This window comes from Rhodoferax sp. SPJ21, from assembly GCF_058216335.1.
In genome coordinates this window covers 1018155-1131363 of record NZ_JBYZMO010000001.1, presented here as the reverse complement: position 1 = coordinate 1131363, position 113209 = coordinate 1018155, and the positions used below count along the sequence as shown (strand labels likewise).

The window sequence follows — 113209 nt, the reverse complement described above, 5'->3', positions numbered from 1 at the left end:
AAGGCACCGGGCAGGCCCAGCGAGGCCGCCGAGCTCAACATCGTCAGAAAGGCAATCGCCAGGATGGCCCAGGCGAAATGGATGCCCCGGCGTTGCATCCAGGGTGAGAGGGTGTGTGCAAACATGGCTTGGGCTCAGGTGGGCGTGGACGGGGAGGGCGGCTTAGCAGGCTGCAGGTGGGCGCGCGCGGCGGCCAGCAGTTCGTCTGAAAGGGCGTCGCCCTGGGTGGCGCGCGACAGCAGCAGCGCCCCCACCAGGGTGGACAGCTGGGCCAGGGCCTGGCTGCGGTCGGTGGCGGCGTCGCCCGTGCCTTGCAGTGGTAGCAGCACTGATAGCAAGTCGTTCATACCGGCCAGGTAGGCGGCGCGCACTGGTTTTGCGGCCGGCTCGCGGGCCACGTCGGCGGCCAGGGCGGGCAAGGGGCAGCCGGTGCCGGCGTTGTCGCGGCTTTCAGGGCGTAGATAGCTTTGGAATAGGTGCTGCAGGGCCGCTTCGGGGCTGGGCTGGCTGGCGACACGCTCGGTCCAGCGTTCGTGGGCCTGGGTGAACGCATGCGTGCAGGCCACGGCGGCGAGTGCGTCCTTGGAGGCGAAGTGGCCGTAGAAGCCGCCATGCGTCAGGCCCACTGCCGCCATCAGGTCGGCCACGCTGACGTTTTTGATGCCCTGCTCGCGGAACAGGCGGGCAGAGGTTTCTTCAATAGCGGCACGGTTGCTGTCGGTCTGGGCGCGGGATACGCGGGGCATGGGGTTCCTGGGTCAGGGTTTGAGAAAATAAATTGTAGTTGTCATGTTTAATAGATGTCAATTATCATTAATTTAGAGGAGATTGACTGAATTGGCCTGCGGCGCAGTATTTATCTACGCCAGCAGCTATTGATTACATAGCGTCCAGACGAAAAAAAGGACCGCGTAGCGGTCCTAAGACGGGTGGGGTTGTGGGTTTTCAGCGCCAGTGGCGGTAGCCGTTGGAGTAGCCGAAATTCATCTCTACGCCGATGGGGGCTGGCCGGTAATAGGGCTGGGTCACGACCACCGGGGCGGTGACGTAGGCTGGTGTGGCCTGGTAGTAATCGCTGGAGATGGTTTGCACTGGCGCTTGCACGGGAGGGGCGCTTTGGCCCACCGGCGACACCTGCAGCGCGATGCTGGCGCCGGGGTCGGTGGCTGTAGTGGTGGTGTACTGCCTTCCCGCGTATTCGTAGACCACGTTGTAGCCTACGGTGCGGTTTTCATAAAAATTCTGGGTGTTGCAGCTCTGCACGTTCTGGATTTGCGTCGGGCCTGGGCTTTCGATGCGGTCACCCAGGATGGCGCCGCCAAAAATACCCAGCATGGTCGCCGCCACCCGGCCGCTGCCGCCGCCGATGGCATTACCCACCGCGCCGCCGGCAATGCCACCCATCAGTGCGCCTGCCCCGGATCGCTGTGGCTCTACCGCCACCTGCTGGTTGCTGCACACCTGGCGCGGCACGCTGAACTGCTGCACGATGGGCGTGGATGAGAGAACCCGCCCGGTTTCCTGGGCGAAGGAAAGGCCGCTGGCCAAAGTCAGGGCACCGAGTAGTAGAGCTTTTTTCATCATGTACCTATGACGCGCGACCCCCCTGCGGGGTTTCAGGCTTTACGCAAGAGTTTCAAATTTTTGCAAACGGTTTTTGCATAAAAAGTGGCTCTGGCGCAGGTTTTACCTGCGCGAGTAGCTATGCTTTTGATAGTTCCTTGAAAACCGCCTGTGCGGCTGCCACGGTGGCCTGGATGTCGTCTGCTGTGTGTGCGCTGCTGACGAAGCCGGCCTCGTACAGCGCCGGTGCGATGTACACGCCGCGGTCCAGCAGGCCGTGGAACAGCTGGTTAAAACGCGGACTGCTGGTTTTCATCACCTGGGTGTAGTTCTGCGGCAGTTGCTCCAGCAGGAAGAAGCCGAACATGCCGCCTTCGGAGTCGCCGCAGAAGGCCACGCCCTCGGCATCGGCCGCTGCCTGCAGGCCGCTGACCAGGCTGCGGGTGGATGCCCCTAAGGCCTCGTAGAAGCCAGGTTTGCGGATTTCGCGCAGCGTCGCCAGCCCGCAGGCCGTGGCCACCGGGTTGCCCGATAGCGTGCCGGCCTGGTACACCGTGCCCAGCGGCGCCAGGTGTTCCATCACCGCGCGCGAGCCGCCAAACGCTGCCAGCGGCATGCCGCCGCCAATCACCTTGCCCAGCACCGTCATGTCGGGCGCAAAGCCGGGGATGTGCTTGGCGTACACGCTTTGCGCGCTGCCCAGGGCCACGCGGAAGCCGGTCATCACTTCGTCCAGCACCAGCAGGGCGCCGTATTGGGTGCACAGCTCGCGGCAGCGCTGCATGAAGGGCACGCTGGCGCGCACAAAGTTCATATTGCCGGCGATCGGCTCAATCATCAGGCAGGCAATGTCCTTACCGTGCAGGGCAAAGGCTTCTTCGATCTGGGCAATGTTGTTGTATTCCAGCACCAGGGTGTGCTGCACCACTTCGGGCGGCACTCCGGCACTGGTGGCGCTGCCAAAGGTGGCCAGGCCCGAGCCAGCCTTGACCAGTAGCGCATCCGCATGGCCGTGGTAGCAGCCTTCGAACTTGATGATCTTGTTGCGGCCCGTGGCACCGCGCGCCAGGCGGATGGTGCTCATGGCCGCCTCGGTGCCCGAGCTGACCAGGCGCAGCATCTCCATGGACGGCACCAGTTGCAGGATTTCCTCGGCCAGCTCGACCTCGCGCTCGGTCGGCGCGCCGAAGGAGAAACCCTCCAGCAAGGCCTTTTGCACCGCCTCGACCACCGCCGGATGGCCGTGGCCTAGGATCATCGGGCCCCAGGAGCCGATGTAGTCGGTGTAGCGTTGGCCGTCTGCATCCCAGAAATAGGCGCCCTGGGCGCGCTGCACAAAGCGCGGCGTGCCGCCCACCGCCTTGAAGGCGCGCACGGGAGAATTTACGCCCCCAGGGATAACCTTTTGGGCGCGGGCAAACAGTTGTTCGTTGTGGTTCATGTTCAATTCCTCTGGCGCACAAGCCAAATGGGGTGCGCCTTCAATGTCAATGGCGTGTGTCGTTGGGTGGCATGTCCAGCGCAGCGATGGCGCGCAGGGTGTCTTCGTCGATTTCGGGGCCTTCAGCGCCTGCTTCCCCATCTTCTTCGGGCTGGGCCCAGAACATGCGGTCGGGCAGGATGTGGCCCATGCCAGGGCGGAAGCCGCCGTCCAGGCAGCGGTCCAGGTAGCTCAGGGCTTCATGGGTGGCTTCGGGTAGTTCGCTGCCGCTGGCCAGCAGGGCTGCCAGTGCGGCTGACAGGGTTTCGCCAGCACCGGTGAACACGGCTTCAAACAGTTCGAACTTCTCGCTGGCCACCACGGACTGCGGGCTGGTCAGCACGTTTTCCACGTGCTGGTCGGGCAGCGGCATGCCGGTGACCAGGGTGTAGGCCACGCCCATGGCGCCGGCTGCCTTGGCTATGTCGCGCGGGCTGGGGTTGCGTTCGCTGTCCCAGTCGGGCAGCAGCCAGCGGCGCAGCGTGCTGTGGTTGCCAATCAGCACAGTGGTCTGGGGCAGCAGCAGTTCGCGGAAGGCGTCCAGGTATTCCTCGATCTTGTCTTCGTCCCACCAGGACAGGTTGGGCATGTAGGCGATGACCGGCACCTCGGCATAGTCGGAGGTGATCTCGGCGATCGCGCTGATATTTTCCGGGCTGCCGACAAAGCCGATCTTGAAGACCTGGACCTCAATGTCTTCCAGCACCGCGCGGGCCTGTTCGGTGACGGCCTCTTCGTCGAAGCAGAAGTGGTCAAAAATTTCGCCGGTATCGCGGGTGTAAGCGCCGGTCACCACGGGCAGGGCATGGGCGCCCACCGAGGCCATGGCCGTGGTGTCAGCCGCCAAGCCGGCTGCACCGGTCGGGTCGCTGGCGTTGAACACCATCACGCAGGCTGGGCCGGCGAGATCGTCTACTGCGTCTTCGGCGTCGTCAGCAGGTTCGGTGTGGGGGGAAGGGGGGGAAGTTGCGTTCATGGAGCCTAATTTGACGTGGGGCGCGAGCAAACTGGCAAGGCCATCATAATGCGTAGATACAATCCGTTTCATTCTATTCGAAGGCCTTTTAAGTTGTGACTGAAGCTACTACCTGGATGTGTTTGATTTGTGGATGGATTTACGATGAGGCCACTGGCTCACCGGAGCATGGTATTGAACCAGGAACCCCCTGGGCACAAGTACCCATGAACTGGACTTGCCCCGAGTGCGGCGCGCGTAAAGAAGATTTCGAAATGGTTCAACTTTGACCCGCAGCGACGATTCGTTTTGCGAGTTCCTCACAGGAGTGTGATGACGTGAGTACGACAGCCTCAAGCTTCAAGGTGCTGGTGGTGGACGACAGCAATACGATACGTCGCAGTGCGGAGATATTCCTTAAACAGGGCGGGCACGAGGTGCTGCTGGCGGAAGATGGCTTTGATGCACTTTCCAAAATAAACGACCATGTGCCGCAACTGATTTTTTGCGACATTTTGATGCCCAAGCTGGACGGTTACCAGACCTGTGCGATTATCAAGCGCAATCCGAAGTTCGCCTCCATTCCTGTGGTCATGCTGTCTTCCAAAGATGGTGTGTTCGACAAGGCGCGGGGCCGCATGGTGGGTTCGCAGGATTACCTGACCAAACCGTTTACCAAAGACCAACTGCTGCAAGCGGTACAGCAGTTTGGCATTGCAGTGCAAGGAGCTGATTGATGGCTATCCACCATGTGTTGATCGTGGACGATTCCAAAACCGAGTTGATGTATTTGACCGATTTGCTGCAGAAGATGGGCATGTCGGTGCGGACCGCTGAAAACGCCGAAGACGCGTTTCGACGTCTCGCGGAACAAAAACCAGATCTGATCCTGATGGATGTGGTGATGCCAGGGCAAAACGGCTTCCAGCTGACCCGTACCATCAGCCGTACTCCTGAATATGCCGATGTGCCCATCATCATGTGCACCAGCAAGAACCAGGAAACCGATCGGGTTTGGGGTCTGCGCCAAGGCGCCCGTGACTACATCACCAAACCGGTCGATGCCAGTGAGCTGAAGGCCAAGATACGCGCCCTGGCATAAGCCCCAGTACCTATGGCGAACCGTGAAGCCCTGAGAGAGCTACAAACCCGACTAGCGTCCCGGTTGCAGGCGGCACGCAGCGAAGGTACTGCGGTGCGCTGGTTGGCGGTAGAGGTTGGTGGCAGCCACTTCCTGTTCCCGCTGGCCCAGTGCGGCGAAATCTTCCCTTGGACTCCGGTTCAGCCCGCGGCCTATACCCAGCAATGGTTTCTGGGTGTAGCTAATTTGCGCGGCGGCTTGTTCGGCGTGGTGGACTTTGCGCGATTTCTCGCAGACGCGGTGCCTTCTGCACGCACCGATACGCCTTTGTCCGAGTGCAGCCTGTTGTCTTTGAATGCGGGCATGGATGTGAACTGTGCCCTGCTGGTCAGTCAGTTGTCCGGCTTGCGTGGGCCGGAGTCGTTTACCGCGTCGCAAGCACCTCCAGCCGATGCACCTGTGTATTTCGGTCGCGTCTACACCGACGCGTCGGGACTGGCCTGGCAGGAGGTGAACCTGCTCGCATTGTCCCAATTTCCTTCTTTTCTGAGCATTGGTGCTTAGGTTTTTCCAGAAAGCTGCGCTATGTCCGTTGTAGATCCTCAAACCCAGCCTCCTACGCAAAACTCGGATTTCTCGGATTTGGATACGGTAGCGCAACCTCACGAAGGTGAGTTGGGTACGGCTGCCAATTCAACCCGCGACACTGCACAAGCGAGTTTCGGCGAGAGCCGGTTTGTCGGCACCATCCTCCAGGAACCGCAGGATACGGGTGTGACCTTGCCATTGCTGGGACGGCGCGCAGTCAGCGTGCACCAGCGCATTCTTGCTTTGGTGCTGGTAGTCTCTTTGGCGGTGTTTGCGTCGGCCGCCGGTTATGCGGTGTGGCGTTCCAATAACGTCGCCCAACAGCTCGGCGACGTGGGTACGGCATTGATGCAGTCTCAGCGCTTGGCAAAAGCTGTTTCGCAGGCATTGGTGGGTAGTGCGTCGGCTTTTCCAGACGTGGCAGAAAGCTCTGCTTCGCTGGGAGAAGAAACACATAGCTTTCAATTCGGGGGTGACGATGTTGCTGCTATGGATGCGGAGCTGCAAACGGACGTGGCGGAAATCAAACCCATCGTAGACCGTGCAACCAAAAATGCTGCCACCGTTATGGCGCAGCAAAAGATCTTGACCCAGGTGGGTAGCGCCTTGCGTACCATTAACCGTCAATCTTCGGATCTGTTGGAGATCGCCGAAACCATTGCGTCTTTCAAATTGCAGCAAGCCGCTTCCCCAGCTGAGATTTCGGCGACTGGCCAGTTGGTGATGCTGACACAACGTATCGGCAAGTCGGCCAATGAATTCCAGACCATGGACGGTGTGAGCCCGGAGGCCGTATTCTTGTTGGGCAAAGATTTGAACTCGTTCAAGGAAATTACCCAGGGCCTGAAGGACGGCAGCCCTGAGCTGCACCTGGCCGCCGCCAAAGATTCGGCCACCCGTGAGCGGTTGGATGCCTTGCTGAAGCTGTATGACGAAACCCGAGCCCAGGCCGGGTCGATTCTGGGGAACTTGCAGGGGCTGGTGTCGGCCCGTGAAGCCGAGGTTTCCATCGGTGCCGACAGCGAGCCCTTGCGCCGCAAGTTGGAAGCCCTGCAGGGTAAGCTTTCGGACCGTACCGGTCTGCCAGCCGTAGTTATCGGCCTGCTGCTGCTGTCGGTTCTGCTGGCGTTCCTCAGCGCTGCGGGTCTGGTGAAGCTGCAGCTGCAGGAAAGCCGCCAGCGTCAAGCGTTTGCCGAGCGCGAGCGTATCGATGCGGAACTGTCCCAACGTGAAGCCAAGCGGTTGAACGACGCCAACCAGGCCGCGATTCTGCGTTTGATGAATGAGCTGCAAACTGTGGCGGAAGGCGATCTGACGCAGCAGGCGACCGTGACGGAAGACATTACCGGAGCTATCGCCGACTCGGTGAATTACACGGTGGAAGAGCTGCGCGCGCTGGTAGGCAGCGTGCAGAACACGGCCACCCAGGTGGCCCATACGACATCCCAGGTAGACAGCACCTCGACCGAGCTGCTGGCGGCGTCGACCGAGCAGCTGCGCGAGATCCGTGAAACCGGTCTGTCGGTTCTGGAAATGGCATCTCGCATCAATGAGGTGTCCACCCAGGCGCAAGAATCCGCCACTGTGGCACGCCAGTCTCTGCAAGCCGCCGATACGGGCCTGCAGGCGGTGCAGAACGCCATCGGCGGTATGAATGCCATCCGTGACCAGATCCAGGAAACTTCCAAGCGCATCAAGCGCCTGGGCGAGTCCTCGCAGGAGATTGGCGAAATCACTGAACTGATTTCCGACATTACCGAACAGACCAACGTGCTGGCCCTGAACGCAGCTATCCAGGCCGCGTCTGCGGGTGAAGCCGGTCGCGGCTTCTCTGTGGTGGCCGAAGAGGTGCAGCGCCTGGCTGAGCGCTCGGCCGATGCGACACGCCAGATTGCGGCGTTGGTGAAGGCGATTCAGACCGATACCCATGATGCTGTGGGCGCTATGGAGCGCTCAACCCAGGGTGTGGTGGCCGGAGCCCAGCTGTCGGACAACGCTGGTACTGCACTGACCGAGATTGACCGCGTGTCGCGCCGACTAGCCGAGCTGATCGAGCAGATTTCCCTGGCCACGTCCCGCGAAGCCGAAAAAGCCAACGTGGTGGCCGACAACATCCAGCATATTTTTGCGGTGACAGAACAGACCGGTGAGGGTACACGCAGCACGGCCACGCAGGTGCGTGAGCTCTCCCACATGGCTGAAGAGTTGCGCCAGTCGGTTGCGCGATTCAAAATCGTTTGATCGGTCCTGCGTTGTCGCGCATTGCTGCTAGGGACATTTCTATGCAAGCCATTGAATCCAAGGCTGTTGACTCGACCGAGCAGGACTTGGGGCCATTGGCCTGGGTGCTCGATGAACTGCGTAAGACACTGGAGGTTGCGGTCAAGAGTTTGCGGCGCTATGTGCGTGAAGCGGAAGCTGCGCAAGGGGCCGCATTTGTGCTGCCTGATAGCAGCCGTTTGACCACTGCGCGCCAGCAATTGCATCTGACTGTGGGTGCGCTGGAGATGGTGGGTATGACGCCGCCGTCCTTGGTGCTGCAGGCCATGGAGGCCGCAGTAGCGCGATTTATCGAGAATCCCAATCTATGCAATGAGGACGCTGTTGGCAAGATAGAGCGTGCCAGCTTTGCGCTTGTCGATTATCTGGAAGGCGTGCTGGCGGGCAAGCCGGTGTCGTCCGTAGGCCTGTTTCCTCAGTACCGCGAGGTGCAGGCCTTGGCGGGTGTGAACCAGGTCCATCCGGCCGATCTGTGGCCGATGGAAGCCCACTGGCGTGATATCCCTGCAGCCGTGCCGGTGGTGCCGATCGCCTATTCGCCCGCATTGCGTGCGCGGCTGGACCAGCATGTTTTGAAGGTGGTGAAGACCGGTGACCCAGCAGCCGCGCAGGCTTTGGTGGCCATTTGCCTGGGTTGTGCTGCTGCGCAGAGCCGCCATCCTGACCGTGCGTTCTGGACAATTGCGGCTGCTTATTTCGAAGCCCTGTCCTTGGGCTTGTTTCCTTCGGACGTGTATTCCAAGCGCATCGCATCCCGGGTGTTGACACAGTATGCCGCCCTGGCGCGCGGTGACACGCAGATTCCACCGCGCCTGGCGCAGGACATGCTGTTTTTTTGCGCGCAGACTGTGCCAGTGCGCAGTTCGGATGCGCCCACCCTGACGGCAGTACGCCAGGCATATGGCTTGCAGCGGCATGCTCCTATTGATTACGAGGCCCGGCAGTTCGGTCGTTTCGATCCGGCTTTGTTGGCTCAAGCGCGCAAGCGCCTCGCAGCTGCAGCCGAAACCTGGTCGGCGCTTGCCGGTGGCGATGTCCATCGTTTCAAGCCCGCGCTGGACCAGTTCACCATGGTGGGCGAATCCTTGTCCAAGCTGCACCCTGGCAGTACGGTGCTGGCGCAAGCTTTGGTTGAGGCCGTGGAGGCCACGGTGCGCTCGAAGGTGCCACCTTCTGCCGCTTTGGGCATGGAAGTGGCGACGGCTGTGCTGTACCTGGAGGCGGCGTTCGAGGAGTTGGACCAGGCCGATGAGCAACTGGTCGAGCGTGCCAGCGTATTGGCACAGCGCCTTGCCGATGTAGAGCGGGGTCAGCAACCACAACCCTTGGCGGGCTGGATGGAGGAGCTCTACCACCGCGTAAGCGATCGCCAAAGCATTGGCAGCGTGGTGGATGAGTTGCGCAGTACCTTGACCGAGGTAGAGCAGTCACTTGACCAGTTCTTCCGCACACCGCGCGAGAAAGTGCCACTGGCCAAAGTTGCCAACCAGTTGTCGCAGATGCGTGGTGTCTTGTCAGTGCTGGGCCTGGACCAGGCTTCCCACGCTGTGATGCGTATGCGCGAAGTGGTGGACGGCTATATGTCCGATGATGAAGAGGGCGCGCAAGAGCGTGCGGCCAGCTTCGACCGCCTGGGCAATAGCCTGGGGGCCTTGGGCTTCATGATTGACATGCTGGGTTACCAGCGGGCCTTGGCCAAGAAATTGTTTGTCTACGACGAAGAGATCGGTGAGTTCAAGCTGCTGGTCGGGCGCAGCCCGGTGCCAGCGCATGAAACTGTACAGGTGCCCTTCATGGACTCCATGTTGGATCAACCGCTGGATCTGGAGCTGGGCGCTGGGGAGTCTTTCGAGAGGACCGAGTTGGCTCCCTTGACTGGGCCCGACGGATTCGATCAAGGGTTGGATTTCTTCGCCATGACCGAGCCCATGCCGCTCGACTTACCGGATTCTCGCCCTGCCGAGCCGCAGCCCGTCTTCAGCGTGGACGAGCCGATGCTGGACTTTTTGCCGCTCGACGAGGTGGTCGCTAGCGCCCCCGAGCCCGCAGTGGCGTCGGTTGCAGCGTCGGCGCCCAATGTTGTAGAGCCCTTGCCCGTGCAAGAGGATGAAGAAGCTGAACTGCGAGACATCTTCCTGGAAGAGGCCCGCGAGGTGGTGCAGGCCGGCCTGGAGTCGCTGGACACACTGGCCGTCGAGCCCGTGGATATGGCGGCCCAAACTTCCCTGCGTCGCGCTTTCCATACCCTGAAGGGCAGCGCGCGCATGGTCGGTCTGGCCGAATTTGGCGAGGCTGCCTGGGCGATGGAGCAGCTCATCAACAGCTGGCTGGCCGAACAAACGCCGGCCACTGCAGCGCTGCAAACTTTGTCGCGGCAGGCTTTGCAGGCATTTGGCCGTTGGGCCGACGACATCGCTGCGGGCACCGCCGACGCCTGGACATCCCAGCCGTTCCGGGCCTCGGCCGATGCTTTGCGTTTGGAGCTACGTAGCCTGGCTTTGGCCGTACCGCAGCCCGCATCGGCTGTGGCTGCGCTGGAAGAGTCGGCTGCTGTGGACGCACCAGAGCCGCAGCCAGAGATTCTGGATGTGCCGCAGGACGAAGTCCTTGCAGCGGATCTGTTGGAAGATGAACCCGTACCGGCGATGTCTGCCGAACTGCCTGATGTCACCGTGGCTGAAGAACAGCCCTCGGAACCTGCTGAGACACTCGCAGAGTCCGAGCTGGAGGTAGACGACAACACCAAGGTCATCGGCAGCTTGCGCATAGGCATTCCGCTGTACAACGTGTACCTTAACGAGGCGGACGAATGGTCGCGGCGCTTGTTGACCGAGCTCAGCGAATGGTCGCTAGAGCTGGAGCAGCCCTTGCCCGATACCACGGTCGCGCTGGCGCATTCTCTGGCGGGTAGTTCGGCAACCGTGGGCTTCCAGGCTTTGTCGCAAATGGCGCGGGCTCTGGAATCTGCGCTGGAGCATGTGCAGTTGGAAGCTCAGGGTACGGCCCAGCATGCGCAGATATTCACCGATGCGGCCGAAGACATACGCCGTCTGCTGCACCAGTTTGCTGCAGGCTTCCTGAAAGAGCCCAACCCCACGGTGTTGCTGGCCCTGCGCGACCTGCTGGAGGCCGAGCCTGTTGCAGCACAGGCAACGCCGCCTGCCGAAGCTGCTCCTGCGCTGGATGATGCAGCCGCGCTGGCCTACTTCTCCGAGCTGGAGCAGGTCGAGGAGCCTGCACATGCCGAGCCCGTGGAGCTGCTGTCTAGCCCTGAGCCAGAAGCTCCGGCGGTGGAGCCTGTGCCGGAAGAACCGCTGGAACTGTCGGCAGAGCCTGTCGCTCTCCCCGTACTGGAAGCTGTGGCAGAGCTGCCAGAAGCCGTTCCGCAGGAGATGCTGCAGGACACCCAGGTGCAGCCTAGGCCAGCAGATTTTCATGCGGGTATGGGTGTTCAGGTGCAGGATGCCTTGGCCGATTTCGATGATGAAATCGATGTCGAAGACGCGATTGATGCGGACCTGTTCCCCATATTTGAAGAAGAAGCCAACGAGTTGCTGCCCCACCTGGGCGGCGCATTGCGCCAGTGGCGTGCACGGCCAGAGAACACTGGCGCGCGCAGCGAGGTCTTGCGCGCTCTGCACACCCTCAAGGGCAGTGCACGATTGGCCGGCGCCTTGCGTCTTGGGGAACTGGCGCACCGGCTGGAAACCGCGATAGAGCGGCTGGATGCCGACTCGCTCCAGTCCGCGCAGATCGACCCCTTGCTGTCTTACTTCGACCGGCTGCAGCTCGACCTGGATGGCTTGCGCACCCAGTATCTTCAGGCACCCAGCGCGGCTGTTGTGGCTTTGCCTGTGGCTGCTCCGACGTCGGCGTCGGCGGCAGTGGCTGTCGAAGCCACCCAGACACCTGCGCCGGTGCTGGCCTTGCACACGCCCTCTTTGCCACGGCAGATGGCGCAGCAGTCCGTGCGCGTACGTTCGCAGCTTCTGGATCGCTTGGTCAACCAGGCCGGCGAAGTCATCATTACCCGGACCCGGCTGGAGGCGCGGCTGAACCAGCTCCGCGGTTCCTTGGGCGACCTGACCGGCAACCTGGAGCGACTGCGCACCCATTTGCGCGACATTGAGGTGCAGGCGGAATCGCAGATGCAATCGCGCCTGGCGTTGGTTAAGGATTCGGCCCAGGGCTTCGACCCGCTGGAGTTCGACCGTTTCACCCGCGTGCAAGAGCTGACCCGCATGATGGCCGAGTCGGTGAACGACGTGGCCACCGTGCAGCGCAGCTTGCAGCGCACGATTGAAGGCACCGAAGACGATTTGGTGGCCCAGGCCCGCCAGGCCCGTGAGCTGCAGCGTGATCTGCTGCGCACCCGCATGGTGGAGTTTGAAGGCATTGCCGAGCGGCTGTATGCCGTGGTGCGCCAGGCCTCCAAAGAAACCGGCAAGCAGGTCAAGCTGGACATCGTAGGCGGCTCCATCGAGATGGACCGCGGTGTGCTGGACCGCATGGCGCCCGCATTTGAGCACTTGCTGCGCAATGCTGTGGCCCATGGCATCGAATCGGTGGAACTGCGCGAAGCGGCGGGCAAGCCCGCAGTGGGCTCCATCACCGTTGCGTTGACCCACGAGGGCAACGACATCTCGGTCAACTTCTCGGACGATGGCGCAGGGCTGGAACCTGAGCGCATACGCCGCAAGGCCATCGCCCAGGGCCTGATGGCTGCGGACGAGGAAGTCGATGGCGCAGCTTTGACTGATTTCATCTTCATGCCGGGCTTTTCCACTGCCTCCCAAGTGACGGAGCTGGCGGGTCGTGGTATTGGTCTGGACGTGGTTCGTGCCGAAGTGCTGGCGCTGGGTGGACGGATTGAAACCAGCTCGGTGCCCGGCGACGGCACGCAATTCAAGCTGGTGCTGCCCTTGACCACGGCGGTGACGCAGGTGGTGATGCTGCGTGCCGGATCGTTATCTATCGGTGTACCCGCCAACGTGGTGGAGCAGGTACGCCGCCTGCCGCAGGCTGATCTGGCTAAAGCCTATGCCGAACATGTCGTACCGTTCGCGGGCGAGTCGGTGCCGTTTTTCTGGGCCGGTGCCTTGTTGCAGGCGTCGCAGCACAGTGTGGAGCCTGCCGGCAAAAACAGCTCGGTGGTGATCTTCCGCAGTGCGGCGCAGCGCCTGGCCTTGCACGTGGACGAAGTGCTGGGCAATCAGGAAGTAGTGGTGAAGAATCTGGGGCCACAGCTCTCGCGTCTGCCGGGGCTGGCTGGCCTGTCGGTGCTGGCATCCGGCGCCGTGGTGCTGATCTACAACCCGGTGGCTTTGTCGTCGGTCTATGGAGCGCAGGCGCGCCAGTGGCAAGACGATGGCGGCAAGAAAGATGTGCCTCTGGCAGTGGTGCAGCAGGTGCCTCTGGTGCTGGTGGTGGACGATTCCATCACCGTGCGCCGCGTTACCCAGCGGTTGCTGCAGCGTGAAGGCTACCGCGTAAGCCTGGCGAACGATGGCGTACAGGCTCTGGAGCGTTTGCACGAAGAACTGCCAGCGATTGTCTTGTCCGACATCGAAATGCCGCGCATGGACGGCTTCGATCTAGCCCGTACCATCCGGGACGATGCGCAATACAAACACCTGCCCATCGTCATGATCACCTCGCGCACGGCAGAAAAGCACCGCGAGCATGCACAGGCTCTGGGTGTGAACCACTATCTGGGTAAGCCGTATTCGGAAGAAGAACTGCTCAGCCTGGTGCGCCGGTATACGGCGGTGGAAATCGCTCAGACCTAGCGCTTTGCTTTTGTCTACCTGGAAAGGTAGATGCCAAATAGGCTGCTAGCGCAAGTATTACATGCGCTAGCAGCTATTAAATATGTAGCATCACCCCGGCAGCGCGTTCGGTTTCTTGACCACCGCGTAGCGCAGCAAGGTGCGTGCTCGCGCCGCATCATGCGCCACGATGGGGTGTGGGTAATTTTGGCCCAGCACCACGTCGGCAGCCTGCAGCTCCATGGGCTTGGCCGTCCACGGTGCGTGTATGGCGGTGTTTGGCAGTTTGGCCAGCTGCGGCAGATAGCGGCGGATGAATTTGCCCTCTGGGTCGAATTTCTCGCTCTGGCTGGTCGGGTTGAAGATGCGGAAATAGGGCTGGGCATCGCAGCCGCTGGAGCTGGCCCACTGCCAGCCGCCGTTGTTGCTGGCCAGGTCGAAATCGTTCAGATGCTCGGCAAAGTAGCGCTCGCCCCAGCGCCAGTCCAGCCCCAGGTCTTTCACCAGAAAGCTCGCCACCACCATGCGCAGGCGGTTGTGCATATAGCCGGTCTGGTTGATCTGGGCCATGGCCGCGTCCACCAGCGGGTAGCCGGTGCGGCCCTGGCACCAGGCTTCGAACAAGGCCTTGGCAGGCTTGCCGTGCTCCCAGCCTATGTTGTCGTATTCGGGTTTGAATGCGCCCTGCGCTACATGCGGGAAGTTGCTGAGTATCTGCACATAGAAGTCGCGCCAGACCAGCTCGCTGAGCCACACGCTGGCGCCATGTATCCCCTGGAGTGACATGGCGTGGGCCACGCTGGCCAGTTGGCGTATCGATACCGTGCCAAAGCGCAGGTGCACCCCCAGGTAGCTGGGGCCTTTGACGCTGGGAAAGTCGCGGGTGCTGCCATATTGATCTATGCGATCCAGGAATTCTTCGAACAGACGCTGGCCGCCACTGGCTCCGGCAGGCAGTTTCAGCTGCCCCAGGTTGGTAGCTTCAAAACCCAAGGCCGCCAGGCCAGGCACAGGCTGCGCGTAGTCTGCGGGGCGGGCGGCCAGGCTGGCAGCGTATTTTTCGACCGGGTAAGGTTTGAGGTAAAAGTCGTCCAGCTTCTTGAGCCAGGCATTCTTGTAGGGCGTGAAAACGCCATAGGGCCGGCCTTGCTGGGTGAGTACCTCTTTGCGCTCAAAGATCACATGGTCTTTGTAGGTGCGTAGCGCTACGCCCACATGGGCCAAAGCGCCCAGCACGGCGGCGTCGCGCGCCAGGGCCTGGGGCTCGTCGTCGTGGTTGGCAAACACCACCTGGGCCTGCAGGGCTTGGGCCAGGGCTGGAATGGCTTCTCGCGCTGCCGCATGGCGAACGATCAGGCCAGCCTGCGGTTGCAGGGCGCGCAGGGCCTGGTCCAGATCGACCAGGCTGGCCTGGATGAATTCCACCCGGCGGTCGGAACGAGGCAGGCTGTCGAGTATCTCGGTATCGAAGATGAAAACGCAGTGCACCCGCTGGCAGTGTTTCAGCGCGTGGTAGAGCGCCGCGTGGTCAAAGCTGCGCAGATCTCGGCGGAACCAGACGATGCCGGTGGAGAACTCTTTGTAAGGGGTTTGTACAGGACCGGGTTTTAGCATTCCACGATATTAACGGCCAGGCCGCCGCGCGCGGTTTCCTTGTACTTGGTCATCATGTCGGCACCGGTCTCGCGCATGGTTTTGATGACCTTGTCCAGGCTGACGAAGTGGCTGCCGTCGCCGTGCAGCGCCATACGGGCGGCGTTGATGGCCTTCACCGACGCGATCGCGTTGCGCTCTATGCAGGGGATTTGCACCAGGCCTCCCACCGGGTCACAGGTCAGGCCCAGGTGGTGTTCCATGCCGATCTCGGCGGCGTTTTCCACCTGTTCGGGGGAGCCGCCCATGACGGCACAGAGCGCTGCAGCGGCCATGGAGCAGGCCACGCCGACCTCGCCCTGGCAACCCACTTCAGCGCCCGAGATGGAGGCATTTTCCTTGTACAGCATGCCGATGGCGGCGGCTGTCAGCAAAAAGTCGATGACCCCGCTGGGCGTGGCGGTGGCCACAAAGCGCACGTAGTAGTGCAGTACAGCCGGCACGATGCCGGCTGCGCCATTGGTGGGCGCGGTGACGACCCGCCCACCGGCGGCGTTTTCTTCATTCACGGCCAGCGCATACAGGTTCACCCAGTCCAGCACCTGCAGTGGATCACGCAAGGAGGCCTCGGGATTGGAGCGCAGCTTGGTGGACAGTTCGGCCGCGCGCCGTTTCACCTTGAAGCCGCCGGGCAGCACGCCCTGGGTGCGGCAGCCGCGCTCCACGCAGGCCTGCATCACGTTCCAGATTTTGTGCAGGCCGGCGTCGATCTCGGCATCGCTGCGCCAGTGCTGTTCGTTGCGGCGCATCAACCCGGCGATAGACAGGCCGGTACCCTTGCATTGCTGCAGCAACTCGTCACCACTGTGGAAGGGGTAGGGCAGCACCGTGGTGTCAGGGGCCAGCACCTTTTGCTTCTGGCCGTCGGCTGCTACTTCGTCGCTGACCACGAAGCCGCCGCCGACGGAGTAGTAGCAGCGGTTCTGCAGCTCGATGCCATCGGAATCGAAGGCGATGCAGCGCATGCCGTTGGAATGGAAGGGCAGTGTCTCGCGCCGGTACATGGCCAGATGGTCTTTTTCCTTGAACGCGATCAGGTGGCGCCCGCCCAGGCGCAGCTGGCCGCTGGTGCGGATTGCATCCAGCATCGCGGGAATGGCCTCCACGTCCACGGTCTCGGGGTCGTGGCCCTCCAGGCCCAGCAGCACGGCTTTGTCCGTGCCGTGGCCTTTGCCTGTCGCCCCCAGGGAGCCGTACAACTTTACTTCGATACGCGTGCAACGATCCAGCATATCTTGGTGTGCCAGCCGCTCCGTGAACAGGCGGGCCGCCCGCATTGGCCCTACGGTATGCGAGCTGCTGGGGCCGATGCCGATCTTGAAGATATCGAAAACACTGACTGCCATGGGGAACCTTCTGTTATGACCCATTCTGCGGCGGGCTTTTGGCCAGGCGCAGCGTGGGTTGTGTCTCTGTTTTAGCGTTGTACGCTTTGGTATTGGGGATGCACGAAGAACGGCGCATCCGAGCGCGGCAGGGCGGTTTTGCCGCGGATTGTATCGGCCATCTTTTCAGCCAACATGATGGTCGGCGCGTTCAGGTTGCCGCTGACCACGTCCGGCATGATGGATGCGTCCACCACCCGTAAACCACGCACGCCATGCACCTGGCCACTGCCGTCGGTCACGGCCATGTCGTCGGTCCCCATGCGGCAGGTGCAGGACGGGTGCAGCGCGCTTTCTGCGTGTTCGCGGATGTGTGCGTCGATCTCGGCATCGGTCTGTACCGCGCTGGTGGGTGAGATGGCTTCGCCACGGAAGCGGTCAAACGCCTTCTGTTCAAAGATCTCGCGTGTCAGGCGGATGCCGGCGCGCATTTCCTTGCGGTCCTGCTCGGTGGACATATAGTTGAACAGGATGCGTGGCGCTTCCTTGGGGTTTGCACTTTTCAGCGTGACCGAACCGCGGCTGGTGGGGCGCATCGGCCCCACATGCGCCTGGAAGCCATGGAAGCTGGCCGGTGCACTACCGTCGTAGCTGATTGCCATGGGCAGAAAGTGGTACTGCAGATCTGGATGCTTGACGCCGGCTTCGCTGCGGATGAAACCGCCGGATTCGAAATGGTTGGTCGCTCCCAGGCCGGTGCCCAGTAGCATCCATTCAGCGCCGATCTTGGCCTTGGCCACCGGGTTCATGGCGTTGTACAGGGTGATGGGTTCCTTACAGGCGTACTGCACATAGGTTTCCAGGTGGTCTTGCAGGTTCTCACCCACGCCACGAAGCGCGGCGACCACGGGAATGCCCAGCTTGCGTAGCGCGTCGGGGTTGCCCACGCCGGACAGCTGTAGCAGTTGTGGTGAGTTGATGGCACCGCCGCACAAAATGACTTCGCGCTGGGCGCGCAGCAAATCGGTTTTGTGGCCGTTGAAAACTTCCACGCCGATGGCGCGCGGTGGGCTAGTTTCGGGTTCAAAGGCTACACGGGCTACCAGGGCACGGGTGCGCACCTGCAGATTCGGGCGTTTCAGCGCCGGGCGCAAATAGGCCATGGCGGTGCTCCAGCGCCGGCCCTTGTGTACGGTCATGTCCATCGGCCCCAGGCCTTCCTGGCGATAGCCGTTCATGTCCTCGGTGCGGGCGTAGCCGGCTTGTTGCCCAGCTTCGATGAAGGCGTTGTACAGCGGGTTCACGCAGGCACCGGTGGATACGTGCAGCGGGCCGCTGTCTCCACGGTAGGCGTCGCCGCCCTTGCCACGGGTTTCGGCCTTGCGGAAGTAGGGCAGGCAGTCGGCGTAGGACCAGTTGTCCAGCCCCGGGTAGCTGGCCCAGCCGTCGTAGTCCAACGCGTGGCCACGGATGTAGACCATGCCGTTGATGCTGGACGAGCCGCCCAGTACCCGGCCGCGCGGGCAGTACATGGCCCGGTTGTTCATGTAGGGGTCGGGTTCGGAGTGGTAGTACCAGTTGTACTTGTCGTTGGCCAGCGGGTAGGCAAAGGCCGAGGGCATGTGGATGAAGATGCTGCGGTCGCCCGGGCCGGCTTCGAGCAGCAGCACGGTCACGTCAGGGTCTTCGGTCAGGCGGTTGGCCAGCACGCAGCCGGCCGAACCAGCGCCCACGATGATGTAGTCAAAGCTTTCCGTGCGCATGGTTCAACGGTATCCGCAGGCGACTTGGCCCAGTTCCACATACACGGTCTTCAGCTGGGTGTAGTGCTCCAGCGCGACCATGCTGTTTTCATGCCCTATGCCGGACTCACCTGCGCCGCCAAAAGGGATCTCGATGGGCGTGATGTTGTAGTTGTTGATCCAGCAAATGCCGGCCTTGAGGCTGGCCGCCACGCGGTGGCCGCGTGCACCGTCGCGGGTGAAGACACCGGCGGCCAGGCCGAAGCGGGTGGCGTTGGCGCGGCATACCACCTCGGCCTCGTCGTCAAATACCAGCACCGCCATCACGGGGCCAAAGATTTCTTCCTGCACGATGGCCATGTTGTCTGTGCAGTCTGCAAAGATGGTGGGGGCCACGAAATTGCCCTGCTCGCAGCCTGGCACCGCTTCTGCTGTACCCCCGCACACCAGGGTGGCGCCACCGGCTACGCCCTGGGCGATATAGCCCAGCACCTTGTCGCGGTGGGCTGCGGAAATCAGCGCGCCCACTTCGGTATCCGGGTCGGTGGGGTCGCCCACGCGCAGCAGCAGCGTACGTTCCTTCAGCCGGGCCAGGAACTTGTCTTTGATGTCGCGCTGCACGAAGACCCGCGTGCCGTTGGTGCAGATTTCGCCCTGGGTGTAGAAGTTGGCCATCATGGCGGCGGTCACGGCCTGTTCGAAGTCGGCGTCGTCAAACACGATCAGTGGCGACTTGCCACCCAGCTCCATGGTCACGCGTTTGAGCGTGCCGGCGGCGCTGGCCATGACGCGCTTGCCCGTGGGCACCGAGCCAGTCACAGAGACCTTGGCCACGTCCGGGTGGGCAGCCAGCAGCGCGCCGGTGGTGCCACGGCCTTGCAGCACGTTGAATACGCCGGGCGGAACACCAGCCTCCAGGTAGATCTCGGCCAGCTTCACGGCCGTCATGGGGGTGAGCTCAGAAGGCTTAAAAATCATAGCGTTACCCGCAGCCAGGGCGGGCGCAGACTTCCAACAGGCTATCTGGATGGGGTAGTTCCAGGCGCCTATGCCCACGCACACGCCCAGGGGTTCGCGGCGGGTGTAGGCGAAGGCGTTTTTCAGTGGGTACTGTGCACCGGCCAGGGTGGCGGCGGCGCCGGCAAAGTATTCGATGCAGTCGGCGCCGCTAGCCACATCGACCACGCAGGCTTCCTGCCAGGGTTTGCCGGTGTCTTGCACTTCCAATGCGGCCAATTCGTCGTTGCGTTCGCGCAGCAACTGGGCCGCACGGTGCAGAATGCGGCCGCGCTCGGTGCCTGTCATGGCCGACCAGACGGCGAAGCCGCGTTGGGCGGCTTCAACCGCAGCGTTGACATCAGCTTCGCTGCAGTCGTGTACGCCGGCAATGACGGCGCCGGTGGCGGGGTTGATGGTGGTGAAGTGGTCGCCGCTGCCTTGTACGGACAGGCCATCAACGAAGCTGGGGATGTGATGTTCGGTCATAGTTTTTCTTTTCTGGGGCTGGGACTCAGCGTAGCACTACGGTCTTCATGCCGTTGATGAACACCCTGCGGTCTAGGACAAAGCGCATGGCGCGTGACAGCACTAGGCTTTCGACTAGGCGACCGGCTTGCGACAGATGCAGTGGTGTATCCGCATGGTCCACGCGCTCGACCGACTGCTCGATGATCGGGCCTTCGTCCAGGTCGGTGGTGGCAAAGTGGGCGGTGGCGCCGATCAGCTTCACACCGCGGTCAAATGCCTGCTGGTAGGGCTTTCCGCCCTTGAAACCAGGCAGGAAGGAATGGTGGATGTTGATGACCCGGCCGTGCAGGCGTTCGCACAGCGACTCGGATAAAACCTGCATATAGCGCGCCAGCACCACGAATTCGGCGCCGGTGTCGGCTATCAGCTTTTCCAGCTTGGCTTCTTGAGCAGGCTTGGTGTCGGCGCTCATGGGAATGTGGTGGAACGGCAGGCCTTCGGCTTCGGCCAGCGGTGCCAGGTCGGGGTGGTTGGACACCACGGCGACGATGTCCATCTTCAGCTCGCCACGGCGCCACTGTGCAATCAGCTCGCGCAGGCAGTGGTCGAACTTGGACACCATGATCAGCACGCGGGTGGGCTGGGCCAGGTCATGCACCGTCCACTGGGCTGTCGGGAAGCCTTTGGCCAGTTCGGCAAATGCGCTGCGCAGCACATCCACCGAGCTGCTGAGGCTGAATACGCTGCGTACGAAAAAACGCTCGGTCGTGTGGTCGTCAAACACCGAAAACTGTTCGATGTAGGCGCCGTGCTGGTTCAGCAGGTCGGACACAGCCGCGACCTGTCCCTGGGCGCTGCCGCAGGCCAGGTTCAGGCAAAAATGGGTGGAAGGAGCCGAGGTCATAGCGGTGCGCGTCGGAAATAGATAAAGGTAGTGCTGCCGGGTTGATACGGCAGCACTGCAGGTGGGGAAATTACTTCAGCGAGGCGGTAACCGCAGGCAGGCCGTCCTGACCTGAGAAGGTCTTCACGCCCTTCAGCCAGCCTTCCAGAACGCCAGGGTTCTTCTTCAGGTAGGCCTTGGCGGCGACGTTGGGCTTGGCCTTGTCCAAGATGCCGATCATCACGTTGTTTTCAATCTCGGTGGTGAACTGCAGGTTCTTCAGCAGCGTGGCGACATTCGGGCAGCGGGCTTCGTAGCTGGGGGGCAGGGCGGTGAACACCTTGGCTTCACCCAGGTTGGGGCCGAACACGTCGTCGCCGCCTTCCAGGTACTTCATTTTCATTTGCACGTTCATGGGGTGGGGTTCCCAGCCCAGGAAGACGATGCCCTTGTTGCCACGGTTGGCGCGCTGCACCTCGGCCAGCATGCCGGCTTCGGACGACTCGACCATCTTGAAGCCCTTGAGGCCGAACTGGTTCTTGTCGATCATGCCCTGGATTAGCGCATTGCCGTCGTTGCCGGGTTCAATGCCGTAGATCTTGCCGTCCAGATCTTTCTGGAACTTGGCGATGTCATTGAACGTCTTCAGGCCCTTGTCGTACAGGTAGGCGGGCACGGCCAGGGTGTACTTGGCGCCGACCAGGTTGGGTTGCTCCAGCACCTTGATCTGGCCGGCCTTGACGAAGGGTTCGATGATGGGCGTCATGCTGGGGTTCCAGTAGCCCAGAAAGGCGTCGATCTGCTTGGATTTGATGCCGGCGAAGGTAATTGGCACCGAGGCAATGGTCACCGTGGGCTTGTAGCCCAGGCCTTCGAGCACTACGGACGCCAGGCCGGTGGTAGCGGCAATATCGCTCCAGCCCACATCGGCAAAACGCACGGTTTTGCAGCTGGCTTCTTCCGCATGCGCAAGCGGTGCGCACAGCGAGAAGGCGGAGGAGGCGAGACCGAGAAGAGCGAGTTTCAATTTCATGACCAATTCCTAGTGGGTGGAGGGGCAGGTGTTGTAGCAAGTGGCGACACCCTGCACTTTCACAGGTTGACGGCTGGAAACTTTGCTGAGAGCGACGCGGAGTTGTCCGCGTACGGCAAGTGTCAGAGGCTTGTCAGAATTTCAGGCATAAAAAAGGCTAGCTGCGCATATTCTGCATGCGCGGGTAGCTATAAATAATGTAGCTATTGATGGCGCCAATACGAAGGCGCCGTTGGGTCGAGAAACGGCCGATGGGGCCGCTTCAGGCCACGCGTATGGCCGATACCGTTGCGGAAGCCTGCTTGGGCCAGGCCGGCGTACGCGCGGGCGTGGTGCCTGCATGGCGGCGGCGTTCTTCACTGGGTGAGTGGCCGAAAAGGCTGCGGTAGGCCTTGCAGAAATGTGAGGACGACTGGAAGCCACAGGCCACCGTGACCTGCATGATGGGCATGCTGCTGTGCGTCAACAGCTCCTGCGCGCGGCGCAGGCGCAGGTTCATGTAGTACTGCGCCGGGTTCATGCTGAAGTAGCGGTGGAATAGCCGCTCCAACTGGCGCAGCGACAGCGCGATGGCGCTGGCCAGCTCGGCCAGCGGCAAGGGATCTTCGATGTTGGCGGCCATGATTTCGGCGGCCTCGGTCAGGTGCTGGTAGCCCGGGCCTATGCATTCGGGCTGGGGAATGCGCTGGCGGTCGTTGCTGGCGCGCAGGCGCTCCACAATGAACTGCTCGGAGATGTCCATCACCAGTTTGGCGCCATGGTTGGCACGGATCAGGTGCAGCATCAGGTGCAGCGGTGCCGTGCCACCTGAGCAGGTGATGCGGTCGCGGTCCAGGATGAAGACCTCGGTGGCGAACTGCACTTTGGGGAATTCTTCGCCGATGGCAGCCAGGTTCTCCCAGTGGATGGCGCAGCGATAGCCATCCAGCAGGCCGGCGCTGGCCAGGGCGAAAGAGCCGGTGCACAGCGCGCCCATGGTTACGCCGTGGATGGCCAGCTGGCGCAGCATATGGCGCACGGCATCGTCGGTGTTGCGGCGGATGTTGATGCCACCGCAGACAAACACCATATCGCATTCCGACAGGCTGGCCAGGTCGCCGGTGGAGCCCATGGTCAGGCCATTGCTGGCCTGGGCGCCGCTTTGTTCGGTGCTCACCACCGTCCAGCTGTACAGCGGGCGGCGGCTGATGTAGTTGGCCATGCGCAGTGTTTCCACTGCGTTGGCAAAGGCGATCATCGAGTAGTCCGGCATCAGAATGAATCCGATGCGCGTGGTATCTGTTGAAACGGAAGCGTCGTTGGCTCCGAATGCCGCAGCCGGAGAGGCCTGGGTTGGGGCAAGGGGACTGCGTGGCAAAGGGGCGCTCCTCAATTTCTGCGTGGGGTCAGCTGTCGCGGCCTTTGCGGGCCACGCCAAAGCTCTCAGTCAGGCGATCCAAGATGATAGCCAGCAAGACGACGGCCAGACCACTCTCAAACCCTAGGCCGATGTCCAGCCGCTGGATGCTGGCCAGCACGTCGTTGCCAAGGCCGCCCGCGCCCACCATGGACGCGATGATGACCATGGACAGTGCCATCATGATGGTCTGGTTCACACCGGCCATGATGGTCGGCATGGCGATCGGCAGCTGTACCTTGAACAGCAGTTGCGTCGAGGTGCAGCCAAAGGCGTTGCCAGCTTCGACCTGCTCCGAGCTGACCTGGCGTATGCCCAGGCTGGTCAGGCGCACCACAGGCGGCATGGCGAAGATCACGGTCGCAATTGTGCCGGGCACGCGGCCCAGGCCAAACAGCATGGCTGCTGGTATCAGGTACACAAAAGCGGGCATGGTCTGCATGAAGTCGAGTACGGGACGCACGCTGGCGTTAATGTGGTTGTTGCGGGCACACCAGATGCCCAGGGGAATGCCAAAAATCAAGCTGATGATGGTGGCCGACAGCGTCAGCGCCAGGGTCACCATGGTTTGTGGCCAGAATCCTGTCACCACAATCAGCATCAAAGCTAAAGCAACAAACAGGCCAAAGCCCCAGCCCAGGCGTCGGATGCCGATGATGGTGGCGACCGCAATCACCAGCCAGAAGGGAATGGCCAGCATGCCCTGCTCGATGGATTGGGCAAAGCCCTCAACCACCACACCGATGGAATCGAACACGGTGGCGCCGTTGTCCAGCAGGGCTTTGACGCCTGCGTTGACCCACTTGCCCAGGGGCAGCATGTCGTGGGTGGCGTCGGTGACTTGGGTGAGCAGATCAGACATGGCGAGCTTCCTGGGACATTTTGGCGAGCAGGCTGCGGGCAGAGATGCAGCCCAGCAACTGGTTGGTGGCATCGAACACGCCGACCGGCTGGTCTATGCCCAGCACGATCTTCATGGCTTCGGGCAGGGTGGTGGACCAGGGCAGGCGCGGGCCGCTGTGGTACGAGTGGCCGTTGAGGCCCGGGTCCAGCAGGTCGGCTGCGGTGAGGTAGCGCGAGGTGTCCACACCCTCGAAGAACTTGCGCACATAGGCGTTGGCCGGCTGGGTGATGATTTGGTGCGCCGTACCCTCTTGCACCAGGTTGCCGCCTTCCATGATGGCGATGCGGGTGCCGATGCGCAGGGCCTCTTCCAGGTCGTGCGAGACGAATAAAACGGTGCGTTGCTGTTCGCGTTGCAGCTCCAGCATCAGGCCCTGCATTTCTACGCGCTTGAGCGGGTCGAGTGCAGAGAAGGCTTCGTCCATCAGCAGGATGTCGGGGTCTACCGCCAGTGCGCGGGCCAGGCCTACGCGCTGCTGCATGCCGCCGGACAGCTGCGAAGGGTATTTAGCTGCGTAGGTTTGCAGGCCCACCTGGGCCAGCACTTCCATGGCGCGCGCTTCCCGCTGCTTGCGCGGTGTGCCGGCCATTTCCAGGCCGAATGCCGCGTTGTCCAGCACATTGCGGTGTGGCATGAGGGCGAAGGACTGGAACACCATGGCCACCCGCTTGCGCCGCCAGCGTACCAGCGCGTCATGGGGCAGCTTGGCGATGTCTTCGCCATCGATATTGATGGAGCCGCTTGAGGGCTCCACCAGGCGGTTGATCAACCGGATAAGGGTGGACTTGCCCGAACCGGACAGGCCCATGAGCACATAAATTTCGCCCGGCATGACGTCAAAGCTGACCTTATTGACGCCCACGACATGCCCGGTTTTGGCGAAAACCTCGTCCTTGCTACGACCTTCATTGAGTAACTTGACGGCTTCTGAGATATTGCTGCCGAATATCTTGTACAGATTTCTGACGCTAATTTTTGGATTTGACATCGTGGGTCTCCAGGAACTTTGGATCAATGCGTTGGTTTATTTTTATAAGCAAATGATGTGCCACCCATAAATGAGTGGACCTGATTATTTTTATAAAATTTTTGGCTGAATTTAGATATTATTTTAATGGTTTGCACCAAAATGGAATTTTGGTGGGGTGACAAATGTCGGGCCTGGTGCATGGCTAGTTTTCAGCGAAGTGCATGCACACATTGGCGTTCATTTTTCGAGTGAAATGTCACTCATTGGCTTGCTGCAGCAGGGCAGAATCCAGCCTTGGTCAATTTCGCGTTGGCGTATGCCGCCAGCATGTTTCATTTCAACTTGGCCTGATATTTTCTTGGTTTTGCAGGTACCGCAGGCACCGCTGCTGCAAGAAGAAGGCAAGCGCAATCCGGCTGCCGCTGCGGCTTTTAAAATGGTTTGCTCGGAGGAGCATTCGAATATCTTCCCCATTTTCTCCAGCTGGATTTTGAAAATGGGGGTGCTGTCTACTTTGATTATCTCGCTGCTGTCTGCGGAGAATGCTGCTTCAGCCGGTTTATCGGCCGCCAAGGATTCGAAAGAGAAACTTTCTTCGCGGTAGCGCTGCATCTCGAAGCCCGCGCCTGCGAGCAGGCCGCGCACCGCGCCCATGAACGGAGCCGGGCCGCAGGTGTAGACGTCGCGCTGCATGAAGTCGGGGGCAATGTGTGCCAGCCGTGCTGCGTCCAAGCGACCCAGGTGGCCGGCGTAAGCGCTGCCCGGTGTGTGCTGTTCGCACACCATGGCCAGTCGCAAATGGGGCATGTTGCGCGCCATCATGGTGAGTTCTTCGGGGAACAGCACATCTGCGGGCGTGCGGGCGCAGTGCACAAACACGATGTTGGCGTCGCTGCCCAGGTCGTGCAGGGCGCGCGTCATCGACATCAGTGGTGTGACACCGCTGCCGCCGGACAGGAACAGGTAGCTTGTACTACCTTGTACGGCCGGCGCTTTGAAGCAGCTGAATTCGCCCGACGGACCCATGGCCCCCAGTGCCATGCCCACGCGCAGGTTGTCATGCAGCCAGTTGGACACCACGCCTCCAGGCACCCGTTTGACGGTGATGCTGACCAGGTCGGGCCGGGTGGGCGTGCTGGACAGGGTGTAGCAGCGGTTGATCTTGCTGCCGGCAATGTCCAGCTCCAGCGTGATGAACTGGCCTGGCAGGTAGCGGAAGCTGCGCGGGCCGTCGGCGGCCAGCACAAAGGTTTTCACGTCGTGCGTTTCCTGGCGGATCTGCACGCAGCGCAGGGTTTCATCCTGGTCAGAAGACCAGGGCTGGGACGCCGGGCCGGCGAAATCGGGGGCAAATGAGGGGGTGGGCATGGCGGTGCTTACAGCGCAAGGGTGGCGGTGGTTTATTTCGTCAGATCGCTGAGGCGGTTTACGTACCAGTTGCAGAACTTCTCTACCAGGCCTTCGGTGAAGGGTGAGTAGGGGCCGGGCTCATAAGCGCCGGTGGCGATGCCGATCTGCGATTCTTCCACCAGGCGGCGGTCCTGGTCGTTGGTGGCGTTCCACACGGCGGTCAGGTTTTCCTTGGTGTAGTCAACGCCTTCGACCGCATCCTTGTGCACGCACCAGGTGGTGCGCACCAGGGTCTTGGTGGCCGAGATCGGCAGCACCGTGAAGCTGACGATGTGGTCGCTCATGAAGTGGTGCCAGGAGTTCGGTTGGGTCCAGAAAGACAGGCCACCGAGCGCGGGGTCTACAAAGTCTGCTAGCAATTTCTTCGATGCCACCTCGGCATTCATGGTCTGCGACTGGCCCGAACGGTCGATCGGCAGGCGCTGGGTGCGAAAGCCGGTAACGCGGTCGTCCAGCGTGTCGATCTCGGCCGAGGGCAGGCCCATGCCTTCCCAGCGCTCGTGGTTGGCGGCCAGGATGTCCTGGAAGCGCTGCAGATCGGCCTTGTTGTGTTCGTCGGGTTGGTAGCCAAAGCCGTATTCGTACAGCGAGATGGTCAGCTCGGGGTGGTTGCTCACGCAGTGGTAGCACTCCCGGTTGTTCTCCATCGTAAGCTTCCAGTTGCAGTCCTCGACGATGTCCACCTGCGCTGCCACCTTGCAGTCTTGCAGCCGGTGCGGTGCGAGGTAGGGCGTCATTTCCGCGGCCATTTGCTCGAAGTCTCCGGGAGGGTTCTCGGCCAGGCAGATGAAGATCAGGCCGGCCAGGCTGCGCACGTTCACCTTCTTCAGGCTCAGGTGGCTGGGGTCGAAGTCTTCGCCCATGTGCTTGGCGTGGATCAGCTTGCCGGTCAAGTCATAGGTCCACTGGTGGTAGGGGCAGACGATGTTGCCTACTACGCCTTGCTGGCTGGCGCACAGGCGCGAGCCGCGGTGGCGGCAGACGTTGTGGAATGCCTGCACCTGGTTGTCGTCATCGCGCACGATCAGGATGGAGTTTTTGCCGAAATCCACCGTGATGTAGTCGCCCGCTTCGGGAATCTGCGGCTCTACCGCGACGAAGATCCAGTGCTTACCGAAGATGTGCTCCAGGTCGGCCTGCAGCACGGTCTCGCTCAGGTAAAACGGTGCCTCCAGGCTGTAGCCGGGGCGGCGGCGCGCTAGCAACTCACGGGTGAGTAGAGACTGCGCAGAAATGGATGTGGTCATGTGGGCGTCTCCTAAAAATGCACAAGAGAGTGGGTACGCAGGTAGTCCAGAACTGCCTGCGCCTTGGTCTGGGGAGTACCGGTTTGCAACACAGTGCCGCCGGTAGAGGGTGATTCAATCGCGCCGAGCATGCGCGCGTGGCCGCTTTGTACGGTGCGGGCTTCCAGTAATTTGCGACGCAGCGTGCGGGGCACCAACTGGCCTTTCGGTGCACTGCTGGCTGCGGCATTCGACACAGGTGTGCGTACCACGGCGCCGGCCATGGCATCGGCCAGCGAGTGGCGCAGCGTGACAGGTGCTGCGGCACTGACGACCAGCACGGCAGGCGGGGTGACGCGCAAGCGGCGGCGTGCGCCTTTGGGCAAGGCCTGGGTGATGATCCAGGCCTTGCCGTCGGCTTGCACTGCCAGCACATCGGTGATTACCGGGCGGCCCAGCGCGGTAGCCAGCGCAAAAGGCAAAACGCCCGTGCCTTGTTCGGACTCCGGGCGTGTGCCCGCCAGTACCCAAGGCACGTTGTGCAAGGCGGGCAACAACACATCGCAGCTATCGGCGTCCGACTCCAGAATTTCCAGCTGGGTCGCGCCCAGCGCCAGATAGTCGCGGGCCACGCTGTCCGGCATGGCGCCTGCGGTGAGCAAGCCCACGGTGCCGGGCAAGCCCAGGGCCAGAGCGGCTGCGGTTGCATCGGCGCGGCTGCGGGTGGATTTGCCGCTGACCGCGTGCTTGCGGGCGGCGACCAAAACTGTGATAGCGGTGATAGCGGTGTTATTGCTCATACACCCTCCTTCTGTTGGCGCACCAGGTCCAGCAGCGCCTGCATCAGGGCGGCACTGTCTTCCACCACCGTCAGGTCCGCACGGCGGGAGATGGGGGCGGATGCATCCAGGTTGACCGCGATGACGTGGCGGCAGTCCTTGATACCTTGCAAATGCTGTACCGCGCCAGAGATGCCCAGCGCCAGATAGCCAGAGGCCGACACGGTCTTACCCGTGGCACCTACCTGCTGCTGGCGTGTGAAACGGCCGTCGTCCACCGCCACGCGCGATGCACCCACGGCGGCACCCACTTCGCGCGCCAGGGTGTGGAACAGCGGCACATCGGTCACGCCATTACCGGCCGCCAGGATGAAATCTGCTTCTTCCAGCGCCAGGGTTTGTGGGTCGCCGGCTTGTACGCCCATGTCTTCTATGCCTAGCTCCACCACGGCAGGCAGAGGCGGCGCGGGTTCCTTGCGACCCAGGCCCACGAAAGGCAGCTTGGTGCTGGCGACATTCTTGGCCAGCAGCATCACCGGGGCATGTGGGCGCAGCCAGTCTTGGTGGCTAGTCGCAGGTATACGCAACTTGTCGGTAGCCAGCTCGGCCACGCCACACACCAGGTCCAGCCCGGCGTTGACGGCGAAGCGGCGGCCCAGCTGCCCATCTGCGCCACTGTCGGCAAACAGCCATTGCGCGGGTTGCAGCAGTGCTTGCAGCTTGTCCAGCCAGGCCACACAGGCGCCGGGTTGGTAGCGGCCGGTGTCCAGGTCCTCCAGGACCAGCATGCGGTCTGCGCCCAGCGCTGCGACATCGTCATGGCAGGCACCTAGCACGGCGACAACCACTTCGACCTGGGCCGAGGCCAATATGGCTGCGGCCGCAATCGCCTGGCGTGCGCCATCGGTCAAGGCGCCGCGCTCGGCATGGGTGACCACCACCGTGGTCTGGTTGAACGGGCCGGCACTGCGCACTGGCTTCGCCGCAGTGTGCTGGGCCGAGCGGCCGTTGGCCAGGCGCTCGCCCTCGCTGCTGCCCAGCACGATGCGGCGCAGGCCGGCGGGCGTGATGATGGCCGGGCGGCGCGGGTCAAGGCGCGGCACGGTGGAATGCATAAGGGTGTTCATGCGACCTCCAGGGCGTGGGCTACCAGCTCGGCAATGTCACGCACTTCAGGGCGCGGGCCGACCACGCCTTCCAGCATGGCGGTGCAGTTGGGGCAGGCCACGGCGACGATGCCTGCGCCGGTGCTTTTGGCATCTGCAATACGGATGTCCGGGATGCGGGTGCTGCCGGGGATGTCGGTAAACGGTGCGCCTCCGCCACCGCCGCAGCAGCGGCCGCGTTCACGGCTACGTTCCATCTCCACCACCTTGATGCCGATACCCTTGAGGACGGAGCGCGGCGCGTCCACCTCGCGGCCATAGCGGCCCAGGTAGCAGGGGTCGTGGTAGGTCACGGCCTCCAGGCTGCCTGCGCGGGTGGGCTTGAGCTGGCCCTTGGCCAGCAGCTCGGCCATCAGTTGGGTGTGGTGCCATACGTCGAAGTCGCCGCCCATGGCTGGAAATTCATTTTTCAGCGAATGGAAGATGTGCGGGTCGGGCGTCACGATGTGGGCGAATTTGCGCGTTTTCAGCGTGGTAATCAGTTGCTTGGACAGGCGTTGGAAACCCGCCTCATCACCCAGGCGGCGTGCCAGGTCTCCGCAATCGGTTTCGGCCGCACCCAGCATGGCGATCTTCAAACCGGCCTTTTGCAGCGTCTTGATGAAGGCGCGCAGCGTGCGCTGGTAGCGCATGTCAAAAGCGCCTTCGCCCACCAGCACCAGCCAGTCGGTGGCGGCACCGGCTTCCAGCACCGGCACATTCAGGTCAGCAGCCCAGTGGTGGCGTGCGGTGAGCGGGAAGCCGCCCACGGTGTCGGTGTCGCGCAGCTGCTCCAGTGCTTCACCGCCCTTGTTGGGCACCACGCCACCCACCAGGGTGATGTGGCGGCGCATGTCCACGATGGCGTCTACATGCTCGATCAGCATCGGGCATTCCTGTACGCAGGCGCGGCAGGTGGTGCACGACCACAGCGTGTCGCTGTTGATCAGACCGTTGACGATGGGCAGGCCGGGGGCGCCTGCATGCTCGCCGATTTTCTGGCCGGGATAGGGGCTGCCGGCGTAATGGGCGTCGCTCTTGCCACTCATGCCGACCACCAGGTCCTGGATCAGCTTCTTGGGGTTCAGAGGCTGGCCGGCGGCAAAGGCCGGGCAGGCGGCTTCGCACTTGCCGCACTGCACGCAGGCATCAAAGGACAGCAGCTTGTTCCACGCGAAGTCGGCGGGCTTGCCGACGCCCATGTCGTCTGCTGTCAGCTTCAAAGGTTGCAGCGCAGTGGCGAAGCGCTTTTCGTTGGCTGTGCCAAAACGCTCGGGCCGGGGATGCAGGCCCAGATGCAACAGGCCGGCGACGGCATGCTTCATGGGACCGCCCAAGCCTATGCCCAGCGCCAGTTCGGCGGCACCTGCGGCGAATGCCAGGCTGACCAGTCCGGCTAGCCAGGGCGCCAGCGCCGTACCGGTGAGTGCCACGGCACCGACCAGTGCTACAGCGATGGCGAACAGCATCAGCGAATAAGGCAAGCGGCTCCACGGGCCTTTGGACAGGCGCGCCGGCGCATTGCGGCGGCGTGAAGCCATGGCGATGGAGCCAGCCAGCATCATCAGGCCGGCCAGCAGCAGGACGCCGTCCAGCACCGCCCAATACAGACCCAGGCCGTAGTTCACCGCCACCAGGGCCAGCGCCAGAATGGCGCCGCCTGCCACGCCGACGTGTGCCCGTGCCACAAAGGGCTCGCGTGCCACCACGTCATGCAGATCTACAAAGTAACGCTTCGGTATTTGTAGCAGCCCGCGCATATCCACACTGCGTGAACGGCCTGTTTTCCATATAAGCGCCCGGCGGGCCATACCCCAGGTCAAGCCCAGGACTGCCAGCCAGAAAATCGTGCTTACCAGGTTTTGTAGCAGCATCTCAGGCTCCCATGGCGTAGATCGCCGACCACGGCAGGTGCAGACGACACCGAGCCATTCCAGGGACACCGTGGAACTGGCTTTGCCAGGCCACTGGTGTCGCCCCCTTGAGGGGGAAGCGCCGCAGGCGCATCGGGGGGGAGCTGGTCATTAGAAGTCCTTGCACAGGCGCAGCGAGTCGTAGATCGCGGCGTGGATGTTGTGCATGGAGACGCAGTCGCCGACGCGGTACAGCAGGAAGTTGCCATTGCCGGTTGTCTGGCTCAAACCAGGCTGCGGCTTGGCGTCATACAGCGCTTCGATATCGGTCTGGCCCTTGTTCAGCGACAGGGGCTTGAGCTGCCAGTACAGGCTGTCGTTCGGCAGAATGCCGTTCTCGACCACCACCTGGTCCACGGCGCGTTCTTCCAGCGCCTCGGTGTATTCGTTCTTCAGCACGGCGATCAGCTTGTCGCCTTCGCGGTAGACCTTTTCCAGCCAGAAGTTCGGCGTCTGGATCACGGCATTGGCATACAGCTGGCGGTAGAAGATCGGGAAAGTGGTGCCGCCCACGTCGTCGGCCACTTTCACGTCGGGGGTGACGATCTCCACCAGCTTGCCGCGCGCGGCGATGAAGTCGGCCACGCCGGTGCCTGCGTGGGTGCTGATGCTGTCGTAGACCAGCACGTTTTCACCCGGTGCGACGGCGCCCGACAGGATGTCCCAGCCGCTGACGCACAAGCCTTCAGCCGCGCCCCAGGCGGGCGTTTGGCCGGTGTGCGGCACGCCACCGGTAGCCAGCACCACGATGTCGGGCTGTTCGGCCAGGATCATTTCCTGGGTGGCGGCCACGCCCAGACGGCGGTCCACACCCAGGCGCACGGTTTCCATGTCGAACCAGCGGATGATGCCGGCCATCTGTTCGCGCTTGGGGGGCTTGGAAGCCAGGTTCACCTGGCCGCCGACCAACGCGTTCTTTTCGAATAGCACCACGTCATGGCCGCGTTCGCGGGCCACGCGGGCTGCCTCCAGCCCCGCAGGGCCGGCGCCGACGACCACCACCTTGCGGCGCTTGCCAGTGGTCTTCTCGATCACATGCGGCATGGTCTCTTCGCGGCTGGTGGCGGCATTCTGGATGCACAGCACGTCCAGGCCGTTGTATTGGCGGTCGATGCAGTAGTTGGCACCCACGCATTGCTTGATCTGGTCTTCGCGTCCGTCGCGGATTTTGATGACCATGTGCGGGTCGGCGATCTGGGCGCGGGTCATGCCCACCATGTCCACCATGCCGGTGGCCAGGATGCGCTCGGCCTGCGATGCATCGCGGATGCTTTGGGCGTGCATGACCGGCACTTTGGAGACGGACTTGATACCGGCGGCCAGGTGCACAAAGGGCTCGGGCGGCAGCGCCATCGGCGGCATGCAGTTCACCAAGGTGTTGTGTGTATCGGCACCGGAGCCGACCACGCTCAAGAAATCGATCAGGCCGCTCTCGCTCATGGCCTGGGCGATCTCTTTGGCCATCTCGTGGCTGATACCGTCCTCATGGAATTCATCACCGCACATGCGCATACCGACGCAGAAGTCGCTGCCGACCTGCTCGCGCACGGCTTCCAGCACTTCCATGCCGAAGCGCAAGCGGTTTTCCAGGCTGCCACCGTATTCGTCGGTGCGGTGGTTGACGCGGGGGCTCCAGAACTGGTCGATCAGCTGCTGGTGTGCGGCAGAGATCTCGATGCCGTCCAGTCCCGCGTCTTTCACGCGCTTTGCCGCGCGGCCATAGTCGGCCACGATGCGGCGGATTTCTTCGATCTCTATGGTCTTGGCGTTGCCACGGTGCACTGGCTCGCGGATGCCGGAGGGACTGACCAGATGTGGCCAGTCAAAACCGTGCCAGGCATTGCGCCGGCCCATGTGCGTGGCCTGGATCATGATCTTGGCGCCATGTTTGTGCATGGTTTCTGCCAACTTGCTCAAAGGTTCGATCACCGAGCCCTTGGCCAGGTTGATCGAGCTCCACCACGACCAGGGGCTGTCGCGCGATACCGGACTGGAGCCGCCGCAAATGGCCAGGCCTACGCCGCCCTTGGCTTTTTCTTCGTAGTAGCGGATGTAGCGCTCGTTCGGATTGCCACCTTCGGCATACACCTCGGCATGTGCGGTGCTGACGATGCGGTTGCGCAGCAGTACCTGGTTCAGGCGGATAGGTTCGAACAAATGCGGGTAGCGCATGGTGTATCTCTAGAGGGGGCTGACGGTGAAAACGCAGTGGCTATGGCCTTCTGCCGCGCATTGGGTTTCGGTGCTGGTGGTGCGGATGGACGATCCGCTGGTTTCCAGCACCCAGTCCATGGCGCCCGAGAACCAACCGGCGAACAAATAGCAGACCTTGCTGTGGTTCACGGGCACGCCAGCAATGCCTTGCGCCAGTACGAACACCGAATGTTCCAACTTCACTTGCGCGTGGCCGGTCGCTGCATCGGCTTCGATGAAGGAGAACAGACCCCAGCCGCGTTGCGACAGGCGTTTGAGGTAGTGCTCGTACACCGCCATGCCAGAGAGGCCATGCGTGGCGGCCTCCTGCTGGCACCAGAAGTAGGCTGAGCGGTAGCCGGCCTTGTACAGCGCCGGTGCATACACCTCGCGCCCCACTACGGCCTCGGTTTCGACATGGTTGTTGACGAAGAAGTGCCGGGGCACATAGATCATCGGCAAGCCGTCGGTGGTCCAGACGCCGGTGTCGGCGTTGACTTCAATGGGGAGCTGGGGTTGCATCGTGCGTTTCCTTAACTATTCAAATCTCAGGCTAGCCATCCAGCCACTCGGGCAGCGTTGTCGTTCATCCATTTCTCTGCGGCGTCGGCAGGCTTGGCGCCACCTTCCACGGCCAGCATCACGGCGCCGATTTCTTCTGGTTTCCAGGACAGCTTTTTCAGGAATGCCACAACCGTGGGCGCCTTGGTGTTCAAGCCGGGGTTGATTACGCTGTCCACATGCTCCTCGGCACCGTAGATGTTCTTCGGGTCGGCCAGGAAGCGCAGCTTGTACTTGGCAAACATCCAGTGTGGAATCCAGCCGGTCACGGCGATCGCTTTGTTGGCGCGGTAGGCGCGGTCCAGTTCGGCGGCCATGGCGGGGCCGGAGCTGGGCTGCAGGCGCATTTCCAGGCCATAGGCCTTGATGGCTTCCTCGGTCTTTTTCATCACGCCTGCGCCGGCGTCGATGCCGACGATGCGGTTGTCAAAGTCGGCGCGGTGGGTATTCAGGTCAGCCAGGCTGGTGGCTTTGACGTACTCGGGCACGATCAGACCGATCTTGGCGCCGGGGTAGTTGGTGCCGATGATCTGTACCTTGTCCTTGAAGTTGGCCAGATAGGCCTCGTGCGTGACAGGCAACCAGGCAGACAGCGTGGCGTCGATGTCGCCGCGCGCCACGCCCTGCCACATGATGCCGGCGGCCAGGGGTACCAGCTCCACGTTCATGCCCAGTTTGCTGCGGATGATGGCGGCGGCCAGATTGGTGGTGGCGACGCTGTCCGACCAGCCATCGACAAAGCCAATCTTGATGGTGGCCTTGGCTTGTGCGAATGCGCTGCCGGACACGGCCAGTGCGGACAGGCCCAAAGTCTGTGTGAGGAACTCACGACGTTTGCGGGGGGAGAACGAAACGGTCATAGCAGCTAACTCCTGGTTGTGGATGGGGAATACGAGAGGCGGGGAAAACAGTGGGTTGTGGACCTTAGGTGCCCCAGACCTGGTCGAAGAATTTCATCCAGTTGGCGCCCAGTACCTTGGTGATGCGGGTATCGGACCAGCCGGACTGCTGCATCGTGGTCGTCAGGTTGGGGAAGTCGCCGATGGTCCGGATGCCTTCGGGATTGATCACCTCACCGAAGTTGGTCAGGCGGCGCCAGCGGCCTTTGTCATGCGTCAGCATGTCGAAGAACTCATGGCCGTGGCCTTGGGTGAAGTCTGAGCCTAGGCCCACGCAGTCTTCGCCAACGATATTGATGACGTAGTCGATAGCCTCGACGTAGTCGTGCACGGTGGACTGATTGCCGCGCTTGAGGAACGGCGAGAACATGGTCACGCCGATGAAGCCGCCGTGGTCGGCGATGAATTTCAGCTCGGCGTCGCTTTTGTTGCGCGGGTGGTCCTTCAGTCCCAGGGGCAGGCAGTGGGTGTAAGCCACGGGCTTGGTAGAAGCCAGGATCGCTTCTTCAGAGGTCTTGCTGCCCACGTGCGACAGGTCCACCATGATGCCTACGCGGTTCATCTCTGCGATGACCTCGCGACCAAAACCGGACAGACCGCCATCGCGCTCATAGCATCCGGTGCCCACGAGGTTTTGCGTGTTGTAGCAAAGCTGGACCACGCGCACACCCATGTCGTGGAAGGCCTCGATGTAGCCGAGGTTGTCCTCAAAGGCATGGGCGTTCTGGAAGCCCAGGACGATGCCGGTCTTGCCATCGGCTTTTGCTTGGACGATGTCAGCCGTGTTGCGGGCCAGGGTGACGAGGTCGCTGTTGTCGCGGATGAGCTGCTTCAGTTGGGCGATGTTGTCCACCGTCTTGGGGAAGTCTTCCCACACAGAGACGGTGCAGTTGGCGGCGGCCAAACCGCCCTTTTTCATGTCTTCAAATACGCTGCGGTTCAGGTTGGCAATGATGAGACCGTCGATGACGACGGAGTCCTGGTGCAGATTGCTCATGGTGATTTCCTTCAGGCGTAAAGTCAGGCGTAGAGGGGGAAGCGGGCGGTCAGGGCTTTAACGCGGGCGTAGACCGAGGCCTCGACGGCCGGGTCGCCGGCAGGGTTGGTCTTCAGGCTGTTGAAGACTTCCAGCATCAGACGGCCGACTTCTTCAAATTCCGCGACACCGAAGCCGCGAGTAGTGCCGGCAGCGGTGCCGACGCGGATGCCCGAGGTGATGGTTGGCTTCTCGTCATCGAACGGGATGCCGTTCTTGTTGCAGGTAATGCCGGCACGCTCCAGCGCCACCTCGGTGGTATTGCCCTTCAGGCCCAGCGGGCGCAGATCGACCAGCAGCAGATGGTTGTCCGTGCCACCGGTCACCAGGTCCAGGCCACCGGCTTTCAGTACGGCGCCCAGTGCCTTGGCGTTGGCCACGACTTGCTGGGTATATGCCGTGAAGCTGGGTTGCAGCGCTTCACCAAAGGCCACGGCCTTGGCCGCAATGACATGCATCAGCGGGCCACCTTGCGAACCGGGGAATACGGCCGAGTTGATCTTCTTGGCGATCTCGGCGTCATTGGTCAGAACCACGCCGCCGCGCGGGCCACGCAAGGTCTTGTGGGTGGTCGATGTCGTCACATGCGCATGCGGAACCGGGCTGGGATAGACGCCTGTGGCGACCAGGCCAGCGACGTGGGCCATGTCCACCATCAGCAGCGCGCCGACCTTGTCAGCAATCGCTCGGAAGCGGGCCCAGTCGATAGTACGTGGGTAGGCCGAGAAGCCCGCAATGATCAGCTTGGGCTTGTGTTCGACAGCCAGAGCTTCGACTTCGTCGTAGTCGATCAGCGAGTCTTCGCGGCGCACGCCGTACTGCACGGCCTTGAACCACTTGCCCGACAGCGCTGGCTTTGCGCCGTGCGTCAGGTGGCCGCCGGCCGACAGCGACATGCCCAGCACCGTGTCACCGGGCTGCACCAGGGCCAGCATGACGGCGGTGTTGGCCTGCGCGCCCGAGTGCGGCTGCACATTGGCGAATTCACAGCCGAACAGCTTGCACAGGCGTTCGATCGCCAGCGCTTCGACCACGTCCACATGCTCGCAGCCACCGTAGTAGCGCTTGCCGGGGTAGCCTTCGGCGTATTTGTTAGTCAGCACGGAGCCCTGGGCTTCAAGTACGGCCTTGGAGACGATGTTTTCCGATGCGATCAGTTCGATCTGTTCGCGCTGGCGTTTCAGTTCGTGGTCCATGGCGACGCTGACTGCAGGGTCGGCCTGGGCTACGCCGGTAGAGAAGAAGGCTTCAGTGGTCATGGTGAAAGCTTTTCAAATGGTTTCGAACAAGGGTGTGAATACCGGGTCTGCGCAGTGCGCCGGGCTCGTGATGCATGGCTGGTAGGACCGTGCCGTGCGCTCCAGCAGACGCCAGGTGTAGTCGGCAAAGCTACGACGGAACACCAGCACCACGCCGGCGGTGTCGGTGCGCACCACGGTCAGTCCGGTCTTGGAAACCACGGTGCTGGCACAGCGGCCTACGGCCAGGCTTTCATAGTCATACGGGCCGAGCTGGCGTAGCAATTGGATGTGGTCGGGGCCGGCCAGGCGCATGGACGTCAGGCCGCCGCTGTTGTCGACGATTTGCGCGAACAGGCCTTGCACGGCGCTGGTCAGTGCGGCCAGCAGGCTGTCGCGGCGCGAGCGCTTGCACACCAGTAGCCATTCGTCGGGCGACACCCAGAGCACCGCACCTGCGTCGGTATTCAATACAGTCATGGGCTGGGTGGGCAGTGCCTGGCCCAGCACGCCGGCTACGGCTTGCATGAAGGCGGCGTCATCGGGTTTGCCGCGCAGCACCAAGTAGCCCATGTGGGGCAGCTCGGCCAGCACGATGCGGTCGCTGCTACTTGGGGTTTGTACACGTGCCGACAGGCCAAAGGCGTGCAGCGGAGATTCCAACAGAACCTTAGACATTTTGACGGTCACCTTTCACATCCACAAACACGCTGCTGCTGACCTTGACCGGCGTAACCTTGCCGTGGGCATGCACGTACAGGGTCTGGTCCTTGCGTTGCAGTCCACCCATCACGACGGCCATGGCGATCGAACGGCCCAGGAAGGCGCTGTGGTAACTGGACGTCACATGGCCCAGCATCTGGTTGCTGGTGCCGACAGTAGCGCTTTCCATGATTTGCGCGCCTTCGATCAGCACGGTTGCTGGGTCTTCTGGCAACAGTCCGACCAGTTGCTTGCGGCCAACGCGCGCCGTGTCGCTGCGGGCCAGTGAGCGTTTGCCCAGGAAGCTGAAGGGTTTCTTCATGCCGACGGCCCAGGCCATGTCCAGATCCAGCGGGCTCATCGAGCCGTCGGTGTCCTGGCCGACGATGATGAAGCCCTTTTCGGCGCGCAGCACGTGCATGGTCTCGGTGCCGTAAGGGGTGATGTCGAACTCGGCTCCGGCGGCCATCACGGCTTCCCACAGGGCATGGCCATAGCCGGACTCGACGTTGATTTCGTAGGACAACTCACCCGAGAAGCTGACGCGGAACACACGTGCCGGCAGGCCGTGCACCGTGCCAGGACGCCAGTCCATGAACTTGAAGTTCTCGGCCGACAGGTCGATGTCCGGGCACAGCTTGGCTAGCACGGCGCGGGCTTTGGGGCCGACCAGGGCAATGGTGGACCAGTGGTCCGTCACCGAGGTCATCCACACCTTCAGGTCCGGCCATTCGGTCTGGTGCCAGCGTTCGAGCCAGTTCAGAACGCGTGCGGCGCCGCCGGTGGTGGTGGTCATGTAGAACTGGTTTTGCTCGATGCAGGCGGTCACGCCGTCGTCCATCACCATGCCGTTTTCGTCCAGCATCAGGCCGTAGCGGCATTTGCCGACGGCCAGTTGGGTCCATGCGTTGGAGTAGATGCGGTTCAGGAATTCACGGGCATCCGGGCCGTCGATCTGGATCTTGCCCAGGGTGGATGCATCCATGACCGCCACGCCGTTGCGGGCTGCCAGGCATTCGCGGTTCACAGCAGCGTGCAGGTCTTCGCCGGGCTTGGCGAAGTACCAGGGGCGCAGCCATTGGCCGACCGGCTCCAGCGCTGCGCCGCGTGCCACATGGGACGCATGGATGGCGGTGTAGCGGCTCGGGTCAAAGCAATCTTCGGTCATGGTGCCAGCTAGCGCACCCAGGCTGACCGGCGTGTAGGCCGGGCGGTATGTGGTGGTGCCGACTTCATTCACCGGGCGCTTCAGGGCGCGGGCGGTAATCACGAAACCGTTTACGTTGGACAGCTTGCCTTGGTCGGTACCAAAGCCTAGTGCGGTGTAGCGCTTGACGTGCTCGATGGAGTGGTAGTTCTCGCGCACCGCCAGCTCGATGTCGGCAGCGCTGACGTCGTTCTGGTAGTCCACAAAGGCCTTGGCACCAGCGCCTTCCTGCTTGCCGTCGGGCAGGCGGAACATGGGGCGGGCCGGCATGCGCTTGGCTTGGTTGCAGGTGGGCACCTGCAGACCTTGGGGCTTGCCGCAGCGGGCCAGCACCTGCTGCATGGCCTGCGTGGTTTGTGCCAGCGCGGCAGGCAGTTCAAATGCACCGGTCACGGAGCCGACGCAGGCCACGCCTTTGCGACCCTGGCTGGGGACGACGAAGGCGGCAACGGACTCGTCCCAGGTGGGGCGGCTGCCGTCATGGCAGAACAGATGCACCGTGGGCGACAGGCCGCCAGAGCTCAGCACCACATCGCAGGCAATGTGGGTGCTGGCACCGGCCACTTCGTCCCGCGTGGCATGCAGAGGCACCAGGCGTACGCCCTTGACCTCGCTGCCGCCAGTAACTTCGGCAATGCCGTGGCCGGCCATCACCGTGTAGTTTTTATTTCGGGCTACCGCGCCGTGGCGCACATCGGCCACCGTGACGCTCGCGCCGGCCTTGGCCAGCAATTCGGCGCAGTCGTGGATCAGGTCGCTGGTGCCGCAGATGACGACACGTTGGCCGACGCGCACGCCATAGCGCTGCAGAAAGGTCTGGCCTGCGGACACGGTCATTACGCCGGGCAGGTCGTTGTTACCGAACACCAGGGGCCGCTCGATGGCACCCGTGGCCAATACGATGTGGTGGGCGCGGATCTTGTGCAGTCGGTGGCGCGGCATGTGGGCCTGGCGCCGTTCCGGGGCGATATGGTCTTGTACCAGCTCCACGGCCTGCACCAGGTTTTGTTCGTACATGCCGAATGCCGTGGTACGGGGCAGTACGGTGACATGGGGCATGTCATGCAGAGCCGCCAATACGGCGCGGATGTAGGCATCGCTGCTGCGGCCGTCAATCTGCGCACTCGGGTCGGACAGCAGCCAGCCACCGATTTCACTTTGCTCGTCCAGCAGCACGGTCTTCAAGCCGGCCTGGCCGGCTTGCAGCGCGGCCAGCAGACCGCAGGCACCGCCGCCCACTACCAGCACGTCCACATGGTGGTGCAGATGGTCGTAGTGTTCGGGATCGGGCTCGGCGGGCGCGTCGCCGAAACCGGCGAACTTGCGGATCACGGTTTCATACAAGGGCCACAGCTTTTGCGGCCACTTGAAGGTCTTGCTGTAGAAGCCGGCGGGCATGAAGCGCGAGCCCTGGCCCAGCACCGACTTCAGGTCAAAGTCCAGCGACGGCCAGCCCGAGGTGGAGCTCGCGCTGAGGCCGTCATACAACTCGGCCTGGGTGGCCTTGACGTTGGGCGTGGTCAACGCGCCCGTGCCCAGTTGCACCAGTGCATTCGGTTCTTCAGCGCCGGCGCCGATGATGCCGCGCGGGCGGCCGTATTTGAAGCTGCGGGCCATGCGGCGCACACCGTGTGCCAGCAGTGCGGAGGCCAGCGTGTCGCCGGGGTGTCCGGTGTATTCACGTCCATCGAAGCTGAACTTGACGGTGCGCGTCGTGTCGATGCGTGTACCAGGTACTTTTACGCGGGTGCCGCTCATGCTGTGTGCTCCTTGGCCATATCCGCCAGGAACAGGGCCTTGCCTTCGGCCAGGGTCCAGCTACCAGCAACTTCATAGGTGGCGGTGTTGCGCTTCACGGCAAACACCTTGCGGCAGCCAGCTGTGTGCTGCCACTGTTCCCAGAACCAGCCCTTGGTGTTCTTGCGGAAGAAAACGTAGTCGCCCCAGACGGCATCGTCCACGGCTTCGGGTTGGGCAGGGCGGGGGATATAGGCTTCGCCGGCGTTGCTGAACTCTTCTTCGTCCCGCGTTTCGCCGCAATGGGGGCAGTGCAAAAGAAACATCTTGTTAACTCCACAGCACGTTGCGTAAAACACAACGCAATAAATGAGACGGACTCTTTCCAGAGATACCGCAGAACTGGCTTTGCCAGGCTGCTGGTGTCGCCCCCTGCAAGGGGGTTGGAGGCCACACGCAGTGGGCAAGCCTGGGGGTTTTCGTCATGCTCAGTGTGCGACGCCAGCGGCGCCGTGTTCGTCGATCAAATGGCCGGTGAGGAAACGGTCTACGGAGAAAGCTCTGGACAGCGGTCCGGGTTCACCCTGGGCCAGCATGTCGGCAAATACATGGCCAGAGCCTGGCGTGGCCTTGAAGCCGCCTGTGCCCCAGCCGCAGTTGAAGAACAGGCCTTGCACGGCGGTCTTGGAGATGATCGGGCAGGCGTCGGGCGTCACGTCCACAATGCCGCCCCACTGCCGGTTCATGCGCACGCGAGAGAACTGAGGGAACAGTTCGATGATGGCGGCGGCCGTGTGTTCGATCACGTGCGGGCTGCCCCGCTGGCCGTAGCCCAGGTAGCTGTCAATACCTGCACCGATCACCAGTTCGCCCTTGTCGGACTGGCTCAGGTAGCCGTGCACGGCGTTGGACATGATCACGGTGTCGATCACGCGCTGCATGGATTCGGACACAAAGGCCTGCAGCGGGTGGCTTTCCAGCGGCATGCGCAGGCCAGCCATCTTGGCCAGCACCGAGGAGTGGCCGGCGGCCACACAACCCACTCGGTCGGTTTTCACTGCGCCCAGGTTGGTTTGCAGGCCGCGGATCTTGCCGCCCTGGATGTCCATGCCGGTGACTTCGCAGCCCTCGATCAGGTGCACGCCCAGACGGCTGGCCGCGCGGGCAAAGCCACGCGCCACGGCGTCGTGGTGGGCAATGCCGGCACGCGGCTGCCAGCTGGCGCCCAGCACCGGGTAGCGGCGGCTGCGGCTGCAGTCCAGCTGGGGGATTTTTTCTTTGACTTCCTGTGCGTTCAGCACGTGGGCGTCGATGCCCTGCAGCGCGTTGGCGTTGACCCGGCGCTCGATGTCGCGCATGTCTTGCAGGGTGTGGCCCAGGTTGAACACGCCGCGCTGGCTGAACATCACATTGAAGTTCAGGTCCTCGGTCAGGCCTTCCCACAGCTTCAGCGAATGCTCGTAGATGGCTGCAGATTCGTCCCACAGGTAGTTGGAACGGACGATGGTGGTGTTACGGGCGGTGTTGCCGCCGCCCAGGTAGCCTTTTTCCAGCACCGCGATCTTGCCGACCTCGGGGTGGTTCTTGGCCAGGTAGTAGGCGGTGGCCAGGCCGTGCCCGCCGCCACCGACGATCACCACGTCATAAGAAGGTTTCAGGGCCACCCGTTCCCAGGCTGGTTCCCAGGTTTGGTGGTTTTTAAAGCCGTGCTTGAGCAGGCTCCAGAGTGAGTAGTTTTGGCCGCGCATGGGTTTCTCGTGGGGGTCCAATGAATCTGCGTCTATTGTTCGATGTCACTTGTGTGTCACCTTGCGCCGTGCGGACGTGCACTTGTTCAAAATCGACATGTGGCGGGAATTGGCTACCTGCCGGGGTAAACCTTGTGGCCGGCAAAGCTGGTTTCATGGGTTCCCTGTAATGGGGCGGCAGGCGGATTGGGGGCGACGTGCTGTCTTAAAATGGCAGCATGACCCCTGATGCATCCCCCATGAATTTGACGCATCACTTCCTGATTGCCATGCCCGGGCTGGAGGATGATGCCTTCGCCAAGAGTGTGGTCTACCTGTGTGAGCACAGCGCGCGCGGCGCGATGGGCCTGGTGATCAACAAACCCAGCGACATCAGCCTTCAAGCCCTGTTTGAAAAGGTCGAGCTGCCTCTGCGCCGCGCTGACCTGAGCGACAGCCCCGTATTCCAGGGTGGCCCGGTGCAGACCGAGCGCGGTTTTGTGCTGCACGAGGCTTTTGTCGCCAACGATGTTGACCCCTCCGAGTCGGTTTACGCCTCCACCATGGCCATTCCTGGCGGGCTGGAGATGACCACCTCCAAAGACGTACTCGAAGCCCTGTCTACCGGCGCCGGCCCACGTCGGGTGCTGGTGTCTTTGGGCTATTCGGCCTGGGGCGAGGGCCAGCTGGAGGCCGAGCTGGGTGAAAACAGCTGGCTGACCGTAGAAGCCGATCTGTCCGTGATCTTCGACACCCCGGTCGAGCAGCGCTACGACAAGGCTTTGATGCTGCTGGGCCTGCAGGCCTGGATGCTGTCCCCCGAAGCAGGGCATGCATGACCGAACCGGTAACCGTTCCCGCCAATTTGCAATCTTTCCTGGCCTTTGACTACGGCCTTAAGCGCACCGGCGTTGCCGTCGGTAACCGTTTCACCCGCACCGCCACGCCGCAGGGCACGATCAACGCCGAAGGCGATGCGCGCTTCGTTCCCATCGCCGCCCGCGTCAAGGAATGGCAGCCCGACGCCATCGTGGTCGGCGTGCCCTTCCACCCGGACGGTGCCGCGCACGACAACACCCGGCGCGCCCAGAAGTTCGCCCGCCAGCTGCGTGGTCGCTTCAACCTGCCTGTTTTCGAAGTAGATGAGCGCTATAGCACCACAGAAGCGCTGGAGATGGGCGCCAAAGACGCTGATGCCGCTGCGGCCTGCATCATCCTGGAACAATTTTTGAGGAGTATTCCGTGAGCACACTCATGCTTGATGCTGAAGCCTTGTACCTTGAGCTTTTAAAAGGTGTCAGGGCATTGTTGAAGCCCGACACCCGCCTGGTCGGCATCACCTCCGGCGGCGCCTGGCTGGCCGAGCGCCTGCAGGCCGATCTGCAACTGCCCGGCAAACCGGGTGTGATTTCCAGCGCCATGCACCGTGACGACTTTTCCAAGCGCGGCATGGTTTCCGGCGGAGGCGGTCAGACCGCGCTGGCCTTCGATGTGAATGGCGCCGACATCATCCTGCTGGACGACGTGCTCTACACCGGCCGCACCATCCGCGCCGTCATCAACGAGCTGTTTGACTTTGGCCGCCCGGCCGCCGTCAAGCTGGCCGTGCTGGTCGATCGTGGTAGCCGCGAGTTGCCGATCCACCCCGACTTTGCTGCTGCCCGTGTGGCCCTGCCCACCACCCAAAAGCTCGAACTGGCGCGCAGCGATGCCGGCGCCTTCAGCTTCAACGTCGAAGGCTAGTAACCTATGCTGTACAAACGCAATAACCCCCAACTCAACAAGCACGGCGAGCTGATCCATCTGCTGTCCACCGAAGGCCTGCCCAAGGACATCCTGACGCAGATTCTGGACACCGCCGCCAACTTCGTCAGCGTGAACGACCGCGAGGTCAAGAAGGTGCCGCTGCTGCGCGGCAAGAGCGTGTTTAACCTGTTCTTCGAAAACAGCACCCGCACCCGCACCACCTTCGAGATCGCCGCCACGCGCCTCAGCGCCGACGTGATCAACCTGGACATCGCCCGCTCCAGCGCCGCCAAGGGCGAGTCGCTGCTGGACACCATTGCCAACCTGAGCGCGATGGCTGCCGACATCTTCGTGGTGCGCCACAGCGAGTCCGGCGCGCCCTACCTGATTGCCCAGCACGTCGCGCCCCACGTCCACGTGGTGAATGCCGGTGACGGCCGCCACGCGCACCCCACGCAGGGCCTGCTGGACATGTACACCATCCGGCACTACAAAAAAGACTTCAGCAACCTCACCGTGGCCATCGTGGGCGACGTGCTGCATTCGCGCGTGGCGCGCTCCGACATCCACGCGCTGACGACGCTGGGCTGCGCCGAAGTTCGCGTGGTCGGCCCCAAGACACTCGTGCCCAGCGACATGGCGCAGATGGGCGTGCGCGTCTGCCATACGTTGGAAGAGGGCATCAAGGACTGCGACGTGGTCATCATGCTGCGCCTGCAGAACGAGCGCATGAGCGGCGCGTTGTTGCCTTCCAGCCAGGAGTTCTTCCGCAGCTTCGGCCTGACGCCCGAAAAGCTGGCTCTGGCCAAGCCGGACGCCATCGTCATGCACCCCGGCCCGATCAACCGTGGCGTGGAGATCGACTCCGCCGTGGTCGATGGCAAACAGGCCGTGATCCTGCCGCAGGTGACCTTCGGCATCGCCGTGCGCATGGCCGTCATGGGCATCGTCGCCGGGAACGAAGCTTAGATTGTGGAACACCCCCAGGCTCCACGCTGCGCGTTTCCGCCAACCCCCTTGCAGGGGGCGATACCTGCGGCCTGGCAAAGCCAGTTCCGCGGTATCTCTGGAATGGAGCCGTTGATGGCCGAAGCGTTTGCTATTTATTTAATAGCTTCTAGCGTAGGTAATACCTGCGCAAGAGCCCTATTTGGTATAAAAATATGAAGACCCTGATACAACACGGCCGCATCATCGACCCGGCCAGCGGGCTGGACACCACCGGCTCCATCGCCATCGCTACGGGCCGCATCATCGCGATTGGCCGCGATGTGCCCGACTTCCAACCCGACCGCGTGCTGGACGCCAGCGGCTGCATCGTGCTGCCCGGCCTGGTGGATCTGTGCGCCCGCCTGCGTGAGCCCGGCTACGAGCACGAAGGCATGATGGAAAGCGAAATGGCTGCGGCAGCCGCCGGCGGCGTGACCAGCCTGGTCTGTCCGCCCGACACCGACCCGGTGCTGGACGAGCCCGGCCTGGTGCAAATGCTCAAGTTCCGCGCCAAAAAGAACCACCAGGCCCGCCTGTTCCCGCTGGGCGCTCTGACCCGTGGCCTGCAGGGCGAGGTGCTGACCGAGATGGTGGAACTCACCGGCGCGGGCTGCATCGGCTTCGGCCAGGCCGAGGTGCCCCTGGGCAACACCCAGGTGCTGCAGCGCGCGCTGCAATATGCCGCCACCTTTGACTACGCCGTCTGGCTGCGCCCGCAAGAGCTGCACCTGGGCAAGGGCGTGGCCGCCAGCGGCCCGCTGGCGACGCGCATGGGTTTGAGTGGCGTGCCCGTGTCCGCCGAAACCATCGCGCTGCACACCATTTTTGAGCTGATGAAGACCACCGGCGCCCGCGTGCACCTCTGCCGCATCAGCAGTGCTGCCGGCATCGCCCTGGTGCGCCAGGCCAAGAAGGACGGCCTGCGTGTGACCTGCGACGTCAGCATCAACTCGCTGCACCTGACGGATACGGACATCGGTTACTTCGACAGCCGGGCCCGCCTGAGCCCGCCACTGCGCCAGCAGCGCGACCGCGAAGCACTGCGCACTGCGCTGGCGGACGGGACTGTCGACGCGCTGGTGTCCGACCACACGCCGGTCGAAGCCGACGCCAAGGCCTTGCCTTTCGCTGAAGCCGAGCCCGGTGCCACCGGTCTGGAGCTGCTGCTGAGCCTGGCGCTGAAGTGGAGCCAGGACGACGGCGTGCCGCTGCAGCGCGCGCTGGCCGCCGTCACCTGCGCGCCTGCCGCCGTGCTGGGCAGCAGCCTGGGCACGCTGCAAGCCAGCCTGGGCCAACTGGTCGAAGGCGGCGTGGCCGACCTCTGCGTGTTCGACCCCGCCGCCAACTGGACGGTGGCTGCCGACAGCCTGCGCAGCCAGGGCAAGCACACGCCGTTTTCGGGCTACGAGCTACCGGGCCGTGTGCGCTGTGCTGTCGTGGCCGGTCACGTGGCATTTGACGCACTATAAAAATAGTAGCTGCTAGTGCAGGTATCTTCTGCGCTAGCGGCACTTTTTTCTTAAATTTCTCAGCGCCTAGGTTGGATCGGGTTGTATGCATATTTTTCGCGTTCTGGCCAAGGTGCTGGGCTTGCTTTTGCATGTGCTCAAGGGCTGGTGGACCATCCGCCGGCATTTCCCGCAGATGGACGCGGCTGCCCAGCAGCGTGAGGTAGAGGCTTGGTCCAAACAGGTGCTGGTGGTGCTGGGCATCACCCTGCGGGTGCGGGGCAGCATGCCGGCCCATGGGCCGTTGCTGCTGGTGTCCAACCATATCTCCTGGCTGGATATTGCGGTAGTGCATGCCGCAGGCTACTGCCGGTTTGTCTCCAAGTCTGAAATTAAGCACTGGCCCCTGGTCGGCACGCTGGCTACGGGCGTGGGCACGCTGTACATCGAACGCGCCAAGCGCCGCGATGCCATGCGCGTAGTGCACCATATGGCCGAGCACCTGCAGGCTGGTGAGGTTGTGGCAGTGTTCCCTGAGGGCACCACCAGTGACGGGCGCGGTGTGCTGCCCTTCCATGCGAATCTGTTCCAGGCGGCGATTTCGTCGCAGGTGCCGGTGCTGCCGATGGCGCTGCGCTTCGTTGACTCACGCACCGGCGTGCCGCACGATGGCCCGCGTTTTGTGGGAGACGATACCCTGTTCGGCTCGCTCTGGCGTACCCTCAGCGCCAACAACATCGCCGCCGAGGTGGCCTACGGCCAGCCCCAGCATGCGGACGGCCGGGACCGCCGCACCTGGGCCCGCGACCTGCAGCGGGCAGTTGAGGAACTGCACCAGTTCCGCTAGCCGGGCTTCAGGTGCCCGCCTCATAGCTCCTGGAGGCCCCTGGGCATGCCCAATCGTGTGGAACAAATGCCATAAATCGTACGATTAGTATGACTTTTGTCGGTTGGCCGCCACCGAAATGCGACTTGCTGCGCAAATAATCGGCGACAAACGGTTACAAATCGATATCTGCGTGGTACGTCCGCGCTTCACCTTGCTTGGACATGGCACTTCCTCTCATTACGGCGATTGTTTCTACCTACAGTGCAGAGCGCTTCATGCGCGGCTGCCTGGAGGATCTGGTCGCGCAGACCTTGTTCAGTGAAATGCAGGTGCTGGTCATCGATAGCGGCTCCCCTGAGGGTGAAAGTGCGATCTGTGCCCAGTTCGCTCGCCAGTACCCGCAGATACAGCTGATCCGTACCGACCGTGAGCCCTTGTACGCAGCCTGGAACCGGGCCATCCCCCTCGCACGCGGCAAGTACCTGACCAACGCCAATACCGACGACCGCCACCGCCAGGACTTCATGCAGGTCATGGTGGCCGCTTTGGACCAGCACCCCGAGGTGGCGCTGGCCTACGCGGACCAATTGATCAGCCACACGGAAAACGAAACCTTTGCCGACTGCGATCGGCGTGGCGCCAAGCTGCGCCATTGGCCGGACTACACCCCTCAAGAGCTGATGCTGCGCTGTATCACCGGGTCACAGCCGGTGTGGCGCACATCGCTGCACGCGGAGCTGGGCGATTTTGATACCCGCTACCGCATCGCTGCGGACTACGACCTGTGGCTGCGCTTTGCGGCCAAATACCCATTGATGAAGGTGCCGGGCCCTTTGGGTGTGCTGTACGACTCACCCAACACCATATCCGGGCGTAATAGCCGCCTGCCCATGAACCAGGAAGTCCTGGACATCCAGCAGCGCTGCATGCGCCAGGCCCCGTGGCAGACCTTGCCGGATATCCGCACGCGTCTGGCGGCCGAACTGTTTGGCCGCGGCTACCAGCACATAGAGCACGACCGCGACATACAGGCCGCCAAGCCTTTCATCCGCGAGGCGATACGGCTGGACCCGACCAATCTGCGTTATCTCAAAACCTATGCCCTGCGTTGTATCGCGGGCCTGGGTTAAGTCTGGTGGTGTAAGCGCCAGTCTTTGTCGTCGGGTACGTGATGAGGGCCAAAATGATAGGCAGCCCTGGCTGTCGCATATTTGTACTAGGAGTTGTTGTCAACCATGCCGGTATGGCCTATCAGCAGTCGAGCGAGCGAGTAGCTGCAGAACCTGGCCCGCGATTGCCATCGTATTTCGCCGTCGCCGTCGCTGTCCTGGCATGGGATATGTATGGTGCCTGATCGCATGCTGGTTCCCTAAAACTTGCTAGCTACTTCAATGGTCTTTTTTGCGGAAGCGGCTTTGAATGGTGAGGTAAGAGATTGACGGATTTTGTCGCAACTGGGGCGACGAACGGATTCTTAGTAATGGGTATGTTATCTCTGATAGATTTTTAAATAATTAATTGTTCTAGTTTTTATTAATTAATTTTATAGAAAATATATTATTGGAAGGTGTTTTATTTATTTTTGAGTAATTTTTAATTAAGTTTAAATACATGCGCAAAAAATCAAATCGACCTTTTGTTGTTATTAGTATTCTTAATTGGAATACTGCGGCGGAAACTATACGATGCGTTACATCGGCGTTGTTGTCTGTAGTGGGCGGTATAGATTTTTGCGTAGTGGTGTTGGACAACGGGTCTAGTCTTGAAGATTGGAATGCGCTAAACGTAGGCTTGCAGGAAAGTGGCGTGCAACTGCTGCGCATGGCTAAGAATCTGGGCTTTGCCGGGGGGCACAATGTGGTCATTCAATCTGCCTTGGAAAAGGGCGCGGATTATGTCTGGCTTTTGAATAGTGATGCGGTGGTGGAGCCCGGTGCTCTCCAGACAATGGTTGTCGATATTCAGAATGCCCCTGAATGCGGTGCAATATCCCCCGTGATCCTTGCATTACATGACCACGAGATCATGGATTTTTGCGGTGCTTTGTACGATTGGACCGCTTTAGAGTCTAGGCGACCCAATAACATTGCCGATGCCCAGGTTTTGCAAGCCCAGCATCCGAAAGATATGTGGCTGCATGGAACTGCTCCACTCTACCGACTGGATGCTTTAAAGGAGGTCGGTTTGCTGGATAAAGATCTATTTGCCTATTATGAAGATAATGATTTGGGTGTTCGATTATCTCGTGCCGGCTGGTTGAATAAAATGTCTTTTGATTCGCGTGTTTTCCATCCTCGCCGTACCGCTATTCATTTTGAGCGGCCTGAATATTACTTTTACTTAATGGCGCGGAATGGATTCTTGTTTTGGAATAAATATACGCCTGCGCCGTACCGTCGTTTTTTGAAACTGCGCTTGTTGAGCCGCAGTTTGTTGGAGTCAAGCAAGCTGCATGAAAAGGGTTTTTTGAAGAAAAGCAATGCATGTTTGTGCGGTTTGCTGGATGGTATTAATGGGGTTGGTGGTCCACCCGGAAAAATGGATAACTTCGTATGGATTTTGCATTGGATTTCAAAAATAATACCTTATAGAGTCTACATTTGGCTTAAATAGCAGATTTTGAAAAACAATCTAATCTCGGTTGCAAGTTGGCAGTCACAGCGTTGAATGGTCTCCGTCAGCCAAAGAATGGGCCCCAACTGACTAGATGTACTTCGATTTAGCCACAGTGGTTTGGTAGTGATTGCACCTGCATGGGCTTACCAGTCTTAACGCAGCTGTTTTCACACCAGATTGCTCCTCACCATACAGCAGACCCAGGGTGCCGTATTCCCCGTTTTCTCTAAAGTGCCGTTGCTACATTAAAAATAGCTGCCTGCGCAATGAAAATAAGCGCCACAGCCGTTTTTCATAAAAATCAGTGGGGGCTCACGCGCGCAGGTTTAAATGCTGGCCTATGGTTTGCCCAAGGCCGTTGGAAACAGGCTGTATTGGCATTTGCACGTTGAAGTGCTCGTCCTGAGCGCCGGACGAAACTGTGCGGTCTTTTTTGATTTCGGGTATAGCTGCAGACGGGCTGCTGGCATCGGTCTTTGCCGGCGCGCTGGTTTGGGTGCTGCTGCTTGCGGTGGGCGGCGGCGTGGAACCTGCGGACGACGTGGCGCTGATGGACATGCGAACCTTTCAGGATAGGTTGAAGGTCGGAGTGTAGAAGGCATGCCGCGCAGCCATGCAGGCGAAATATGTCGGGTGGTAAACACTTTCAGCGGTTTTTGTATCTGCTGGCAGACCGTCAGTACGGCTTCATGGCATGCTGGAACCGTTGCCGATGGGTGGCAGAATGCACCGCTCGCCATACGCGAAGCTGGAGGGCTTTTGTGAAACGGGGAATGCGATCACTTCTCTTCGCGGCTCTGATAGCTCCAGTTGTTGTGGCCATGGCCCGAGAACCGGTGCAAGTCGACTTCCGCTGCCTTACAACCGGGGGCGACAGGCCGATCCGACTGGAGTGGCGCCTGTTTTCCGAGGTCGAAAGTGATTGGTCTGCAGCCTATGTTCGGTACAAGGGCGCGAAGCACGTCATTCCGCTGGTTTTGCTGTCCACCGATGCCACCCCCACCGCGCCAGGCCGCCCGTCCGAGGTCAGGTCCGTCTGGCTGGAGGTAGTTGGCGGCAAGATCTCGGGTGAATACGCAGTCACCAGCCAGGGCGCCAACATCTACGAATTTGTGTACAAAAACTATAAGAGCGGGAGGGCGGTTTCATTCTCTCAGGACAATGATGTTGCTCAAGAGTCCAAGTGCCAGTGGAACTGAGGCCAAACCCGTCGAATAGGTGTATTCCAGGGTCATGTGAAAGGGCCAAAGGCGATGCGCATAAGGTCGAACTACCACTATTTCTACCACGCCTTATTCTGTTTTTGGAAATTCGTTAATAAAATCAATTACTTACGATATTCCAATGGTCCCCTCGACAGGAATCGAACCTGTATTTAGCACTTAGGAGGCACTCGTTCTATCCATTGAACTACAAGGGGAGCCGGGATTGTAGGGCCTGGCAAGGCCGGTTTTGGTGTGGTCGCAGGACCGCGTGAAAATCACGTTCTAGCGCCACCTGGTGTGTTGTGCAGACGAATATTTGCTATTGAAAGCGTAGCTGTTGATGCAATCTCTATATGCGCTAGCGGCCTATTTGTTATATGTTTATCCAGCAGTGCCGCTCGGTAGCGCTTTGTCCAGCGGCAGCTGCAGGCCGGACTTCAGCCAGCCCAGGGTGACCGAGGTGCGGAAGCGGCGGATGTTGTCGTCGCCTTCGAAGAGGCGCCGCGTCAGCGCTTCGTAGTTGGCCATCGAGGCGACGGTGACGATCAGCAGGTAGTCGGCCTCGCCGGTCACGCTGTAGCACTGCTGTACCGCAGGCTCGGCAGCTATGCGGGCGCGCATGGCGGCGGTGCGGTCGGGGCGTTCGTTCTCCAGGTGCAGCTCAATGATGATGGTCAGCGGCAGGCCGACCTTGGCCGCGTCTATCACGGCCACATTGGCGCGTATCACGCCGCTGTCTTGCAGCCGCCGGATGCGCCGCTGCACAGCCGGCGCCGACAGGTGCACGGCCTCGGCAATCGCGCGCTGGGGCACGCTGTTGTCCTTTTGCAGGATGTCGAGGATGGCGATGTCGAATGCGTCTAGGGGCAGGGCTGCGGGCATGTGGTGACGGGGTGGTGAGCGAATCTTGCGTTTGTGGCCTGAAATTGCAGCGAAAACCAGCTGTGCTGCGATTTATATTTTCGCCCATGACTTTGACACGGTACCCACGGGTAATTCCTTTTTTGGCGGTTCTGGGCGCGGTGACGGCCCTGGGCCTTGGCACGTCCTGGGCCAAGCAGCTTTTCCCATTGGTGGGCGCGCAGGGCACGTCGGCCGTGCGGGTGGGGTTTTCAGCCCTGCTTTTGCTGGTCCTGTGGCGGCCCTGGCGCTGGCATCTGTCGCGGGTCGACGCGATCTCCGTGGCCTGCTATGGCGCGGCGCTGGGCGCGATGAACCTGATGTTCTACATGTCGCTGCGCACCTTGCCGTTTGGGCTGGCCGTGGCCATCGAGTTTGCCGGGCCGCTGGCCTTGGCGATTGCCGCGTCGCGCCGGACGGTAGACTTTGTCTGGTTGGCGCTGGCGGTTTTGGGCCTGGGCATGTTGTTGCCGCTGGGCCTGAGCAGCAACGATCTGGACCCCACGGGCGTGCTGTACGCGCTGGGGACGGCGGTGCTATGGGCTCTATACATCGTGTTTGGCAAGCGGGTCGGCCATTTGCATGCGGGACATTCGGTGTCGCTGGGCCTGCTGGTGGCAGCCATCGTGGTGGTGCCGGTGGGCATCGTGCATGCCGGCGTGGCGCTGCTGTCGCCCACGGTGTTGCTGGTTGGCGTGTGTGTGGCGGCGATCTCCAGCGCGCTGCCCATTTCTCTAGAAATGGTGGCGATGAAGCGCCTGCCCAAGGAGTCTTTCGGCATCATGATCAGCATGGAGCCGGCAGTGGCCGCGGTGTTGGCTATGGGTCTGCTGGACGAGCACCTGAACCACCAGCAGTGGTTGGCCATAGGCTGCATCATGGCCGCGTCCATGGGCAGTGCCGCCACGGCGCGGCGGCCACAGACGCATGCGTCGCAGGTGGTAACAGCCTAGCAGGCGTCAGTCGTAGGTCAGCGTGAAAATCAGGTCGATTGCGCTTTGCTCGCCGGTCTGGCCGCGCAGGGTGAAGCGCTTGCTCAGGTCGTAGAAGATGTACAGCGTGCCCAGCGTGCCGGCCAGGCTGTGCTCGTAGGCCACGTAGAAGTCGCGTGACAGGCGCTTGCCGAAGGTGACGGCGGCGGCCGTGGTGGTGCCGTCGGTTTTGGTGCCGCTGCCGCTGAATGAGAGTTCGTCCAGGCCCAGTGCGGACGCCAGGCCGCCTGAAATACCCTTGCCATTGCCGCCCAGCAGAGCCAGCGCGGCTTGCTGTAGTACCGCAGCTTCGGCTCCACCGTTGGCCGCACTGCGGCCCAGCACCAGCCAGGCCAGCTTTTCAGCGTCGGACAGGTCGGAGTCGGAATACAGCCGCACCCGCGGCGCCAGGGCGGTGCCGGTGATCTGCACGCCTACGCGCACGCTGAGGTTGGGGCGGATCGCCAGCACGTCCAGCGAGGGGTTGTCGTAGGGGCCGTTGAACCGCAGGATGCCTTCCTCAATATCCAGGTTCTGGCTGTAGGCGCGGTAGCTGCCGCGCACGGTGCGCAGCTCGCCGGTGACGCGCGGGCCAGCCAGCGTGGGGCCGGCGCGCAGCTTGAGCTGCCCGGTCAGCCGGGTGTCTAGGCCGCGCCCGACCAGGCGAAAGTCGTTGCCCAGGTCCAGGTCCAGCGTGATGTCGGGCGTGTTCTTGGAGGCGGTGGGCGTGGCCGCTGTGGTGGCCATGGCCCCGGTGCTGCGGGTACGCACCACGACATCGTCGCCGAGGCTGGGGGCGGTTTCATCGGGCAGGATGAACAGGGCCTGGTCGGCCTTCAGTGCGCCCTGCAGGCTGAGCTTGCCTTGGTCCAGATGGGCTTGCAGTTTGCCGGAGACCGACAGGCGCCGGTCGGCCCGGGCAGAGACGCGCAGGGCCTGCGCCTGGGCTTGCAGATCCAGCTGGATGCCAACCGGAGCTACGCTGGACCAACGTGCGAAGCCGGTGGCGGTCAACGTACCGCCGTCGTTCGTTGCGGGAGCACCGGTGCCGCCGGTGGGGGCGCCGCGTAGGCTGAATTCATTGATGTTCAGGCGCTGGCCTTCCAGCGTGGCGCGGAAGCGGCCGTCACGTAGCTCTATGCCTTCCACCACCGAGCGCAGCGCCAGGTCGTCGGCCTGCAGCGTGCCCGTCCATTGCGGTGCCTGGCGGGTGCCGCTGAGGCTGGCGTTGGCGGCCAGCGTGCCGCGCATGCGCCAGCCGGGCGGGGCTAGTACCGACCAGATGCCGACCCGGGGCAGCTCTGCACGCACGCTGCCGCTCAGCGGCGCGTCGGCAGGCCAGGTCCAGCCGCTATCGCTGTTGTTGATTTGCGTGCCGAGGTTGGCCTCGATCTGGCCGGCGCGCTCGCTGTCCCAGCGCAGGCTGGCGCGCATCTGGTGGCCATTGCTGCGCAGGCCCACGCTGGCGGTGCGGATGCCAGCGCTGATGGTGCTGGCCGTGCTGGCGGACCCCGCGCGCGCGGGGCTGGTGTCGTCACCGGTTTGCAGCAAGATGTCGCCACTGCGTCGGCTGAGGTTGGCGCTGACCTGCAGAGTCTGGGCGGCCTGGATGTCCCAGTCTCCGTCCAGCACCAGGTCGCCCTTCAGCCCCAGTTGCGCGAGTTGGCCGCTGCTGGCGGCCAGGGTTTCCAGCCAGCCCATGGTGATGCCTTGCACGCTGCCCTGGGTGCGCAGCCGGGTGTGCGCGCCATCCTGGAACCAGGCCACGGGCTGCCAGCTAATGCGTGCGCTGCCTGGTGCCGGGCCGGTCAGGCTGGCGGTGCCGGCGGCGGCGTCCAGTGCCGTAGTGCCGGCACTGCGGGCCAGTTTCAGGGCCAGTGGTTGGTCCAGCTGCAGCCGCCACGGTCCGGGCCGCGTGCTGTCCTGCAGTTGCAGCACCAGGCTGGCGATGCGGGCCTGCCACTGGCTGGAGGCGGAAAGATCGGCGCTGGCGCGGCTGTCCAGCTTCAGCTGCTGGGTGCCGGTAGTCAGCTCGGCCAGCAGTTGCAGGTCCATTGCGTGCAGCCTGCCGGACAGGTCCAGCTTGCCATTGCGCAGCACGATGGGTTCGCCGCTGGCGGGGCGCAGCTCCAGCGTGGGCACGCTCAGTTGGGCTTGCAGGCCCAGCCCGTTGGCGTCTGATTTTTGTGCAGAGCCTACCGGGTTGGCCCAGCCGCCGGTCCAGTGGCCTTTCAGGTCGGCCTGGCCTTTGACGGCCAGGTTTTGCAGGCGGGTGGCAAGGCCGGGCAGGCGGGCTAGCCACCGGGTGGTGGACAACGCGTCGGTCACGTGCAGGCTGACATCGCCTGCCCCTTGTTGGGCGCTGATGTTGCCTTGCAGGTCGGCCTTGGCGCCGGGCAGGCTCAGCTGCAGTTGTCCTTTGGTCGCGCGGCTGGCCAGAGCTACATCGAGTTGGCCTTGCAGTTGCGCGTCGTCGGTCTGTAACTGTAAGGTGGACAAGCTGAGCGTGCCCTGGGCCCAGCGGCCCACGGCCCGGGCCTGCTGTATGCGCAGGCCGTTCAGGGCCGAGCGTGCGGGCGCTGCGCCGGCGGGCTGCACGGCGGCGGTGAAGCTGATGGCGGCGTTGCGGCTTTGGGCGCTGAGCTGGCCGTTCAGCGGGGCTGGGTCCAGCTGGGTATGTATGGCTGAGGGGTTGATACGTTGCAGCTCGGCCTGGGCGGTCCAGTCGTTGCTGGCCGTGCCGTCCAAATGGTTTTGCAAATGGCCTTGCAGATGCAGGCTGCCCTGGCCGAGCTGGGCGGTCAGCGACTGCACCACCCAGGCGCCCTGTTGAAACTGCAGTTGGGCGCGCGCGCTGTCTACCGGAATTCGGTTTTTGTCCCAGGGGCCGCTGAGGCGGTTGTCCACGGCTGCGCTGGCGTTCCAGCGGCTGCCTGTTGGTGTGCTGGACGCATCGGGCATGACCTGGGCGGTGCCACTCAAACGGGTTTGCGGCGCGTCGGGCCAGAGTGCGGCGAGGTTGAGGTCCTGAAACTTTGCTTCGGCCTGGTGCAGTGGTTGCTCTGCCCAGGGGCGTACTTGCGCTGTCACGGTGGCTTGCAAGGGCTGTTGGGCTGCCTTGTCTGGGGTCAGCTGGGCCCGTACTTCCAACTGGGCATCCTGGCCGGCCAAGGGGCCTTGGGCAGAGGCGCTTGCAGCGATGTGCAAAGGAGTTTTGCTACCCGGAATACTGGTTTCAACCTGGCCTTCTACCTTTGCGTCCAAGGCCATGGGGCTGTGTGCTTGTAGTTGGGCTTGCCCGCTGTATTGGCCGGATGCGATGTGCAGGCTGTCCAGCCTCAGTTGGTGCTGGCTGCCGTCATAACGGTAGCGGCCTGCCAGGTTGCTGGCCAGCAGAGCGGGCGGGCCAGTCCATTGCAGGTCATTTACCGCAAACACCACATCCAGCTGCAGCGGCAGGACCACCTCGGTCAGCGGTTTGCTGGGGCTGGTAGAAGGGGCTTGCGTAATGCGCAGCTGGGCCACGCGCAGCTGGCTGAGGTTTAGCTTGCGCTGCAGCAGGTGCTGGATCTGCCATTCCACCGCGATGTCTTGCGCGTCTATGGTGATGTCTGGGCTTTGGTAATGCAGGCTGCCGATGTGGCCGCCCTGGCGCACCGAGCCGCTGACGTCGCGCGCTTGCAGCGAATGGCCTGCGGGCAGATAAGGTGCCACGCGGTCCAGGACCGTAGCCAGCGAGGTGCCGCTACCCAGCCAGAGCCAGAGCCCACCCGCCAGGGCTGCCACCAGGGCCAGCAGAACCAAGGGTGCGCCCAGCATCCACAGCAGGCTCTTGCGTGAAAGTCGCCAGATCGCCATCAGAAGCTGAACCCCACGCTCAGGTGCAGCCGCATCTTGTGGGTGGCCAGGCCGTAGGCCAGGTCGATCTGCACCGGGCCGACCGGGCTGCGCCAGCGCACGCCGGCGCCAACGCCGACCTTGGTTTCCAGCGAGCCGATGGTGTTAGCTACCGCACCGGCGTCGGCGAACACCGCGCTTTCCCACTCGGTAGTGCGGCCGTTGTAGACGATGGGCCGCTGCCATTCCAGGCTGCCGGAGGCCATGTAGCGCCCGGCACTGACCGTGCCGTCTGCGGCCACGATGCCGATGCTGTGGTAGCTGTAGCCGCGCACGGTGGTGTCGCCACCGGTTAGGAACTCTTGTGTGCTGGGCACGTTGGCGCTGGCCTTGGCCACCACGGCACCGCCTTCGGCCCGCATGGCCAGTCGGCCCAGGCGCATGGACGGGCCATCTACCGGCAACAGGCGGCTCAGCGGGAAGTAGGCCAGCCAGCGGTTCAGCACCCGGGTGAAGGGCTGGCGGTCATTGCCCAAGGTCAGGCCCTGGCCTAGTTCCACGGCCACGCCGTAGCCCGATGTGGGGGTGCGGATGTCGTCAAAGTTGCGTTGCGTCCAGGCGTAGTTGGCACTGATGGCGCTGGCTGTGCTTTGCGGCTCGGAGTCGGTAGTCGTGCTCGCGTGGTCGTACTGCAGGTAGATGTTGCGGTCGATGTGGTCGTTGATCTGTGTGCGGCCGGCGCGCAGGCGTTGGCTGTTGGTCACGGTGCCGCTGAGGTCTTCGCGCTCCAGCTGGGCGGAGGTGACCCAGCGCCAGCTGCGCTCGTCAGGGTGCGAGGTGAACTCTGTGCCCAGCGTTTGGGTCTTGTGGTCAAGCGATAGCTTGGAGACGCCGCGCCAGCCAATCCAAGGGAGTTGGTGGTGCGTGTGCTCGGCGGATATGCGGGGCCCGCTGTCGGTGCTGAAGCCCACGCCTAGCACGAGCTTTTGCAGCTTGGCCTCGCGCAGCTGCGCAACCACCGGCGCAGCGGCAGGGTCGCCGGTGGTGTCCAGTGTGAGAAAGACCGAATCGAAATAGCCGCTGTCGGCCAGGCGTTGCTGGGCCTGCAGCAGCTGTGCCTGGGTGTAGTCGGAGCCGGTGGGCAGTTGGGCCAGGTTGCGCACCAGGTTGGCGTCGTAGCGCTCCAGGCCACGCACCTCCATGGCGCCAAACCGGTATGCCGGGCCTGAGGCCAGGGTGACCTCCAGGCGTGCCTGGTGGGTGTCGGGGTCGATGTCGGCCAGGCTGTTCTGGATTTCACCGGTGGGAAAGCGCTGCGCGGTCAGGCTGCGCAGGGCCTGGGTTTTGGCGTCGTCCCAGCCGTCCTGGGTGAAGGTGTCGCCGGGGTGCAGTTGCCAGTCGGCGCGTATGCTTTCGCGCAGCGGCGCGCTGTCCGGGTCGTCGGCCAGCGGGCCGCTGAAGGCTATGTGGACCTCGCTGATGCGGGTCGGCTCGCCCGGGTCCACGGTCAGCACCACTTCGACCGGGGCCGTCTGGCTTTGTGGTGTGTCTACCGTGGTCAGCGTGACCGTGGGCGCAAAGTAGCCGCGCGTGGCCAGCAGGTCGCGGGTATTGCGCTCCGCGGCTTGCAGCAGGCGCGTGAGTTCGGTGGTGTCCAGGTCAGTCAGGCTGCGGTAGCGCTGCAGCTCCAGGTGGCGCGTGAGCATGTCGGTCAGATTGGCTGGCGCGTTGATGCGCAGGTCAAACGCCGATTTGGCAGGGGTTTGGGCCCATGCAGCAGTCCCTGCAAAAGCCCACGCCCAAAGGCTGATCCATATAACTTTGCGCAGCATCCGATTACTTGGAAAGCAAGCGCATGGCTTCTTCTAGGCCTTTGAGCGTCAGGGGGAACATGCGTTGGCCCATCAGTTGCTGGACGATGGCGATGCTTTGGCGGTATTGCCACAGGCCTTGCGGTTCTGGGTTGATCCAGGCGAACTGTGGGAAGGCGCGCGTCAGGCGTTGCAGCCATTCGGCTCCTGCTTCTTCGTTGTTGTATTCCACGCTGCCGCCGGGCTGCAGGATTTCATACGGGCTCATGGTCGCATCGCCGATGAAGATCAGTTTGTAGTCTTTGTTGTATTTGTGCAGGACGTCCCAGGTGGCAAATTTCTCGCTGTAGCGGCGGCGGTTGTGCTTCCACATGAAGTCGTACACACAGTTGTGGAAGTAGTAAAACTCCAGGTGTTTGAACTCGCTTTTGCTGGCGCTGAAGAGTTCCTCCACCCGTTGCACATGCTCGTCCATGCTGCCGCCCACATCCATCAGCAGCAGCACTTTCACGTTGTTGTGGCGCTCCGGCACCATCTTGATGTCCAGGAAGCCGGCGTTGGCCGCGGTGCTGCGTATGGTGTCGGGCAGGTCCAGCTCGTCGGCATGGCCTTCGCGGGCGAACTTGCGCAGGCGGCGCAGCGCCACCTTGATGTTGCGCGTGCCCAGCTCCTGCTGGTCGTCGTAGTCTTTGAAGGCGCGCTGGTCCCATACTTTCACCGCGCTTTTGTGGCGGCTCTTTTCCTGGCCTATGCGTATGCCTTCGGGGTTGTAACCATTGGCGCCAAAGGGGCTGGTGCCGCCGGTGCCTATCCATTTGCTGCCGCCTTCGTGGCGTTCCTTCTGCTCTTCGAAACGCTTTTTGAGCGTTTCCATCAGCGCGTCCCAGCCCATTTTTTCGATCTGGGCTTTTTCTTCGGGGCTGAGGTCCAGCTCCAGATTTTTGCGCAGCCAATCCAGCGGGATGTCTTGCGTGAAGTCGGCCACCATCTCCACCCCCTTGAAGTAGGCGGCAAAAGCCTGGTCGAACTTGTCGTAGTGCTTTTCGTCCTTGATGAGGGTGGTGCGGCTGAGGTAGTAGAAGTCGTCAATGGAGGTGCCGTCTTCTCTGGCCGGACCGACAACACCCGCCTTTAGCGCTTCCAGCAGGCTCAGGTATTCCTTGACGGAGACCGGCAGCTTGGCGGAACGCAGGGTGTAGAAGAAGTCGATCAGCATGGTGGCGGCAAGCAGGCTCAGGGGCGCGGCTTGTCCAGCAGGTATAGCAGCTGGGCCTTGACCTCGGGCCATTCGCCGCTGCGCAGGCTGTACATCACGGTGTCGCGGATGGTGCCGTCGCGCCGCACCGCATGGCCACGGATAACTCCGTCTTTTTTGGCGCCCAGGCGTTCAATGGCGGCTTGCGAGGCAAAGTTGAAGTTGTCGGTGCGCCAGCCTACGACATGGCAGCCCAGGGTTTCAAATGCGTGTGTCATCAACAGCAATTTGGCCGTGGTATTGACGTGGCTGCGCTGGCTACTTTTGCCATACCAGGTGTAGCCAATTTCTACGCGCTTCACGGCCGGCAGGATGTCGTGGTAGCTGCTGGACCCTAGCACGCGGCCGGTGGTCTCGTCCTTGACTACGAATGCGAAGCGGTTGCCATCGGCACGCATCTTCAGGGCAGCCTCAATATAGGTGCGGGTGTTCTCGGGTTCGGGCACCGAGGTGACGCGGATGTTCCAAAGCTCGCCGTCGGCTGCGGCGGCTTGCAGGCCGCTTTCGTGATGCAGTTCCATGGGTTCCAGCAAGACACCGCGGGCACGCAGGTTCACGGCTTGTACAAAACTCATTCCAAAACTCCTACTGTGGATGGCAAGGTTAGCGGTTGCGCTGGTTCATGAAAACCAGCTTTTCAAATAGGCTTACATCCTGCTCGTTTTTCAGCAGGGCACCTACCAGTGGCGGCACGGAAACTTTTTGGTCCTGGCTGTGCAGTGCCTCTGCTGAAATGTCTTCGGCGACCAGCAGCTTGAGCCAGTCCAGCAGCTCGGATGTGGATGGTTTCTTTTTCAGACCCGGTAGGTTGCGCACGTCGTAAAAGGTCTTCATGGCCGCAGCCAGCAGCTCTTTCTTGAGGCCGGGGAAGTGCACATCCACGATCTTCTGCATGGTGCTGGCGTCCGGGAACTGGATGTAGTGGAAGAAGCAGCGCCGCAGGAAGGCGTCGGGCAGTTCCTTTTCGTTGTTGGACGTGATGAACACCAGAGGGCGGTTCTTGGCACGGATGAGCTCCCTCGTTTCATAGCAGTAGAACTCCATGCGGTCGATTTCGCGCAGCAAGTCATTCGGGAACTCGATGTCCGCTTTGTCTATTTCGTCGATCAGCAGGGCCACCGGCTCGTCTGCGGTAAAGGCCTGCCACAGCACCCCCTTGACGATGTAGTTGTGGATGTCCTTGACCCGCGCGTCGCCCAGTTGCGAATCACGCAACCGGCTGACGGCATCGTATTCATACAAACCCTGTTGCGCTTTGGTGGTGGATTTGATGTGCCATTGCAGCAAGGGCATACCCAAAGCGGAGGCGACTTCCTCGGCCAGCATGGTCTTGCCTGTGCCGGGTTCGCCCTTGACCAAGAGCGGCCGTTTGAGCGTAGCCGCCGCGTTGACTGCCAACATCAAATCCTGGGTAGCAACGTAATTGTTGGAGCCTTGAAACTTCATGGTGGTAGGGGTAAAGGAGGGTAGGGTGATTGAATTGCCGACGCATATAATCCGCGCACGTCGGCGAGCTTGATGTACAAGCTTGTTTCTCCCCCAGATTGTGCGCGCAAAAAATGAATAAATTATTGACCACGGTGTTGACGTTTGCAGTAGCTTCGGTGGGCACTCTGGCGAGTGCGCAAGACATTGTGGGAGATGCCAAAGCGGGGCACGCCAAGGTGGATATGTGCATTGGCTGCCACGGTATCAAGGGCTACCAGGCCAGCTTCCCTGAAGTGCACAAGGTGCCCATGATTTCCGGGCAGGGCGCGAAGTACATCATCTCAGCGTTGAGCGCCTACAAGAAGGGCGACCGCAAACACCCCACCATGCGCGGCATTGCCGATTCGCTCAGCGACCAGGACATGGCGGACGTGGCGGCCTACTACAGCACCCTGGGTGTGGTGGAAGGCGCAACGTTGCCAGCCAAACCCACTGTGCAGCCCTCTGCCCAGGTAGCAGCATTGCTGACCAAGGGTGCTTGCGTATCCTGCCACGGTGATAACTTCTCCAAGCCTATCGACCCCAGCTACCCCAAGATTGCGGGCCAGCATGCGGACTACCTCTATGTGGCTTTGAAGTCGTACAAGACCGAGGGAAATCCCTTGGTGGGTCGCGGCAACGCGATCATGGGTGGTGTGGCCAAGCAGTTTTCTAACGCCGAATTGAAGGCCTTGGCCTCGTATGTGCACTCGCTGGACAGCGAGTTGAAGGTCGTACCGCAGTCGCGCTTCCGTTAAGCCTGTCTACAGCACAAAAAAGCCCGCTATTGCGGGCTTTTTTAATGGTTGCGGAATGTGGTGTCTTGGTGTGCCCAGGGCTTCAATCCCGGGTGGCTTGGCGTTGCACACAGGCGATATAGGCTTCGCCATCAGGTGGGCGGCCGGCGCGCTGGCTTTCCCACAGCATCTGGCCCAGGCAGTCCATGGTTTCGTGGTGGGCTGCGTGCAGCGAGTCGCGCCGCCGCGTCAGCAGCTCCACCGCCTGGCGTATGCCGCGCGGCTGGTCGATGGAGCATTGCTCGCTGATCGACAAGTGCATGGACAGGTGCAGAAAGGGGTTGGTGGCTCCGGCCTCCAGGTCGTAATTGCGTACCAGGGCGGCATCCAGATCCTGCAGGTCTGCATGGTATTCAGGATGCTCGTCCATCCATTGGCTTGCTATTGTTTCGATAGCTTCCAGCGCTTGACCTGTCTTCGCCTTGGCGTAAACAGTACAGAAAAATCGGCGGACATCGGCTTGCGAGGGATTGAACATGGCGCCAAGCCTACCACGGCCAAACCGAGGTCTTTTTCCCTTTCCTAAAAGCCACCACTTTGTCCAGGAGCTCTGCTGACCACTGTCGGCTGTGTCTGCACAAGGGCTCCTTTGGACTGACGGGGTGTGTTGGATACGCGCAACTTCGCGGTGTCGTCGCTGTTGTTGTCCGTAGCGTTTGTAAAGGCCAGGAGGGAGTTGCGCTTTGCCACAATTTTCCTGATGTTGGGTATGCTATTTACCGGTAAGCAGCTGCTGCAAGGCACTGTAAAGTAGGTGCTGCAGTTGTATGAATATGCCGCAAGGATGAGGCTTGTATACGGTTGAGCCAAGGGAAATTCGCTAGTTCCCCGTGTAAAAGTGCCTTGCTCTCTGCATGGCTATGGAATTAAATGGTTACATCTGTTACTTAAATACCTGATTCCATCTCCGGAGATACCATGGACCAGACGGGGCGCCTCTACAAAATCGACCAGCTTCTGCGCCAACACAAGGTCATCAGCTTCGCCGCACTGCAGGCTGAATTGAAAGTATCCCGTGCAACGCTCAAGCGTGATCTGGATGACCTGCGCAAACGGCTGAAATTGCCCATCGAATGGAGCCGCGCTGCGGGCGGCTACCGGCTTGCGGCGCTGCAGGAGCCCAGAACCAGTGCCCACGAGCTACCGGGCCTGTGGTTTTCGCCAGCCGAGATCCAGGCCTTGCTGACCTTGCAACATCTGTTGGCCTGCCTGGATACCGGTGGGCTGATACTCAACCCCGTGTCCGAGGCCGAACGTTTGACGGCGCTCTTGCAAAGCGACAACGTGGAGCTGCAGGAGCTGCGCCATCGCGTGCGCATCGTGGGACTGGAGCGCGAGCCCATCACGCCGCGCTACTTTGAGCGGGTAGGCCAGGCCCTGGTGCGGCGCAAGCGCTTGCTGCTGACCTATACCAAGGGCGATCTCACGCTGGGGGGGTGCGAGGTTTCGCCTCTGCGGATGGTGTCCTACCAGGGTGTCTGGTACCTGGAGGTGTGGTGCCATGGCCATAGCGAGCTGCATAGCGTAGAAGTGGCGGCCATCACCGATGTACAGGTCTTGGGCACCGGCGCGGTGGACATGGGCGCGGACAAGCTGGATGCGGCTTTTGGCCCGCTGTACGGCATTTACCCCAGCGGCAGGGTGCGTTGGGCGCGGCTGCAGTTTGGCGCGGAGCATGCGGCGGAAGCGGCGCATCTGCAGTGGCATTCGCAGCAGCAGGGTCGCGTGCAGCAGGACGGCAGCTACCTGCTGCGCGTGCCTTACATGGACCACCGGGAGCTGATGGGCGACATCCTGCGCCACGGCGCACGCTGCGTGGTGCTGGGACCGGCCAGCCTGCGCCAGGCATTGGCCGACGAGGTGGCCAAGATGTCCGCCGCCTACCAAACGGTTGCGCCGCTGGATGAGCCCGAGGTGGTGGAGTAAAGCCTTCTCAATGGCCCCGGGTTCTGGTGCGGCGTTGCGCCTGCTCCTCCCGCTCTTGGGCCATTTGCTCCTCTAGCTGCTGGCGGCCTTCGGTGGCCACGGCGATCAGCTTGTTGCGGTCTTTGCGGTGCGGGTACATCTGCTCGAACAGCGCGATGTTGTGCCGCCGAAAGCGCATGGCCTGCTGCCGTGCCTCGTGCGGCGGGTAACCCACCAGTTCCAGCACCGAACGCGCACTGCGCAGGCTGGACTCGAACAATTCACGCTCCACCCGCTGCACCCCCCGGTCGCGTAGTGCATACCAGTGGGGCACGTCGCGGGCCCGGGCGACGATCTCCAGGTTGGGGAAATGCTCCCGTGCGATGTCCACAATCTTCAGGCTCTGCGCTTTGTCGTCCACTGCCACGACCAGGATCTTGGCGGTGGCTGCGCCCGACAGGCGCAGCAGGTCTAGCCGGGTGGCGTCGCCGTAGAACACGCGAAAGCCGAACTGGCGGATGGTCTCCACCATTTCCGCGTCGTGGTCCAGCACGGTGGCGCCTATGCCCTCGGCCAGCAGCATGCGGCCCACGATCTGGCCATAGCGGCCAAAGCCGGCAATGATGATGGGCGCTTCTTGCTGCTCGGCCAGCTCTTCCAGCTGCGGCCCGCCGCGCTGCGCCAGGCGCGGCAGCAGCAGCTTGTCGATGGCCAGCAGCAACAGCGGGCTGACCAGCATGGACACCGCTACCGAGCCAATCAGCAGGGACGAGGTCTGCGCTGAAAACACCTGGGCCGCCGTGGCGGTCTGGAACACCACGAAGGCGAACTCACCGCCCTGCGCCAGCAGCACGGTAAACACCGGCCGCTCCTGGAAGGGCACGCCCATGGCCTTGGCAATGGCGTAGATCACCAGCAGCTTGGCCAGCAGAAAACCGGCCACGATGGCCGCCATCAGCCCCGGCGAACGCAGCAGCACGCCAAAGTCCACGCTCATGCCCACGGCAATGAAGAACAGGCCCAGAAGCAGGCCCTTGAAGGGCTCGATGTCGGTCTCCAGCTCGCGCCTGTACTCGCTCTCGGCCAGCAGCACACCGGCCAGAAAGGCCCCCAGCGCCATCGACAGGCCCACCGACAGCATCAGCGAGGCAATACCCACCACCAGCAGCAAGGCCGCAGCGGTGAAGATCTCCGGCGTCTTGCTGCGCGCGATCCAGCGGAACAGCGGGCGCAGCAACAGCCGGCCCCCCAGCACAATGCCCGCGATGACTGCTATTGTTTTGAGAGCTGCCAGCGCAGGTGATGTCTGCGCTAGCGCGTCATTTTCTTCAGAAATAGTGCCCAGCAGCGGTAGCAGCGCCAGAATGGGAATGGCGGCCACGTCCTGGAACAGCAGGATGGAAAACCCCGCCTGCCCGCTGCGTGTGGGCAGCAGATTGCGCTCGCCAAACACCTGCAGCGCAATCGCCGTGCTGGACAGGGCCAGCCCCAGCGCCGCCACCAGGGCGATGCGCCAGGGTGCGCCGGCGGCCATGCCGCCCAGCAGGATCACCACCGCGCAGCCCAGCACCTGGGCCGAGCCCCAGCCGAAGATGGGGCGGCGCAGGCTCCATAGGCGCTTGGGTTCCAGCTCCAGGCCGATCAGGAACAGCATCAGCACCACGCCGAATTCGGCGAAATGCAGGATGTCCTGCACCTCGGTCACCAGGCCCAGACCCCAGGGCCCGATGACGATGCCGGCGGCCAGGTAGCCAATGATGGAGCCCAGGCCCAGGGCCTTGCTTAGCGGCACGGCGATGACCGCCGCGCTCAGGTAGACAAAGCTGTTGACCAGCCAGGAGGGAGCGTGTTCCATGGGGTATCAGATGTCCGTTGCGGCTTCGGGCCAATGGGGGTAGTGCTGCAGGCGCTGGCGGAACTGCGCGATATGCGCCAGCACCTCTTGCTTGCCCGCACTGTGCGCGCTGTGCAGCACCAGCGGCGGCAGAAAGCGCATGCCGCACAGCGCGGCGGTGTGCTGGTAGGGCGGCAGGAAGGCATCGAAATCCGTCGCCTGCTTGCCGTTGGCCTGGTGGGGTTGGTAAGTGCCCTCCTGCCCGCCGGTGGTCAGCACCAGCCACAAGGCTTTGCCACGCAGCGCCGTGCCGGGGGTGCCTTGGGGCGCTGTCTCGTCGGTTTCGGCGGACACCACACCATAGGCCCAGCCGTAGGTCAGCACCTCGTCAAACCACAGTTTTTGCAGCGCGGGCATGGAATACCACTGTATGGGGTGCAGCAACACCAGCAGGTCGGCCGCCTCCACGCGGGCCTGCTCAGCCGCCACGTCGATGCTGTAGTCGGGGTAGTTGGCGTACAGGTCCTGCACCTCCAGATGCTGGCCGTCTGCGGTGTCGGCCAGGGCCCGGGCCGTGTCCAACAGGCGCTGGTTGACGTGCGAGGCGCGCCAGTTCGGGTGGGCAGCCAGCAGGTAGATGCGCGGTGGGGCGTCGTCGGGGCGCGCTGTGTCGGCTGGATGGGGGTGGGAGCTGGCTTCGTGCATGCCGCTAACATAGCAAATTCTCAACCAGGAGTTCTCCATGCCCATCGTCGTTGTCGCCAGCCCCAAGGGCGGCGTCGGTAAATCTACCTTGGCCACCCAGATTGCGGGCTACTACGCGTCTCGGGGGCATGCAGTGCTGCTGGGCGACGCCGACCCGCAGCAGTCGTCCCACCTGTGGCTGAGTCTGCGCCCAGCCAGCGCGGCCCCCATTACTGCGTGGCACGTGGCGGCTGACGAAATCGACAAACCGCCCAAAGCCAGCAAAAACGATGGCTATGTGGTGCTGGACACGCCCGGCGGCCTGGACGGCAAGCGATTCAAGGACGTGATGAAGCTGGCCGACAAGATCGTCATTCCCCTGCAGCCCAGCGTGTTCGACATTTTTGCCACGCGCAAGTTTCTGGACCGCCTGGCCGAACACCGCCGCATCGACAAGATGCAGGTCGGCCTGGTGGGCATGCGGGTGGACGAGCGCACCTTGTCCGCCGACCGCCTGCGCGAATACCTGGACGGCCTGGAAGTCCCGGTGCTGACCCATCTGCGCGACACTCAAAACTATGTGCATTTGGCTGCAGGCGGCCTGAGCCTGTTCGACGTGGCGCCCAGCCGGGTCGAAAAAGACCTGGAGCAGTGGCATCCCCTGGCAGCCTGGCTGGACGCCTGAGCCGCTTGAAAACCTTCGCCACTTTCGCCGAGTTGGCCACCGCCGTGGGCCAGGAGATTGCCGTCAGCGACTGGACGCAGATCACCCAGGCCCAGGTGCAGCAGTTTGCCGACGCCACGGGCGACCAGCAGTGGATACATGTGGACGTGGAGCGCGCCAAGGCGGGGCCGTTCGGCGGGCCGATTGCGCACGGCTTTCTGACGTTGTCGCTGCTGCCGCGCCTGTTTGAGGACTCGTTTGCCATCGCGGAGTCGCGCATAGCGCTGAACTACGGCCTGAACAAGGTGCGCTTCATCCATCCGGTGCCCGTGGGCAGCCGCCTGCGCGCGCGCCTGAAGCTGCTGGCCTGCACGCCGCTGGCCGAGCCGGGCGTGCAGATCAGCCTGGAGGCGACGCTGGAGCTGGAAGGCCAGGCCAAACCGGCCTGCGTGGCCGAGTCATTGCTGCGCTACTACGCCTGAACAGATTTATAAGAAATAGGCCTCTGGCGCAGGATTTACCTGCGCAAGTAGCTATCTATTTAATAGCTTGAGTTATTGAAAGCCGCACTGGCGCCAAGCTTCAAACACCGTTACGGCTACGGCGTTCGACAGGTTCAGGCTGCGCTGGCCGGGTCGCATGGGCAGCTTCAGGCAGTTCTGCGGGCTGAAGGCGGCACGCACGCTCTCGGCCAGGCCCTTGGTTTCGGAGCCGAACACCAGCCAGTCACCGGGTGCGAAGGCGGTGGCGTAGACATTGCCCGTGCCCTTGGTGGTCAGCGCGAACAGGCGTTGCGGGTCGGGCTGGGCGGTGGCCAGAAAGCTGGGCCAGTCGGCGTGGCGCGTCAGCGTGGCGTACTCGTGGTAGTCCAGCCCGGCGCGGCGCATGTGCTTGTCGTCCATGGAGAAGCCCAGCGGCTCCACCAGGTGCAGATTGCAGCCTGTGTTGGCCGCCAGGCGGATGACGTTGCCGGTATTCGGCGGGATTTCGGGTTCGACCAGGACGATGTTCAACATGCCTGGATTATCCTGTCGCATCCCCCTCTTTTTGACGCCCCATGAAAACCATCGACCTGCGCAGCGACACCGTGACCCGTCCCACCCCCGCCATGCAAGCCGCCATGCTGGCCGCACCCCTGGGTGATGACGTGTTTGGCGATGACCCCACGGTGAACCTGTTGCAGGACAGCCTGGCCGAGCGCCTGGGCTTTGAGGCTGGCTTGTTCTGCCCCACCGGGACGCAAAGCAATCTGATCGCCTTGATGACGCATTGCCAGCGTGGCGACGAATACATCGTCGGCCAGGAGGCGCATTGCTACAAATGGGAGGCTGGCGGCGCTGCCGTGCTGGGCAGCATCCAGCCCCAGCCGCTGGACAACGCGCGCGACGGCAGCATTCCGCTGGAGCGCATCGCTGCGGCCATCAAACCCGACGACGTGCACTACGCCCGCACCCGCCTGCTGGCGCTGGAGAACACCATTGGCGGCAAGCTGCTGCCGCAGGACTACGTGGACGCGGCGGTGGCCCTGGCCCATGGGCGCGGCCTGCAGTGCCATCTGGACGGGGCACGTTTTTTCAATGCCGTGGTGGCCTCGCAGCAGCCTGGCGAGGCGCTGATCCAGACCGAACGCCGACTCATCGCTGGATTTGACTCGGTCAGCATCTGCCTGAGCAAGGGCTTGGGTGCACCCGTGGGCTCGGTGCTGTTGGGCCGCAAGGACTTCATCGCCCAGGCACGGCGCTGGCGCAAGATGGTCGGCGGCGGCATGCGCCAGGCCGGCGTGTTGGCAGCCGCCGGCCTGTACGCGCTGGAGCACCATGTGGCGCGCCTGGCCGATGACCACGCCAACGCCCGCCTGTTGGCCGAGTTGCTGGCGGGTGTGCCAGGCTTGCAGGTGGATGCCGGGCCGACGAATATGGTGTTTTTGCATGTGGCCGCCGAGCAGGCCCAGGCCTTGGTGGAGCACCTGAAAGCCCAGCAGGTGCTGGCCACCGGCCTGTACACCCTGCGCCTGGTGACGCATCTGGACGTGTCGCAAGACGATGTGCGCCGGGTGGCCCAGGTGGTGCGGGCGTTCTTCGAACGCTAATCTACGGGTGTACGCGCCACCACCAGGCCGGTGATGTGCGCGGCGCCGGCCTGGCGCAGCACGGCCGCCGCGCCAAACAGCGAGGCGCCGCTGGTCATCACATCGTCCACAAGCACCACCCGTTTGTCCCGCACACTGTGGGCCCGCAAGGGCTCCAGCGCGAAAGCGCCTTTGACGTTGCGCAGACGGTCGGTGCGGCTCAGGGCGGGCTGCGGCGCGGTGTGGCGGGTGCGCAGCAGCAGCCGGGCGTCGGTTTTGTGCGGCGCCAGGTGGCGCGCCAGTTCCAGCGACTGGTTGAAGCCACGTTCGCGCAGGCGCTGGGCGGACAAAGGCATGGGCAGCAGCACATCACACCGCTCCAGCGCAGGTTCCACCCAGGGGCTGTGGCGCAGCAGGTCGGCCAGCGTGGCGGCCCAGCCTACGTGCTGCTGGAATTTGTAGCGCGCAATGCACTGCGACCAGGGGTAGGCGTAGTCCACCGCCGCCAGGCACGCGTCCAGTGGCGGCGCTTGCCGCAGGCAGCTACCGCATTGGCCCACGCCCTCGGGCACCACCAGGGCGCAGGTGCTGCAGCGCAGGCGCGGTTGGGCAAAGCGGGCCACACAAGCGCCGCACACCGGCTGGCTGGGCCAAGCCCGGCAGACGGCGCACTGGCTGGGCAAAAGGGTTGCTGCCCGGTGGATAAGCGCGCGGAACATGGCCTCAATATACTAGCCGGCTAGCTTATGACGACCCAACTTCCGCCCACGATTGACCCCGCTGCTGCTGCCCGCTGGGCCCGGCTGCCCGCCACAACCTCCCCTTGGTTGCACGAGGAGGTGGCCCGGCGCATGGAAGACCGCCTGCAGTGGATCAAGCTGCAGCCCCAGGCCTGGGCCCACTGGGAGCCTGTGCGCGGTGGTCTGGAAGCCCATGCCAAGCTCACGGCGCGTTACCCGGATTCCGCATGTTATGTGGTGGAGGCGCACGAAAATCAAGCGCAAGCAGCTATTCAATCTGTAGCAAAACCGTGGTGGAACCCGGTCCGCTGGACGGCGCCACCCCAGCATGCCCAGTTGCCGCCCGATGGCAGCGTGCAGATGCTGTGGGCGAATATGCTGCTGCATTCCGCGTCCGACCCGCAAGCCCTGATCGCGCAGTGGCACCGGGCTTTGGCGGTGGATGGCTTTCTGATGTTCTCCTGCCTGGGGCCAGACACCGTGCAGGAGCTGCGCAGCGTCTATGCCGCCCAGGGTTGGCCGCTGCCGGGCCACCAGTTCACCGATATGCACGACTGGGGTGACATGCTGGTACATGCGGGCTTTGCCGAGCCGGTGATGGACATGGAGCGCATTCGCCTCACCTACGAGAACCCGCAGCGTCTGCTACAGGACTTGCGCGAGATCGGCCGCAATCTGCATCCCCAGCGTTTTCCGGGTTTGCGTGGCAAGGCCTGGCGCGCGCAGCTGGAGGCCGCACTGGCCCGCCAATTGGCCAGCGCCGCAGAGCAGGGGCGGCTACCGCTGACGTTTGAGCTGATCTATGGCCATGCCCTGAAACCCGCGCCCAAGCTGCGGGTTAGTGCCCAAAGTGCGGTTTCGCTACGCGATATGCGCGATATGTTGCAGAGGTCAAAACCGGGTGCGGCATGATGGTTTCTAGGTAGGCCGCCAGCGGGAAAGGCGGGCTACAATGAATTTGAAAAAACATATGGGTATCTTCCCACGCAGCTAAGCCCATCGGCAAGTGACATCAAGTCGTCCGACGGGCTTAATTTTGTGAGTGCCATCCGTGTCGAATCTGGTATTTCGCTTCGCCACCGTTTCCGGCCAGAACATCCACTGGTTTCTGAAACGCAATTGTTCGGTCACTCCGACCCAGCTGGCTTGGCTGTACGCGTCGATCTGCTTGGTGTCTTTGGGGATTGCATCCTTTTTCTGGATGCAGGGTGCCAAGCTGGTATTTCCTTTTGCGTGGCTGGAGCTGGCGGCCGTGGGCATTGCGTTTCTGGTGTACGCCCGCCATGCTACCGATGGCGAGAAGATTTCTTTGCAAGGTCCCCGTCTGGTGGTTGAGTTGGAAAACGCGGGGCGGCTAGAGCGAGCTGAGTTTCACCGTGAATGGGTCAGAATCGAACCCAAAACAGGTGACCGGTCCTTGATAGAGGTGTCCGGCCAGGGATGTTCGGTAGAGGTGGGGCGGTATGTGCGTCCAGAGTTGCGGTCCGCATTGGCCCGCGAACTTCGCATGGCATTGCGCAGCGCTTGAGGGGGTGGTCCAGGGTTGCTTGGGCAGCGTAGACAAACTGGTTCTATTAAGAAGAAGTTAAAACGATGAAGATGATTCCTAACAAGTTGGCTTCACTCCTGCCTGCTGTCGGCGTATGGGCGGGCGCATGGTTCAGCACTGCTGCGCATGCGGTCAATGATCTACCCGGCGGCCCCGCTGTGCGGCAGCTGAATCTGGCCCCAGCAGTCACCAAGATCGCTGAAGAGCAACAATGGCTGCACTGGTTCATGCTCATCGTGTGCTGCGTCATCTTCATCGCGGTGTTTGGGGTGATGTTCTATTCCATCTGGAAGCACCGCAAATCCAAGGGTTACAAGGCCGCCAACTTCCACGAGTCTGTGGTGGTCGAGGTGATCTGGACCATCGTGCCCTTCGTCATCGTTATTCTGATGGCGCTGCCCGCCACCAAGGTGGTGGTCGCCTTGAAGGACACAACCAATGCCGACCTGACCGTCAAGGTCACCGGTATGCAGTGGAAGTGGGGTTACGACTACATCAAGGGCGAGGGCGAAGGCATAGGCTTTGTGTCCACGCTGGACAGCACCCAGCGCGCCATGTCCAACAACGGCGGCCCCAAGGCCAATGAAGCTGTGGACGACTATCTGCTGAAAGTGGATAACCCGCTGGTTGTGCCAGTGGATAAAAAGGTGCGCATCATCACCACCGCCGACGATGTGATCCATTCTTTCGGCGTGCCTGCTTTCGGCATCAAGCAAGATGCCATTCCCGGCTTTGTGCGCGACACATGGTTCCGGGCGGAAAAGGTCGGCACCTACTATGGCCAATGCGTAGAGCTTTGCGGTAAGGAGCATGCTTACATGCCCATCCAGGTGAAGGTCGTGTCGGCCGAAGATTATTCCAAGTGGGTGGACGGCGAGAAGAAGAAATTGGCTGCCAAGGCAGACGATCCTTCCAAGGTCTGGACACTGGACGACATCTTTAAACGAGGTGAAAAGGTGTACGCCTCCAACTGTGCAGCCTGCCACCAGGCCAATGGCAAGGGCGCCGGCCCTATCAAGCCGCTGGATGGCTCGCCCAAGGTGCTGGATGCCGACAAGAGCTTGCAGATCATGACCTTGCTGAACGGTCAGAACAACGGTGCTATGCCTTCCTGGAAGCAACTCAGCGACACCGACATTGCAGCAGTCATTAGCTACACCAAAAATAACTGGTCCAACAAGACGGGCCAACTGGTGCAGCCGGCTGACGTCTTGGCTCTGCGCGGCAAATAAGCTGCTCTCGCAACGTACAGATTTCCAAGGAAAGCAAGATGAGCGCAGTTCTCCACCCCCACGACGACCATGCCCACCACGACGGGCATGACCACCACGCACCTACGGGCTGGCGTCGGTGGGTTTTCGCGACCAACCACAAGGACATCGGTACCCTGTACCTGCTGTTCAGTTTCACCATGTTGATGGTGGGTGGCATCTTGGCGCTGATGATCCGCGCCGAACTGTTCCAGCCCGGTCTGCAGTTCGTGAACCCCGAGTTGTTCAACCAACTGACCACCATGCACGGCCTGATCATGGTGTTCGGCGCCATCATGCCGGCCTTTGTGGGTTTTGCGAACTGGATGATTCCGCTGCAAATCGGCGCCAGCGACATGGCGTTTGCGCGCATGAACAACTTCAGCTTCTGGCTGATGATTCCTGCAGCTTTGACGCTGGTCAGCTCGTTCTTCATGCCCGGCGGTGCACCTGCAGCCGGCTGGACGCTGTATGCGCCGCTCACGCTGCAAATGGGTCCCAGCATGGATGCCGGTATTTTTGCGATGCACATCCTTGGCGCTTCGTCGATCATGGGTTCGATCAACATCATCGTCACCATTCTGAACATGCGCGCACCCGGCATGACGCTGATGAAGATGCCGATGTTTTGCTGGACCTGGTTGATCACCGCCTATCTTCTGATCGCTGTGATGCCCGTGCTGGCAGGCGCCATCACCATGACGCTGACGGACCGCCACTTTGGCACCAGCTTCTTCAACCCCGCAGGTGGCGGCGACCCGGTGATGTACCAGCACATCTTCTGGTTCTTTGGGCACCCAGAGGTGTACATCATGATCTTGCCGGCCTTCGGCATCATCAGCCACATCGTGCCGGCCTTTGCGCGCAAAAAGCTGTTTGGCTACGCATCCATGGTCTATGCCACATCGTCGATTGCGATCCTATCGTTCATCGTCTGGGCGCACCATATGTTCACCACCGGTATGCCGGTGACAGGCCAGTTGTTCTTCATGTACGCCACCATGTTGATTGCGGTACCTACTGCCGTGAAGATATTCAACTGGATCGCCACCATGTGGCAGGGCTCCATGACCTTTGAAACCCCCATGCTGTTCGCAGTGGGCTTCATCTTCGTGTTCACCATGGGCGGCTTCACCGGCCTGATTCTGGCGGTGGCGCCCATCGACATCCAGCTGCAAGACACCTACTACGTGGTGGCCCATTTCCACTATGTGTTGGTGGCGGGTTCGCTGTACGCCATGTTTGCCGGCTTCTACTACTGGTGCCCCAAGTGGACCGGTGTCATGTACAACGAACGCCGCGGCAAGATCCATTTCTGGTGGTCGTTGATCGCGTTCAACGTCACCTTCTTCCCCATGCACTTCTTGGGCTTGGCCGGCATGCCACGCCGCTATGCCGACTACCCCATGCAGTTCGCTGATTTCAACGCTATTGCGTCGGTGGGTGCGTTTGCTTTTGGTTTTGCCCAGGTGTATTTCTTCTTCTTCATCGTATTGCCTGCCATGATGGGCAAGGGTGAAAAAGCGTCGCAAAAGCCCTGGGAGGCCGCCGAAGGCCTGGAGTGGGAAGTGCCATCTCCCGCGCCCTTCCATACCTTTGAAACACCACCCAAGCTGGATGCCACGGCAACCCGCGTGATTGGTTAAAGCCTGACCATGCTGACGCCAGAGCAAAAGAAGCACAACCTGCGTACCGGACTGATACTGGCGTCTGTAGCGCTGGTGTTCTTCGTGGGATTTGTTGTCAAGATGGTTCTGCTGAGCCACCACTGAGTCGCTAAAGGCCTGCATGTACGTGCGTCGCGAAAACTGGAAGATGCTGGGCAAGCTGGGCGTTGTCGCGCTGGGCATGTTTGCTTTCGGTTATGCGCTGGTGCCGTTGTACAAGGCGATTTGTGAAATGACCGGCATCAATGTGCTGGCGTTGGCAGAGCGCCAGCTGCCGGGTGATGGTGGTGCGGGTAAGCCTATCAAGCTGCCCGCTAATACCCAGGTCGATATGAGCCGGACCATCACGGTAGAGTTTGATGCGAACGCGCGTGGCCCTTGGGAATTCAAACCCGCCACGCGATCGGTACAGGTGCACCCTGGCGAATTGGCTACCGTGATGTACGAATTTCAAAACGTTCAGAACCGGCGCATGGCCGCACAGGCCATACCCAGCTATGCGCCCAGGCAGGCCGCAGCGCACTTCAACAAGCTGGAATGTTTTTGCTTCAACCAGTACACCCTGGATCCGGGCGAGAAGAAGCAATGGCCGGTGGCTTTTGTGATCGACCCGAAGCTGTCCAAGGATGTGAGCACGATTACTTTGTCCTACACCTTCTTTGAGGTGGGTGGTAAGACGCCGCCAGCACCCGTATCCACGGTAGATGCCGGGCGGCATGTGGAAGCGGGGCGTGGGTCATGAGCGCACCGGCAAAGGCATTGGTGCTTCATACGATCAAGACGGTGGCATGGTCGTTTGTGGGTATACGCAAGCGCAGCGGCTTTGAAGACGATCTGGCCAAGCTGAGCCCGCTGCAGGTAATTGCAGTGGGCTTGCTGGCCGTGCTGCTATTCGTAGTGGGCTTGATGTTTTTTGTCAGTTGGGTGGTGGCGAAGTGATCTGCTTTGCTAAACGGTTAAGAAAATAAGTGAGACCAAGGAGCTGAAATGAGTTCAAGCGCGCATGCCGCAACACCGTACTACTTTGTGCCTGGTCCATCGCGCCACCCAGCGATGGCTGCGCTGGGCTTGTTTTTTGTGATCCTGGGCGCTGGCCAATGGGTGAATGACGCCGAGTGGGGCAAGTATTCGCTGGCCGTTGGCATGCTGTTTTGGTGGGGCGTGCTGTACCAGTGGTTCCGCGACGCCATTCGGGAAAGCGAAGGCGGACTCTATGGCCACAAGATCGACCTGTCCTACCGCTGGGCGATGAGCTGGTTTATCTTCTCGGAGGTGATGTTCTTCGGCGCCTTTTTCACAGCCTTGTGGTGGGCGCGTGCCCATTCCGTGCCGGTATTGGGTAGCCTGGATAACGCTCTGTTATGGCCGGACTTCAAGGCCGTATGGCCCAGCTTGGCCGCGGGTGTCACGGCTTCGCCAGCGAACATCATTGAGCCCTTTGAAACCATGACGCCTTTTTGGCTGCCGACTATTAACACCGGCCTGTTGCTGACATCTGGCGTGACGCTGACAATCGCCCACCACGCTCTGGTCAAGGGCCAGCGCGGCAAGACGATTGGTTTCATGTGGGCCACGGTGATTTTGGGTACGGTGTTCCTGTTCGTGCAGGGTTATGAATACGCTCATGCTTACAGCGAGATGAACCTCAAGCTCAGCTCCGGCGTTTACGGCTCCACCTTCTTCATGCTGACCGGTTTCCACGGCTTCCACGTGCTGGTGGGCATGTTGATGCTGCTGTTCATTACCCTGCGTTTAATGAAAGGCCACTTCACGCCGCAAAAGCATTTTGGCTTTGAGGGTGCAGCCTGGTACTGGCACTTTGTGGACGTCGTCTGGTTGGGCTTGTACGTGATCGTCTACTGGATGTAATGGCGCTGCTCTCTGCCTCCATTCAAAAAAGCGCCGATGGGCGCTTTTTTGTTGCTGCGCCTTATTTGCCGGCCGGGATGCCGGTGGGGTGCAAATACCCTAGCTTCCAACCCACCAGAATGCAAACGAACAGCAACACCGAGAACCCGATGCGGAAGGCTAGCGCTCGGGCCATGCGGTCGGCCTTTTGCGGGCTGTTCGGGTCGTCCTTTCCGCCTTTGAGCATGAAGTACAGGGCAGCGCCCAGGCTAGCGAAGATGGCCGCAAAAGCGATGAGCGCGAGGTAGGTCATGCGGAGCATTATCCCGTGAGTCCCAAGTTGCGTTTCTGCCTGCTCACCGCAGGGGCTTTGCTGAGCCTGACCGCTACGCTGTCGCTCGGGCGCTGGCAGTTGTCGCGTGCGTCCCAGAAGGAGGCCTTGTTTGCCGCCATCGAGTCGCAGAACCGGCTGCCGCGGGTCGCGCAGGCCGAGTTGCTGGCCACTCCGCAGCTTGATTCGCTGCTACACCGCAATGTTCAGCTGCGGGGCCATTGGGTGGCGCAGCGCACGGTGTTTCTGGACAACCGGCAGATGCACGACCAGGCCGGTTTTTACGTGGTGACACCCCTGCAGCTGCTGGATAGCCAAGCCGTGATCCTGGTGCAGCGGGGCTGGGTGCCGCGTAATTTTCTAGACCGCACAGCCTTGCCCCGCATCGATACACCCGGGGGTTTAGTGGATGTGCAGGGGCGTATGGCCCCGCCGCCGTCTAAGCTTTACGCCTTCCAGGCGGTAGAGTCGGGGCCCATCCGGCAAAATCTCGACTTGGCAGCTTTCAGTGCCGAGACAGGCTTGCCCCTGATGGCGGCGTCTGTCTTCCAGACCGGGCCGCCCGCAACGCCGCTGCAACGTGACTGGCCCAAGGCCAATACCGGTGTTGAAAAACACTACGGCTACGCATTTCAATGGTTTGGGCTGGCTGCCTTGATCACAATCCTTTATGTCTGGTTCCAAATTGTCCGACGCTTCATCCCTCAGCACCCCCGCCGCCGTGAGCCCGTCTGAAGACCACTTGCTAGGCATGACGGTGCATTCCATGCCCACCCCCCAGGAGGCGGTGGGCGGTGCCGCTCGCCGTACGGTGCTAGGTCGCTGGAAGATGCTGGCCGTGCTGTTGACTTGTGCTGCACCGGTGATTGCCTCGTATTTCACCTATTACGTGATTCGCCCTGAAGGCCGGCGCAATTTTGGCGAGCTCATCGATCCGCAGCGCCCGCTGCCGGACCAAGCGGTGCAGGCGCTGGACGGTACGCCCGGCAATCTGCGTGCGCTCAAGGGCCAGTGGCTGCTGCTCAGCGTTGCCGGTGGCGCGTGTGATGCCCTATGCGAGAAACACCTTTACCTACAGCGCCAACTGCGCGAGACCCAGGGCAAGGAAAAGGACCGCGTGGACTGGATCTGGCTGGTAACAGATGATGCCCCTGTGCCCGAACGCCTGCTGCCCGCCTTGAAAGGTGCCACCGTGCTGCGCTTGTCCGAGGCACAGCTATCGCAGTGGTTGTCACCCGCCCAAGGCCATCAGTTGGCCGAGCACCTGTATCTGGTAGACCCCCTGGGCAATTGGATGATGCGCTTCCCGGCCAGCCTGGACCTGGCCGGTGCGGCGAACGCCAAGCGGGACCTCGAGCGCCTGTTGCGCGCCTCGGCCTCCTGGGACCAACCGGGCCGTTAAATGGACACGCCTGCCTTGTACGACCTGTCGCCCGCTATCCGCGTCATGCTGGTGGGTTTGCTGATTGCCGTTGTGCCCCTGGTGTGGGTGCGGCTGCGCAACCCCCAGGCATCGACCATGGGGCGCTTGCAGGCCCTGACGGTTTTGACCCTGTTTTTGACCTTTGACCTGGTGCTGTTCGGTGCCTTCACCCGCCTGAGCGACTCTGGCCTGGGCTGCCCCGACTGGCCAGGCTGTTACGGCAATGCAAGTCCCTTGGGTGCCGTGGCCCAGATCACCCATGCCCAGACCGCCATGCCCAGCGGGCCGGTCACGCACGGCAAGGCCTGGGTGGAGATGGTGCACCGCTATCTGGCGACCTCGGTAGGTGTGTTGATCCTGGTGTTGACCATTGCCAGCTGGTGGCAGCGCCGGCGTGGTCTGGCCCTGCCCATTAACCCGTGGTGGCCCACATTGACCCTGGTGTGGGTGTGCGTGCAGGGTGCGTTCGGCGCCCTGACCGTGACCATGAAGCTGTTCCCGGCCATCGTCACCTTGCATTTGATCGGCGGCCTGGTGCTGCTGGTGCTGCTGTGCGTGCAGGCCGTGGCCTACGCCCAGCGCGAGCGGGCACCAGCGCCGGCTTGGCCGGTAGCGCGTTGGATTCTTTGGCTGGTTTTTGCGCTGCTCGCCTGCCAGGTGGCTCTGGGCGGCTGGGTCAGCACCAACTATGCGGTGCTGGCCTGCGATACTTTCCCCTTGTGCCAAAACAGCTGGTGGCCGGAGATGGACTTCCAACAGGCCTTCCAGATCTGGCGGCCTCTGGGGCGCTTGCAGGATGGCACTTATCTGGGATTTGCGGCACTGACGGCCATCCACTACGCCCACCGGCTGATGGCCTACCTGGTGCTGTTGGCGCTCGCCTGGCTGGCCTGGCGCATGCACGGTAACCCGGCAACCCTGCGCCAGGCGCGTTGGCTGGGCGGGCTGACCCTGTTGCAGTTTGCGACGGGCTTGAGCAATGTGGTGTTGGGCTGGCCTATGCTGGCCGCCGTGGGCCATACCGGTGGCGCGGCCGCGCTGGTGGTCGTACTGACCTGGATTGTGTGTAGCCGCCGCAGTGCATTGGCCGCAGAGCCCCGCGCTTCCTTTGCCTTCAGCGAGCCGGCGGCGCAGCGCCCCGTTCGTTGATGGTGTGTATTTTTTGTCTGGACCGAGATTTTTTGCATGCGTGTTGCTGAACCTACCGCCCCTCCCATGACTGCCGCGCCGCCCTCGCGCCTGCGCCAGTTCTATTCGCTGACCAAGCCGCGCGTGGTCCAACTGATCGTGTTCTGCGCTCTCATCGGCATGGTGCTGGCCGTGCCCGGCGTCCCTACCTGGGCCGAAGTCCGCCTGGGTCTGTTGGCATGCCTGGGCATTTGGTTGGTGGCCGGTGCCGCTGCGGCCTTCAACTGCCTGGTCGAGAAGGGCATAGATGCCAAGATGAAGCGCACCTCGTGGCGGCCCACGGCGCGCCAGGAGCTGCAGGACTGGCAAACCCTGCTGTTTTCAGCCCTGCTATGCGTGGCGGGCTCGGCGCTGTTGTATGTGTGGGTAAATGCCCTGACCATGTGGCTGACCTTTGCCACCTTTGTGGGCTACGCCGTGGTCTACACCGTCATCCTGAAGCCGCTGACACCGCAGAACATCGTCATTGGCGGTGCCTCAGGTGCCATGCCGCCGGTGCTGGGCTGGGCTGCCATGACTGGCAATGTTGGGCCCGAGGCCTTGATCCTGTTTTTGATCATCTTTCTGTGGACGCCGCCGCACTTCTGGGCGCTGGCCTTGTACCGGGTGGAAGACTACCGCAAGTCCGGCCTGCCCATGCTGCCCGTCACCCACGGCAACGAGTTCACCCGCCTGCAGGTGTTGTTGTACACCTTGGTGTTGTTCGCGGCCTGCCTGATGCCCTTCATTTACGGCATGAGCTCCTGGCTGTACCTGGCGGCTGCCGTGGTGCTGAGTATTGGGTTCTGCGCCTACGGCTTTGCACTTTGGCGCAATTACTCGGACGCCCTGGCGCGCAAGACCTTCCGCTTTTCCCTGATCCACTTGAGCGCGCTGTTTGCCGCGCTGCTGCTGGACCACTACCTGATTTAAGTCCTATGCATAAACGTGATGCTATTAAAAAAATAGCTATTGGCGCACTATTTATAAGCGCTACCGGCCTTTTTGTTGCTTGCTCCGAAACCAAGCCCAATTTTGCCTCGGTGGATGTCACCGGCGCCGAATACGCCAAGGATTTCCAGCTGCAGGACCACAACGGCCAGCTCCGCAGCCTGAAGGACTTCAAAGGCAAGCTGGTGGTGGTGTTCTTTGGCTACACCCAGTGCCCGGACGTGTGCCCCACCTCCATGGCTGAGCTGGCCGAGATCAAGAAATCCTTGGGCGCCGACGGCGACCGTCTGCAAGGTATCTTCATCACCGTGGACCCGCAGCGCGATACGCCAGCCCTGCTCAAGGCCTATATGGCCAACTTTGACCCCAGCTTCCTGGCGCTGGTGCCCACGCCCGAGCAGTTGGCCACTGTGGCCAAGGACTTCAAGGTGTATTACAAAAAGGTGGATGGCAGTACGCCCACCAGCTACACCATGGACCATTCCGCTGGCAGCTACGTGTACGACACCCAGGGCCGGCTGCGCCTGTATGCTCGCTACGGCGGCGGTGCGGCGCCGTTGCTGGGCGACCTGAAATTGCTGCTCAAGCAGGCATGAAAAAGGGACCACGAAGGTCCCTTTTTTAATGGATGGCCGAGTGCGTTTACGCGAATTCGGTCAATGCCTTTTTCATCTTCTTCATGGCCGCAGATTCGATCTGGCGAATCCGCTCAGCGCTGACGCCGTAGTCGGCAGCCAGCTCGTGCAGCGTCATGCCGCCAGAGCCGTCATCCTGCACCTTGAGCCAGCGCTCTTCCACGATGCGGCGGCTGCGTTCGTCCAGGCCGTCCAGGGCGCTGCGCACGCCGTCGCTGGCGAGGGTGTCGCGCTGGTGGGCTTCGATCTGGGCGGTGGGTTCGTGCACCGTGTCAGCCAGGTAAGCGATAGGGCCATAGCTGTCTTCGCCGTCGTCCGATGGGCCCGGGTCCAGCATCACGTCGCCACCCGACAAGCGGGTTTCCATCTCAATCACGTCCTCGCGCTTCACATTCAGCTGGCTGGCCATGGACTCGATTTCCGACTCGCTCAGGGTGTCACGGTGGGTGTCACCGTCGATCGCGTCGGACTTGAAGCCTTGCTTCATCGAGCGCAGGTTGAAGAACAGCTTGCGCTGCGCCTTGGTGGTCGCCATTTTGACCATGCGGCAGTTCTTCAGGATGTACTCGTGCATTTCGGCCTTGATCCAGTGCAGCGCGTAGCTCACCAGGCGCACACCCTGGTCGGGGTCGAAGCGCTTCACGGCTTTCATCAGGCCGACGTTGCCTTCCTGGATCAGGTCGCCATGTGGCAGCCCATAGCCGAGGTATTGGCGCGCGACGGACACAACCAGGCGCAGGTGCGACAGCACCAGCTTACCGGCGGCGTCCACGTCGTTGTCATTCTTGAGTTGGCGGGCGTATTGCTGCTCCTGCTCCAGTGTGAGCATGGGCATGCGGTTCACTGCCGAGATATATGCGTCCAGGTTACCCAGCGGGGGCACCAGGGCCCACGGGTTCGGGGCCGCCAATGCGGTGGACATGGTTCCAGTTTGAAGGTTCATACCAGATTCCCTTTCTCTAGGCTTGAATATTAGCACTCTATTAAAGAGAGTGCTAAAGCCGGGGAATTCCTCTCTGGCGCAAGGGTATTCCCTTGGTCGAAGCGAGTGGCTTTGCCCCAGTACAGCCTCCAGCGATTGTCGATTCTTAGCTAGCGTAGAACTCTGGGTCTATTGAAAACCTATGTAACTTATTGAAAGTTATGGACAACTTCTAAACATCTGCTGATGCAACGATTCTGACTGTCAGATGGAAGCATTTCACCTGGTTTTCAAGCGTTGAGGGGGCAAAACGACTTTTGGCCGGGCGTTAACATCCTCGGCTATGAAATTTCTGAACACATTCATGGTTTCGGTGGGTTGGCTTTTTGTCGTTTTTGCAGTTCTTTGTGCTCTTGGGCTAGGCTCCATCCATATGCACCTGGGTCCACTGGACTTCAAGCTGCCGTTTCACTGGCGCTGATCCGGCTGGGCCATGGGCTAAAGTGCCAGCTTCAAGCCACCCAGGAAACCCATGCCCATCCAATCCCGCCTGCACCGCCCGTTTGGGGCGCTCACCACCCTGACCAATGGCCGCCACAGCTGGAACTCTGATGTGGACGCAACCCTGGGCTCCGATGACCTGGCGCCCGATCCACACGACCTGCTGGATTCGGCCCTGGCCGCCTGCACCAGCCTGACGCTGGAGCTGTACATCCGCCGCCGCAAGCTGGCCGTGACCGACCTGCGCGTGGACGTCAGCCACACCGAGAGCAAGACCGAAGACGGCAAGGTCCGCTACGTGCTGCAGCGTAGCCTGCACATCGAGGGCGACATCACGCCCGAAGACAGGGCCAAGCTGCTGGAGATCGCCAACAAGTGCCCCATCCACCGGGTGCTGGAGGGCGAGATCAGCGTGGCTACCACGCTGGCTGACTGATGCTATGGTTTAAATAGCTGCTCGCGCAGGTATTACCTGCGCTGGAGGCTTATTTCATTCGTAAGCCAGGGCGGCATCCAGAACCTCCACCCAGTGCTTCACCGGCGTGCTGGTGCCGCTTTGCAGGTGCTGGATGCAGCCGATATTGGCCGAGACGATGGTTTGCGCACCCAGCGGCTCCAGATGGCCCAGCTTGCGGTCGCGCAGCTGGGTGGCCAGGGTGGGCTGCAGCACCGAATAGGTGCCGGCCGAGCCGCAGCACAGATGGCTTTCGCTCTGCGCCAACTGCACCTTGAAACCCAGCGCGCCCAGATGTGTTTCCACCCCACCGCGCAGCTGCTGGCCGTGCTGCAGCGTGCAGGGGGGGTGGAAGGCCAGCTGCTGTTGGGCGCCGGGCCGCAGCTTGCCGCGCAGGGCGGTCACCAAATCAGGCAGCAGCTCGCTCAGGTCGCGTGTCAGTGCGCTGATGCGTGCAGCCTTTGCCGCGTAAGCCGGGTCGGCGGCCAGGGCGTGGCCATAGTCTTTCACCATGACGCCGCAGCCGGACGCATTCATCACGATGGCCTCCACCGTGTGGGCCTCCACCAGCGGCCACCAGGCGTCGATGTTGCGGCGCATATCGGCCAGGCCGCCATCGTGGTCGCCCAGGTGGCTGCGTATGGCGCCGCAGCAGCCGGCGCTGGGGGCCACCAGGGTCTGGATGCCGGCGGCGTCCAGCACGCGGGCGGTGGCGCCGTTGATGTTGGGCATCATGGCGGGCTGCACACAGCCTGCCAGCACCAGCACCTTGCGGGCGTGCTCGCGTGTGGGCCAGGGCTGGGCCGGTGTGGCCTGGGGCACCTTATTTTTTAGCGTCTGCGGCAGCAGGGGGCGCAGCGCTTGGCCGACCTTCATTGCCGGGGCGAACAGCGGGGATGTGAGTCCTTCCCGCAACATCCAGCGGGCCGCTTTCTCGGTGGCGGGGCGCTCCACGCGTTCATCCACGATGCGCCGGCCTATGTCCACCAGCTGGCCGTATTCCACGCCGCTGGGGCAGGTGGATTCGCAGTTGCGGCAGGTCAGGCAGCGGTCCAGGTGTTGCTGGGTGCTGCGGGTGACTTCCGCGCCCTCCAGCACCTGCTTCATCAGGTAAATGCGGCCACGCGGTCCGTCCAGCTCGTCGCCCAGCAGCTGGTAGGTGGGGCAGGTGGCGGTGCAAAAACCGCAGTGCACGCATTTGCGCAGAATCGCCTCGGCGGCCTGGCCGTCGGCGGTGTTCTTGAATTCGGGGCTGAGGTGGGTTTGCATTACAGGCTGGGGTACAAGCGACCAGGGTTGAAGATGCCAGCCGGGTCCATAGCGGCTTTCAGCGCACGCTGTATGCGCTGCAGCGGGGCCGATAGCGGGGTGAATACGCCGTCGTGCCGGTGGTCGGCGTGGAACAAGGTGGCATGGCCGCCCGCCTGGGCTGCAGCGGCGCGTATCTGCTTGGGCGTGGCAAAGCCGCGCAGCCAGCGCAGGGCGCCGCCCCATTCGATGAAGCTCTGCCCCGGCAGGTCCAGCGGCGGTGTGGTGGCCGGTACCGAGATGCGCCACAGCTCCTCGCCGCGCGCCAGGTGCGCCGCGTCCAGCTGGAAGAAATGGTGGCCGTGGTCGCGCACCAGCTGCCACCAGCCTGCGGCCATTTCGGGCTCCTGCAGCGTGCCACCCAGGCGTTGGCAGGCAGCGTGTACGGCTGCCTGGGCACCGGCCAGGCGCAGATGCAGGTGGCCCGCATGCCAGCTGCTGGCGTTCAGCGGCAGGGGTTGTCCAGCCCAGGTGTGCAGCTGCTGCAGGGCCGTGGCTTCATCCATCTCGAACACCAGGGTGGCGATGGCGGGTGGGGTGGGCAGTACCTTCAGCGATACCTCGCAAATGATGCCCAGCACGCCCATGGAGCCAGCCAGTGCGCGTGACAGGTCGTAGCCCGCCACGTTCTTGATCACCTGGCCGCCAAAGCTCAGCAGCTCGCCCTGGCCATTGAGCACCGTGGCGCCCAGCACGTAGTCGCGCACCATGCCCACATGCGGGCGGGCGGGGCCGGACAGGCCGGCGGCCACCATGCCGCCCACCGTGCCGTGGGCGTTGAAGCGTGGCGGCTCGAAGGGCAGGCACTGGCCTTTGGCGGCCAAAGCGGCCTCCAGCTCGGCCAGTGGAGTACCGGCGCGCGCGGTGACGACCAGCTCGCTGGGCTCGTAGCTGCTGATGCCCGTCAGGTCGCGCATGCTCAGCGGCTCGCCGTGCGGCTTTTCGCCATAAAAGGCTTTGCTGTTGCCGCCTTGGATGTTGAGGGCGGTCTTGTGTGCGTGGGCCGCCTGCACCCGCTCGACCAGGTGCTGCAGCGCGGAATCGTTATGGGCCATCAAAACCTCGGCAAATGGGGAAAGGGCAGCATGCCGCGCAGCACGGTCATCTTGCCGTACTCAGCGCAGCGCTGCAGGCTGGGGATGACCTTGCCGGGGTTCAGTAGCTCCAGCGGGTCGAAGGCGCGCTTCACGGCCAGCATCTGCTCGCGCTCGGGCGCGCTGAACTGCACGCACATGGAGTTCAGCTTTTCCACGCCCACGCCGTGTTCGCCGGTGACTGTGCCGCCCAGGCGCACGCTGGTTTCCAGGATGTCCGCGCCAAACAGCTCACAGCGGTGCATCTGGTCGGGGTCGTTCGCGTCGAACAGGATCAGCGGGTGCAGGTTGCCGTCACCGGCGTGGAACACGTTGGCGCAGGCCAGGCCGTATTGCTGTTCCATGGCCTCGATGGCGCGCAGAATTTCGGCCAGCTTTTTGCGCGGAATGGTGGAGTCCATGCACATGTAGTCGGGGCTGATGCGGCCCGAGGCGGGGAAGGCGTTTTTGCGCCCGCTCCAGAACTTCAAACGCTGGGCCTCGTCGCGGCTGACGGTGCAGCGGGTGGCACCGTTGGCCTGCAGCACGGCCTCCATGCGGGCGATTTCTTCTTCCACCTCTTCGGGCGTGCCGTCGCTCTCGCACAGCAAGATGGCGGCGGCGTCCAGGTCGTAGCCGGCGTGGACGAAGTCCTCTACGGCGGCGGTCATGCGCTTGTCCATCAGCTCCAGCCCGGCGGGGATGATGCCGGCGGCAATCACCGCCGCCACCGCATTGCCGGCCGACTCCACATCGGCAAAACTGGCCATGACGCAGCGTGCCAGCTGTGGCTTGGGTACCAGTTTGACGGTGACTTCCAGCGTCACAGCCAGCATGCCTTCGCTGCCTATGACCAGGGGCAGCAGGTCCAGGCCGGGTGTGTCCAGCGCTTCGGAGCCGAATACGACTTCTTCGCCCTCCACGGTGTAGCCGCGCACGCGCAGCACGTTGTGCAGGGTCAGTCCGTATTTCAGGCAGTGCACGCCGCCCGAGTTTTCGGCCACGTTGCCGCCTATGGTGCAGGCGATTTGGCTGCTGGGGTCGGGTGCGTAGTACAGGCCGTGGGGCGCTGCGGCCTCGCTGATGGCCAGGTTGCGCACGCCGCATTGCACGGTGGCGGTACAGGCCAGTGGGTCCACGGCCAGGATGCGGTTGAACTTGGCCAACGACAGCGTCACGCCCAGCCGGTGCGGCATGGCCCCGCCGGACAGGCCGGTGCCCGCGCCGCGCGCCACCACCGGCACCTGCAGGCGGTGGCAGATTTGCAGCACGGCCACTACCTGGGCCTCGGTCTCGGGCAGCACCACCAGCAGCGGCGGCGTGCGGTAGGCGGTCAGGCCGTCGCATTCATAGGGTGTGGTGTCTTCCCGGCGCGACAGGATGGCGTGGCGGGGGAGGGCAGCGGCCAGGGCTTGGGCCACTTCGGCGCGGCGGGCTTGTAGCTGGGCGGTGTCTTCGATCGTGGGGGGTGTCATGGCGTGTGGGCTAGCGGTCTGTGACTATAAGCAGATGCGCCGCCCGCCGGGTTGAAATTTCCGGTGCCTTTGCGTGCAGAAATTGATGGCTGAACGGGTCCATGCCTATGCTATTTAATTAATAGCTGCTTGCGCAGGTATTCTCTGCACCAGAGGCAGATTTGGCTTGAATTTTCTTTAAGGCATCACGGGCACACGCGGCTCGAACTTGCTGCGCTTCAGGCTGAAGAATGCCTTCACATTGCGCACATTGGCGTCGCTGGTGAACAGGCGCTGCGCCAGGGCCAGGTAGTCGGGCATGTCGCGGGCAAATACGATGAGGCAGAAGTCCGGCCCGGGCGACACGCGGTAGCACTGCTGCACGGCCTCGTCTGCCGCCACGCGGGCCTCAAAGGCAGCCAGGTATTCGTCCCCCTGCCGGTCCAGGGTGATTTCCACAATCGCCGTCAGGCCGTGGCCCAGCTGCGTAGCCAGTTTGTCGTTGTCCAGGATGGCCACCTGCCGCGCGATCAGGCCCGAGTCCACCAGGCGCTTGACGCGCCGCAGGCAGGTGGGGGCTGACACGTGCACTAGCTCCGCCAGCGCCAGATTGCTCAGCGAAGCATCTTGCTGCAGCTGCTGCAGAAGGCGCAGATCAATCGCGTCTAGTTCTATTTGTTCCATAAATTCAATAAATTTTTACTTTAATTTCTTAATAAATTTAGTAAGAAATATTATTCCATTTATCGTGAAATATTGAAACCAATCTTTAGGCGCTCAGGCTTAACATGCCGGCACAAACAAACTGTTGGAGTCTTTTATGTGTGGCATCGTCGGCGCTGTATCTACCCGCAATATCGTCCCCATCCTGGTCCAGGGCCTGCAGCGGCTGGAATACCGGGGTTATGACTCCTGCGGCGTGGCCGTGCAAGGCATGGGCCCGGATGCACAGCACACCGGCACCCTGCGGCGCGCCCGCAGCACCTCGCGCGTGGCCGAGCTGATGACGCAGGTGAGTGAAGACAAGCTGGAAAGCGGCACTGGCATCGCCCACACCCGCTGGGCCACCCACGGCGCCCCGGCCGTGCACAACGCGCACCCGCATTTCAGCCACGGTCCCGGCGCCGATTCCGCCAGCCGCGCCGGCCGCATTGCCCTGGTGCACAACGGCATTATTGAAAACCACGAAGAGTTGCGCGCCCAGCTGCAGGCCAAGGGCTATGTCTTTACCAGCCAGACCGATACCGAAGTCATCGCCCACCTGGTGGACAGCCTGTACAACGGCGACCTGTTTGAGGCCGTGAAGGCGGCGGTGTTGCATCTGCACGGCGGCTACGCGATTGCCGTGTTCTGCAAGGACGAGCCGCACCGCGTCATCGGCGCGCGCGCCGGTTCGCCCTTGATCCTGGGCGTGGGCCAGGGCGAAACCTTCCTGGCCAGTGATGCCATGGCCCTGGCCGGCGTGACCGACCAGATCGTCTACCTGGAAGAGGGCGATGTGGTGGACGTGCAAATGGGCAAGTACTGGATCGTGGACAAGGCCCACAAGCCCGTCACACGCGTGGTCAAGACCGTGCACGCCCACAGCGGCGCAGCCGAGCTGGGCCCCTATCGCCACTACATGCAGAAGGAAATCTTCGAGCAGCCCCGCGCCATCGGTGACACGCTGGAAGGCGTGACGGCCATCGTGCCCGGCCTGTTTGAAGGCCCGAACGCAGGAGATGCCGCAGCCGTTTTCAAAGAGATCGACTCGGTGCTGATCCTGGCCTGCGGCACCAGCTACTACAGCGGCTGCACCGCCAAGTACTGGCTGGAAAGCATTGCCAAGATTCCAACCCAGGTGGAGATTGCCAGTGAATACCGTTACCGCGATTCGGTGCCCAACCCCAAGACCCTGGTGGTCACCATCACCCAGTCCGGCGAAACCGCCGACACCCTGGCTGCGCTGCGCCACGCCCAAAGCCTGGGCATGCAGCACACGCTGACGGTGTGCAATGTGTCCACCTCGGCCATGGTGCGTGAATGCAAGCTGGCCTACATCACCCGCGCCGGTGTGGAGATCGGCGTGGCCTCCACCAAGGCCTTCACCACCCAGCTCGCAGGCCTGTTTCTGTTGACCCTGGCCTTGGCCAAGTCCAAGGGCCGCCTGACCGAAGAGGAAGAAGCCGGCCACCTGAAAGCCATGCGCCACCTACCCGCCGCGCTGCAAGCCGTGCTGGCGCTAGAGCCGCAAATCATCGCCTGGGCCGAAGACTTCGCGGTGAAGGAAAACGCGCTGTTTCTGGGCCGTGGCCTGCACTTCCCCATCGCCCTGGAAGGCGCGCTCAAGCTTAAGGAAATCACCTACATCCACGCCGAAGCCTACGCCGCCGGCGAGCTGAAGCACGGCCCCTTGGCCCTGGTCACCAGCGAAATGCCAGTCGTGGCCGTGGCCCCCAACGACGCACTGCTGGAGAAGCTGAAAAGCAATCTGCAGGAAGTGCGTGCCCGTGGCGGCGTGCTCTACGTGCTGGCTGACGCCGACTCCCACATCGCCAGCGGCGAAGGCCTGCACGTGATCCGCATGCCCGAGCACTACGGCGCGCTGTCTGCGTTGCTGCATGTCGTGCCGCTGCAACTGCTTGCGTACCACACGGCTTGCGCGCGGGGGACTGATGTCGATAAGCCAAGGAACCTGGCTAAGAGCGTGACGGTGGAGTGAGGGGCAGTGTCTGCTTCGATCGGGGGAAATAAGGTTTGTCTAGCAGAAATAGGGTCCGTCGCGATTTCCTTTGTCAATCATGATGTGTAACCGTTGCTAGGTCGAAAAAATAGTCGTGATGATCACCGGTCGGCGCCCTTGCCCGCATGGCAGTTAGTGCCCATCAGGAATAAAAAATACCGCCTGAACCGACTCTGTTCCAAACAGTATTCGCTCTAACAGGCTTGACGCTGGCGCAGATGGATTTGACTAAGCGCAATGAAGTCTTCGCTGCCCAACGCCTGACGGCGGTATTGCGGTTACTCGGTTTGTACGACTACGCCCCCGCGTGAACCGTTGGGGAGGTGCGATTGCTTTGGGGCACCTGCTCGGCGCGTCAGGTACCCGTTCAGTAATAAGTGCCGTCAACCAGTGGCATAAGTGTGACGGACACTCCGCAACGGCAACCATGTGCATTGCTGTGGGGCAGGGGATTGCAGTAATTCTTGAGCGACTTTGCAGTCGATGCGAATCATGCCCACATTCCTAAAAATTAATACGCTGATTTTTCCGAAATAGATTGACCAGCGCACTACTGAGCCATCAGCTTTTCCGTTATCTCCTGCGACGCCTCTTTGACCGAAGCAAGATGGCTTTTCACAATCTGCTCAACGGTTGCAGCTTTGTGCATCCAAGTGAGGTTGATTGCTGCTACCACCTCAGTTCCTGCCCATATCGGAACAGCAATAGAGTCGCGACCGTCGTCGGACTCCCGACGAGTCTTGTCAAAGTGACCGCCAAAGTCTGTAGCACGCACCCCGTACCCCAGCTTCTGTGTTTCAGCAATTAACTTCTTGATCATGGACGGTCTGTGTGCCAGGTAATTACCTGGATCTTCACTGGCCACCAAGCGTTGAAGCACTGCAGCCCTTTCGCTCTCGCTACAAAAAGCCAGGTAGGTTCTACCGCTTGCCGAACGCAGCATATTGATCCGGAAACCAATAGGCCCGATCGGGATGTGCGAAAAGTACGATTTGGGACGGTTCGTTTCGATTACTTCCATGTAATCCAGCCTGGGGACCGCCAGTATCGAAGGCCAATTCACCTTCTTGCAAAGGCGCTCCATGACAGGTGATGCAGTTTCAACAAGAAAATTCTCATCGTTCATCTGCGAAGGGCGCGGCTGAAACGTATGACTCGCCATGTAAGCACCGTCTTCGACCCGCTGCCATAACAAGTTGCGCTTCTCAAGCGTAACCACCATCCGGGTGAGCGTTGCTTTTGGCAGGCCAGTTGCAAGATGCAGATCGTGAAGACTTGCGCTACGTGCCTTGTGTAAAAAATCGAGAACTTCAAGCCCACGATCAAGTGCCCTAATGGTTTTTACCTTGTATTCACGCATGCAATGTACTTTTCACCTGTTGAAAACTTGCTGCGTGATGGTAGCAGGATCAAACCACAGCGGCAACACTTGCCGCCATAAGTAAAGAGTAGAGGAGACAAGCACTATGTACGGGTCATACACGGCCGTGCATAGAGCGCGAATTCGTTCGCAGGTCTCCTCCATTTCATTGATTTCTTGTTTTGAACGGGCACAGGACTCCCTGAGCACGTTCTTTACAAATCTATTGTCCTTTGGGATTTGACTTGGAGTACCTATGAGCCTTTCACATGACGACGTTGTTCGCATCATTCAACTGTTGGATGCATCACATTTTGACGAACTGAGCCTAGAGGCTGAGGGTGTAAAGCTCAATATACGGAGAAATGGTGCGGGTGACAGTTCGGCGTCCAATCGCCCAAGCCCACGTCCAGTTTCCATCACGAAGGCCGCCCCTCCAGCTCAAGTGTCAACGCCGCCCGCACCGTTGCGAGACGCAGCGCAGAACGTTGGACTGATTGAAGTGAAGGCGCCAATGCTTGGAACCTTTTATGGCGCTCCTAAACCAGGATCGGATCCGTTTGTCTCGCCTGGTAGCACAGTCACGAAAGACACCGTGATCGGCATTGTTGAAGTCATGAAACTCATGAATTCTGTATCTGCGGGTGTTGAGGGGACAGTTGTCGAGACATTGGTCAGTGATGGTGAGCTGGTTGAGTTTGATCAAGTGTTGATGCGCGTGCGCCCTGTGTAAATACTGCCATGACAAGCAATTTAAATTTATACCAATCGACAAAGATTGCGCGCGTCTTGGTAGCCAACCGTGGGGAGATCGCTGTACGGGTCATCCGAACACTGAAGAAGCTTGGCATTGAGTCGGTCTTGGCGGTTTCTACTGCCGACAAAAACAGCATGGGTGCAAAACTTGCTGATCGCGTCGTGTGCATTGGCCCCGCACGCGCAAGCGACAGCTACCTGCGCATTGGCACACTGATTGAAGCAGCGCGAGGCACAGGTGCACAGGCCATACATCCTGGTTATGGGTTCCTGTCCGAGCGTTCTGAATTTGCGCGAGCATGTGAAGAGAATGGGTTGATTTTCATTGGCCCGACTTCTGAACAAATCGAGCGAGTTGGAAACAAACTGGAGGCCAGGCGCATTGCTGAAGAAGCACAGGTTCCCATCGTTCCCGGTGGCCCCGTCGAAACGCTTGAAGCTGCGCTGCAGATGGCAGAAAAAATTGGATACCCTGTCCTCATCAAAGCAGTTGGCGGCGGTGGCGGGCGCGGACTTAAGCGGGCAAATTCTTCCAGCGAGGTGACGGCATTGTTCGACCTTGCAAGCTCCGAAGCATTGGCCGCATTTGGTGATGGCCGGGTCTACGTGGAGTGTTTTGTCACACAGGGACGGCACATCGAAGTACAGGTTCTTGGTGATGGGGAAGATGTCATTCATCTGGGTGACCGTGATTGCTCAGTCCAAAGACGCTACCAGAAGGTTATTGAAGAAGCGCCTGCGCCCCATTTGCCAGATTCCATGCGCAGGGATCTTCATGAGGCTGCGATTAGATTCTCAAAACATATTGGCTATCGCAGTCTAGGGACCATCGAATTTTTGGTGGATGTACAGCGTCAAAGCTTCTACTTTTTGGAAATGAATGCCCGCATACAGGTGGAGCATCCGGTTACCGAAATGATCACCGGTCTTGACCTCGTAGCCCAACAGATCGCTATTGCTAACGGCAATAAGTTGAGTATGAAGCAGTCAGAGGTGAAGTTGCACGGTCATTCCATAGAGTGCAGGCTCAATGCCGAAGATACAGAAAATGACTTCAGCCCTTCTCCAGGCCGAATTACACGAGCACACTTTCCCGCTTGGGCCGGCTTGCGCATTGATACCCACATCGAGACAGGTGCACTGATACCGCCCTATTACGACTCGATGATCGGAAAGCTCATTGCAACAGCGAACACCAGAGAGGAAGCAAGGGCGATGCTGGAGTCTGCCCTCTCCGAAATTCAACTTGATGGCATCAAGACAAACATCACGCTGCATCGAGAAATTCTTGCTACAGCGGAATTCACGCATGGTGGAGTGGATACGGGGTTTCTCGGTCGCTATCTAGTAGACCGTGCAACTGCACGAGCCTCCAAATAAGGAATAGTGAAATGACTCAATCCAAACTGCAGTTCATCGACACCACACTTCGCGATGGAAACCAGAGTCTTTGGGGGGCAACTGGACTGCGCACGCCCATGATGCTGGAAATCGCACCAGAGCTAGATCGGGTTGGCTACCATGCGCTGGATTTCAGCACCAGTACGCACATGGCCGTTAACGTCCGGTTCCACAAGGAAAACCCGTGGGAGCGCATGCGCAAGATGAAGGCCCTGATGCCCAACACAAAGTTGAGCTTCTTGTCGACTGGTATGCGCTTCATCTCATGGGAAACAGCCCATCCTGAGCTTATGGCCTTGTCCTATCAATTGCTCGTACGCAACGGCATTGAGCGATTCATGGTGATGGATCCCATGAACAACATGCAAGCCGTTATATCCAGCGCGCGTGCAATGCATACGGCTGGTGCGGGAGAAATTGTAGGCGCCGTTGTCTACACCGTTAGCCCCATTCATGACGACAAGCTATTCGCAACTCTGGCCAAGACCTTGGCAGACGAGCCCTGCATTCAGCGGATTTACCTGAAAGATCCGGGTGGACTTTTAACCCCTGAGCGAGCCCGTACGCTGCTACCTGCGCTGAAGAAGGCAATTGGCAACAAGCCGTTGGAACTCCATTCGCACTGCACCATTGGTTTAGCAGCATTCACCTATGCAGAAGCCCATGGGCTCGGTGTCGAAGCGCTGCACACCGCAGCGCGTCCGCTGGGTAATGGCACTAGTCAGCCAGCATTGGAAAACGTGGTTTCCAATCTGCAAAGCCAAGGTGTTCCGGTTGACCTGGACATGGAAGCAGCGGCGCGGGTCAGTAGCTACTTTTCAAAGCTGGCAAAAGCCGAAGGACTTCCTGAGGGGGTCCCGCAAGAGTTTGATATGCGGTACTTCCAGCACCAGCTGCCTGGGGGAATGATTGGAACCATGAAGCGTCAGCTTCGTGAAATGCGTCAGGAGCATCGCCTGAATGATGTCTACGAAGAGGTGGCCCGTGTAAGGGCTGAGCTCGGATTTCCCATCATGGTTACACCGTTCTCGCAGGTCGTTGGAACCATGGCTGTTATGAACGTTCTTGCGCCGGAGCGCTATGCAAACGTACCCGATGAGGTGATTCGCTACGCACTGGGACTGTTTGGAACCCCTCCTGCACCGATGGATCCCAATGTATTGGACCGTATCCAGCAGTTGCCGAGGGCTCGTGAGTTATCTGCGACACAAGGCATGCCTGAACTGAGTGAACTGCGCAAACGCTTTTCTTCCACCATATCCGACGAAGAGTTTATCTTGCGCGCGACCATGCCGCAGGAGCAAGTGGATGCGATGCTTGCTACAGGACCTTGCCAGCAAGGCTACAACCCCTTGTGGAGTCCCGTTGAGAAACTGGTGAAGGAACTTTCCTCACGCCCTGACGTCACCCACGCAACCATCGAACGCACGGGATTCAAGTTGGAACTGAGCACCAGCCAGTCCTCAGACGGGAGCGGCGAATGACCACGAACAACGCTATGCATAGACTGTTGAATGCAAAGGGTTTCATTTTTGATGTCGATGGCACCTTGGCCTTGGCCGACAAGAAACTCAGTGGATACAAGGCCTTGCCGGGTGCTGTGGAACTGATCGCTTTGCTTCGTAAGCGCGGTGTTCCTGTTGCTGCCTTTACCAATGGATCAACGAAGCATCCGCGTGTACTTAACACAGAGCTTGCCAATATTGGGCTCCAATTTGAAGAGCAACTCACCCTCACGCCGGTAAGCATTGCCGTGACGCTATTTAAGCAAAAGCGCTACAAGAAGATATTGGTTCTGGGTGGTAAGGGCGTCTACTCCCCATTGGAAGAAGCCGGCTTTGATGTGGTTCGCGCCCCCGAAAGGGCGGATGACGCCGATGCCGTGTTCATTGGCTGGTACCCCGAATTTACCTTGCCGGATCTCGAAGCTGCAACACGCGCCATCTGGAACGGTGCCGCATTCTTCACAGTCTCCAAAGCCCCTTACGTTGCGAGTCGCGAAGGAAGGACGATAGGCATTTCAGGCGCTATCGCTGCAGCAGTTAGGAGCATCACGGGAAAGAATGCAGTGATCGTTGGAAAGCCATCGACCCATGCACTCAACGTAGCGAGTGTTCGTTTGAATCTGCATCCCAAGGATCTCGTCATAGTGGGGGACGACCCGGGACTTGAAAACGCGATGGCGGTGCGTGGCGGTTCTATTTCTGTGGGTGTGCAAACAGGCCTTGCAACGGCAGCAGATTTTGCCGCGCTTGGAGCAGACATCCAGCCCCACTTTTCCCTTTCTGGAATCGACAAGTTGCTGGAGATGCTCACATGATGGATACAGGTATTGACAGCTCTGAAAATGTGCTTTGGATCCCCAGCAATGCGCAGGTCCAGAGTGCCAGACTATTTGCATTTCAGCAGTGGCTTGAACAACACAAAGGCGTCGCTTTTTCCGACTATGCAGCCTTGTGGCAATGGTCCGTAGATGACATTGACACGTTCTGGCTTTGCATATGGGAATACTTCAACGTTTTGGCCAGTGGTTCCAACCAACCTGTACTCGGTTCACGCACCATGCCTGGGGCGCAGTGGTTCCCCAACACCAGCCTGAACTACGCTGAGAACGTATTTCTTCAGGCTAACGACGCCCGACCTGCAATCATCGCGAGGAGCGAAGACCTCGGCACGCATGAAGTGTCTTGGCAGACCCTGAAAAGGGATGTGGGTGCACTTGCTGCCACGTTAAGGCGGCTAGGCATATCGCGTGGGGACTGCGTTGCCTCCTATATGCCCAATCGCCCTGAAACCGTTATCGCTTTTCTGGCCTGTGCAAGCATAGGAGCCATTTGGTCCAGCTGTGCTCCGGACATGGGTGTTAGCGTGGTGCTGGATCGTTTCAAACAGATTGAACCAAAGCTGCTATTTGCCATTGATAGCTACAGCTACAACGGCAAGCTGCACGATCGGAGTGACGTGGTTGCGCAGCTTGTTTCGGGCTTGCCCTCGGTTGCCAACGTGGTGCACGTCCGTGGTCCCTTGGCCGATCAGGCCCAGCCGAACCCATGGCCCAACCTTGTCCGTTGGGATGCAGCCATTGCAATGGATGCAGAGCTCACCTTTGACAGGGTTCCCTTTGCACACCCCTTGTGGGTGGTGTACTCCTCCGGCACGACCGGGCTTCCAAAACCGATAGTCCACAGCCATGGCGGCATTGTTTTGACGCACCTGAAGACCATGGCCTTGCAGCATGACTTGCGTCCGGCTGACCGGTTGATGTTCTTGGGCGGCACAGGCTGGATCGTTTGGAATTTGCAGATAGGCGCGCTTCTGACAGGTGCCACGATTGTTCTCTATGACGGTAATCCGGCGTGGCCCGACAACAAGTCCATCTGGAAGTTCATCGACGAGCAGCGTGTAAGTCTTTTCGGATGTGGTGCTGCGTTTCTCATCAATTGCATGAAGGACGGGCTCAAACCGAGGGATTTCGCGCAGTTTGACTTCCTTCGAAGCATCAATGCCACAGGTTCGCCACTTCCTGCGGATGCCTATACGTGGGTCTATTCCGCAGTGAAATCAGATTTATGGCTCGCATCCGTTAGCGGTGGCACTGACATTGCGTCCGGGTTTGTGGCCTGTGCGCCGAGCTTGCCCGTTGTAGCCGGTGAGATTCAATGCCGCGAATTGGGCGTTGCGGCCTATGCCTTTAACGAGGCTGGGCAAAGCGTAGTGGACGAAGTGGGCGAACTTGTTATCACCAAGCCGATGCCGTCTATGCCGGTGTTCTTCTGGAACGACAAGGACAACCAACGCTACTTGGAGAGCTACTTTGAAATGTATCCAGGCTTATGGCGGCACGGTGACTGGATACGCTTCAGTGCACGCGGAAGCAGTGTCATTTATGGACGTTCCGATTCCACCATTAATCGATTCGGCATCCGCATGGGTACGGCGGAGATATACAGGGTCGTAGAGTCATTGCCGGAAGTTCGGGACAGTTTGGTTGTGGATCTGGAGTTTCTGGGCAGGCCATCCAGCATGCCTTTGTTTGTTGTGCTGCACCAGGGCGTCACGCTCGACGACGAACTGCGCAAACGTATTTCAGCCGAGATCCGCACCAAAGCTTCACCACGGCATGTACCGGACCAAATCCATCAAATTGATGAAGTACCGCGAACGCTTACCGGAAAGAAGATGGAGGTTCCGGTGCGACGACTGCTGCTGGGTGCACCTGCTCACAAAGTCGCACATTCGGATGCCATGGCAAACCCCGCGAGTTTTGACTTCTTTGTGCGCCTGGCGAAAGAGTTGAACCCCTCTTAGGTGGTGCATACCTGATGTGGCTGCTCAGTACAGCCTTTGCATTTTAAAAACGGCAGTTTTGCCAATATAAGGAGACAAATAATGAACGCCAAACCCAAGGTCTTGATGATCGTGACCCTCGATACAAAAGCTGTCGAAGCCCACTTCATAAGGGAGACGCTTGAATCACATGGAGTCGACGTCATTCATTTGGACGCCAGCATACGTGAGTCCACCGATTCTGCGGTTGAAATTTCTCCAGAGGCTATTGCGCATGCTGCAGGAAAGACTATCCAGGAAGTGCGGGACCTTGGCCATGAAGGAAAAAGCCAGGCAGTCATGATTGAAGGCTCAGTTAAATGTGCTCTGGAGACCCACGCAAAGACCCCCATTAGCGGCATCATAGGCGTTGGGGGGTCCATGGGAACTTCTCTGGCTACCGTTGTCATGCAGCAGTTTGCCTACGGAATTCCAAAAGTCATGGTGTCGACAATGGCCTCGGGTTTTACCCGTCCATTTGTCGGTTCAAAAGACATCATTATGGTCAACCCGGTTTGCGACATTGCTGGACTCAACAGCATCACACGCGACGTATTTCGCAATGCAGCTATCGCGGTAGCCGCCATAGCAAAAGAGTTCTCCCCCCAACGCATTGAACCCAAGCCGCTGATCGCCATGGGAACACTCAGTACGATTGACCGGTGCACCGTCCGGGTTCGAAAGGCGTTGGAGAAACAGGGCTTCGAGGTCATGGTCTTTCACACCCTTGGGACAGGCGGAATGGCACTGGACCAAATTGTCAAGGAGCGCGACGTCGTGGCAGTGGTAGATACATCCTTGGTGGAACACAACGATTTCCTCAATCACGGACTCTGCAGTGCTGGCCCAGACCGTTCCAAAGTCGCTCTTGAAAAAGGAATTCCAGTTGTCTTTGCGCCGGGCAATGCAGACTTCATGGTGTCTGGCCCCATCGACATGGCTAAGTCACAGTTCCCGGGCAAGCGCTACCACATGCATAACCACGCGTTGACTGCTGTTCGCACCGAAGCAGGTGAGTTGCTGGCCTTGGCGAAACACCTGGGTGGATTGATTAAAGAAGCAAAAGGACCCGTTTCCTTTCTGGTTCCACTGAAGGGATTCTCTCACCACGACAGTCCAGAAGGACATCTCCATGATCCATCGCTCTGCCCGGTATTTGCAAAGGCGATCAGGGAAGAACTTCCCACTTCAGTTAGCGTGACTGAATATGACTGCCATATCAATGACCATGAATTCGCCGATGCAATCGTCGCCCATGTTTTGGCGATGACTAAGGGCATAGCGGTCAGGACGTAGGCGCCCGGTAAGCCAGTCTTGGCGCGACTATCTCCGTCTCGCGACGTTGTCTGCACGCAGCCTATCGGTACGTGTCCGGCTGACATACCTTGGTTGCGGCAGGCTGACCGGCCGGCCTGGTGAGTCGCTCCGGTTATCGCGGACGCTAGTTGGTTTAAGTCAGGCCGCCACAGTGGTGGCCTGATTGGCGAGTTACCGGTAATTGTTTGCCTCAGCTTCTGTAGGCGGGATATACCCGATAGGCTCTAGCAGTCTGTGGTGGTTGAACCAAGCCACACCTTTCAAGGCTGCTAGCTCCACCGATTCCGGGGTCTGCCATGGCGAGAGACGGTGGATAAGTTCATCCTTGTACAAACCGTTAATCGTCTCGGTCAAGGCATGGTCATAGCTGTCGCCTTTGCTGCCCACGGACGGCTCGATATCATATTTTCCAAAGCGTTCGCTGTCCCGAATGGCCGCGGATTGCGACCTGCGGTCCGAATGGTGTACCAAGCTGTGGTCCGGTTCGTGGTGGCGTGCGTGCTCGCCTCGGTGCTCTTGCACCATGCGCACCGCGTGCTCGTGAACCTCGGGTGAAAACTTGTTTGACTTCCTCATGGGTCAATCCTTTCAGAGTGTCGAGCCTCCACAAATTCCGGTGCGATTCACTACCGAATCCATGGGCACCGCCCGGCAGCATCGAGGACTGATAGCGCCCCTCGCCAAGATGGGCTGGCCGGACGCATACGCATTGGTAACGCAATCTCCAAGCGCCGGTGACAAGGGTTACAGGGCAAGGGGTATCACTTTAGCGTCTTTAGTTCCTGGTGACTGGACGCAGGGATAGCTCCTGAATGCTGTAACTGGTGGACCCGGCCCCCTGGGATGCTGGTCGACACTTGCAGATTCCAGGGCAATGATGAAATCCATCTGCGGTAAGCCACCGCGCGTGAAATCCTCCCAGGACTTGCTTCTTAGCTCGGCTACAGGGATGCGGGCCGAATTGAACACACCCAGGATTACCGGATGCACAGGTGCGCCGACCTTTCCTGAAATTCCGCAGGACTACCGGCCATACCAGGTCTAGCGACCGCTTTTCACTAGGAGAAAATCTATAAGGAACCGTTAACGCTTGTGTAAGTGATGGTGAAACACTTGAACTCGGGTATTTCATACACCCAAAGTAATCAGACTAAACAATAAGGAGACAACCATGATGCACCCATCCGAGAGAACCTCACAATCGAAAAAAGTTATCAGGCTAGTTGCTGCCTACTCTGGCTGAGCACAGCTGATCTATAAGTTGGGGTGCGTGCAGATAGCTGTCTTGCTACCAAATGCAAATGGTGCTCTCTCAAACGCACTCCACTGTCTTTTTGCACTCATGGGTACTACGCGCGAGAACTTTGCCTGTGCGCCATTCCTAGCATGCCTGCACCACACAAGATGCACACAGCAACCTTGAGCAAATATGCCCATTCACTTTCAACTAAGCGCTCAGTGCGCGAAGTGAACTCCGTTATGCGCTATGAAACTAAAACTGTCTTCTGAAGATTAGTCGAAATAGACAGAAGTAAATGATCAAACCAAAGAAAGAGACAATATGAAAAACGACCATTCGATGCTAAGAACTACTGCAACAATAGGTGCACTGATCCTGATGGCCTCATCGTCGGTATTGGCCACAGAAGGCGGTGGGAGTATGTACCCTAATGGCGTTGAGAACTACATGGTCGGCGCTTTGCCGCCTCCGGGGACATACTACTTGCTGTATGGATCACAGTATGAAGCGAGCAAACTTCGCGACAAAAACGGAAGCGAGGTTCCGATCGACTTCAATGTAAAGGCCATAGCGCTCGCTCCGCGTATCGTGTGGGTAACCAACCAGCAGGTGCTTGGCGGCCAATTGGCGTTTCACGCCATCGCACCGTTAGTTAATTTGAAAGTGCGAGTTCTTGGAACGAGCGACACAGATTCAGGTTTGGGTGACATGACCTTCGGCGCGGGTCTGGGTTACCACCTTTCACCAAACCTTCACTATGTAGTCGCGGTTGATCTGAATGCGCCGACGGGGCATTACAACAAAAAATCAATTGCGAATATCGGTCGAAACTATTGGAATATAGAGCCATTGTTTGCGCTTAACTATGTGCAGGAGTCGGGCTTCAATGGCGACATAAAAATCATGTACGACTTCAATGGCAGAAACAAGGACACGAACTATCGCTCAGGCCAAGAGTTGCATGTCGACTTTGCAGCAGGCTGGGGGTTGAAAAACGGCTGGACCGTGGGTCTTGGTGGCTACGTATATCAGCAGACGACCAATGACAAGGTATCCGGGTACTCGGATCCGGATACGCGTGGTCGTGCGATGGCTTTAGGGCCCTCTATCAAGTACGACAGTGGAAAAGGCTGGTTCGTGACGGCGAAGTATGAAAAAGAATTTAGTGTTCGCAATCGCGCAGAAGGCAGCGGCTTGAAAGTCAAAGCAATCCTGCCCTTCTAACCACTGTGACAGACGGTTCGATCTACCCGGCTCGAACCGTTCTTTTATGAGAATGAAAACATGAGGTCGAACGCAAACCGGCAGTGTCATACACAACAGCAGGTAGTTCGTGCATGTACTTCCGTCCAGATACTCAGACAACTCCACCTCCCATTTGCTCGAAGTACAACATGACGATGATCACCAATATATCCGTAGCGTCCTTGCGCGCTACAGCTCCTCGTGTCGAGGCCAGCGTCATCGAGCGTTGGAAGGTCGCTGATGTGGTCGCCTTGTATGCAAAGCCCTTTATGGACTTACTTTTTTTGGCGCAACAGGTACACCGTGAACACTTTGATGCGAACGAGGTACAGCTGTCGACCTTGCTATCCATTAAAACCGGCGGCTGCGCTGAAGACTGCGGGTATTGCCCGCAGTCGGCTCACTTTGAAACGGATGTTCAGGCGGAGAAATTAATGCGGCTTGATGAAGTCGTGCTAGCCGCACGGGCAGCCAAGGCGCAGGGCGCGACACGCTTTTGCATGGGGGCAGCGTGGCGCAGTCCCAAGAAGCGGGACTTGGACCGAGTGACAGAAATGGTACGAGAAGTGCGAGCGCTTGGCTTGGAAACGTGTATGACCCTAGGGATGCTCGACGGAGAGCAGGCGCGCGCTTTGAAGGACGCAGGCCTAGACTATTACAACCATAATCTTGACAGTGCGCCGGAGTTCTACAGTCGGATTGTTAGCACGCGAACGTACCAAGATCGTCTCGACACTCTTGCCGAAGTTCGCTCGGCGGGTATAAATGTTTGCTGCGGTGGCATCGTTGGTATGGGTGAAAGTCGAACTCATCGCGCAGGCCTGATAGCGCAGCTGGCGAACCTCGAGCCGTATCCCGAGTCGGTGCCGATCAACAATCTAGTTCAAGTGGAAGGTACGCCGCTGGCGGAAACTGAATCTCTCGATCCATTCGAATTTGTGCGCACTGTTGCCGTGGCACGTATCACGATGCCCCGAGCTATGGTCCGCCTGTCGGCAGGGCGGGAACAGATGAATGAAGCCTTGCAAGTGCTGTGTTTCGCTGCGGGTGCCAATTCAATCTTCTATGGGGACAAACTTTTGACAACAGCCAATCCCCAGGCTACACGTGATCGTGCATTGTTCGACCGCTTGGGTCTATGCCCTATGGGAAATGCTGTGTGATGAGTGGCGTGCCGGCGACGCTCTAGAACACTGCGTCTCTATTGGGGCGCCTGCCACCTGGCGAAGCCTTTTTTAGCGACCATCCACCCCCTTTTACAGCGAATTGAATACCAAACTTTTTTCTGCCCAACGCACCGAGGCCGGGTTGTAGTTGCCATAGCTGCGGCACGCAGTGAGCTTAGTGCCTTCCAACATATTTCCGCTCGCGTCACGCTGTTTGTGGATCCACTAGACCTTGCTTGCCTTCGGGATACTTAAGAACAATAAGGACCTACTTTGACTAAAACTACCGTCTTTCCTATTCAAGTGCATTTTGGTGACTGCGACCCTGCCGGCATCGTTTTTTTCCCAAACTTTTCTCGTTGGATGGATGCGGCCTCGCTTCATTTTTTTCGCGAGTGTGGTGTTCCACCGTGGAGTCAGATACGGGATCCATCAGGTTTCGTAGGAACTCCATTGTTGGAGGTTCATTCGCGCTTCCTGAAGAGCGCCACCTACACCGACAACCTGCTGATTCATACAACAATCATGGAATGGCATGCCAAGGTATTTGTTCAACGCCACGTCATAATGCACGCCGATTCCGTAATATGTGAAGCTAGCGAGACACGTGCCTTTTGCGCGCGAAACGCAGACGGACAGTTGAAGGCTGTACCGATTCCTTCATGGATACGCTCACTTTGTGAGTGAGCACGAAACCCCGTCACAGTTTGGACAAGGAAGATCTGGCCGAAGTGGTTGAAAGAACCATATCTTCATATTCTCACCTCAGCGCCTGAGTACAAGCAATAAGCGCGAATCGCTGCATACGAACCTGCACTAACGTTAGATCCGCCAACAACCTGAGTGCATCGCCTGTCGTCGCTAGATGAAACGTATCGACAAGAATATGGCATCTAAGCTGAACTACGCTACCACGTCATCAGCGTAGAGCGACGGAGTCGCAGCATTGGTCGTCTGCCGATTGCAAGACGTTCAAACACCAAGCAATGAATATACGTGTTGTCTACAGCCAGCACGCCATAGGGCGTGGCAGGCCCTTTGTCGTGAAGGTACCGCCATATCATGGCTGAAGCGACAGTAGTACATTCCCGACGGCTGTTCCAGATTCAACCATTTCGTGAGCTTTGACAATATGGTCCAAGTTATGCACTGAATGGATTGCGTGAGTCAACTGATTGGAACGCAGCAAATGATTGAGCTCTGTGATAGCCAGGATACGGTCTTCGTGTAAAAGGTCGTACACCAGAAATGCCTTGATTGCCAGAGAATCCCAGAGCATCGTCCTGAAATCAACCACTGTAGATCCAACGGTATTGGACCCATACGTAATGACCGTGCTATGCGACATCAACACCCCTTTGCCAATGAGGTCTGCTGTTGTGGAAAAATCCATGTCGATGATCAGGTTCACGCCCGCCCCGTGTGTAATCTCCTTGACTCTCTCTGCAATGCTTTCGCGTTTGTAATCAATGAGATGACTGACACCGGCACGCAGTGCAAAGGCTCTTCTTTCCTCGGAACCAGCAGTACCAATCACCGTAGCACCTCGTAGGCGGGCAAGCTGCACTATGTAGTGTCCAACAGCATTTCCTGCGCCGGTAACAAGGATTGATTTTCCGTCCATATTGCCGGCCATCCTGATTGCATGCAATGCGGTGAGTGCTGGTATTCCCAAGCAGCCTGCAATCTGAAAGTCGGCCTCATCCGGAAGTGCCACTGCTTGTGACTCAGGTAGAGCAATGAACTCACAAGCAGTGCCCATGGAACGGTTCCACTGCCCATTCCATATCCACACGCGTTGACCTACGCGCCTATCGGAAACGCCGCTTCCTACCGCTTGTATGACGCCGCCGCCGTCACTGTGCGGAACGATGAGACTTTCTTTGAGGGGACGCCTTTGGCGTGCCTTGACGTCAGACGGGTTAATGCCTGAAGTATGAAGTTGAACCAGAACTTCACCGGGGCCAGGACAAGGCGTTGGAAGCTCTCCCACTATCAGCACATCGTGTGCCTTGCCATTTCGTTCATACCATGCTGCGCGCATTTTGGACTCCTTAGAGGAAACAGAAAGCCAATCAAAAAAGCGGCATCAGAAACTCTGGCTTCATCCTCGCCATTTCGTTGTGATCCGAGGGAGATTGCTGCCGCGTGAACCAAAGTCGAAGGACCAGTGTAGCGAATTGAACTGCGACGGATGCCTATCAAGTCGGCATCCAGTAGATCGCGCGTTGGACTTGGTTTCACACGGTGAAAAGATGCCGGATTTTTATTCAGTCGAAGACCGGCATCGTTCAGTATCGGCAACACAAACAAGGACTACACCTTCGATATCGCATGCGATTGAGAAGATCGTAGATCTGGTGAATGCAGGTCAACAAGCCGCTCACACCTAACAGGAGACAAGAGCCATGGATTTAAGCGGAAATGTAGCCGTCGTTACGGGCGCGGCCGGGGGCATCGGTGCCGCCGTGGCCCGTGCCTTCGCAAAGGCGGGTGCCAAGGTCGTTTTGGGCGACATACAAGTGGCCAAGGTGCAAGAGGTCTCCAGGCTGATCAATGAGGAGGGAGGCACTTCGGTGTTTGCCGCACACGACACCACGGACGAAGCGGCATGGGTCAAGGTTATCGACATTGCGATCGACACCTTTGGTGGCTTGGACGTCCTTGTAAATAATGCGGCCATCGAGCAAACATGTTTCATTGAGAACATTGAGATCGCAGACATTGAGAAGCTGATGAAGGTCAACGTGACCGGAGTTCTCTTGGGGCACAAGCAAGCTGTGCGTGCGATGAAGCCCGGAGGCCGTGCAGGCAAGGGGGGCAGCATCGTCAATATATCTTCAGTGGCTGGCCTCATTGGTACACCAGGTTTAGGGGTCTACTCTGCTTCAAAGGGTGCCATAAGGTTGCTTACCAAGGCCGCTGCGGTCGAGTTCGGTAGGCTTGGATACGGTATCAGGGTCAATTCAATCCACCCTGGTTTTGTCGACACCGATATGGGCGCAAAGCTGCTGGCTGATTTTGTGTCCTTGGGCATGTTCAAGGATCGTGACGATGCCTATCTCCAAATGAGGGCGGCTCATCCGCTCGGCATTACGGGGCAACCGATCGACGTGGCAAATGCGGCCATGTTTCTTGCGTCGGACATGTCGCGCTGGATGTCCGGGGCCGAATTGGTGGCCGACGGCGCCATGACCGTCAGTTAAAAACTCAAGGAATCTTATGCTTCTAAAAGGGAAGTCCGCCCTGGTCACGGGTGGAGCTTTGGGTATTGGACGCGCGATTTCCGAGACATTTGCACGCGAAGGTGCAAACGTCATGGTCTGCGACATCCTGGATGACGCCGGTGCCGAGACGGTGGCCGCAATACAAGGGGCCGGAGGGCGTGCCGCATATTGCCATCTTGATGTAACCAGGCATGACGACCACGCCAGAGCATTGAGTGAAATTGAATCGACCTTTGGGGGCTTGGATATTGCCTGTAACAACGCTGGAATCAGTGGGGAATTTCGTAACACGGCAGACCACACGCCTGAAACCTGGCAGAAGGTTGTCGACATCAACCTGACAGGTGTATTTCTTGGTGTGCGTCTTCAGATACCTGCCATGTTGAGGCGTGGTGGCGGATCCATTGTCAATATTTCATCGATCTTGGGGCAGGCGGGACATGAAGAGCTCGCGCCTTACGTAGCGGCAAAGCATGGCGTTGTAGGCCTAACACGAACCGTCGCGTTGGAGTACGGACGCAGCGGCATCCGATGCAATGCCGTTGGACCTGCTTTCATTAAAACGCGGCTCATAGACAACCTCCCCGAAGAAGCGCAGCAAGGACTTGCTTCATTGCATGCGCTTGGGCGTCTTGGCGAAGTCTCTGAAGTTGCGGAATTGGCCTGCTGGCTCGCAAGCGAGAGGGCCAGTTTCATCACAGGCAATTACTACGCGGCGGATGGTGGGTATCTGTCTCGGTAGGCCAGCCACGCTCTCATTTCTTTCAAAACCACAAGGAGACAACTATGAACATAAAAGCAATACCATCCTCGGCTGAGGACGTTTCCATGACCAACCGACGTGCCGTACTCGGTGTCGGCGGTGCAATGGGAATGGCCATGCTAAGCCCCGCATCGCTCTTCGCTCAAACGGCAGATGCCAACACTCTTAAGATCGGATTTATCAGCCCACGAACGGGCCCTCTGGCTGGCTTTGGTGAATCGGACGGCTATGTGCTGGAGCAAGCTCGCAAAGCGCTTAAAGGTGGTCTTGTCGTCGGTGGAAAGAAGTACAGCGTTGAAATCCTGGATCGCGATACGCAGTCAGATCCATCACGCGCAAGCCAATTAGCCAAAACGCTCATCAATAGCGACAAGGTCGATTTGATACTTGTGACCTCCGCACCTGAAACCGTCAATCCGGTTTCGGACGCCTGCGAGGCAGCAGGAGTGCCGTGCGTATCCACCATCGTTCCTTGGGAAGCTTGGTATTTTGGCCGTGGTGCAAAGCCTGGCGAGCCCTCACCCTTTAAGTGGACTTATCACTTTTCGTTCGGCGTCGGCGAGTTCGTAACCGCCTACGTTTCACAGTGGGCGAAGCTAAGCACCAACAAGAAGGTTGGCGCCCTGTACCCGAATGATGCTGACGGCAATGCCATACGTGCGAACTTGGCTCCGGCATTGGCAAAGGCTGGTTTTACCATCGTGGATGCGGGGCCGTACGAAACCGGTACAACCGACTATTCCGCACAAATCGCAAAATTCAAGGCTGAAAAGTGCGAGATCTTCAACACCTTTCCGATTCCACCTGACTTTGCGACGTTTTGGCGTCAAGCGGCCCAACAGGGCTATACGAAGATGGTCAAGATCGTGCAGGCAGCCAAGACGGGCTTGTTCGCCTCCAATGTAGAAGCACTTGGCTCTCTGGGTTTCAACATATCCAGTGCGGCTTACTGGCACAAGGATTTTCCCTATAAGTCGATCTTGACCGGCTTAACCGGTGCCCAATTGGTTTCAGGATACGAAGTCGCTGCAAACAAGCAATGGAATCAGCAGATGGGCGCTTCCATGTCGTTGTTGGATGTTGGCTTCGAGGCGCTCAAGGCAAGCGCCAACCCGAAAGACAAGGCGAGCGTCGCGGCGGCTCTGAGCAAGCTCAAGATAACCACCATGGTTGGAAATATCGACTTCACCAAGGGCCCGGTTCCCAACGTTGCTACCGCGCCGCTGATCGGTACCCAATGGGTGAAAGCACCGGCGGGAGCCAAATACAAATACGACTATGTCATTACGGAAAACGCAGCCGATCCCAAGGTGCCTGTAACTTCAAAACTGATCTCGTACTCTTGATCGTCATTTGACCCTCCCTTCAATACCTACTTAAACGCTATGTCTGTTGCTGATTCATCTAAAGCTCCACCTCTGATTGATGCGCGCGGCATTCATAAAAGTTACGGGTCCCTGGCTGTATTAAACAATGTCGATTTCGATGTGCAGCCGAGAGATGCAGTAGGTATTGTTGGGCCAAACGGGGCAGGAAAAACAACGCTTCTTACTGTCTTGTCTGGTACAAATTTGGCAAGCAAAGGGGCTGTCTACTTCCAAGGAAATGACGTGAGTGCCCTGAGTGCTACGCAAAGATGCAGGATTGGTATCGCCAGGACGCACCAGGTTCCGCGCCCCTTTTTGGGAATGACCGTTTTTGAAAACGTATTTGCTGCTGCCACGCACGGCGGAGGCTTTCAACAACACGAGGCGTATGACCGGAGCTTGGATGCCTTGAATATTTGTGGCATGAACAGTGTGGCAAATCGCAAAGCCGAATCACTTGGACTATTGGACCGCAAGCGCTTGGAGCTCACACGAGCTCTGGCCACCGATCCCCGGCTACTGCTCCTCGACGAAATTGGTGGTGGACTAACTGATGGCGAGGCATCCGAGTTGGTGGAGACGATAAAAAAACTGCATGCCAGGGATATCGGCATTGTCTGGATTGAACATATTGTTCATGTCCTACTGCAGGTGGTAAACCGGCTCGTGTGCATGGATGCAGGACGCGTATTGGCTAAGGGAAATCCGCAAGAAGTGTTGTCAGACCCCGCCGTTGTAGAAGCTTATTTGGGTACCGCGCTATGAGTTTATTGAAGATATCGAATCTCGACGCAAGCCATGGTCTGCTTAAGGCGGTAAGCAACTTTTCGCTCACCATCGAAGATGGTGAAAAGATCGCATTGGTCGGAGCCAACGGAGCGGGGAAAACCACATTGCTGCGTACGCTGGCTGGTGTGCATCCCGTTGCCGGAGGAAAGATTGAGTTTGAAGGGCTAGATATTTCCAGCCTGGAAGCGCATAAGCGGTCATCCTCTGGACTGGCACTGGTGCCGGAAGGTCGCCGTCTCTTCACATCGATGACGGTTGCCGAGAACCTTCTGATTGCTAAATCTGCGAGTCGAAACGGCGCGTGGAATTTTGATACGGTATTGGATGCACTACCGCAACTCAAAGAGAAACTGAATGCGCCGGCCGGAACCTTGTCTGGCGGTCAGCAGCAGGCAGTGGCTATTGGTCGCGCACTGATGACAAATCCCAAGATTTTGCTATTAGATGAAGTGTCGCTTGGGCTTTCCCCCCTTGCAGTGCAATTTGTCTATGACTCATTAGCCAAATTATTCCAATCGAAAACAGCGCTGGTACTGGTTGAGCAGGACCTGAAGCGGGCCATGTTGGTTGCCGATCGAATCGTCTGCATGTTAGAGGGAAAAATAGTCGCGATAGGAAATGCCGGTGAGATGTCCCGTGAAGAGATATTGGGTCACTACTTCGGGCATAGCGGCTAACAGGTACGAATTCTTACTATGTCAATAATCAATCAAGTTATCCAAGGTCTCTTGCTAGGTGGCTATTACGCATTACTGGCATGCGGGTTGTCCTTCATGTTCGGGGTCATGCGTCTCATCAATCTAGCGCATGGAAGCCTGGCAGTGGTTGCCGCCTACGCACTTTTCGTATTAGCCGACCGGTACGAAATCAATCCGTTCCTTGGTCTCATTGCTGTTATTCCAGCCATGGCTATTCTGGGATGGGTGTTGCATCGTCTTGTGCTGGAGCGCAGCGCCAGATCCGGTGCGCTGATCCCCCTGTTAAGCACATTTGGTTTAACCGGTGTATTGGACAATGTGATGTTTCAGTCTTTTGGGGCAGATACGCGCTCACTGGCACCCTACATTGACTCTCTAAGCTATGACAGTTTTACGCTGTGGGGCGATATCTCTATCGGATACCTAGCGGCTCTTAATCTGGGGGCATCCATTCTGTTGCTGGGTGCCTTGAGTCTTATGCTCAAGAAGACTGCTCTGGGAAGGAGAATCCGGGCGGCTTCCGAAGACCCTGATACGGCCCAGCTGGTTGGCGTGAATTCACGCGCTACCTATGCGATTGCTACAGCCATTTCCATGGCGCTTGTAGCTGTAGCCGGGGCATTTCTGGCAATGCGGGCTACGTTTGACCCTTACACAGGCCCCATGCAGTTGATATTTGCATTTGAGGCAATCATCATCGGTGGCACTGGATCGATGTGGGGCACTTTGCTTGGCGGATTAGTGCTGGGAATCGCCCAAAGTCTCGGGGCACTCATCCACCCACAAGGCTTCTTGATAGCTGGACATGTCACCTTTCTACTGGTCCTGTTGCTCAGAATATATGTTCAGACTTCATTCCAAAATCTACTAACGTCACTTCGCAAGAAGGTCGTCGAATAAATTCTATGCAAGCCAATCACAGTCCCAAGATAGTACGCTGGAACTCCGTATCTATCGCTGCAATTTCTTCTGTTCTGGTGGCACAGGCGCTACTGGTACTGGCGCCACACTTCTTGAGTGCAAGCCTGGTTGAAAGTCTTACGACGCTCTTCATATACGGCATCCTCGCACTGATGTGGAACGCATTGGCTGGCTATGCGGGTCTGTTGTCAGTCGGTCATCAGGCATTTTTTGGCCTGGGCGCATATGCGACAGTGCGATTGGCCGATCTGGGTATGAGCGCATATCCCGCCATGTTTGCAGGGGCACTAATTGTTGCGGTGATATCGGTTCCTTTATCGTTCTTCATGTTGCGACTCAAAGAGGGAGAGTTCGCGATTGGCATGTGGGTGATGGCGTCTCTCACGCACCTGTTGGTCAATTTGGATACCCTTGTGCAAGGCGAGACGGGCACTTCGTTGATTGCATTGCAACAATTTGACGCAGACACGCGCCGTGCCTACACCTACTGGGCTGCTTTGGCCATGATGGCATCTCTGGGGTGGTTAGTTTTCTGGATGTTGCGAGGTAAAGTGGGCATTGCTGCGCAAGCCATTCGTGACAACGAAGACGCAGCGACTTCGATAGGTGTTGATGTGAAATTCACGAAGCGGCTGATCTTCATCTTGTCGGCATTTGGCGTCGCTGCCGCTGGGGCACTCTGGTTGGCGACAGCCATCACTTTTCAGCCCAAGACCTACTTCAGCGTTCAGTGGTCTGCCTATATGATTTTCATGGTACTTGTAGGAGGAATCGGAACCTATGAGGGTCCTATTCTCGGTGCGATCCTATTCTTTGCGGTGGAGTCAATCTTTGGCGGACAGGGCGTTACCTACTTGATTGGTCTGGGTCTTGTGGCTGTATTGTTTGCACTTCTTCTGCCGCGTGGGATCTGGGGTGCCGTGGAAAAAAGGTTCTCTATCCGTCTGCTGCCAGTTGGCTATCGCGTAGTTTTCTCTTCACCCGTCAAGCCAAGAACCTGACGGTTTCGTAATATTTTCCGAGATCCCTTGTATGGACCATCAAAACCTTATTGCAATTGACATTCATACCCATGCCGAAGTGAGTTGCAGGAATCCATTTGACAACTACGGTGAAGAATACGATCGGGCTGCCGACAAATACTTTGGAAATAGTCAAAGGCCGACGATTTTGGAAACAGTGGCCTACTACCGTGAACGAAAAATCGGCTTGATTATGTTCACGGTAGATGCTGAGACCCAGTTGGGGCGCAGGCGCATTCCCAATGAGGAGATTGCCGAGGCCGCCAAAGCCAACTCAGACATGATGATGGCGTTTGCCAGTATCGATCCGCACAAGGGAAAGATGGGCGCACGCGAAGCACGTCGCCTCATTGAAGAATTCGGCGTAAAGGGTTTCAAGTTCCATCCTACCGTTCAAGGCTATCACCCATACGACAAGATGGCCTGGCCAATCTATGAGGTAATAGCGGAGTACAAGATGCCTGCTATTTTCCACACGGGGCACAGCGGGATAGGAAGCGGAATGCGCTGTGGCGGTGGCCTGCGACTGGCCTACAGCAATCCCATGCACCTCGATGATGTTGCCATCGACTTTCCTGACATGCAGATTGTGATGGCGCACCCCAGCTTCCCTTGGCAGGATGAGGCACTGAGTGTCGCAATGCACAAACCCAATGTCTGGATTGACCTCAGCGGCTGGAGCCCCAAGTACTTTCCCAAGCAGCTGGTTCAGTACGCGAACACACTGCTCAAAGATCGCATTCTCTTTGGAAGCGACTATCCATTAATCACCCCGGACAGATGGATGAAGGATTTTGAGGTCGCTGGATTCAAGCCCGAAGTCATGCCGGGAATCCTGAAGAACAATGCGATCAGGCTTCTTGGGTTGGACAATCAGTAGCCCCATTTCGCCCCAGGCGACAGACGTCAATTTCGCACCGCTTGAGCGTAGTTCTATTACGCTCTTTAAGGGCCCTGCATTGCAGGGCTTTTTTGGGCTGTGGGCTACAGTGTGCCCTCTACGGTCGGTTGGTGTGCTCAGGCAATCCCGCTATCGACTGTTTGGAACTCGTCTTTAAAACCTTCATAAACTGTGCAAATGGCACACGTAACGTATCGAAAAGAGGATTTTCTTTGTTCGTGAGAATGACTTCTCCGAGTAACTTAAGGCCCACGCCAAATGCGGCTGCTTCGTCTTCCCCAAAGTCGCTCCTATTACGAAGCCGCTCTACGATGGCGATGATGTCATCATGATTGCCAACCTCGAACTGAAGAGGTGCGTGCCCGGAAAGTTCGCCGTGTGCATCAGTCAAGTGCTCGACGGTTAAACGGTATTGGTGCTGTTTCATATTTCTTAATCTATGGATAAATACCCAACTTCCGCCGGATCGCCAAGTTGGGATTTCAAATTCAGGAACCTAGAAAAGGTTTATATCGCGCTGGGGATGCGCGTTGCGCCAAATTCATAGGACGCCATCGCCACGTTCATGGCTTGATCGACAAAAAGCCGATTCCCTACGTCGTTGCCAGCGGCACCAGCCACCACCATAAGTGGCAGAAGATGGTCTTCTTTAGGGTGTGCCGAGCGCGCACCTTGAGCTTGCTCCCAATTGATCAGCATATTGTTGCGCTTCGTAGTATCTGGCTGGCTAATGGCCCCGTTCAGATACGCCTCAAACCCCTCGGCGATCGGTGTCGATTCGCTGCGACCGAAGCCGCGCATGTTGTGGTAGGTCAATCCACTGCCGA

At 60.3% G+C, this 113209-nt stretch carries 104 protein-coding genes, 1 tRNA gene and 2 pseudogenes (2 of these 107 only partly in view); 55 read left to right on the top strand and 52 right to left on the bottom strand.

Translation table 11 applies throughout. The features are described from left to right. From AC4BBN_RS05095 to thiD, 5 genes are all read right to left on the bottom strand, one after another. Window positions 1-125, bottom strand: partial view of an MFS transporter gene (locus AC4BBN_RS05095; RefSeq protein WP_490590865.1) — the 5' end (the start) only. The gene continues 1168 nt to the left of window position 1, outside the view; 125 of the gene's 1293 nt are visible here — the first part of the coding sequence; its start codon is at window positions 123-125; its stop codon lies beyond the left edge, outside the window. 9 nt (window positions 126-134) lie between these two features. Continuing rightward, complete coding sequence (locus AC4BBN_RS05090; protein WP_490590864.1) at window positions 135-746, bottom strand: TetR/AcrR family transcriptional regulator; 612 nt, start codon at window positions 744-746, stop codon at window positions 135-137. A 199-nt stretch (window positions 747-945) separates the two neighbouring features. Continuing rightward, a complete protein-coding gene (locus AC4BBN_RS05085; RefSeq protein WP_490590863.1) occupies window positions 946-1581 on the bottom strand; it encodes a glycine zipper 2TM domain-containing protein in 636 nt (211 codons plus the stop codon). A gap of 121 nt (window positions 1582-1702) precedes the next feature. Next, a complete protein-coding gene (gene hemL, locus AC4BBN_RS05080) occupies window positions 1703-3004 on the bottom strand; it encodes a glutamate-1-semialdehyde 2,1-aminomutase (RefSeq protein WP_490590862.1) in 1302 nt (433 codons plus the stop codon). A gap of 46 nt (window positions 3005-3050) precedes the next feature. Beyond that, on the bottom strand, window positions 3051-4019 hold the full coding sequence (gene thiD / locus AC4BBN_RS05075; protein ID WP_490590861.1) for a bifunctional hydroxymethylpyrimidine kinase/phosphomethylpyrimidine kinase: 969 nt from the start codon (window positions 4017-4019) through the stop codon (window positions 3051-3053). Window positions 4020-4135: 116 nt separating this feature from the next. Between thiD and AC4BBN_RS05070 the strand changes: the two genes are divergently transcribed. The 6 genes from AC4BBN_RS05070 to AC4BBN_RS05045 are packed head-to-tail and all read left to right on the top strand — an operon-like array spanning window position 4136 to window position 13736. After that, window positions 4136-4288 (top strand): rubredoxin, encoded by a 153-nt coding sequence (locus AC4BBN_RS05070; RefSeq protein ID WP_490591390.1) that lies wholly within the window; start codon window positions 4136-4138, stop codon window positions 4286-4288. A gap of 48 nt (window positions 4289-4336) precedes the next feature. Beyond that, window positions 4337-4735 (top strand): response regulator, encoded by a 399-nt coding sequence (locus AC4BBN_RS05065; protein ID WP_490590860.1) that lies wholly within the window; start codon window positions 4337-4339, stop codon window positions 4733-4735. Continuing rightward, window positions 4735-5100: a response regulator gene (locus tag AC4BBN_RS05060; protein WP_490590859.1), complete on the top strand. Its 366-nt coding sequence runs from the start codon at window positions 4735-4737 to the stop codon at window positions 5098-5100. The genes AC4BBN_RS05065 and AC4BBN_RS05060 overlap by 1 nt, the downstream gene beginning before the upstream one ends. 12 nt (window positions 5101-5112) lie before the next feature. Beyond that, complete coding sequence (locus tag AC4BBN_RS05055) at window positions 5113-5643, top strand: chemotaxis protein CheW (protein ID WP_490590858.1); 531 nt, start codon at window positions 5113-5115, stop codon at window positions 5641-5643. 21 nt (window positions 5644-5664) lie between these two features. Beyond that, entirely contained in the window at window positions 5665-7908 is a 2244-nt protein-coding gene (locus AC4BBN_RS05050) for a methyl-accepting chemotaxis protein (RefSeq protein WP_490590857.1), read from the top strand. A 41-nt stretch (window positions 7909-7949) separates the two neighbouring features. Next, a complete protein-coding gene (locus AC4BBN_RS05045) occupies window positions 7950-13736 on the top strand; it encodes a hybrid sensor histidine kinase/response regulator (protein ID WP_490590856.1) in 5787 nt (1928 codons plus the stop codon). Between the two features lie 90 nt (window positions 13737-13826). On the opposite strand, the gene AC4BBN_RS05040 is transcribed toward AC4BBN_RS05045, so the two are convergent. From AC4BBN_RS05040 to AC4BBN_RS04925, 24 genes are all read right to left on the bottom strand, one after another. Continuing rightward, on the bottom strand, window positions 13827-15329 hold the full coding sequence (locus AC4BBN_RS05040) for a cryptochrome/photolyase family protein (RefSeq protein ID WP_490590855.1): 1503 nt from the start codon (window positions 15327-15329) through the stop codon (window positions 13827-13829). Continuing rightward, on the bottom strand, window positions 15323-16714 hold the full coding sequence (locus AC4BBN_RS05035) for an L-serine ammonia-lyase (protein WP_490590854.1): 1392 nt from the start codon (window positions 16712-16714) through the stop codon (window positions 15323-15325). The genes AC4BBN_RS05040 and AC4BBN_RS05035 overlap by 7 nt, the downstream gene beginning before the upstream one ends. A 71-nt stretch (window positions 16715-16785) precedes the next feature. Next, window positions 16786-18456 carry a choline dehydrogenase gene (betA, locus tag AC4BBN_RS05030; protein ID WP_490590853.1) on the bottom strand — a complete coding sequence of 557 codons (1671 nt, stop codon included), beginning with the start codon at window positions 18454-18456 and terminating at the stop codon, window positions 16786-16788. Window positions 18457-18459: 3 nt separating this feature from the next. After that, the gene (gene betB, locus AC4BBN_RS05025) at window positions 18460-19920 is read right to left on the bottom strand and encodes a betaine-aldehyde dehydrogenase (protein ID WP_490590852.1); all 1461 of its coding nucleotides are present in this window, start codon (window positions 19918-19920) and stop codon (window positions 18460-18462) included. Between the two features lie 25 nt (window positions 19921-19945). Beyond that, the gene (gene purU / locus AC4BBN_RS05020; protein ID WP_490590851.1) at window positions 19946-20806 is read right to left on the bottom strand and encodes a formyltetrahydrofolate deformylase; all 861 of its coding nucleotides are present in this window, start codon (window positions 20804-20806) and stop codon (window positions 19946-19948) included. 70 nt (window positions 20807-20876) lie between these two features. Then, window positions 20877-21818, bottom strand: coding sequence for a choline ABC transporter substrate-binding protein (locus AC4BBN_RS05015; protein WP_490590850.1), 942 nt, complete (start codon window positions 21816-21818; stop codon window positions 20877-20879). Window positions 21819-22080: 262 nt separating this feature from the next. Further along, the gene (locus AC4BBN_RS05010; protein WP_490590849.1) at window positions 22081-23175 is read right to left on the bottom strand and encodes a GlxA family transcriptional regulator; all 1095 of its coding nucleotides are present in this window, start codon (window positions 23173-23175) and stop codon (window positions 22081-22083) included. A gap of 28 nt (window positions 23176-23203) precedes the next feature. After that, window positions 23204-24076 (bottom strand): ABC transporter permease, encoded by an 873-nt coding sequence (locus tag AC4BBN_RS05005; RefSeq protein WP_490590848.1) that lies wholly within the window; start codon window positions 24074-24076, stop codon window positions 23204-23206. After that, the gene (locus AC4BBN_RS05000; protein WP_490590847.1) at window positions 24069-25106 is read right to left on the bottom strand and encodes a quaternary amine ABC transporter ATP-binding protein; all 1038 of its coding nucleotides are present in this window, start codon (window positions 25104-25106) and stop codon (window positions 24069-24071) included. The genes AC4BBN_RS05005 and AC4BBN_RS05000 overlap by 8 nt, the downstream gene beginning before the upstream one ends. A gap of 219 nt (window positions 25107-25325) precedes the next feature. After that, window positions 25326-26456 carry an FAD-binding oxidoreductase gene (locus tag AC4BBN_RS04995; protein ID WP_490590846.1) on the bottom strand — a complete coding sequence of 377 codons (1131 nt, stop codon included), beginning with the start codon at window positions 26454-26456 and terminating at the stop codon, window positions 25326-25328. Between the two features lie 32 nt (window positions 26457-26488). Further along, complete coding sequence (locus AC4BBN_RS04990) at window positions 26489-27745, bottom strand: aromatic ring-hydroxylating oxygenase subunit alpha (RefSeq protein ID WP_490590845.1); 1257 nt, start codon at window positions 27743-27745, stop codon at window positions 26489-26491. 11 nt (window positions 27746-27756) lie between these two features. After that, window positions 27757-28524, bottom strand: a complete 768-nt coding sequence (locus tag AC4BBN_RS04985) for an adenine nucleotide alpha hydrolase family protein (RefSeq protein ID WP_490590844.1) — start codon at window positions 28522-28524, stop codon at window positions 27757-27759. Further along, the gene (locus tag AC4BBN_RS04980; protein ID WP_490590843.1) at window positions 28521-29630 is read right to left on the bottom strand and encodes an FAD-binding protein; all 1110 of its coding nucleotides are present in this window, start codon (window positions 29628-29630) and stop codon (window positions 28521-28523) included. Before AC4BBN_RS04980 ends, AC4BBN_RS04985 begins: the two co-directional genes overlap by 4 nt. Beyond that, complete coding sequence (locus AC4BBN_RS04975; RefSeq protein ID WP_490590842.1) at window positions 29627-31522, bottom strand: (Fe-S)-binding protein; 1896 nt, start codon at window positions 31520-31522, stop codon at window positions 29627-29629. Before AC4BBN_RS04975 ends, AC4BBN_RS04980 begins: the two co-directional genes overlap by 4 nt. Window position 31523: 1 nt before the next feature. Then, the gene (locus AC4BBN_RS04970; protein ID WP_490590841.1) at window positions 31524-31673 is read right to left on the bottom strand and encodes a hypothetical protein; all 150 of its coding nucleotides are present in this window, start codon (window positions 31671-31673) and stop codon (window positions 31524-31526) included. Further along, entirely contained in the window at window positions 31673-33733 is a 2061-nt protein-coding gene (locus AC4BBN_RS04965) for an oxidoreductase (RefSeq protein ID WP_490590840.1), read from the bottom strand. The genes AC4BBN_RS04970 and AC4BBN_RS04965 overlap by 1 nt, the downstream gene beginning before the upstream one ends. 9 nt (window positions 33734-33742) lie before the next feature. Then, window positions 33743-34276: a DUF5943 domain-containing protein gene (locus AC4BBN_RS04960; RefSeq protein ID WP_490590839.1), complete on the bottom strand. Its 534-nt coding sequence runs from the start codon at window positions 34274-34276 to the stop codon at window positions 33743-33745. 26 nt (window positions 34277-34302) lie between these two features. Further along, the gene (locus AC4BBN_RS04955; RefSeq protein ID WP_490590838.1) at window positions 34303-35175 is read right to left on the bottom strand and encodes a glycine betaine ABC transporter substrate-binding protein; all 873 of its coding nucleotides are present in this window, start codon (window positions 35173-35175) and stop codon (window positions 34303-34305) included. Between the two features lie 64 nt (window positions 35176-35239). Then, window positions 35240-36211, bottom strand: coding sequence for a dipeptidase (locus AC4BBN_RS04950; protein ID WP_490590837.1), 972 nt, complete (start codon window positions 36209-36211; stop codon window positions 35240-35242). A 23-nt stretch (window positions 36212-36234) separates the two neighbouring features. Next, window positions 36235-37509, bottom strand: a complete 1275-nt coding sequence (glyA, locus tag AC4BBN_RS04945) for a serine hydroxymethyltransferase (RefSeq protein ID WP_490590836.1) — start codon at window positions 37507-37509, stop codon at window positions 36235-36237. A 12-nt stretch (window positions 37510-37521) separates the two neighbouring features. Next, window positions 37522-38166: a sarcosine oxidase subunit gamma gene (locus tag AC4BBN_RS04940; RefSeq protein ID WP_490590835.1), complete on the bottom strand. Its 645-nt coding sequence runs from the start codon at window positions 38164-38166 to the stop codon at window positions 37522-37524. Then, window positions 38159-41155, bottom strand: a complete 2997-nt coding sequence (locus AC4BBN_RS04935; RefSeq protein ID WP_490590834.1) for a sarcosine oxidase subunit alpha family protein — start codon at window positions 41153-41155, stop codon at window positions 38159-38161. The genes AC4BBN_RS04940 and AC4BBN_RS04935 overlap by 8 nt, the downstream gene beginning before the upstream one ends. Next, a complete protein-coding gene (locus AC4BBN_RS04930; protein WP_490590833.1) occupies window positions 41152-41460 on the bottom strand; it encodes a sarcosine oxidase subunit delta in 309 nt (102 codons plus the stop codon). The genes AC4BBN_RS04935 and AC4BBN_RS04930 overlap by 4 nt, the downstream gene beginning before the upstream one ends. Window positions 41461-41622: 162 nt before the next feature. Beyond that, complete coding sequence (locus AC4BBN_RS04925) at window positions 41623-42882, bottom strand: sarcosine oxidase subunit beta family protein (protein WP_490590832.1); 1260 nt, start codon at window positions 42880-42882, stop codon at window positions 41623-41625. A 218-nt stretch (window positions 42883-43100) separates the two neighbouring features. Here AC4BBN_RS04925 and AC4BBN_RS04920 point away from each other — a divergent pair, with 218 nt between their 5' ends. From AC4BBN_RS04920 to AC4BBN_RS04875, 10 genes are all read left to right on the top strand, one after another. Further along, on the top strand, window positions 43101-43700 hold the full coding sequence (locus AC4BBN_RS04920; RefSeq protein ID WP_490590831.1) for a YqgE/AlgH family protein: 600 nt from the start codon (window positions 43101-43103) through the stop codon (window positions 43698-43700). Then, on the top strand, window positions 43697-44107 hold the full coding sequence (gene ruvX, locus AC4BBN_RS04915) for a Holliday junction resolvase RuvX (protein ID WP_490590830.1): 411 nt from the start codon (window positions 43697-43699) through the stop codon (window positions 44105-44107). Before AC4BBN_RS04920 ends, ruvX begins: the two co-directional genes overlap by 4 nt. 8 nt (window positions 44108-44115) lie before the next feature. Beyond that, window positions 44116-44604, top strand: a complete 489-nt coding sequence (gene pyrR, locus AC4BBN_RS04910) for a bifunctional pyr operon transcriptional regulator/uracil phosphoribosyltransferase PyrR (protein ID WP_490591389.1) — start codon at window positions 44116-44118, stop codon at window positions 44602-44604. A gap of 6 nt (window positions 44605-44610) precedes the next feature. Then, window positions 44611-45576 carry an aspartate carbamoyltransferase catalytic subunit gene (locus tag AC4BBN_RS04905; protein ID WP_490590829.1) on the top strand — a complete coding sequence of 322 codons (966 nt, stop codon included), beginning with the start codon at window positions 44611-44613 and terminating at the stop codon, window positions 45574-45576. A gap of 194 nt (window positions 45577-45770) precedes the next feature. Beyond that, on the top strand, window positions 45771-47066 hold the full coding sequence (locus AC4BBN_RS04900) for a dihydroorotase (protein WP_490590828.1): 1296 nt from the start codon (window positions 45771-45773) through the stop codon (window positions 47064-47066). Between the two features lie 85 nt (window positions 47067-47151). Then, window positions 47152-47892 (top strand): lysophospholipid acyltransferase family protein, encoded by a 741-nt coding sequence (locus AC4BBN_RS04895; protein ID WP_490590827.1) that lies wholly within the window; start codon window positions 47152-47154, stop codon window positions 47890-47892. A gap of 203 nt (window positions 47893-48095) precedes the next feature. After that, entirely contained in the window at window positions 48096-49004 is a 909-nt protein-coding gene (locus tag AC4BBN_RS04890; RefSeq protein ID WP_490590826.1) for a glycosyltransferase, read from the top strand. 481 nt (window positions 49005-49485) lie between these two features. Beyond that, window positions 49486-50487, top strand: coding sequence for a glycosyltransferase family 2 protein (locus tag AC4BBN_RS04885; RefSeq protein WP_490590825.1), 1002 nt, complete (start codon window positions 49486-49488; stop codon window positions 50485-50487). Between the two features lie 424 nt (window positions 50488-50911). Beyond that, window positions 50912-51085: a hypothetical protein gene (locus AC4BBN_RS04880; protein ID WP_490590824.1), complete on the top strand. Its 174-nt coding sequence runs from the start codon at window positions 50912-50914 to the stop codon at window positions 51083-51085. 178 nt (window positions 51086-51263) lie between these two features. After that, the gene (locus AC4BBN_RS04875) at window positions 51264-51689 is read left to right on the top strand and encodes a hypothetical protein (protein ID WP_490590823.1); all 426 of its coding nucleotides are present in this window, start codon (window positions 51264-51266) and stop codon (window positions 51687-51689) included. A gap of 146 nt (window positions 51690-51835) precedes the next feature. On the opposite strand, the gene AC4BBN_RS04870 is transcribed toward AC4BBN_RS04875, so the two are convergent. After that, window positions 51836-51910: transfer RNA gene (locus AC4BBN_RS04870), tRNA-Arg, on the bottom strand. 166 nt (window positions 51911-52076) lie between these two features. After that, the gene (locus tag AC4BBN_RS04865; RefSeq protein WP_490590822.1) at window positions 52077-52577 is read right to left on the bottom strand and encodes an Lrp/AsnC family transcriptional regulator; all 501 of its coding nucleotides are present in this window, start codon (window positions 52575-52577) and stop codon (window positions 52077-52079) included. An 86-nt stretch (window positions 52578-52663) separates the two neighbouring features. Here AC4BBN_RS04865 and AC4BBN_RS04860 point away from each other — a divergent pair, with 86 nt between their 5' ends. Then, entirely contained in the window at window positions 52664-53548 is an 885-nt protein-coding gene (locus AC4BBN_RS04860) for an EamA family transporter (RefSeq protein WP_490590821.1), read from the top strand. 6 nt (window positions 53549-53554) lie between these two features. Here AC4BBN_RS04860 and AC4BBN_RS04855 read toward each other — a convergent pair whose 3' ends face one another. From AC4BBN_RS04855 to AC4BBN_RS04835, 5 genes are read right to left on the bottom strand one after another with little or no spacing between them, the layout of a single operon-like run. Beyond that, window positions 53555-57424: a translocation/assembly module TamB domain-containing protein gene (locus AC4BBN_RS04855; protein WP_490590820.1), complete on the bottom strand. Its 3870-nt coding sequence runs from the start codon at window positions 57422-57424 to the stop codon at window positions 53555-53557. After that, window positions 57424-59235 carry an autotransporter assembly complex protein TamA gene (locus tag AC4BBN_RS04850; RefSeq protein WP_490590819.1) on the bottom strand — a complete coding sequence of 604 codons (1812 nt, stop codon included), beginning with the start codon at window positions 59233-59235 and terminating at the stop codon, window positions 57424-57426. Before AC4BBN_RS04850 ends, AC4BBN_RS04855 begins: the two co-directional genes overlap by 1 nt. Window positions 59236-59239: 4 nt before the next feature. Then, entirely contained in the window at window positions 59240-60430 is a 1191-nt protein-coding gene (locus AC4BBN_RS04845; protein WP_490590818.1) for a vWA domain-containing protein, read from the bottom strand. A 17-nt stretch (window positions 60431-60447) separates the two neighbouring features. Next, window positions 60448-61044: a GNAT family N-acetyltransferase gene (locus AC4BBN_RS04840; RefSeq protein ID WP_490590817.1), complete on the bottom strand. Its 597-nt coding sequence runs from the start codon at window positions 61042-61044 to the stop codon at window positions 60448-60450. A 28-nt stretch (window positions 61045-61072) separates the two neighbouring features. Next, entirely contained in the window at window positions 61073-61915 is an 843-nt protein-coding gene (locus tag AC4BBN_RS04835) for an AAA family ATPase (RefSeq protein ID WP_490590816.1), read from the bottom strand. A 113-nt stretch (window positions 61916-62028) separates the two neighbouring features. Here AC4BBN_RS04835 and AC4BBN_RS04830 point away from each other — a divergent pair, with 113 nt between their 5' ends. Continuing rightward, window positions 62029-62694 carry a c-type cytochrome gene (locus tag AC4BBN_RS04830; RefSeq protein ID WP_490590815.1) on the top strand — a complete coding sequence of 222 codons (666 nt, stop codon included), beginning with the start codon at window positions 62029-62031 and terminating at the stop codon, window positions 62692-62694. Between the two features lie 82 nt (window positions 62695-62776). Here AC4BBN_RS04830 and AC4BBN_RS04825 read toward each other — a convergent pair whose 3' ends face one another. Then, window positions 62777-63211 (bottom strand): DUF1841 family protein, encoded by a 435-nt coding sequence (locus AC4BBN_RS04825; protein WP_490590814.1) that lies wholly within the window; start codon window positions 63209-63211, stop codon window positions 62777-62779. 440 nt (window positions 63212-63651) lie between these two features. On the opposite strand from AC4BBN_RS04825, the gene AC4BBN_RS04820 reads away from it, so the two are divergent. Beyond that, window positions 63652-64659 carry a helix-turn-helix transcriptional regulator gene (locus tag AC4BBN_RS04820; protein ID WP_490590813.1) on the top strand — a complete coding sequence of 336 codons (1008 nt, stop codon included), beginning with the start codon at window positions 63652-63654 and terminating at the stop codon, window positions 64657-64659. 7 nt (window positions 64660-64666) lie between these two features. On the opposite strand, the gene kefC is transcribed toward AC4BBN_RS04820, so the two are convergent. After that, window positions 64667-66493: a glutathione-regulated potassium-efflux system protein KefC gene (gene kefC / locus AC4BBN_RS04815; protein ID WP_490590812.1), complete on the bottom strand. Its 1827-nt coding sequence runs from the start codon at window positions 66491-66493 to the stop codon at window positions 64667-64669. Window positions 66494-66499: 6 nt separating this feature from the next. After that, complete coding sequence (kefF, locus tag AC4BBN_RS04810; protein WP_490590811.1) at window positions 66500-67177, bottom strand: glutathione-regulated potassium-efflux system oxidoreductase KefF; 678 nt, start codon at window positions 67175-67177, stop codon at window positions 66500-66502. A gap of 37 nt (window positions 67178-67214) precedes the next feature. Here kefF and AC4BBN_RS04805 point away from each other — a divergent pair, with 37 nt between their 5' ends. Both AC4BBN_RS04805 and AC4BBN_RS04800 read left to right on the top strand, forming a co-directional pair. Beyond that, window positions 67215-67841, top strand: coding sequence for a nucleotide-binding protein (locus AC4BBN_RS04805; RefSeq protein ID WP_490590810.1), 627 nt, complete (start codon window positions 67215-67217; stop codon window positions 67839-67841). Between the two features lie 5 nt (window positions 67842-67846). Then, window positions 67847-68302 carry a MaoC family dehydratase gene (locus AC4BBN_RS04800; RefSeq protein WP_490590809.1) on the top strand — a complete coding sequence of 152 codons (456 nt, stop codon included), beginning with the start codon at window positions 67847-67849 and terminating at the stop codon, window positions 68300-68302. 72 nt (window positions 68303-68374) lie between these two features. On the opposite strand, the gene trmL is transcribed toward AC4BBN_RS04800, so the two are convergent. Beyond that, window positions 68375-68836: a tRNA (uridine(34)/cytosine(34)/5-carboxymethylaminomethyluridine(34)-2'-O)-methyltransferase TrmL gene (gene trmL / locus AC4BBN_RS04795; protein ID WP_490590808.1), complete on the bottom strand. Its 462-nt coding sequence runs from the start codon at window positions 68834-68836 to the stop codon at window positions 68375-68377. A 41-nt stretch (window positions 68837-68877) separates the two neighbouring features. Between trmL and ltaE the strand changes: the two genes are divergently transcribed. Next, window positions 68878-69909: a low-specificity L-threonine aldolase gene (ltaE, locus tag AC4BBN_RS04790; RefSeq protein WP_490590807.1), complete on the top strand. Its 1032-nt coding sequence runs from the start codon at window positions 68878-68880 to the stop codon at window positions 69907-69909. Here the strand turns inward: ltaE and AC4BBN_RS04785 are convergent. Then, window positions 69906-70607 (bottom strand): ComF family protein, encoded by a 702-nt coding sequence (locus AC4BBN_RS04785; RefSeq protein ID WP_490590806.1) that lies wholly within the window; start codon window positions 70605-70607, stop codon window positions 69906-69908. The genes ltaE and AC4BBN_RS04785 overlap by 4 nt on opposite strands. Before the next feature lie 27 nt (window positions 70608-70634). Between AC4BBN_RS04785 and AC4BBN_RS04780 the strand changes: the two genes are divergently transcribed. The 8 genes from AC4BBN_RS04780 to AC4BBN_RS04745 all read left to right on the top strand — a co-directional run bounded on the left by AC4BBN_RS04780 (window position 70635) and on the right by AC4BBN_RS04745 (window position 76963). Then, complete coding sequence (locus tag AC4BBN_RS04780) at window positions 70635-71540, top strand: class I SAM-dependent methyltransferase (protein WP_490590805.1); 906 nt, start codon at window positions 70635-70637, stop codon at window positions 71538-71540. Between the two features lie 139 nt (window positions 71541-71679). After that, window positions 71680-72156: a DUF2244 domain-containing protein gene (locus AC4BBN_RS04775; protein ID WP_490590804.1), complete on the top strand. Its 477-nt coding sequence runs from the start codon at window positions 71680-71682 to the stop codon at window positions 72154-72156. Window positions 72157-72221: 65 nt separating this feature from the next. After that, entirely contained in the window at window positions 72222-73409 is a 1188-nt protein-coding gene (gene coxB, locus AC4BBN_RS04770; RefSeq protein WP_490590803.1) for a cytochrome c oxidase subunit II, read from the top strand. Between the two features lie 38 nt (window positions 73410-73447). Next, window positions 73448-75073, top strand: coding sequence for a cytochrome c oxidase subunit I (gene ctaD / locus AC4BBN_RS04765; protein WP_490590802.1), 1626 nt, complete (start codon window positions 73448-73450; stop codon window positions 75071-75073). A gap of 9 nt (window positions 75074-75082) precedes the next feature. After that, window positions 75083-75199, top strand: a complete 117-nt coding sequence (locus AC4BBN_RS04760; protein ID WP_490590801.1) for a cytochrome oxidase small assembly protein — start codon at window positions 75083-75085, stop codon at window positions 75197-75199. Between the two features lie 16 nt (window positions 75200-75215). Continuing rightward, complete coding sequence (locus AC4BBN_RS04755; protein ID WP_490590800.1) at window positions 75216-75836, top strand: cytochrome c oxidase assembly protein; 621 nt, start codon at window positions 75216-75218, stop codon at window positions 75834-75836. Beyond that, window positions 75833-76033, top strand: a complete 201-nt coding sequence (locus AC4BBN_RS04750) for a DUF2970 domain-containing protein (protein ID WP_490590799.1) — start codon at window positions 75833-75835, stop codon at window positions 76031-76033. Before AC4BBN_RS04755 ends, AC4BBN_RS04750 begins: the two co-directional genes overlap by 4 nt. 48 nt (window positions 76034-76081) lie before the next feature. Then, on the top strand, window positions 76082-76963 hold the full coding sequence (locus AC4BBN_RS04745) for a cytochrome c oxidase subunit 3 (protein WP_490590798.1): 882 nt from the start codon (window positions 76082-76084) through the stop codon (window positions 76961-76963). Window positions 76964-77024: 61 nt separating this feature from the next. Here AC4BBN_RS04745 and AC4BBN_RS04740 read toward each other — a convergent pair whose 3' ends face one another. Next, entirely contained in the window at window positions 77025-77255 is a 231-nt protein-coding gene (locus AC4BBN_RS04740) for a twin transmembrane helix small protein (RefSeq protein ID WP_490590797.1), read from the bottom strand. A gap of 15 nt (window positions 77256-77270) precedes the next feature. Here AC4BBN_RS04740 and AC4BBN_RS04735 point away from each other — a divergent pair, with 15 nt between their 5' ends. From AC4BBN_RS04735 to AC4BBN_RS04715, 5 genes are read left to right on the top strand one after another with little or no spacing between them, the layout of a single operon-like run. Beyond that, entirely contained in the window at window positions 77271-78008 is a 738-nt protein-coding gene (locus AC4BBN_RS04735; protein ID WP_490590796.1) for an SURF1 family protein, read from the top strand. After that, window positions 77944-78675, top strand: a complete 732-nt coding sequence (locus tag AC4BBN_RS04730; RefSeq protein WP_490590795.1) for a redox-active disulfide-containing membrane protein — start codon at window positions 77944-77946, stop codon at window positions 78673-78675. The genes AC4BBN_RS04735 and AC4BBN_RS04730 overlap by 65 nt, the downstream gene beginning before the upstream one ends. Then, a complete protein-coding gene (locus AC4BBN_RS04725; RefSeq protein ID WP_490590794.1) occupies window positions 78676-79845 on the top strand; it encodes a COX15/CtaA family protein in 1170 nt (389 codons plus the stop codon). 36 nt (window positions 79846-79881) lie between these two features. Continuing rightward, window positions 79882-80796 carry a heme o synthase gene (gene cyoE, locus AC4BBN_RS04720; RefSeq protein ID WP_490590793.1) on the top strand — a complete coding sequence of 305 codons (915 nt, stop codon included), beginning with the start codon at window positions 79882-79884 and terminating at the stop codon, window positions 80794-80796. Window positions 80797-80801: 5 nt separating this feature from the next. Next, a complete protein-coding gene (locus AC4BBN_RS04715; protein WP_490590792.1) occupies window positions 80802-81410 on the top strand; it encodes an SCO family protein in 609 nt (202 codons plus the stop codon). A 46-nt stretch (window positions 81411-81456) separates the two neighbouring features. Here the strand turns inward: AC4BBN_RS04715 and rpoH are convergent, their stop codons facing one another. Next, the gene (rpoH, locus tag AC4BBN_RS04710; RefSeq protein WP_490590791.1) at window positions 81457-82392 is read right to left on the bottom strand and encodes an RNA polymerase sigma factor RpoH; all 936 of its coding nucleotides are present in this window, start codon (window positions 82390-82392) and stop codon (window positions 81457-81459) included. 511 nt (window positions 82393-82903) lie between these two features. Here rpoH and AC4BBN_RS04705 point away from each other — a divergent pair. Continuing rightward, window positions 82904-83308 (top strand): OsmC family protein, encoded by a 405-nt coding sequence (locus tag AC4BBN_RS04705; RefSeq protein ID WP_490590790.1) that lies wholly within the window; start codon window positions 82904-82906, stop codon window positions 83306-83308. A gap of 54 nt (window positions 83309-83362) precedes the next feature. Here the strand turns inward: AC4BBN_RS04705 and glcF are convergent, their stop codons facing one another. The 4 genes from glcF to AC4BBN_RS04685 form a co-directional block, all read right to left on the bottom strand. Further along, window positions 83363-84595 (bottom strand): glycolate oxidase subunit GlcF, encoded by a 1233-nt coding sequence (gene glcF / locus AC4BBN_RS04700; protein WP_490590789.1) that lies wholly within the window; start codon window positions 84593-84595, stop codon window positions 83363-83365. Then, window positions 84595-85689: a glycolate oxidase subunit GlcE gene (glcE, locus tag AC4BBN_RS04695; protein ID WP_490590788.1), complete on the bottom strand. Its 1095-nt coding sequence runs from the start codon at window positions 85687-85689 to the stop codon at window positions 84595-84597. The genes glcF and glcE overlap by 1 nt, the downstream gene beginning before the upstream one ends. Then, window positions 85689-87182, bottom strand: a complete 1494-nt coding sequence (locus tag AC4BBN_RS04690) for an FAD-linked oxidase C-terminal domain-containing protein (protein WP_490590787.1) — start codon at window positions 87180-87182, stop codon at window positions 85689-85691. The genes glcE and AC4BBN_RS04690 overlap by 1 nt, the downstream gene beginning before the upstream one ends. Before the next feature lie 177 nt (window positions 87183-87359). Beyond that, window positions 87360-87845 (bottom strand): Lrp/AsnC family transcriptional regulator, encoded by a 486-nt coding sequence (locus AC4BBN_RS04685; protein WP_490590786.1) that lies wholly within the window; start codon window positions 87843-87845, stop codon window positions 87360-87362. Window positions 87846-87981: 136 nt separating this feature from the next. On the opposite strand from AC4BBN_RS04685, the gene glmS reads away from it, so the two are divergent. Then, complete coding sequence (gene glmS, locus AC4BBN_RS04680; protein ID WP_490590785.1) at window positions 87982-89862, top strand: glutamine--fructose-6-phosphate transaminase (isomerizing); 1881 nt, start codon at window positions 87982-87984, stop codon at window positions 89860-89862. 176 nt (window positions 89863-90038) lie between these two features. After that, window positions 90039-90391, top strand: a pseudogene (locus AC4BBN_RS04675) (hypothetical protein); the annotation flags it as partial. Window positions 90392-90433: 42 nt separating this feature from the next. On the opposite strand, the gene AC4BBN_RS04670 reads toward AC4BBN_RS04675, so the two are convergent. Further along, complete coding sequence (locus tag AC4BBN_RS04670; protein WP_490590784.1) at window positions 90434-91243, bottom strand: helix-turn-helix domain-containing protein; 810 nt, start codon at window positions 91241-91243, stop codon at window positions 90434-90436. Window positions 91244-91499: 256 nt separating this feature from the next. On the opposite strand from AC4BBN_RS04670, the gene accB reads away from it, so the two are divergent. From accB to AC4BBN_RS04640, 6 genes are all read left to right on the top strand, one after another. Continuing rightward, window positions 91500-91976: an acetyl-CoA carboxylase biotin carboxyl carrier protein gene (gene accB / locus AC4BBN_RS04665; RefSeq protein ID WP_490590783.1), complete on the top strand. Its 477-nt coding sequence runs from the start codon at window positions 91500-91502 to the stop codon at window positions 91974-91976. An 8-nt stretch (window positions 91977-91984) separates the two neighbouring features. After that, window positions 91985-93379 (top strand): acetyl-CoA carboxylase biotin carboxylase subunit, encoded by a 1395-nt coding sequence (locus AC4BBN_RS04660; RefSeq protein ID WP_490590782.1) that lies wholly within the window; start codon window positions 91985-91987, stop codon window positions 93377-93379. A gap of 11 nt (window positions 93380-93390) precedes the next feature. Next, the gene (locus tag AC4BBN_RS04655) at window positions 93391-94884 is read left to right on the top strand and encodes a hydroxymethylglutaryl-CoA lyase-like TIM-barrel protein (RefSeq protein WP_490590781.1); all 1494 of its coding nucleotides are present in this window, start codon (window positions 93391-93393) and stop codon (window positions 94882-94884) included. Continuing rightward, a complete protein-coding gene (locus AC4BBN_RS04650) occupies window positions 94881-95720 on the top strand; it encodes an HAD-IIA family hydrolase (RefSeq protein WP_490590780.1) in 840 nt (279 codons plus the stop codon). The genes AC4BBN_RS04655 and AC4BBN_RS04650 overlap by 4 nt, the downstream gene beginning before the upstream one ends. Then, window positions 95717-97708 carry an acetoacetate--CoA ligase gene (locus AC4BBN_RS04645; protein WP_490590779.1) on the top strand — a complete coding sequence of 664 codons (1992 nt, stop codon included), beginning with the start codon at window positions 95717-95719 and terminating at the stop codon, window positions 97706-97708. The genes AC4BBN_RS04650 and AC4BBN_RS04645 overlap by 4 nt, the downstream gene beginning before the upstream one ends. Window positions 97709-97789: 81 nt before the next feature. Next, window positions 97790-99022: a Tm-1-like ATP-binding domain-containing protein gene (locus tag AC4BBN_RS04640; RefSeq protein WP_490590778.1), complete on the top strand. Its 1233-nt coding sequence runs from the start codon at window positions 97790-97792 to the stop codon at window positions 99020-99022. Between the two features lie 192 nt (window positions 99023-99214). Here AC4BBN_RS04640 and AC4BBN_RS04635 read toward each other — a convergent pair. Next, window positions 99215-99523 (bottom strand): annotated as a pseudogene (locus AC4BBN_RS04635) (transposase domain-containing protein); the annotation flags it as partial. Window positions 99524-100604: 1081 nt separating this feature from the next. On the opposite strand from AC4BBN_RS04635, the gene AC4BBN_RS04630 reads away from it, so the two are divergent. From AC4BBN_RS04630 to AC4BBN_RS04620, 3 genes are all read left to right on the top strand, one after another. Continuing rightward, a complete protein-coding gene (locus tag AC4BBN_RS04630; protein WP_490590777.1) occupies window positions 100605-101507 on the top strand; it encodes a SphA family protein in 903 nt (300 codons plus the stop codon). A 170-nt stretch (window positions 101508-101677) separates the two neighbouring features. Continuing rightward, window positions 101678-102691, top strand: coding sequence for a biotin synthase BioB (gene bioB, locus AC4BBN_RS04625; RefSeq protein WP_490590776.1), 1014 nt, complete (start codon window positions 101678-101680; stop codon window positions 102689-102691). Window positions 102692-102967: 276 nt separating this feature from the next. Next, a complete protein-coding gene (locus AC4BBN_RS04620) occupies window positions 102968-103381 on the top strand; it encodes an acyl-CoA thioesterase (RefSeq protein ID WP_490590775.1) in 414 nt (137 codons plus the stop codon). 373 nt (window positions 103382-103754) lie between these two features. Here the strand turns inward: AC4BBN_RS04620 and AC4BBN_RS04615 are convergent, their stop codons facing one another. Beyond that, window positions 103755-104738 carry an NADPH:quinone reductase gene (locus AC4BBN_RS04615; protein WP_490590774.1) on the bottom strand — a complete coding sequence of 328 codons (984 nt, stop codon included), beginning with the start codon at window positions 104736-104738 and terminating at the stop codon, window positions 103755-103757. A 364-nt stretch (window positions 104739-105102) separates the two neighbouring features. Here AC4BBN_RS04615 and AC4BBN_RS04610 point away from each other — a divergent pair, with 364 nt between their 5' ends. From AC4BBN_RS04610 to AC4BBN_RS04575, 8 genes are all read left to right on the top strand, one after another. Continuing rightward, the gene (locus tag AC4BBN_RS04610; RefSeq protein ID WP_490590773.1) at window positions 105103-105900 is read left to right on the top strand and encodes an SDR family NAD(P)-dependent oxidoreductase; all 798 of its coding nucleotides are present in this window, start codon (window positions 105103-105105) and stop codon (window positions 105898-105900) included. A gap of 16 nt (window positions 105901-105916) precedes the next feature. Further along, entirely contained in the window at window positions 105917-106663 is a 747-nt protein-coding gene (locus AC4BBN_RS04605; RefSeq protein WP_490590772.1) for an SDR family NAD(P)-dependent oxidoreductase, read from the top strand. Window positions 106664-106749: 86 nt separating this feature from the next. After that, window positions 106750-108030: an ABC transporter substrate-binding protein gene (locus AC4BBN_RS04600; RefSeq protein ID WP_490590771.1), complete on the top strand. Its 1281-nt coding sequence runs from the start codon at window positions 106750-106752 to the stop codon at window positions 108028-108030. Window positions 108031-108069: 39 nt separating this feature from the next. After that, window positions 108070-108816: an ABC transporter ATP-binding protein gene (locus AC4BBN_RS04595; RefSeq protein ID WP_490590770.1), complete on the top strand. Its 747-nt coding sequence runs from the start codon at window positions 108070-108072 to the stop codon at window positions 108814-108816. Continuing rightward, window positions 108813-109517 (top strand): ABC transporter ATP-binding protein, encoded by a 705-nt coding sequence (locus AC4BBN_RS04590; RefSeq protein WP_490590769.1) that lies wholly within the window; start codon window positions 108813-108815, stop codon window positions 109515-109517. Before AC4BBN_RS04595 ends, AC4BBN_RS04590 begins: the two co-directional genes overlap by 4 nt. 18 nt (window positions 109518-109535) lie before the next feature. After that, window positions 109536-110438, top strand: coding sequence for a branched-chain amino acid ABC transporter permease (locus AC4BBN_RS04585; protein ID WP_490590768.1), 903 nt, complete (start codon window positions 109536-109538; stop codon window positions 110436-110438). Window positions 110439-110443: 5 nt separating this feature from the next. Next, window positions 110444-111460 (top strand): branched-chain amino acid ABC transporter permease, encoded by a 1017-nt coding sequence (locus AC4BBN_RS04580; protein ID WP_490590767.1) that lies wholly within the window; start codon window positions 110444-110446, stop codon window positions 111458-111460. A gap of 31 nt (window positions 111461-111491) precedes the next feature. Next, window positions 111492-112361, top strand: coding sequence for an amidohydrolase family protein (locus AC4BBN_RS04575; protein WP_490590766.1), 870 nt, complete (start codon window positions 111492-111494; stop codon window positions 112359-112361). Between the two features lie 118 nt (window positions 112362-112479). On the opposite strand, the gene AC4BBN_RS04570 is transcribed toward AC4BBN_RS04575, so the two are convergent. Further along, window positions 112480-112809, bottom strand: coding sequence for a DUF3861 domain-containing protein (locus AC4BBN_RS04570; RefSeq protein ID WP_490590765.1), 330 nt, complete (start codon window positions 112807-112809; stop codon window positions 112480-112482). An 80-nt stretch (window positions 112810-112889) separates the two neighbouring features. Continuing rightward, window positions 112890-113209 carry the 3' end of a DODA-type extradiol aromatic ring-opening family dioxygenase gene (locus AC4BBN_RS04565; protein ID WP_490590764.1) on the bottom strand. Its footprint extends 517 nt past the window's final position, so only the last 320 of its 837 coding nucleotides appear in the window; its start codon lies beyond the right edge, outside the window; the stop codon is at window positions 112890-112892.

Bases quoted from the DNA above. Each gene is read 5' to 3' on its own strand.
- AC4BBN_RS04975 (WP_490590842.1), bottom strand. From the start codon at position 31,522: ATGCTGCTACAAAACCTGGTAAGCACGATTTTCTGGCTGGCAGTCCTG.
- coxB (WP_490590803.1), top strand. From the start codon at position 72,222: ATGAAGATGATTCCTAACAAGTTGGCTTCACTCCTGCCTGCTGTCGGC.
- AC4BBN_RS04960 (WP_490590839.1), bottom strand. From the start codon at position 34,276: ATGCAACCCCAGCTCCCCATTGAAGTCAACGCCGACACCGGCGTCTGG.
- betB (WP_490590852.1), bottom strand. From the start codon at position 19,920: ATGACCGAACATCACATCCCCAGCTTCGTTGATGGCCTGTCCGTACAA.
- AC4BBN_RS04725 (WP_490590794.1), top strand. From the start codon at position 78,676: ATGGACACGCCTGCCTTGTACGACCTGTCGCCCGCTATCCGCGTCATG.
- betA (WP_490590853.1), bottom strand. From the start codon at position 18,456: ATGCGCACGGAAAGCTTTGACTACATCATCGTGGGCGCTGGTTCGGCC.
- AC4BBN_RS04950 (WP_490590837.1), bottom strand. From the start codon at position 36,211: ATGAGCAATCTGCACCAGGACTCCGTCGTCATCGACGGTCTCATCATT.
- AC4BBN_RS04970 (WP_490590841.1), bottom strand. From the start codon at position 31,673: ATGACCAGCTCCCCCCCGATGCGCCTGCGGCGCTTCCCCCTCAAGGGG.
- AC4BBN_RS04995 (WP_490590846.1), bottom strand. From the start codon at position 26,456: ATGCCCACCCCCTCATTTGCCCCCGATTTCGCCGGCCCGGCGTCCCAG.
- AC4BBN_RS05055 (WP_490590858.1), top strand. From the start codon at position 5,113: ATGGCGAACCGTGAAGCCCTGAGAGAGCTACAAACCCGACTAGCGTCC.
- AC4BBN_RS04825 (WP_490590814.1), bottom strand. From the start codon at position 63,211: ATGTTCAATCCCTCGCAAGCCGATGTCCGCCGATTTTTCTGTACTGTT.
- AC4BBN_RS04690 (WP_490590787.1), bottom strand. From the start codon at position 87,182: ATGACACCCCCCACGATCGAAGACACCGCCCAGCTACAAGCCCGCCGC.
- AC4BBN_RS04750 (WP_490590799.1), top strand. From the start codon at position 75,833: ATGAGCGCACCGGCAAAGGCATTGGTGCTTCATACGATCAAGACGGTG.
- AC4BBN_RS04575 (WP_490590766.1), top strand. From the start codon at position 111,492: ATGGACCATCAAAACCTTATTGCAATTGACATTCATACCCATGCCGAA.
- AC4BBN_RS04660 (WP_490590782.1), top strand. From the start codon at position 91,985: ATGACAAGCAATTTAAATTTATACCAATCGACAAAGATTGCGCGCGTC.
- AC4BBN_RS04655 (WP_490590781.1), top strand. From the start codon at position 93,391: ATGACTCAATCCAAACTGCAGTTCATCGACACCACACTTCGCGATGGA.
- glcE (WP_490590788.1), bottom strand. From the start codon at position 85,689: ATGGCCCATAACGATTCCGCGCTGCAGCACCTGGTCGAGCGGGTGCAG.
- AC4BBN_RS05015 (WP_490590850.1), bottom strand. From the start codon at position 21,818: ATGAAATTGAAACTCGCTCTTCTCGGTCTCGCCTCCTCCGCCTTCTCG.
- glcF (WP_490590789.1), bottom strand. From the start codon at position 84,595: ATGCAAACCCACCTCAGCCCCGAATTCAAGAACACCGCCGACGGCCAG.
- ruvX (WP_490590830.1), top strand. From the start codon at position 43,697: ATGACCGAACCGGTAACCGTTCCCGCCAATTTGCAATCTTTCCTGGCC.
- kefC (WP_490590812.1), bottom strand. From the start codon at position 66,493: ATGGAACACGCTCCCTCCTGGCTGGTCAACAGCTTTGTCTACCTGAGC.
- AC4BBN_RS04580 (WP_490590767.1), top strand. From the start codon at position 110,444: ATGCAAGCCAATCACAGTCCCAAGATAGTACGCTGGAACTCCGTATCT.
- AC4BBN_RS05005 (WP_490590848.1), bottom strand. From the start codon at position 24,076: ATGTCTGATCTGCTCACCCAAGTCACCGACGCCACCCACGACATGCTG.
- ltaE (WP_490590807.1), top strand. From the start codon at position 68,878: ATGAAAACCATCGACCTGCGCAGCGACACCGTGACCCGTCCCACCCCC.
- AC4BBN_RS04940 (WP_490590835.1), bottom strand. From the start codon at position 38,166: ATGTCTAAGGTTCTGTTGGAATCTCCGCTGCACGCCTTTGGCCTGTCG.
- AC4BBN_RS04865 (WP_490590822.1), bottom strand. From the start codon at position 52,577: ATGCCCGCAGCCCTGCCCCTAGACGCATTCGACATCGCCATCCTCGAC.
- AC4BBN_RS04935 (WP_490590834.1), bottom strand. From the start codon at position 41,155: ATGAGCGGCACCCGCGTAAAAGTACCTGGTACACGCATCGACACGACG.
- rpoH (WP_490590791.1), bottom strand. From the start codon at position 82,392: ATGAACCTTCAAACTGGAACCATGTCCACCGCATTGGCGGCCCCGAAC.
- AC4BBN_RS05070 (WP_490591390.1), top strand. From the start codon at position 4,136: ATGTGTTTGATTTGTGGATGGATTTACGATGAGGCCACTGGCTCACCG.
- AC4BBN_RS04830 (WP_490590815.1), top strand. From the start codon at position 62,029: ATGAATAAATTATTGACCACGGTGTTGACGTTTGCAGTAGCTTCGGTG.
- purU (WP_490590851.1), bottom strand. From the start codon at position 20,806: ATGACCTCGGCTCCTTCCACCCATTTTTGCCTGAACCTGGCCTGCGGC.
- AC4BBN_RS04650 (WP_490590780.1), top strand. From the start codon at position 94,881: ATGACCACGAACAACGCTATGCATAGACTGTTGAATGCAAAGGGTTTC.
- AC4BBN_RS04875 (WP_490590823.1), top strand. From the start codon at position 51,264: ATGCGATCACTTCTCTTCGCGGCTCTGATAGCTCCAGTTGTTGTGGCC.
- hemL (WP_490590862.1), bottom strand. From the start codon at position 3,004: ATGAACCACAACGAACAACTGTTTGCCCGCGCCCAAAAGGTTATCCCT.
- AC4BBN_RS04590 (WP_490590769.1), top strand. From the start codon at position 108,813: ATGAGTTTATTGAAGATATCGAATCTCGACGCAAGCCATGGTCTGCTT.
- AC4BBN_RS04890 (WP_490590826.1), top strand. From the start codon at position 48,096: ATGGCACTTCCTCTCATTACGGCGATTGTTTCTACCTACAGTGCAGAG.
- AC4BBN_RS04805 (WP_490590810.1), top strand. From the start codon at position 67,215: ATGCCCATCGTCGTTGTCGCCAGCCCCAAGGGCGGCGTCGGTAAATCT.
- AC4BBN_RS05040 (WP_490590855.1), bottom strand. From the start codon at position 15,329: ATGCTAAAACCCGGTCCTGTACAAACCCCTTACAAAGAGTTCTCCACC.
- AC4BBN_RS05090 (WP_490590864.1), bottom strand. From the start codon at position 746: ATGCCCCGCGTATCCCGCGCCCAGACCGACAGCAACCGTGCCGCTATT.
- AC4BBN_RS04570 (WP_490590765.1), bottom strand. From the start codon at position 112,809: ATGAAACAGCACCAATACCGTTTAACCGTCGAGCACTTGACTGATGCA.
- AC4BBN_RS04905 (WP_490590829.1), top strand. From the start codon at position 44,611: ATGCTGTACAAACGCAATAACCCCCAACTCAACAAGCACGGCGAGCTG.
- AC4BBN_RS04715 (WP_490590792.1), top strand. From the start codon at position 80,802: ATGCATAAACGTGATGCTATTAAAAAAATAGCTATTGGCGCACTATTT.
- AC4BBN_RS04585 (WP_490590768.1), top strand. From the start codon at position 109,536: ATGTCAATAATCAATCAAGTTATCCAAGGTCTCTTGCTAGGTGGCTAT.
- pyrR (WP_490591389.1), top strand. From the start codon at position 44,116: ATGCTTGATGCTGAAGCCTTGTACCTTGAGCTTTTAAAAGGTGTCAGG.
- AC4BBN_RS04605 (WP_490590772.1), top strand. From the start codon at position 105,917: ATGCTTCTAAAAGGGAAGTCCGCCCTGGTCACGGGTGGAGCTTTGGGT.
- AC4BBN_RS04860 (WP_490590821.1), top strand. From the start codon at position 52,664: ATGACTTTGACACGGTACCCACGGGTAATTCCTTTTTTGGCGGTTCTG.
- AC4BBN_RS04990 (WP_490590845.1), bottom strand. From the start codon at position 27,745: ATGACCACATCCATTTCTGCGCAGTCTCTACTCACCCGTGAGTTGCTA.
- AC4BBN_RS04980 (WP_490590843.1), bottom strand. From the start codon at position 29,630: ATGAACACCCTTATGCATTCCACCGTGCCGCGCCTTGACCCGCGCCGC.
- AC4BBN_RS05045 (WP_490590856.1), top strand. From the start codon at position 7,950: ATGCAAGCCATTGAATCCAAGGCTGTTGACTCGACCGAGCAGGACTTG.
- kefF (WP_490590811.1), bottom strand. From the start codon at position 67,177: ATGCACGAAGCCAGCTCCCACCCCCATCCAGCCGACACAGCGCGCCCC.
- bioB (WP_490590776.1), top strand. From the start codon at position 101,678: ATGACGATGATCACCAATATATCCGTAGCGTCCTTGCGCGCTACAGCT.
- AC4BBN_RS04920 (WP_490590831.1), top strand. From the start codon at position 43,101: ATGACCCCTGATGCATCCCCCATGAATTTGACGCATCACTTCCTGATT.
- AC4BBN_RS04595 (WP_490590770.1), top strand. From the start codon at position 108,070: ATGTCTGTTGCTGATTCATCTAAAGCTCCACCTCTGATTGATGCGCGC.
- AC4BBN_RS04885 (WP_490590825.1), top strand. From the start codon at position 49,486: ATGCGCAAAAAATCAAATCGACCTTTTGTTGTTATTAGTATTCTTAAT.
- AC4BBN_RS04615 (WP_490590774.1), bottom strand. From the start codon at position 104,738: ATGCGCGCAGCATGGTATGAACGAAATGGCAAGGCACACGATGTGCTG.
- AC4BBN_RS04685 (WP_490590786.1), bottom strand. From the start codon at position 87,845: ATGGAACAAATAGAACTAGACGCGATTGATCTGCGCCTTCTGCAGCAG.
- AC4BBN_RS04925 (WP_490590832.1), bottom strand. From the start codon at position 42,882: ATGCGCGGCCAAAACTACTCACTCTGGAGCCTGCTCAAGCACGGCTTT.
- AC4BBN_RS04930 (WP_490590833.1), bottom strand. From the start codon at position 41,460: ATGTTTCTTTTGCACTGCCCCCATTGCGGCGAAACGCGGGACGAAGAA.
- AC4BBN_RS04670 (WP_490590784.1), bottom strand. From the start codon at position 91,243: ATGCGTGAATACAAGGTAAAAACCATTAGGGCACTTGATCGTGGGCTT.
- AC4BBN_RS04740 (WP_490590797.1), bottom strand. From the start codon at position 77,255: ATGACCTACCTCGCGCTCATCGCTTTTGCGGCCATCTTCGCTAGCCTG.
- trmL (WP_490590808.1), bottom strand. From the start codon at position 68,836: ATGTTGAACATCGTCCTGGTCGAACCCGAAATCCCGCCGAATACCGGC.
- AC4BBN_RS05085 (WP_490590863.1), bottom strand. From the start codon at position 1,581: ATGAAAAAAGCTCTACTACTCGGTGCCCTGACTTTGGCCAGCGGCCTT.
- AC4BBN_RS04965 (WP_490590840.1), bottom strand. From the start codon at position 33,733: ATGCGCTACCCGCATTTGTTCGAACCTATCCGCCTGAACCAGGTACTG.
- AC4BBN_RS04600 (WP_490590771.1), top strand. From the start codon at position 106,750: ATGACCAACCGACGTGCCGTACTCGGTGTCGGCGGTGCAATGGGAATG.
- ctaD (WP_490590802.1), top strand. From the start codon at position 73,448: ATGAGCGCAGTTCTCCACCCCCACGACGACCATGCCCACCACGACGGG.
- AC4BBN_RS04785 (WP_490590806.1), bottom strand. From the start codon at position 70,607: ATGTTCCGCGCGCTTATCCACCGGGCAGCAACCCTTTTGCCCAGCCAG.
- AC4BBN_RS04845 (WP_490590818.1), bottom strand. From the start codon at position 60,430: ATGCTGATCGACTTCTTCTACACCCTGCGTTCCGCCAAGCTGCCGGTC.
- AC4BBN_RS04755 (WP_490590800.1), top strand. From the start codon at position 75,216: ATGTACGTGCGTCGCGAAAACTGGAAGATGCTGGGCAAGCTGGGCGTT.
- AC4BBN_RS04780 (WP_490590805.1), top strand. From the start codon at position 70,635: ATGACGACCCAACTTCCGCCCACGATTGACCCCGCTGCTGCTGCCCGC.
- AC4BBN_RS04850 (WP_490590819.1), bottom strand. From the start codon at position 59,235: ATGCTGCGCAAAGTTATATGGATCAGCCTTTGGGCGTGGGCTTTTGCA.
- AC4BBN_RS04955 (WP_490590838.1), bottom strand. From the start codon at position 35,175: ATGACCGTTTCGTTCTCCCCCCGCAAACGTCGTGAGTTCCTCACACAG.
- AC4BBN_RS05060 (WP_490590859.1), top strand. From the start codon at position 4,735: ATGGCTATCCACCATGTGTTGATCGTGGACGATTCCAAAACCGAGTTG.
- AC4BBN_RS04640 (WP_490590778.1), top strand. From the start codon at position 97,790: ATGAACGCCAAACCCAAGGTCTTGATGATCGTGACCCTCGATACAAAA.
- AC4BBN_RS04760 (WP_490590801.1), top strand. From the start codon at position 75,083: ATGCTGACGCCAGAGCAAAAGAAGCACAACCTGCGTACCGGACTGATA.
- AC4BBN_RS04895 (WP_490590827.1), top strand. From the start codon at position 47,152: ATGCATATTTTTCGCGTTCTGGCCAAGGTGCTGGGCTTGCTTTTGCAT.
- AC4BBN_RS04900 (WP_490590828.1), top strand. From the start codon at position 45,771: ATGAAGACCCTGATACAACACGGCCGCATCATCGACCCGGCCAGCGGG.
- thiD (WP_490590861.1), bottom strand. From the start codon at position 4,019: ATGAACGCAACTTCCCCCCCTTCCCCCCACACCGAACCTGCTGACGAC.
- AC4BBN_RS05000 (WP_490590847.1), bottom strand. From the start codon at position 25,106: ATGTCAAATCCAAAAATTAGCGTCAGAAATCTGTACAAGATATTCGGC.
- AC4BBN_RS04745 (WP_490590798.1), top strand. From the start codon at position 76,082: ATGAGTTCAAGCGCGCATGCCGCAACACCGTACTACTTTGTGCCTGGT.
- AC4BBN_RS04835 (WP_490590816.1), bottom strand. From the start codon at position 61,915: ATGAAGTTTCAAGGCTCCAACAATTACGTTGCTACCCAGGATTTGATG.
- AC4BBN_RS05050 (WP_490590857.1), top strand. From the start codon at position 5,665: ATGTCCGTTGTAGATCCTCAAACCCAGCCTCCTACGCAAAACTCGGAT.
- AC4BBN_RS04705 (WP_490590790.1), top strand. From the start codon at position 82,904: ATGCCCATCCAATCCCGCCTGCACCGCCCGTTTGGGGCGCTCACCACC.
- AC4BBN_RS04610 (WP_490590773.1), top strand. From the start codon at position 105,103: ATGGATTTAAGCGGAAATGTAGCCGTCGTTACGGGCGCGGCCGGGGGC.
- AC4BBN_RS05035 (WP_490590854.1), bottom strand. From the start codon at position 16,714: ATGGCAGTCAGTGTTTTCGATATCTTCAAGATCGGCATCGGCCCCAGC.
- cyoE (WP_490590793.1), top strand. From the start codon at position 79,882: ATGCGTGTTGCTGAACCTACCGCCCCTCCCATGACTGCCGCGCCGCCC.
- AC4BBN_RS04630 (WP_490590777.1), top strand. From the start codon at position 100,605: ATGAAAAACGACCATTCGATGCTAAGAACTACTGCAACAATAGGTGCA.
- AC4BBN_RS04820 (WP_490590813.1), top strand. From the start codon at position 63,652: ATGGACCAGACGGGGCGCCTCTACAAAATCGACCAGCTTCTGCGCCAA.
- AC4BBN_RS04855 (WP_490590820.1), bottom strand. From the start codon at position 57,424: ATGGCGATCTGGCGACTTTCACGCAAGAGCCTGCTGTGGATGCTGGGC.
- AC4BBN_RS04840 (WP_490590817.1), bottom strand. From the start codon at position 61,044: ATGAGTTTTGTACAAGCCGTGAACCTGCGTGCCCGCGGTGTCTTGCTG.
- AC4BBN_RS04645 (WP_490590779.1), top strand. From the start codon at position 95,717: ATGATGGATACAGGTATTGACAGCTCTGAAAATGTGCTTTGGATCCCC.
- AC4BBN_RS04730 (WP_490590795.1), top strand. From the start codon at position 77,944: ATGTCTGGTTCCAAATTGTCCGACGCTTCATCCCTCAGCACCCCCGCC.
- glmS (WP_490590785.1), top strand. From the start codon at position 87,982: ATGTGTGGCATCGTCGGCGCTGTATCTACCCGCAATATCGTCCCCATC.
- glyA (WP_490590836.1), bottom strand. From the start codon at position 37,509: ATGACCACTGAAGCCTTCTTCTCTACCGGCGTAGCCCAGGCCGACCCT.
- AC4BBN_RS04985 (WP_490590844.1), bottom strand. From the start codon at position 28,524: ATGAGCAATAACACCGCTATCACCGCTATCACAGTTTTGGTCGCCGCC.
- accB (WP_490590783.1), top strand. From the start codon at position 91,500: ATGAGCCTTTCACATGACGACGTTGTTCGCATCATTCAACTGTTGGAT.